This window comes from Streptomyces sp. NPDC002580, assembly GCF_042889485.1.
Classification (GTDB): Bacteria; Actinomycetota; Actinomycetes; order Streptomycetales; family Streptomycetaceae; genus Streptomyces.
In genome coordinates, this window is the sequence record NZ_JBIAQZ010000013.1 from 58449 (window position 1) to 173791 (window position 115343).

Sequence of the window (115343 nt, forward strand, 5' to 3'; positions counted from 1 at the left end):
GGGGGGTTACGCGGGCGGGGGGGGGGGTCGCCGTGCCCCCCGCTACGGTGTCCGCCCCGGCGGCTGCCGCAAATCACCGGGCTGCCCCGCCCCGCCCCGCCCGGGGGCGCCGCGGCTCAGCCGTTTTCCGTGCCCCGCCCTTGAATTCCGCCCTCGACACGCGCGAACGTTCGCGTATCGGCCACGAAAATAGCGCGCCGGAATTCCCGGAGCGCAGACAAAAGGGCATGCGGAATAAGCCCCCGGTCGAATATCTCTTTGTATACGGCGCCCTTGTTAATGCCGCTGACCCGTCATGTTTACGGGATGTTGCGAACTTCTCACACGTTCCGCCCGGTCTCCCCCGCCCGGAAAGCGGAGCCGGTGCGCGGACGTCGCACGCTCGGCGTGCAGGGCCGTGATCGCACGGGCCCGCTCACCGTCGCCGCGGGCGACCGCGTCCACGATGCCTCCGTGCTCCGCCCAGGACGCCGCGGGGTCGGCGGGCGCCTCCACCGCGTACATCCAGGCGATCTTGTGCCGCAGCTGGGCGAGCGTGGAGGTCAGCGCTGGGCTTCCGGAGGCCTGGGCGAGCGTCTCGTGGAACCAGCCTCCCAGCGAGCGCAGATCCTCGCTGTGCCCTCTCCTGGAACGCTCCTGGCCCAGCCTGACCAGACCCCGGAGCACCTTGAGGTGGGCCTCGGTGCGCCGCTGGGCGGCCTTCGCGGCGCCCAGCGGTTCCAGCAGCACGCGCATCTCCAGGAGGTCCGCGGCCTCCTGCTCGGTGGGTTCCGCGACGCACGCGCCCGCGTGCCGGCGGGTGACCACGAAGCCCTCGGCCTCCAGCGTGCGCAGCGCCTCGCGCACGGGGACGCGCGAGACGCCGTAGCGCCGCGCGAGCAGTTCCTCGGTCAGCCGGCCGCCACGCTCGTAGACACCGGCGACGATGTCGTCACGGATCGCCGTGCATACCGAGTGCGCCGGAATACGCATGACCGGACCTCCGCTTTAATCCCCGCGAAACGCCATCGATTGACGCTTGTTCAGCGACTCTATTGCAGCGGGCGGGAATTTCCGATGGCAGGCCTGAATCCATGGATATTTTTTGGACAGACCGACTCCGGAAACGACGATGCCCCGGCTCGGTGAGCCGGGGCATCGAAAGCGGTGAAGAAGCGGCGAAGCGGTCGTCAGAGGTTGACGCCGTGCGAGCGCAGGTACGCGACCGGGTTCATGTCCGAGCCGTACTCGGCGGTCGTACGAGCCTCGAAGTGGAGGTGCGGTCCGGTGGTGTTGCCGGTGTCCCCGGACAGTCCGATCTGCTGTCCCGGAGTGACCGTCTGGCCCACGGAGACACCGATGGACGACAGGTGGCCGTACATGGTGTACGTGCCGTCGTGCATCTTGATCACGACTTGATTGCCGTAGGCGCCACCGTCACCGGTCGTGACGATCGTGCCGGCACCCACCGCGTGGACCGGGGTACCGAGTCCGGCGTGGAAGTCGACGCCGGTGTGGCTGCCGGAGGACCAGAGGCTGCTGGTGGCCTCGTAGCCGGTGGAGACGTACGAACCGCTGATCGGCATGACGAAGGTGTTCAGGCGCTTGCGCTCGGCCTCGCGGGCGGCGCGCTCCTTGTCCGCGCGGGCCTTCGCCGCCTGTTCGGCGGCGTTCTTTCGGGCTTCCTGCATGGCCTGCTGCCGGGCGGCGGCCTCGTCGGCGGCCAGCCGCTGCGCGAACGCCTGGGCGTCGATCTGGTCCGCGACCGAGTCGCCGATGGTGACGGCCTGGGTCAGCCCGGTCCGCTCGACGGGGGACTCCGCGGCGAACGCGGGAGCGGCCAGGGTCCCGATGACGCCGGTGGTGGTGAGGGCCGCGACGCCGACGGCGCTCGTGGTGGTGCTGTGCGTCCGGCCAGGACGACGGTGCTTGCCGGTGCCACAGGAGAACGCCATGTAGGGGCTGATCCTTTCCTTCCCTCTCGCCTACCGGGTTAGCTGACGGGTTCGGAGCAGGAAGGTCTCCTACGGACCCCCTCCGGGGAGGGCGTCCGATTCACCCCAGGGACTACGTATGGGTCCCCGGCTCCCCTGGCTCGCGCCATGCGGGGACTCGGCGATGACTGTCCGGTTGCCGCGGGCGCGGCGCACTGCATGACGAACAGTCGGAACGAAGCTAAACGCGGTGTCTTTCGAACAACAAACAGATCACGGTTTTTGTAGCGCATCCCACACGACAGAAAGGCAACCTCCGTACCAATGCGGACATCTTGGGGGCGGTGGCCGAAAAATAAGGGGCCCAGGTGACTCATACGTCACCTGGGCCCCTCGGGTCGCGCGGGCCCTACTCGGCCGTCACCACGCTGACTTCACCGATCCCGAGAGCCTTGACGGGCTCCGCGATCTGCGCGGCGTCGCCCACCAGGACGGTCACCAGACGGTCCGTCGGGAAGGCGCTCACGGCGGCGGCGGTGGCCTCCACGGTGCCGGTGGCGGCCAGCTGCTGATACAGCGTCGCCTGGTAGTCGTCCGGCAGGTACTGCTCGACCTGGTCCGCGAGCGTGCTCGCGACAGCCGCAGCGGTCTCGAACTTGAGCGGCGCCACCCCCACCAGGTTCTGCACGGCGACGTCCCGCTCGGCGTCGGTCAGCCCCTCGGCCGCGAGGGTGCGCAGCACCTTCCACAGGTCGTCGAGCGCCGGACCGGTGTTCGGGGTGTCCACGGAGCCGCTGATGGCGAGCATCGCGACGCCGGTGCCGTCCGGCGCGGCGCGCAGGACCTGGCCGAAGGCCCGCACTCCGTAGGTGTAGCCCTTCTCCTCGCGCAGGACGCGGTCCAGGCGGGAGGTGAGCGTGCCGCCGAGGCAGTAGGTGCCCAGCACCTGCGCGGGCCACACACGGTCGTGCCGGTCGGCGCCGACCCGCCCGATGAGGATCTGCGTCTGGACCGCGCCGGGGCGGTCGACGATGATCACGCGGCCTGTGTCGTCTGCGCTCACCGGCGGCACCGGACGCGGCTCGGCGGGCGAACCGGTCCAGGAGCCGAGCGTGTCGCCGAGCAGCTCGTCGAGATCGACACCGGTCAGGTCGCCCACGACGACGGCGGTGGCCGTGGCGGGGCGTACGTGCCTCTCGTAGAAGGCGCGTACGGCCGTGGAGTCGATCTTCTGGACGGTCTCCTCGCTGCCCTGGCGCGGACGCGACATACGCGCGCTCGCCGGGAACAGTTCCTTGGAGAGCTCCTTGCCGGCACGACGGGCCGGGTTGGCCGTCTCGTGCGGGATCTCGTCCAGCCGGTTGCGCACCAGCCGCTCGACCTCGCTGTCCGCGAACGCGGGTGCCCGCAGGGCGTCGGAGAGCAGGCCGAGCGCCTTGGCCAGACGCGAGACGGGCACTTCGAGGGACAGACGTACGCCGGGGTGGTCGGCGTGCGCGTCGAGCGTGGCCCCGCAGCGCTCCAGCTCCGCGGCGAAGTCCTCGGCCGAGTGGTTGTCGGTGCCCTCGGAGAAGGCCCGCGCCATGATCGTGGCGATGCCGTCCAGACCCGCCGGCTCGGCCTCCAGGGGCGCTGCGAGGATCACCTCGACGGCCACCACCTGCTGACCGGGGCGATGGCAGCGCAGCACGGTCAGACCGTTGTCCAGGGTGCCGCGCTGGGGGGCCGGGAACGCCCAAGGCTTGGGCTGGCCGGCCTGGGGCTGCGGGTGGAAGTCCATGGGGGCGAGCTCGGTCACTTCGCCGCCTCCTCGTCGGTCTCGTCAGCGGCGTCGGTGGCTTCGGTGGCGGTGGGCTCGTAGACGAGCACCGCGCGGTTGTCGGGCCGCAGGCGAGCCTTGGCGATCTCCTGGACCTCCTTCGCGGTGACGTCCAGGACACGCTGCACGGCGGTCAGGGCGAGCTGGGGGTCGCCGAACAGGACGGCGTACCGGCACAGTTCGTCGGCGCGGCCGGCGACGGTGCCGAGCCGGTCCAGCCACTCGCGCTCCAACTGGGCCTGCGCGCGCTCCATCTCCTCGGCCGTGGGACCCTCCGCGGCGAACCGGGCGAGCTCCTCGTCGACGGCCGCCTCGATGACCGGGACCTCGACGTCACCGGACGTCTTCACGTCCAGCCACCCCAGGGAGGGCGCTCCGGCGAGCCGCAGCAGACCGAAGCCTGCCGCGACGGCCGTACGGTCGCGGCGCACCAGCCGGTTGTAGAGCCGGGAGGACTCACCGCCGCCGAGCACGGTCAGCGCCAGATCGGCCGCGTCGGCCGCGCGCGTGCCGTCCTCCGGGAGCCGGTAGGCGGCCATCAGGGCGCGCGCCGGGACCTCTTCCTCGACGACCTCGCGCAGCTGCTCACCGATGGTGTCGGGCAGCGAGCCGTCGCGCGGCGCGGGCTTGCCGTCGTGCCCGGGGATGGAGCCGAAGTACTTCTCGACCCAGGCCAGCGTCTGCTCCGGATCGATGTCCCCGACGACCGACAGAACCGCGTTGTTGGGCGCGTAGTAGGTGCGGAAGAACGCGCGGGCGTCCTCCAGGGTGGCCGCGTCCAGGTCCGCCATCGACCCGATCGGCGTGTGGTGGTACGGGTGGCCCTCGGGGTACGAGAGCGCGGTCAGCTTCTCGAACGCGGTGCCGTACGGGACGTTGTCGTACCGCTGCCGGCGCTCGTTCTTGACGACGTCGCGCTGGTTCTCCATGGACTCGTCGTCCAGCGCCGCGAGCAGCGAACCCATGCGGTCGGCCTCCAGCCAGAGGGCGAGCTCCAGCTGATGGGTCGGCATGGTCTCGAAGTAGTTGGTGCGCTCGAAGCTCGTCGTGCCGTTGAGGGAGCCGCCGGCCCCCTGGACGAGTTCGAAGTGACCGTTGCCGTGCACCTGTCCGGAGCCCTGGAACATCAGGTGCTCGAAGAGGTGGGCGAGTCCGGTCCGGCCCTTGACCTCGTGGCGCGAGCCGACGTCGTACCAGAGGCACACCGCCGCGACCGGGGTCAGATGGTCCTCGGAGAGCACCACGCGCAGGCCGTTGGCCAGGCGGTGCTCGGTCGCTGTCAGGCCGCCGGAGCCTGCCTCAGCTGTGGCCGTGTGACCCATGGGCATGTACGTCCCTTCGATCGCGGAACTGCGTCATTCCTGTCGGTCCTGCCACTGTATGCAAGCGTGCGGACAGCTGGCGAAGTTCCCGCACCTCGTACGCCGAGAGCGAGACTTGCACGTGTCCCTGACATATTGCCGAGAACCCTCCGAGCACCACCGCGCAGAGGCCCCGGGGCCGCCGGGCACCGGGCCCGAGGGCCGTTCGGAAGCGGTCTCCGCGGCGCCCGTGGAGCGTCCCTCGGAGGCGCTACGGACGGGTCGCGGTCCACGTTGTCAGTGGGGCGGTCCACAATGGTGCGCGTCAGAACCCGCTCATGCCCCGGCAGAGACTGTGAAGGAGCCGCAGCAGCGATGGCCCGCCGCAGCACGAAGACCCCGCCGCCCGACGACTCGTACGAGGAGAAGATCCTCGACATCGACGTCGTGGACGAGATGCAGGGCTCCTTCCTCGAATACGCGTACTCGGTCATCTACTCGCGAGCCCTGCCGGACGCCCGCGACGGCCTCAAGCCGGTGCACCGTCGCATCGTGTACCAGATGAACGAGATGGGCCTGCGCCCCGACCGCGGCTACGTGAAGTGCGCCCGCGTCGTCGGCGAGGTCATGGGTAAGCTCCACCCGCACGGTGACGCGTCGATCTACGACGCCCTGGTGCGGCTCGCGCAGCCCTTCTCCATGCGGGTGCCCCTGGTCGACGGCCACGGCAACTTCGGCTCGCTCGGCAACGACGACCCGCCGGCCGCGATGCGTTACACCGAAGCCCGGATGGCCGACGCGACGTCGTTGATGACCGAGTCGATCGACGAGGACACGGTCGACTTCACGCCCAACTACGACGGCCAGGAGCGGGAGCCTGTGGCCCTCCCGGCCGCCTTCCCGAACCTCCTGGTCAACGGCTCCTCGGGGATCGCCGTCGGCATGGCCACCAACATGCCGCCGCACAACCTCGGCGAGGTCATCGCCGCCGCGCGCCACCTCATCCGGTACCCGGGCGCCGACCTCGAGACGCTGATGCGGCACGTGCCGGGCCCCGACCTGCCCACCGGCGGCCGGATCGTCGGCCTCTCCGGGATCAGGGACGCCTACGAGAACGGCCGCGGCACCTTCAAGATCCGCGCCACGGTGTCGGTGGAGGACGTCACGGCGCGCCGCAAGGGCCTCGTCGTCACCGAGCTGCCCTTCACCGTCGGCCCGGAGAAGGTGATCGCCAAGATCAAGGACCTGGTCGGTTCGAAGAAGCTCCAGGGCATCGCCGACGTCAAGGACCTCACCGACCGTTCGCACGGACTGCGCCTGGTCATTGAGGTCAAGAACGGCTTCGTGCCGGAGGCGGTCCTCGAACAGCTCTACAAGCTGACGCCGATGGAGGAGTCCTTCGGCATCAACAACGTGGCGCTGGTGGACGGTCAGCCGCTCACCCTGGGCCTCAAGGAGCTGCTGGAGGTCTACCTCGACCACCGCTTCACCGTCGTGCGCCGTCGCAGCGAGTTCCGCCGCGGCAAGAAGCGCGACCGGCTGCACCTGGTCGAGGGTCTCCTCGTCGCCCTCCTGGACATCGACGAGGTCATCCGCCTCATCCGCTCCAGCGACAACTCGGCTCAGGCCAAGGAACGCCTGATCGAGCACTTCTCGCTCTCCGAGATCCAGACGCAGTACATCCTGGACACGCCGCTGCGCCGCCTCACCAGGTTCGACCGGATCGAGCTGGAGTCGGAGCGCGACCGGCTCAACGGCGAGATCGACGAGCTGACCGGCATCCTGGATTCGGACGCGGAGCTGCGCAAGCTGGTCTCGGGCGAACTGGCCGCGGTGGCCAAGAAGTTCGGCACCGACCGGCGCACGGTGCTCCTGGAGTCCGCGGGCAGCCCCGCCGCGACCGTCTCTCTCCAGGTCGCCGACGACCCGTGCCGGGTCCTGCTGTCCTCGACGGGCCTGCTGGCGCGTACGGCGACCGCCGACCCCTTCGGGGAGGACACCGACGCCAAGCGCACCAAGCACGACGTGATCGTCTCCGCGGTGCGCTCCACGGCACGCGGTGAGATCGGCGCCGTGACGTCCCTGGGCCGCCTCCTCCGCCTGAACGTGATCGACCTCCCGCAACTGCCCGAGACGGTGTCGGCCCCCAATCTCTCCGGGGGCGCTCCGGTCTCGGAGTTCCTGTCCGCCCTGGAGCCCGACGAGACGGTGATCTGCCTGGCGACACTCGACGAGGCGTCACCGGGCCTGGCCATCGGCACGGCGCAGGGTGTCGTGAAACGTGTGGTGCCCGACTACCCCTCGAACAAGGAGGAGTTGGAGGTCATCACCCTCAAGGACGGCGACCGGATCGTCGGCGCGATCGAGCTGCGCACCGGCGAGGAGGACCTGGTCTTCATCACGGACGACGCCCAACTGCTGCGCTTCCAGGCCTCGCAGGTTCGCCCGCAGGGGCGCGCCGCGGGCGGCATGGCGGGCGTCAAGCTGACCGAGGGCGCGAAGGTGATCTCCTTCACGGCCGTCGACCCGGCGGTCGACGCGGTCGTGTTCACCGTGGCGGGCTCACGGGGGACCCTGGACGACTCCGTCCAGACCACGGCCAAGCTCACCCCCTTCGACCAGTACCCGCGCAAGGGCCGCGCCACGGGCGGTGTGCGCTGCCAGCGGTTCCTGAAGGGCGAGGACTGCCTGTCGCTGGCCTGGGCCGGCCCGACGCCGGGACGCGCGGCGCAGAAGACCGGCCTGCCGGTCGACCTGCCGGAGATCGACCCGCGCCGCGACGGTTCGGGCGTGTCGCTGGGCAAGCCGGTGTCGGTGGTCGCCGGCCCCTTCTAGCCCCCGGTCAGCCCTCCGGGCTCGGCTCCTGCACGTAGCGGAGGACGCCCCACATGCTGTGTTCGTCGGCGTGTGGGGCGTCCTCCTTGCATGCCTCCAGTTCCTTGGACAGCGCCGCCACGTCGATCCCGGAGCCGATGAGGACGAGCTCGGTGAGCCGCCCGTCCGGACCGGCCCAGGGTTCCGGGTAGAAGCGGAGGAACCGCCCGACGGCGTGCACGGCGTACCGGTTGCGGGTGTCCTGGACGCCGAAGTCGACGTACCCCTTGATCCGGTAGAGCCCTTCGGGCCTGCTGTCGAGGAAGGTCATCAACCGTCTTGGGCCCAGCGGCACTTCGGAGGTGAAGGAGAGGGATTCGTAGCCGGAGTGCAGATGGCCGGAGTGGCCGCGCCTCTGACGGCCGCTCCCTCCCGGACCGCCCTCCCCGCGGCCCTCCTCCTCGCCGTCGCCCTCCTCACGGTCGTCCTCTTCGTGGTCGTCCTGGTCGTGGAGATCGTCGAAGGACAGCTGACCGATGCGTTCCTCGCTGGGACGGCAGTCGAAGAGGAACTCCGGATCGACCCGGCCGTAGGTGGCCGGGACGACGGCGGCGCGGTCGGCGAGTTCCCGGACGACGCGCAGCACGCGTTCACCGTCGTCGGCCCGGTCGAACTTGTTGACGACGACGAGATCGGCCAGGGCGAGGTGTCTGTCGATCTCGGGGTGCTTCTCGCGAGTGCCGTCGAACTCGGCGGCGTCGACGACCTCGACGAGCCCTCCGTACACGATGCCCGGGTGCTCGCTGGCGAGCACCATGCGGACGAGTTCCTGCGGCTCGGCGAGCCCGCTCGCCTCGATGACGATGACGTCGATGCGGGCGGAGGGTTGAGCGAGCCGATCCAGATATTGATCAAGCTCACCGACATCGACCGCACAGCACAGACACCCGTTGCCGAGCGAGACCGTGGAGTCACCGAGCGCTCCGGCCACCGCCATGGCGTCGATCTCGATGGCCCCGAAGTCGTTGACGACGGCTCCGACACGGGTGCCGCCGCCGCGGTGCAGAAGGTGGTTGAGCAATGTGGTCTTGCCGGAACCCAGGAAGCCGGCGAGAACGATGACCGGGATCTGCCGGGAACTGGACCGACTCACCATGCGCCCTCTCTGATCCGGTGCGCGCACCGGCTCACGGGACCGGCGCTCACACGGGGAACGAATACCGACCCCAGCATACGAGTGGGAGGAAACGCCCCGAAGTGAACGATTGTTAGCGGCGCTCGCGGGGCACACGTTGGACATGGCGCCGGTGAACGCGACTCGCACATCCCTCCGTGCGCCTCCTCTCCGCCTCCCTGCCGATCAGAGCAGCTCGGCAACACTGGGAGACGGCAAGCGCGTCGCCCACCGCTCGCCGGTCCGCTCCCTGCCGCCCCACAACCGACGACCGGCGGACGGTCGCCTGATTCGGGGGTTGACATGGCCACACAAAGCGGCATGACAGGAGGGTGGACCTCGGCGGCCACCGTCGGTCTCGCCTTCACTGCCGGGGCGCTCGTCCTCCTGACCGTCCAGCAGCGCAGGCAGCACGAACTGCGCCTTCGCGTGGAGCAGCACCGCGTGAATCTCCACCTGCTGAGCAAAGCCATCGACGACCCCGAACTGGCGGCGGTGCTGAGTACCGTCGACCTCGGCGGTGAACCCGTGGAGGACCGCCCCAGACTGCGCCGCCAGTACCTGTTCTCCAACGCCCTGTACACGAGCATCCTGAACGCGTACTTCACAGGGAACGTCACCTGGCAGGAGCTTCACGGACAGCTTCGCGTGCTGTGCCAGAGCGACCCGTTCCGCGGCTACTGGGAGGCCACACGTCACCACCGGGAGAGCCTCGATCCTTTGTCGGCGGAAGCGCGTGTGGGCCGGATGATGGACGGCCTGGTCCGGGATCTGAACGAGGCGGACACGGAGGAATGGTGGGTCGTGGGCGAACCGCCCACGCCTTAGGGCCGGTTGGGCTACGACCGTGCCACACGACCGATCACAAGCAGTAATCTGTCCCAGCCCTTACGCCCTACTGTCATGAGGACCGGGATCCCCCTTGAAAATCGTGCGTCGCATCGGCGTGCCTCCCCGCGAGCGCGGCTGCAACACCGGCGAGACCTGCCCCGACATCTTCGAACTGAGTGACGGAAACTTCGCGGTCATCGGGACGGAAGCCACCGCGGATCTCGAGAGTGAACTCCCCGCGGACGCCGGACGCGCCGACTACGAGCGCATCGTGATCGTCAACCGCGAAACGCTCATCCGCGCCAAGGCCGACATCCCCGACGCCTAGAACGCGCTCGGCCGGGAGTTCACCCCTGACTCCCCGGCCCCGTACCTCGGAGCTCGCCACCAGCACGCGGCTCCGGGACCTCGACCGAGCGGCACATCACCAGGCCTCCTCGACGACTCCCTGCCAGGCCCGGCGCCAGATCGGCTCCGGGCCTCACGCATCCCCACCCCCGGCACCACACAGACCGCGTTCACCCGTCGGTGCGAACCGCTCCGAAATCATGGCCGCCACGACGGAGTGCGCCACCGGGCCGGCAGGTCCGCGCGCCGCTCAGGGGCCCGCGCCACGCACAGCGCTCGCGGGGAGCGGACGCGGGTGCGACGTCAGGCCACACGGCCTGGAGCGTCGACCGGCCGAGCCGCTGCAGGCACAGGCGGCACGGGCGGCACACTGCACGAGCGGCAGCCGACCAGAAGCCGTATCCGACGCCCCAGGACAGTCCAGCCCCCGAAGGCCGGGTCCGGATCCTCCGCCTCTTCGTGTTCGCTCTCGCGGAGATCGACGTCGGAGCGCGTTCACCCCTGAGTGGAGCTCCGGGCCACGTGCCGCTCCATGGTCAGGCCGCCGCGGGCACCGGCTGAGGCGCGGGCGGCCCCGCATATCGGGCGGCCGGACGGATGATCTTCGAGTCCTGCGCCTGTTCCAGGATGTTGGCGCTCCAGCCGACCACGCGGGCGGCGGCGAACGTGGGGGTGAACATCTCTCGGGGCAGCCCACAGAGTTCCATGACCACACCGGCGTAGAACTCCACGTTCGTGTGCAGTTCACGGCCTGGTTTGAGTTCGGCCAGGATCGCCACCACCTGCCGCTCCACTTCGACGGCGAAGTCGACGAGCGGTCCGCCGAACCCCTGGGCCATCCCGCGGAGCATGCGCGAACGGGGGTCCTCCGTGCGGTAGACGGGGTGCCCGAAGCCCATGATGCGATCGCCGGCGAGCACCCGCGCGCGGATCCAGGCGTCGATGCGGTCGGGGGTCCCGATCGCGTCGAGCGTGTCCAGGGCACGACTGGGAGCGCCACCGTGGAGAGGCCCGGAGAGCGCCCCGACCGCGCCCACGAGACAGGCCGCCATGTCCGCGCCGGTCGACGCGATCACCCTCGCCGTGAACGTTGATGCGTTGAATCCGTGATCAATGGTTGAGATGAGGTATTGCTCAACCGCACGGGCACGGGCCGCGTCCGGCTCCGAGCCCGTCAACATGTACAAGTAGTTGGCGGCGTACCCCAGGTCCTCACGCGGCTCCACCGGCTCCAGGCCCCGCCCGATCCGGTACAGCGCGGTGAGCAGCGTCGGTACGGCCGCCGCGGCCGCGAGGCTGTCGTCGCGACGCCGCTCGGCGTCGATGTCGTACACAGGACGGAAACCCAGCGAGGCTCCGAGCAGCGACAGTGCGGTGCGCAGCCCCGCGAGCGGCCCCGACGGGCCGGTCGCGGCCGCGATGGCGGGCAGTGCGGCGCGTACGTCGTCCGGCAGCCTCCGCAGCCTCGCGGTGCTCGCGGTGAAGGCGGCACGGCGAACCTCGTCGGGCAGTTCGCCGTGGACCAGCAGATGCCAGACGTCCTCGAATCGGCGAGTGGTCGCGAGGTCGACGGCCGAGTACTGGCGATAGTGGTAGAAGCCCTCCAGACCCCTGACGTCACCCAGTTCGGTGTCGGTGACGACGACGCCCGCGAGTCCTCGCGGTACATCGACAGAAGTGGACGCGGCCCGGTTGATCGGCATGTTTCCTCCCTGAACTTGATTCGACTGTCCATGATTGACTCAATAACTGTCAACGTTGATTCAATCAATACAACGATCCACGGATACGGTGGCGCTCATGAGGGATCGAGTAGCGGCAACACCAGGGCACGGGGACCGACGGCTCAGCACCAAGGAGACCGCCGAGCTGCTCGGCGTGAAGCCGGAGACCGTGTACGCGTATGTGAGCCGCGGTCAGCTCAGCAGCAGGCGGGAACCGGGTGGACGCGGAAGCACCTTCGACGCCAAGGAGGTGGAGGCTCTCGCCAGGCGTAACAGGAGGGAGGGCGGCGGTGGTTCGAGCAGCGGCGGCGAACTCTCCGTCCGTACCCGCATCACCCTGATCGACAAGGACCGCTACTACTTCCGAGGCGTCGACGCGACGGAACTGGCCGCGCGGTACTCCTTCGAAGAGATCACCGAATGGCTGTGGACCGGCGAACTGCGCCCTGGTATCACCTTCACAGCTCCGGAGGCGTCCGTGGCCACCGCCCGGCGCAGCGTCGACGCGCTGCCCGAGCACAGTGGCCCGACCGACCGGCTGCGCGTCGCGGCGATCGCCGCCGCGGCGGCCGACCCCCTGCGCTTCGACCTTTCCGAGGACGCCGTCCTCGGCACCGGGCGCACGCTCATCCCCACCCTCGTCGCCGCGCTTCCCCTCGTACGCCACGACCACCGCGACGAGGGCCCGCTGGCACCTCGGCTCTGGGCACGGCTCACCGGGCGCGTGGCCGACGACGCGTCACTGCGCGTGCTGGACACGGCGCTCGGGCTCCTCGTCGACCACGACCTGGCCGCTTCGACGCTGGCGGTCCGGGTCGCGGCGTCGGCCCGCGCCCACGCGTACGCGGCCGTCTCGGCGGGCCTCGGCGTTCTCGAAGGGCCCCTGCACGGAGCGGCCAGCGGACTCGCCCACCGATTGCTTCTCGACGTCCTGGACCAGGGCACCGCCGCTCCCGTGATCGCCGACGAACTGCGCGCCGGACGTCGCGTCCCCGGCCTCGGTCACCGGCTCTACCCCGGCGAGGATCCCCGCGCGCGTGCCCTGTTCGCCCTCCTTGAGGAGGTGCCGGGCGCCGCACCCGCCCTGGCGGCGGCCCGCGACGTGGTGGCCACCACCGCCCGCCACACGCCTCTGCACGCCAACGTCGACCTCGCTCTGGCCGCCTTCACCGTCTCCTCCGGCATGCCGGCCTCCGCGGGAGAGACGATCTTCGCCGTGGCCCGGACGGCTGGGTGGATCGCCCACACCCTGGAGGAGTACGCCGAGCGCCCCTTGCGGATGCGACCGAGCGGACACTACGTGGGCGAGCGGCCACCACGGCCGCTCCCTCACTAGCCGCACGGCACACGCTCACCAGCCGGACAGCGCACGCCCTGCGGCGCGGGAACCGGCAGTGCGGCGCGTGCAGGCATCTCTCCTCCCCAGGTACAACCGCACGCCTGCGAGCGCGCCCGGACCACCCCTGACGCGCCCCCGTGCACACCACGGGAAGTGCCCTCGGCGAAGCCAGGTTAGGCTTACCTCTGTGAGTATGTGCACGACCGCGTCGCGGCACCTCGACGAGCCCCTCGCGGGGACCGCGGCCACCGCGAGGACATGGCTGCTGATCGAGCAGCCCGGACCCTGGGGTGCCAAGGCGCTCACTTCGAGCCACCTGGACCCCGCGGTCGGCCGCGCCCTTGAGGCGGCCGCCCAGGGCACCGGGGTACGGGTCGCTCTCATCCGCCGTCCGGGGCGTCACGCCGACCGCGCTACGCCCGCCGAACGGCATGTGTACGCGGCGCACACCAGTCCGGGAAACGTATGGCTGCACGGCGCCACGACACGTGATCCCGAGCAGGCGCTCGACCTCGACTTCGCGGCACTCGGCGCGGGTGATCCGCGCTCGTTCGACGAGATCCTCCACGGGCGTCCCCACACGGGCGGTCCGCTCGCGCTCGTGTGCACCAACGGCAAGCGCGACCGCTGCTGCGCCCTGCTCGGACGCCCCCTGGCGGCGGAGCTGGCCGCTTCCGGAGTGAGTGGCGCCTGGGAAGTCACCCATCTGGGTGGCCATCGATTCTCGCCCACCGTGCTCGTTCTGCCGTACGGCTACGCGTACGGCCGCGCCGAGGCTCACGCCGTGAAGGAGATCCTCCAAGACGCCCGCGAAGGCCGTGTGGTCACCGAGGGGTGCCGCGGGAACTCCGCCTGGGACCGCCCCGGCCAGGCTGCCGAACTGGCCGTGCGGGCGGCTTCGGGAGAGCACGCGGCCGGCGTCCTGACCGTGGTCCGAACGGACGGCACCGCGCCGCGCTGGGAGGTGACCGTCGCGCACGTCGACGGCCGCCTGTGGCGTGTCGTCGTCGCGCAGGGTGCCTCACTGCCACCGCGCCCGGAAAGCTGCGGATCGGCGCTGGGTTCACCGGCGCGGATGGACGCCGTGGCCGTACGGCAGTTGGAGGAGACGGCGGTCGCCGTAGCCTGCTGACCCGTCCGGTCCGGGTGCCGGGACACGGTCACCGGTCATTGATCCATAGCGGTCAGGCCCCCGAGCACCTCAACGTTGATCAAGAGATCCACGCCGGAACCCTTCGAGGTGAAGGGCCTACTCCCCCGCCCGCCTCCGTCCCCCGAGAACGGCGGAACAGGAGGCTCGGGGCGCCCTTACGCATGGGGTGCCCGGCGCCCGCGCCTTCCTCCGCCGCACGTCCACTCCACGCGCCTCGTGAGCCCACGGCCGCCCCTCCACGGAGTGCAGCCACGACTCGTGATCGCGGTGTGCACGTCCCTCGCGCGCACACCGCGACAACCCCACCGAGCAGCACGCCCCGGGCAGCGGCCCGCGTCACGACGCGGTCCCGGGCAACGTCCTGGGACAGTCGGGTCCACCGCCCCGGACGTCCTCAGACGGCCCCGGCGCCCGTGAGCGCTCGGACCTCGATCTCGGCGTGTTTGGCCTCGTCCGGCGGCTCCGCCGAGCTCACGGTGCCGAGCCAGCCCGCGAGGAAGCCCAGGGGGATCGAGACGAGCCCCGGGTTCTGGAGCGGGAAGTACTGGAAGTCCACTCCCGGGAAGAGCGATTCGGGGCTCCCCGACACCACCGGCGACAGCAGCACGAGAAGCAGCGAGGGGACGAGACCTCCGTACACGGCCCAGACGGCACCGCGCGTCGTGAAGGATCTCCAGAACAGCGAGTACAGCAGCACCGGCAGGTTCGCGGACGCGGCGACGGCAAAGGCCAGGCCCACCAGGAAGGCCACGTTGAGATCGCGGGCGAGCAGGCTCAGGGCGATGGCGACCACGCCGATGCCGACCGACGCGGTGCGCGCCACCGCGACCTCGCTGTGCGGCTTCGCACGACGACGACGCATCGAGGCGTACAGATCGTGTGCCACGGCGGCCGAGGACGCCAAGGTGATTCCGGCGACGACCGCGAGAATGGTGGCGAAGGCGATGGCGGCGACGACCGCGAACAGAACCGTTCCCCCGGTGGAGTCGACTCCACCGCCCAGATCGAGTGCCAGCAACGGAACCGCGGTGTTGCCCGCGGCGTTGGATCCACGCACCGCCTCCGGACCCACGATGGCGGCCGCGCCGAAGCCCAGCACGATCGTCATCAGGTAGAAGCCGCCGATGAGCCCGATCGCCCACAGCACCGAGCGTCGGGCGGCTCGTGCCGTCGGCACGGTGTAGAAGCGCGAGAGGATGTGCGGCAGTCCGGCCGTGCCGAGCACCAGCGCGAGCCCGAGGCTCATGAAGTCGAAGCGCGACGTCCAGTCACCGCCGTACCTCAGCCCTGGCGCGAGGAACGCCTTGCCGTGGCCGCTGCGCCCCGCGGCCGAGCGCAGCAGTTCGTTGACGTCCCCGTGAAACCGCATCAGGACCAGCACGGTGAGTCCGAGGGCTCCGCTCAGCAGCAGGACCGCCTTGACGATCTGGATCCAGGTGGTCGCCCGCATCCCTCCCATCGACACGTAGATCACCATGAGCGCGCCGACGCCGATCACCGTCCAGTTGCGCGCCGCCTCGCTCGTGCCTCCCAGAAGCAACGAGACCAGGGTGCCCGCGCCCACCATCTGTGCCACCAGATAGAGAACGGACACCGTCACCGAGGAGGTTCCGGCCGCGATCCGCACCGGCCGCTCCTCCATCCTGGCCGCGACGACGTCGGCGAGTGTGAACCGCCCGCAGTTGCGCACCAGTTCGGCGACCAGGAACAGGACGACCAGCCAGGCCACCAGAAATCCCACGACGTACAGCAGCCCGTCGTAGCCGTACAGCGCGATGAGCCCCGTCACCCCGAGGAAGGACGCGGCGGACATATAGTCACCAGAGATGGCAAAACCATTCTCCATCGGCGAGAACAACCGGCCGCCGACATAGAACTCCTCGGCCGAACCATGCCGATGACGACTCACCCATGTCGTGATCGCCAGCGTCACGGCGACGAACGCGCTGAACAGCAGCAGCGCCAGCGTCTGATGGTTGCCGCTCACCGCTCACCACCTCTGACGTTCCGCGTCAGCTCCTGGGTGTCCCAGCGCAGATCCAGTGCGGCCCGGTCCCTGCGCAACCGCGCGTGCCGCGCGTACGCCCACGCGAACAGGAACGTCGTGAGGAACTGCCCGAGCCCCGCGAGAAGCCCGATGTTCACCACACCGACCACCGGGCGCGCCATGAACCCCGGCGCCGTCGTCGCGGTCACGACATAGCCCACGTACCAGGGGAAGAAGACGGCGACGGCCGGGATGACGAACCTGCGGTACCTGCCGCGCACATCCTGGAAGGCGGCACTGCGCTGCACCTCCAGATAGACGTCGGCCGCCCCGCCGATTCGTCCTTCGTGCTCCGAGCGGGGAGCCGGAACGACGGGAGCGAGCGCACCCGTGCCGTCCAACTCACCCCAGCCGGAAGCGAGCGCGTCGTACCAGGGGTCGTCGAACCGGACTTCCCCGGCGCCGTCGCCGTCGTGCTTGTCCACCGAACTCTCCTTGTCCGCGACCCGTTTCGGCCGCGTGCCCAAGGATGGGCAGATCGGGAAGATCCCGGACTCTTCTCCCCGCGCTCTTCACCCCATCAGGTGACTTCACCTTGTCGGCGGCCGCACGAGACCCTTCCCGTAGGCGTAACGAACCGCCTGAGCACGATCCTTGAGACCGGTCTTGGCGAAGAGATTGTTGATGTGGGTCTTCACGGTGGCCGTGGACACGTGCAGTCTGCGGGCGATCTCCTGGTTGCTGAGGCCCTCGGCGATCAGCAGGAGCACCTCGGTCTCGCGCGAGGTGAGCCCGTCCGGGGTCTCGGCGGGCGGGCCGGGTGTCGGCTCCGGTTCCGACAGCCGTTCCAGAAGCCGCCGTTGGACACTCGGTGAGAGCCCGGCGTCCCCGGAGAGCACGCTTTCCACCGCCCGCACGATCTCGTCGCCTCCCGCGTCCTTGGTCAGATAACCGCGGGCCCCGGCCTTCAGCGCGGGGAACAACGACTCGTCGTCCCCGAACGTTGTGAGCACGACGACCTGTGTCCCGGGGTGTTCGGCACGGATGCGCCGTGTCGCCTCGACCCCGTCGCAACGGGGCATCCGCAGGTCCATCAGCACGACGTCCGGAGCCAGCCGGGCCACGAGCTCCACCGCCTCGTCACCGTCACCGGCCGCTCCGACGACCTCGATGCCCGGCAACAGCCCCAGCAGCATCACAATGCCTTCACGCACGACCGTCTGGTCGTCGGCGACCACGACGCGCGCCGGCCTCCCGGCGTCGTCCCGCTCGGTCATACCGGCACCTTCAGCGTCACCACGAACCCCTCCTCGCCCGGTCCGGCATCCAGCGAGCCGCCCAGCAGCTCGGCACGCTCCCGCATGCCCAGCAGACCGTACCCGGCTCCGGAGCCGCCCAGTTCGCCCGGCTCTCCGCCCGAGTCCCGCACGTCCAGCGTCACTTCGTGCCCGCCGTAGTCCAACGAGATGCGGATCTTGGCGCCCGGAGCGTGCTTGCGCACGTTCGTCAACGCCTCCTGCGCGACTCTGCGTACCGCCTGCGAGGCCTCGGCCGGCAGCGCCCGGCGCTCGCCCGTCACCGTGACATCGGCGCGGTCGGCGGTGGTGACGAGCGCGCTCAGGAAGTCCTCCAGGGGCGACATCTCGCCCCGGAGCGCGGAGAGTGCCTGGCGGGTCTCCGCGAGGCCCTCACGGGCCATTCCCCGAGCCGCCACGACCCGTCCGAGGATCGTCTCCCGGTCCGCTCCCCTCTCGATGAGCAGCCTCGCCGCCTCCAGATGCACGAGTTGCGCCGAGAGACTGTGGGCCAGCACGTCGTGGATCTCCCGAGCGATCCTCGAGCGCTCCGCGAGCGCCGCCGACTCCGCCTCGGCCGCCCGCGCCGCGCGCTCCTGCGTCAGCAGCCGCTGCGCACTGCCCCGAGCCTCCGCGTCGAGGCGCAGCACGTACCCCGCGAGGGCCAGCCCCACAGTGGTGGCCACGGTCGTCGGCCAGGCGTCGTCGTTGACCACCGCGTACCCGCCCAGCGCCACCGCGGTGGCGGGCAGCGCCGCCGCGAGAGGCAGCCGTTCCATCGCGCTGACGGCACACGCGCACCACAGGACGAGCGCCGGCACCCGGAAGCCCACACCCTGACCCACCACGGCGATCACCAGCAGCGGGGCGAGCAGCCCCAGGGACGGCAGCAGCCGATGTTCCAGCGTGGTCCGCCAGAACCCCCAGGCGAGAATCCCGCAGGCCGCGATCCCGGCCATGCCTCCGGCGAGGGCCCAGCCACGCAGCTCGGTGTTCATGAGAGTCGTCGCGACGATCGCGGCGAGGGCGACAGCGCGGACCACCCGGGTGAGCACACGACGCGCCTTGTGCACGCCTGCCCGTGAGAGTGCCTCACGGGAGGGCCAGCGCATCCACATGCCGTCCGTCATACGCGCTCCTCCCGCCGGGCCACCAGCGCGGAACGGGCCAGCAGGGTGGCCGCCAGGCCGAGCAGCAGCTCCGCGCACAGCAGGATCGACGCTTCGACCTCGTGGTGCGGGTCGATCGGACCGGCGCCGCGGAACGCCAGGAAGGCGAGAACGGCGGGCCCGATCCACCAGCGCCCGTCCACATCGATCCGGTGCGCACGGAGCCGGCGTGCGATCACCAGCGCGGCGACGGCGCGGATCACCCCAGCGTCGACAAGCCCGGACATGAGCGGCCTCCGTGAACGAGAAGCGGTTGTCCGCGGCGAGCGCCGCCGACACCACCGACGCTACGGAAAACACGTCCTCCGCAGATCGGAGCCCGGGTGGAACCTCACGGCCCCGCCTCTCCACCCAGGGGTGGACAGCCGCGAGCCCGCACCCGCACCCGCACCCGCACCCGCACCCGCACCCGCACCCGCACCCGCACCCGCACGAGAGCACACGAAAACGGGCCGTGCCGGTACACCCCTGACGTCCGTCGCCTCGTCCGGACCGAGCGGCGGCTCCCTGCGGGAGCCCACGTCGGATCCGACGGCGACGGACCGGGATGTACCGGCACGGCCCCTGCCACGGCAGAGCACGAGCACCGGCGAGCCGGAGGGCTACGCGTCGATGCGCGACCGGTCCAGCGTCGCGGCCGAGCTGGAGATGAACTCCTTGCGCGGGGCCACGTCGTTCCCCATCAGCAGATCGAACACCTGCTCGGAGGCCTCGAGGTCGGAGATGTTGATCCGGCGCAGCGTGCGGAACCGCGGATCCATCGTCGTCTCGGCCAGCTGATCGGCGTCCATCTCGCCGAGACCCTTGTACCGCTGGATCGAGTCCTTGTAGCGCACGTTCTTGCGCTGGAACTCCAGCAGGGTCTCCCGCAGCTCACGGTCCGAGTACGTGTAGACGTACTTGTCCTGCCCCTTCTTGGGCTGGCTGAGCTCGATCCGGTGCAGCGGCGGAACCGCCGCGAACACCCGCCCCGCCTCGACCATGGGCCGCATGTAGCGCTGGAACAGCGTGAGCAGCAGGATCCGGATGTGCGCGCCGTCGACATCGGCGTCGACGAGAAGGATGATCTTCCCGTAGCGGGCCGCGTCGATGTCGAAGGTCCGCCCGGAACCCGCCCCTATGACCTGGATGATCGCACCGCACTCGGCGTTCTTCAGCATGTCCGTCACGGACGCCTTCTGAACGTTGAGGATCTTGCCGCGGATCGGCAGGAGGGCCTGGAACTCGGAGTTCCGGGCCAGCTTCGCCGTACCCAGCGCGGAGTCGCCCTCGACGATGAACAGCTCGCTGCGCTCGACGTCGTCACTGCGGCAGTCGGCGAGCTTGGCGGGCAGCGAGGAGGACTCCAGCGCCGTCTTCCGGCGCTGCGCGTCCTTGTGCTGACGGGCGGCGATGCGGGTACGGGCGGCGGCGACGGCCTTCTCCATGACGACCCGCGCCTGCGCGGCCGCGTCCCGATTGGTGGAGGTCAGGAACGCCTTGAGCTCCTTGGTCACCACGTTCGTCACGATGCGACGGGCGGCCGAGGTGCCGAGGACCTCCTTGGTCTGTCCCTCGAACTGCGGTTCGGCGAGCCGCACGGTGACGACGGCCGTGAGGCCCTCCAGAGCATCGTCCTTGACGATGTCGTCCTCGGCCACTCGCAGCAGCTTCTTGACCCGCAGGACCTCGTTCATCGTCTTGGCGACGGCCTGCTCGAAGCCGGCGACATGGGTGCCGCCCTTCGGGGTGGCGATGATGTTCACGAACGACTTCAGGTTCGTGTCGTAGCCGGTGCCCCAGCGCAGCGCGACATCGACGCCCAGCTCGCGGGTGACCTCGGTCGGGGTCATCTGCCCGTGGTCGTCGAGGACCGGGACGGTCTCCTTGAAGATCCCCTGTCCAGAGAAACGGAGGACGTCACAGACGGGCCTGTCGGCGGCCAGGTACTCGCAGAACTCGCTGATCCCGCCGTCGAAGCGGAACGACTCCTCGCCCTTGCTGCCGCCGTCACCGAGCCCGTACTCGTCGCGGACGACGATGGTCAGACCCGGCACCAGGAAGGCGGTCTGGCGAGCGCGCTGGTGGAGGTGCTCCAGGGAGAGCTTGGCGTCCTTGAGGAAGATCTGGCGGTCCGCCCAGTAGCGCACGCGTGTCCCGGTGCGCGTCTTCGGGATCCGCTTGAGCTTGCGCAGCCCGCTCTCGGCGTCGAAGGCGGCATCGGGGCCCTCGGCCCGGAAGGCTCCCGGCGTACCGCGGCGGAAGCTCACGGCGTGGGTGTTGCCACTGCGGTCCACCTCGACGTCCAGGCGGGCGGAGAGCGCGTTCACCACGGAGGCGCCCACACCGTGCAGTCCACCGGAGGCGGCGTACGAGCCGCCGCCGAACTTGCCGCCGGCGTGCAGCTTGGTCATGACGACCTCGATGCCGGAGAGCCCGGTCTTGGGCTCCACGTCGACGGGGATGCCGCGGCCGTTGTCCCGCACCTCGACGGAACCGTCGTCGTGCAGGATCACGTCGATGTGGTCGCAGTAGCCCCCGAGGGCCTCGTCCACGGAGTTGTCGATGATCTCCCAGAGGCAGTGCATCAAGCCACGGCTGTCGGTCGACCCGATGTACATGCCCGGGCGCTTCCGCACTGCCTCGAGTCCTTCAAGGACGAGCAGGTGCCGCGCGGTGTAGTTGGAACCGTCCCGGTCTGCTCCGGTCAGCAGCGCTGTGGACGGCACGGACGTCTCGGCGGTCACGCGGTTCGCTCCTCGCTGAATTTCAGGGGGGACCCTTTTGGGCAAGGGCCCGGCTTCGGTCGCCGCTCAGAGGGTACCGAGGCCTGGTAGAGCCGTTGTAACGCCACCCTCGCACTAAACCCACACTAGTCCAGGATCGCATGGGTGTTCGATCCATCGATGGAGTGAAGTACATATCACGTTCCCTTCCGGGCATGAACCATTTAGGCTCCGGGCACGTCCTCATCAACAACCGGCAATCCAGCCGGGAGGACAGACACCCGACAGACAGCGCGAACCCGTACAGACACGAAGACACGCAATACGGCTCATTCGCCGCCAACCGGCAGCAGACAACCGACTCGAAAGAAAACTTCGAGGAAAAGCCGCGAGCGGGAACGTTTTCGGCCTGGTTGGATGTTGACCCTGGTACGACAGCTCGTCGAGCTAGAGAAGAGGCGACGTGACTACTGTTCTGACCCCCGCGAGCCCGCTGACGGCCGCTGACCGCTGCGACCGTTGCGGCGCCCAGGCATATCTGCGCGTCGTCCTCCTGAGCGGCGGAGAACTGCTCTTCTGCGCCCACCACGGTCGCAAGTTCGAGCCGGAACTCAAGAAGATCGCCGCTGAGATACAGGACGAGACGGAGCGGCTGACGTCCGTTCCCGAGAGCGTCAACGACGAAGAACACTGACCCTTCGCATCAACGACGAGCGGGTGCCGGCGACAGGCCGGTCAGTGGGCGGCCACCTCCTGGACACAGGGAGTGGCCGCCCGCACTCGTACCGCAGCGTCCGCGCCTGTCAGCCGTCCGCATCCAGGGCCTGGGCGATCTCCGAGACCCGGGTGTAGACGCCGGGGCTCCCGGCGCGCCCGCAGCCGACCCCCCAGGACACCAGGCCGATCAGACGCCCCTGGGCGACCAGAGGCCCGCCACTGTCCCCCTGGCAGGCGTCACGGCCCCCCTCCTGCTCCCCCGCGCACACCATGGACGCCGCGTCGTAGGTCCCGTCCGCGCCGCCGGGGTAGGCCCGCTCGCACGAGGCGTCGGGAAGTACGTGGACGTCCGCGGCCCGCAGGCCGTTCGCGTAGTCGCCGCCGCCCGTCAGGTCGCCCCAGCCGTAGACCACCGCGGCGGCGCCCGGCTCGTACGCCTCGTCCCCGGACGGCGCCATACGGATCACGGAGGCGGCGGGCAGCGGCTCCGCCAGCGTCAGTACACCGAAGTCCCCGGAGTTCGTGTAGCTGTCGTAGTGGGGGTTGACCCAGATGTCACGAACCGGGATCTCCTTGCCCTCACTGGATCTCAGGTCCCCGCGCCCGGCGATGACCTTCAGGTCGCGCGCCTGGTCGGGCGGATCCCCCAGCACTTCGGCGCCCAGGCAGTGGGCCGCGGTCACGACCGTGGTCGGACCGACGACCACTCCTCCGCAGAACTGTCCCGCGCGCGTACCCCCGAACCGGTCACGGCTGGACAGCGCCACCGTCCACGGACTCTCGGAGATCTGGACCGGACGACTTCCGATGACAACGCTGTCGGAGGCCGCCAGAGCGGGGGACGTCAGCGGTATCACCGCTGCGGCGGCCACAAGGGCCAGCACCGGGACGTAGGGACGGCGCATGCGCACTCCTCACACGGGGACGGTCATGGAACACCCAGAGTGATCCACCGCGCGCGGACACGCACTCCGCGCAAACGGCGAGGGCCCGACTCCCAGCTGGGAGTCGGGCCCTCGCCGTACACGCGGCCGAGGCCTAGTCGAGATAGTCGCGCAGCACCTGGGAGCGCGACGGGTGACGCAGCTTCGACATGGTCTTGGACTCGATCTGGCGGATCCGCTCACGGGTCACGCCGTACACCTTGCCGATCTCGTCCAGGGTCTTCGGCTGACCGTCGGTGAGACCGAAGCGCATCGAGACGACGCCCGCCTCGCGCTCGGACAGGGTGTCGAGAACCGAGTGCAGCTGCTCCTGCAGAAGCGTGAAGCTGACCGCGTCGGCGGGGACGACGGCCTCGGAGTCCTCGATGAGGTCACCGAACTCGCTGTCACCGTCCTCACCCAGCGGGGTGTGCAGCGAGATGGGCTCGCGACCGTACTTCTGGACCTCGATGACCTTCTCGGGGGTCATGTCGAGTTCCTTGGCCAGCTCCTCCGGGGTGGGCTCGCGGCCCAGGTCCTGGAGCATCTGGCGCTGCACGCGCGCGAGCTTGTTGATGACCTCGACCATGTGCACCGGGATACGGATGGTGCGCGCCTGGTCGGCCATGGCACGAGTGATCGCCTGACGGATCCACCAGGTGGCGTACGTCGAGAACTTGTAGCCCTTGGTGTAGTCGAACTTCTCGACCGCGCGGATCAGACCGAGGTTGCCCTCCTGGATGAGGTCCAGGAAGAGCATGCCGCGACCGGTGTAGCGCTTGGCCAGGGAGACCACCAGACGGAGGTTGGCCTCCAGGAGGTGGTTCTTGGCGCGACGGCCGTCCTCGGCGATGATCTCCAGCTCGCGCTTGAGCTTGGGGGCGAGCTTGTCGGCGTTGGCCAGCTTGTCCTCGGCGAACAGACCGGCCTCGATGCGCTTGGCGAGCTCGACCTCCTGCTCGGCGTTGAGCAGCGGGACCTTGCCGATCTGCTTCAGGTAGTCCTTGACCGGGTCCGCGGTGGCGCCGGCCACGGCGACCTGCTGGGCAGGCGCGTCGTCCTCGTCGTCGTCGGAGAGGACGAAGCCCTTGTTCTCGGCTCCCTCCTCTTCCTCCTCGCCGGCCTTGCCCGGGGTCTCCTCGGCCGCCTCGTCGTCGACGAGCTCGGCGTCGTCCTTCTTCGCGGCCGTCTTCTTGGCCGCCGTCTTCTTGGCGACCGTCTTCTTGGCGACCGTCTTCTTCGCCGTCGTCTTCTTGGCGGCAGTGGCCTTGCCTGCGGGCGCGTCCTCGGCCGAATCGTCGGCGAGGGCAGCCGGAGCCGCGGTGGCGGTGGCCTTCTTGGCGGTCACCGTCTTGGCCGCCACGGTCTTGGTGGCGGTGCGCTTGGCCGGACTCTTCGCTGCGACGCTCTTGCGGGTGCGCTTGGGCTCCGCGGCACTGACCATCAGCGTCACACCCTCTTCCTCGAGGATCTGGTTGAGGCTGCGCAGTACGTTCTTCCACTGAGTGGCCGGAATCTGGTCAGCTTCGAAGGCCCGACGCACGTCATCGCCGGCGATCTGCCCCTCAGCCTTTCCCCGCTCGATGAGCGCCATGACAGAGACGGACTCGGCGATCTCCGGCGGGAGCGTACGGGATGTGCTGGCCGACACGAACAACCTCTCGGGACGTTGAAAAAACGGCTTCCGGCCCCGTCCGATGCGGACAGGGACCGACGACCGCCGACTGGGGATGGGCCGACGGCGCGGGCGGGGGCCGGGGAGTTACACAGCGCCGGAAACGGCGTCTGTATTCCCTCCTCGGCTATCACCTCTTAGGTCATCGCGCTGCCCCAAAGAGTGTTACGCCCAATCTGCGTGGCCCGAGTCACACCCCGTAAGCGCTCAAAAGACAACAGATCATGTCAGACCAGGTCAGGTCATGATCCGTCACCCGGTCTCGCCGTCGGAACCCCACCGCATCCGCGAAGGATTCGGCGGGGTCCCGACGAAGGACGGTTCACCGGCCTGGCGCTGCCACGGACGCGCACACCCTCCGGACGGCGTCACCCTCTGCGCGCGATCAGTGCTCGCGCGGCGCGGGCACGACACGCTCCACCTCGGGCTGGACGGTGAGCAGCTGCCGCATGGCGGTCTCGGCCGCGGCGCCGTCGGCGGCGGCGAGGGCGTCGGCGATGCGGGCGTGGTGCCCCAGCGAGGCGTCGGTCGGCCGGTCACAGCCGGTGATCGGTACACCGGAGACCTGAAGCGCCGCCGACACGATTCCGGAGAGGTGCTCCAGCATCCGGTTGCCCGCGAGCTGGATCAGCAGCGAATGGAACTCGGCGTCGGCCCGGGAGAACGTGAGGGAGTCACCCTGCGTCATGGAATGGCCCATGATCTCGACCATGTCGCCGAGTCGCTGCTGGAGCTCCTCCCGTCCGTGCCCGGCCGCGAGGCGGGCCGCGAGCGGCTCGATCGTCCAGCGGAGCTCGCTCAGCTCGCGCCTCTGGTTGTCCCGCTGCGGACCGAAGGCCCGCCATTCGATGATGTCCGGGTCGAGAAGATTCCAGTCGCTGACGGGACGCACGCGCGTGCCGACGTTCGGGCGGGCACTGACCAGCCCCTTGGCCTCCAGGACGCGGAGCGACTCACGGACGACGGTCCGGGAGACCTCGAACCGCTGGCCGATCTCCTCGGGGACGAGCGGGCGGTCCGCGCCGAGGTCTCCGGAAACGATCATCTGGCCCAGCTGCTGGACGAGTTGGCCGTGCAGCCCGCGTCCGCGGCTGCCCGCGGCACGGCGTCCGACGCGGCCGAGCTCCGGCTCGGCGCTCTCCCACACCGGGGCGCCCACACGGTCGACACCGGGAGCGTCGGCATAGGGGTAACGGTCGAGGTCGCCCGGTCCGGCCAGGCCGGAATCTGAGGAACGGGCGGCGGTCATCATGGTCTGCGCAAGGGTACTCACGGGTCTTTTGTCGGCGCCGACTTCAACTCCCTTGAGGTCTTTGGTGAAAAGCACACGAAAGGGTGATCGCTCACCCCGTCGCAATTGACGCCTTATCGGAAAGAAATGGGCGTTCTTCGGGGAGTTGTGCGCACAGGCGGGAACGGAAGGGGGCGGACGGTCGTCATCGGACCCGGCCCCGCAGCGTCGTGAACAGATATGCGCAGAGCAGTGTGGTCAGCGACAACATCAGTGCCCCGCCCACGGGTTGAGCGAGCACCCGCACCGCGGCAGCCAGGTAGCGCTCCCCACCGAACGGCCACTGCACGAGAAGCAGCTCCCGAAGCCGTTCCGGGAACCCGGCCGCCGTCCGTACAGACGGCCCCCACAAGACCTTTTGTACGAGCGGTACGACGACGATCGGCACGGCGAGCACCGCGGCGAGCCCGGCGGCGGTGGACCGGAAGATCCCTGCCGCGAGCACGCCCGCCCACGCGCAGCCCACCACGAGACCGAGCCAACTCGCGCCCAGGGAGAACCAGTCCGGCGGAACTCCGGTGAGCTCCCGTCCGTAGACGAGGTAGAGCGCTTCGAGGTCGCATCCCACCGTGAGGAACGCCAGCATCAGCGCGGTGGCGGAGGCGACGAGGAGCTTCGCCGCCAGCAGCCCCAGCCGGCGCGGGACGGTGCCTCGGTCCGCGGCGAGGGCGGGATGCCGGAACTCCTCACCGAACGCGACGGCTCCCAGCAGTCCGGCACCGATCGCGGCGGGCGGCAGCGGGAGTTCCCGCGGCCACGCCGCCAGCAGTCGTGGCTGCGGCGTGTGACCGATCCTGGCCAGGAGCACGGACAGGAGGACCGAGGTGACGAGAACCCCGGCCACGGTGAGGTAGCCGGTGCCGACACCGGCCGCCCTGCGCAGTTCGTAGCGCAGGGGACGCAGCGGGTTCGGGGCCTGCCGTACGGCGATGGGGGGCGGGAGCGGGGAGTCGTCGTGCGCCGCCGGTGTCTCGGAGCGCAGCTCATCGGCCCCCGGCTCGCCTTCCCCGGCGGACACCTCCGGCGCGGGCCCCTGCGCCCCCTCCTCGGGGTCCGAAGTCGGTGCGGGACCCATGTCGCCCGTCTCGTCGGCGAGTTGGTGGACGAGGATGCCGTGCCGGAAGGCAGCCTCACCGATGTCGGCGCAGGTACTCCCGTACACCGAGAGCCGGTTGCCCCCCTCGCGCACGACCTCGACGGAACGCTGTGCGGTGCGGGCCTCCTTGGTCAGCAGGGAACCGAGGCGGGCCGCGTGCGGGCTCCGGACGGCGACCCGTGGCCTGAGCCGGGTGCGGGCGAAGTCCGCGACCTCCTGCTCGGCGACGAGTCTGCTCTGTTCCAGCGTGACGACCCGGTCCGCGGTTCGCGCGGCCTCCTTGGGGTCGTCCGTGGTGAACAGGACCGTGCCGCCCTGCGTCGCGTGCGCCCGCAGGATCCCGTGCAGCCAGCGCCCCTCGCCGACGCTCAGTCCGTCCGCCGGGTCGTCGAGCACGAGGGTGTGCGGGTCCGCCAGGAGCGCGCAGGCCAGCCCGAGCCGGCGGTCCATGCCGCGGGACAGCGTGACAAGGCGCTCGTCGCGAAGGCCGACGAGCCCGACCACTTCGAGCACTTCGTCCGCGCGGCGCACGGGCACCCCGACCGCGGCGCACAGCATGCGGAGTTGACCGCGGACCGTACGCGCCGGATGGCCCGGAACCTCGCCCATGAGCACGCCGACCTCGCGCGAGGGATGGGCGATCCGATGCAGTGGCCGCCCACGGAAGTAGGTGATTCCGCGGCCCTGTTGGAGTTCGAGCATGAGCTTCAGCACCGTCGTCTTGCCCGCGCCCCGGGCTCCGAGAAGCGCTGTGACGTGGCCCGCGCGCGCCTCGAAGGACACGTCGTCGACAGCGGGCGGACGCGCCTTACGCGTGTTGCTGGTCAGTCCGATGGCCTGGATCACTCGAAGCAAGATAGCGCTACATTTGGGAATTTTCGGGCACCTTGCGGCTCGTCCGCGCCGGGCCTCGCGGCTCCCGCGGACACCGGGAAGCCCCGGCCGCCGAAAACGTGCCGCGTACCTCAGACCTCGGGGCGGAGCATCGGCGGGTTGAGCAGGGTGGCGCCTCCCGCTCGGAACAACTGGGCGGGGCGGCCGCCCTGGCGCGTGGTCGTGCCCCCCGTGGGCACGAGGAAGCCCGGTGTGCCCGTCACCTTGCGGTGGAAGTTGCGCGGGTCGAGCACCACACCCCAGACGGCTTCGTAGACCCGGCGCAGTTCACCCACCGTGAACTCGGTCGGACAGAACGCGGTCGCCAGGGACGAATACTCGATCTTGGATCGGGCACGCTCCACACCGTCGGAGAGGATCTGCGCGTGGTCGAACGCGAGGGGCGCCGCCTGCTCCCCGTCGCGCCCGTACCCGCCTTGCCGCAGCAGCTCCTCGACGGGCGCCCAGCGCGCGCTGTTCGCGTCGCCGCCCGCCCGGGGCGCGGGCAGGTCGGGAGCCAGCGCGAGGTGCGCGACGCTGACCACCCGCATCCGGGGGTCACGCTTGGGGTCGCCGTACGTCGCGAGCTGCTCCAGGTGGGCTCCGTTGTCCTGGGCGGGCACGGAGGGGTCGTGCGCGCACAGGCCCGTCTCCTCGGCCAGTTCGCGGGCCGCGGCCTGGGCGAGATCCTCGTCGGTCCGCACGAAACCGCCGGGCAGCGCCCATCGCCCCTGGAACGGCTGCTCGCCCCGTCGTACCGCCAGCGCGCACAGGGCATGGCGGCGCACGGTCAGCACGACCAGGTCCACGGTCACGGCGAAGGGCGGAAAGGCTGACGGGTCGTAGGGCATGCCGCGATCATAGTCGTCTGCCTGACGATAAACACCTCCTTCGGCAGGCCGGTCCATGGTTGATCGACCTCCGTCCGGCACGGCACCCGGCTGTCGCGAAGGCCTCGTACGAAGTCGTCTCCCGCGACGTCACGTCCTCAACTGCAGCCCGTCGCCCACCTCCTCGACCGTGGCGAGGCCTGCTCCGCTGACGCGCACGGAGAAGGGTGCGCCCGAGATCCGCAGGCCCGTCAGCGCGATCTCTCCGAGCGGCGCACTACGGAACGGGCGCAGGGTCACGGTCCCGGCCGGCGCATCGGGGCGGATCCCGGCCAGGGAGCCGAGCAACAGCACCCCGGCCGCGGCGGAGGTGGCGGCGGGCCGGGCGGCCGCGGGATGGGGAATCGGGGCGCTCCCCCGCGTGCGCCGCTCTCCCGCGTACATCTCGGGCAGCCGGTCGCCGAAGGCCTGGGCCGCCGCCAGGACGCCGCGCAGCAGTGAACCGGCCTCCCTCCCGTGTCCCGCGGCGGCGAGCCCCGTGACCGCGACGGCCGTCTCGTGGACGCGGACGGCCCCGCCTCGATGGCCGAACGGGTTGTACGCCGCCTCCTTCGCCCCGAGGCTCCGCAGTCCCCAGCCGGAGTCCATGTCCGGGCCACCGAGCAGCCGCGCGAGCTGTTCGGTCCTCGCCTTGTCGAGCAGCCCGGGGGCCAGCTCTCCTGAGCCCAGCAGACCGGTGTCGAGGAGATGGGAGGTGCTCGAACCGAGATGGGGAACGAGCCGTCCGTCCGAGGCGCGGGCGGCCGCCGGTCCGCCTCCGCGGCCGTCCTCGATCCAGAAGTCTTCACAGAACGCCGTCCGCAGCGCCCGGGCCCATTCGCGCAGCTCGGTGCCGCCGCTCCGCCCGTGGTCGTCGAGCAGGTCGGCGCCGAGCAGCGCCGCTCGATGCGCGTGCGCCTGCGTCTCGCAGCGGAACGGTCCGCCCGGCTGCGGGTCGGACAGGTACGTGTTGTCGCCGACCGCTGTCCGCAGCCACTCCAGGCACCGCTCCGCCGCGGGCAACAGCTCCTCGACCTCCCGCTCGGCCAGTCCCCAGCGCCGGGCCTCGGCGAGGAGCACGGGGAAGCCCAGCGTCGCCTCGGTCGCCGTGCACCCCGGGGGCAGGTGTGGCCCGCCGTCCCGGAGCAGTCCCGGGATCAGGCCGCGGCGGGGGTCCTGACCGGTGAACTGGGTGCGGGCGAGGGTCCGCAGGGTGCCGGCGGCGAGACGCGTGCCGAGCGGCAGCGTCATCCGGGCCGCGGCCAGTGCCTCGGCCGGAGCCAGCCCGCAGCGCCATGGCACTCCCGCCGCCAGGTGGGTGTCGGTGGGATGCCCGGGGTCACGGAGCAACAGGGCCCGAAGGTCCTCCACGCAACTGCGCAGCAGCTCCTCGGCACCGGTCTCGTCGCTCACCACCCGGGCCTGGGCGAACGGGCTCGTGGCACCGCGGCCCACCGCCCTGATCGGTCGCCGCCCGTCCGGCCGGACGCGCAGTTCGACACCGAAGGTGCCACCGGGCGGCAGTTCGAGTTCCCAGCGCAGCAGTCCCGCGGACGCCAGGGCGTCGGTGGGCGGCGGGTCGGCGGTCACGGTCACGTACCCGGTTGCGGTGGACCAGCGCAGGCCGGAGGCGTGGACGCTGGCCGGCAGCTCGGGCCCCGCCCGGCCCGAGGCGACCGAGCCCAGTTCCGCGAGGTCGGTCCCGAGGGCGACCTCGACGGGCAGACGCAGTGCCCGAGGAGCCGAGCTCCGCAAGGTGATCCGCTCGGTACCGTCCGCATGGCGCGTTCTCTCGACGACGACGTCCGGGTCCGGTCCGACGTCGGAGGAGGCGCGAAGCGTACCCACGAACCGGGCTCGGTCGGCCGCGAGCATGCGGGCCTGGGTGGCGAGTGGTTCCCGGCCGGCGATCCGTACCTGGCAGCGGGACAGCATGCGTCGCCCCTCCCGGTAGAAGCCCTCCAGTCCACGGCCGGTCAGCTGTCCCTCCGCCGGGGAGATCACCAGCCCCGGCAGGGCGACGCAGATCAGGGAGGTGTGGGCGGGCGGCAGGTCCGCCGTCCGGCCCGGGACGGAAGGGAACGTCCGGGCGTCGCTGGGCCCGCGCCTTTCCGGAATGGCGGGCGCCCCGGCGTTCCGACCCGCTCGTGGGGCCGCCGGAGCGCCCTCGGGTCTGAGGGACCGGGCGACCTCGTGCCCCGGCGGGCGGCCGCCGTCGGGGACCGAGGACGGTTCGGGCATGGACATGGGGGTTTCCTCCGCGCTCGTGCGCCTGGAGCGCGTTCCGCTCCTGGTGGGGACTCCGCGGGGCAGGGTCGAGGCGTTGTGGCGGCGCGCCCCGGCCACGGAATCCGCCACTCAGGTGAACGGGACAGCCCTGTCCGGGGTCACGCGTTTCGTCCGGTAAGCCGACCGAATGGCGGTGGGACGGCCGACGAGGCCCACCGGCATCGGCCGAGCGGAGATCAGCGGTACCGAGGGTGTCCTTCCAGAAGCCGCCTCGCCGGAATCCCCTCTGCCCGAGGCCGTCCTTCCCCGGCCCGACCGTCCGAGCTGTCCCGCCGGCCGTTCCCGATCCGCTCCCCTCACCCGTCCTCTCCGGCGGCACGCCGACCGCTCTCGTCCCGTGCGCGGAGGCGGCTGTCCGGGGCCTCGGCCGCTCGCCCCGGTCCGTCTCCCGCCGAGATGGGCGCACCGGCCGGGCGGCGTCCACGGGCACGCGCGGTTCCGGGGGCGCTACGGCCCGGGTGTCCCGCGCCGTTCGCCGTCGGGCGGCTCCGCCGGCGGCGCCGAGCGGCGGGCGTCGCGTGACGGGCGTCGGGCGCGGGGGAAGCGCAGGTCGGGTCGGTCGCCGGGTGCCGCGCCCCGGGGACGTCCGGCCGCTCCACCGCCGTCGCGTCATCGCCCGCGCGCCCCGCGCGCAGACAGCGTCGGACGGATTCCGGATCCAGGCCCTCGTTGCAGGCCTGGTGGAGCAGCCGGGCGAACAGATAGTCGGGATCGGCGCCGAGCGCCATCGCCAGCGCTTCTCGCGCTTCCAGTTCGTCGCCCAGGGACCAGGCGACCCAGCCGGCGAGGGTGAGCGGTGCCGCGGCGTGCTCGCGGTAGGGGCCGACACAGCGGCGGGCCAGCGCCCGCCACAGACGCAGCGCCGGGCCGGCCTCGTCGCCCTCCATCCACTGCGCGGCCCGGTCCCGGGTCGTGCGGTCCTGAAGGCCGAGAATCAGTGTGGCGGCCTCGTCGTCCTCCAGCAGTCCGTCGTCACGGAGGTCCGCCGGACGCGTCCCGGTCACGGGCGGGACCTGCGCGAACCGGTCCCTGACCCGCCGGGCGAGCGCGAGGGCCTCCTCAGCCACCTCGGCGCGACTGGCGTCCTCCAGGATCCTCGGCACGAGGGCCATGCTGGCCGCGTCCAGAGCCACCTCCTGACCGAGTGCGACGGTGGCGGACTCCCAGGGAAGGAGCCTGGCCGTCAGTTCTTTCAGGGACCCGCGCACCTGAATTCCGGCGTACGTCGCGGCGGCGGCGAGGACCGAGGTCCCGGGCAGGCCCATGGGCGTGCCCTCCGGCGGGCAGCACCCCCTGCCCGGGCAGGTGTAGGACCAGAAGCGGCCGTCGGAGATGCAGAGAGCCTCGATCACCGGGACGTCGAGACGTCCGCACGCCGTCCGCAGCAGTTGCGCGAGCGGGCGCAGGCGTTCCATGACCTCCCGGCCCGATTCACCGCTCCCGGGTTCCTGGCACAGGTACGCCACCATGCTCTCGGGCCGGGCTCCCCGGCGCTCGCTGCCTTTCACCAGGCCCTGCGCCAACTGGTCCGAGACGGAGGGCCAGTCCTCCGCCTGGGCGGGGATCCCGAGGCGGGCCCGGCCGCCGAACCTGCCCCGCCGCTCCCGGTCGTGCAGGGCGGCCAGCACGATGCTGTCGTCAGGGCGGTATCCGAGGAGGTAGGGCAGCGCGTCGGCCAGCTCCGCCGGGGTGCGCAGAGTCACCTGGTGCTCCGCGCCCGGCACGACCGGGACACCCGGGCCGCCCAGGTGCCGGCGGGCGCCGTGGGCGAGACCCGCGCCGCCCTCGTGGTGCCGCGGGGCCGGGACGGCCGTGCCGCCGGAGATCCCCGGACGCTCCGGTCCGCCCGGCCGGTCCCGGCCCGCACGTCCGGTCGGGTCCCCCGGGCCGTTCCACCCGTCCCCGGCGCGGCCGACCGGCCGGCTCCGGCCGCCCGCGTCGACACCTCGGTCCTGTCCCGGGTGACCACCGCGCCCACCGATCGCGCCGCTGTTCTCGTCGCCGGACCGGCCGGCCACTTCGTCGTGATTCGTCATGCGGTGACCATCTCGCGGATCGCAAAATTCCGTTTCAGCCTGTGGATAACCTTCCTCATGATCACGCCAAAAGTTGTCCCCAGCCGCGGGGGCTCGTTCGCGCTATGTCCGACCCATCGGGTTGCATGGAGCCATGACCAACGAAGACCCGCGACCCGAGAACGCCGACAACGCACACGACGACGCCCGCGAAGAGCTGCGGACCGCGGCCGATGCCGTCCTGGCCCGCCTCGTCGGGGCCGAGGCCGGCCGGGCTCGACTGCGCGAGGACCAGTGGCGCGCCATCGAGGCGCTGGTCGCCGACAAGCGCCGAGCGCTGGTCGTGCAGCGGACCGGCTGGGGCAAGTCCGCGGTGTACTTCGTCGCGACCGCGCTGCTGCGCGAGCGGGGCGCCGGACCCACGGTGATCGTCTCGCCGCTTCTGGCGCTGATGCGCAACCAGGTGGAGGCCGCCGCCCGCGCCGGAATCCGCGCGCGGACGATCAACTCCTCGAACCCGGAGGAGTGGGACACGATCCAGGCCGAGGTGGCGGCGAGCGAGGTCGACGTCCTCCTCGTGAGTCCCGAGCGGCTGAACAACCCCGATTTCCGTGACCAGGTGCTGCCCAAGCTGGCCGCCGCGACCGGTCTGCTGGTGGTCGACGAGGCGCACTGCATCTCCGACTGGGGTCACGACTTCCGGCCGGACTACCGTCGCCTGCGCACCATGCTCGCCGACCTGCCGCCCGGCGTCCCCGTGCTGGCCACCACGGCGACGGCCAACGCGCGCGTGACGGCCGATGTCGCCGAGCAGCTCGGCACCGGCGCCAGCACCGACGCGCTGGTCCTGCGCGGCCCGCTGGACCGCGAGAGCCTGAGCCTCGGTGTGCTGCGGCTGCCGGACGCCGCCCACCGGATGGCCTGGCTCGCGGAGCACCTGGGCGACCTGCCGGGCTCCGGCATCATCTACACGCTCACCGTGGCCGCGGCCGAGGAGGTCACCGCGTTCCTGCGACAGAGCGGGTACACCGTGGCCTCGTACACCGGGAAGACGGAGAACGCGGACCGCCAGCAGGCCGAGGAGGATCTGCTCGGCAATCGCGTCAAGGCCTTGATCGCCACGTCCGCGCTGGGCATGGGCTTCGACAAGCCCGACCTGGGGTTCGTGGTGCACCTGGGTTCCCCCTCCTCCCCCATCGCCTACTACCAGCAGGTGGGACGCGCGGGACGCGGTGTGGAGCACGCGGAGGTGCTGCTCCTGCCGGGCAAGGAGGACCAGGCGATCTGGGAGTACTTCGCCTCGATCGCCTTCCCGCCGGAGGAGCAGGTGCGGCGCACCCTGGATGTGCTGGCCGGGGCCGGGCGGCCTCTGTCGTTGCCCGCGCTCGAACCGCTGGTGGAACTGCGCAGATCCCGTCTGGAGACCATGCTCAAGGTGCTCGACGTGGACGGCGCCGTCCACCGGGTCAAGGGCGGCTGGATCTCCACGGGAGTGCCTTGGACGTACGACACCGAGCGCTACGCCTGGGTCGCCAAGCAGCGGGCCGCGGAGCAGCAGGCGATGCGGGACTACGTGTCCACGACCGGCTGCCGCATGGAGTTCCTGCGCCGGCAGCTGGACGACGAGGGAGCCGTCCCGTGCGGGCGCTGCGACAACTGCGCGGGCGGCCGGTTCCAGACCTCCGTGTCCACGGCAGCGCTGGACGCGGCGAGCGGCGAGCTGGGCCGCGCCGGGGTGGACGTCGAGCCCCGGAAGATGTGGCCCACCGGGCTGCCGGCGGTCGGCGTCGACCTGAAGGGACGCATCCCGGCCGGTGAGCAGGCCGCTCCGGGACGGGCTCTGGGACGGCTCTCGGACATCGGCTGGGGCAACCGGCTGCGGCCGATGCTCGCCCCGCAGGCCCCGGACGGGCCCGTTCCCGACGACGTGGCCAAGGCTGTGGTCGGCGTCCTGGCCGACTGGGCGAAGGGCCCGGACGGCTGGGCGTCCGGAAAGCCCGACGCCCAGCCGCGGCCGGTGGGCGTGGTGACCATCGCCTCGCGTTCGCGGCCCCGGTTGATCCAGTCGCTCGGCGCGCGGATCGCGGAGGTCGGCCGGCTGCCGCTGCTGGGATCCGTGGAGTACGTCGGCGAGGTGTCACAGATGTCCCGGAGCAACAGCGCTCAGCGGCTGAAGGCACTGGACGGAGCGTTGTCCGTGCCGCCGGAACTGGCCGACGCGCTGAAGGAGGCGGGTGGTCCGGTCCTGCTGGTGGACGATGCCACGGAGACGGGCTGGACGCTGGCGGTGGCGTCGCGGATGCTTCGCAGAGCGGGCGCTCAGGCGGTGTTGCCGCTGGTCCTCGCCGTTCAAGCGTGACCCGCGTGTCGCCATGCGGAACAGCGGGCAGGTATATAGGTCGCTAATCGTCCAAAAACGGTCCGTGGCCCCAATTGCTCGTTGCCGCAACCCAGTTCGACAGGAAGAATTGAGCTCCGCCCCCCGCACGGTTCGCCCCCTGGTCCGGTAGGGCTCTGCTGCGGCGTGCCATTCCCCCAAATCCGACTCCGCCCACCGTATGGGCACGTAGCCGAAGGGAGGACCGTGACCTTCGGATTCGCTCCGTCCTCGGCGGCATCCATGTCGACGTCTCCCGACCTGTCCGCCGCTTCCACCGACCCAGTGGCCCGCATGCTCGAACCCGCCGAATGGGCCTCGGCCGGAATTCCGCTCCTGCGTGATCCCCGCGATGTCGTCAGCGGGCTGCACGCCCGGCACCGGCCCAGACCGGCGACCGCCATCGTGGCCGTGCTCGATCCGGAGGAGCGGCTGATGGCGAGCGCGTCCTTCACCCGGCGTTCGGCACCGGCCGACGGCTGGATGTTCCGCAACGTGCTGCTCGCGCAGCTGCGCCGGGTCATCCCGCACGACCTGCGACGTCGCTCTCCCGTGCGCACGGCCGTGCTGCTGTACTGCCGGGACGGCGACGCGCGCTGGACGCCGGAGGACGGAGCCTGGATGTGGGGACTGCGGGACGCCTGCACGCTTCACGGACTGCGGTGCGGGGCGTACATCACCCTGACGCGTGACGGCTGGCAGGTTCTCGGCGAGGGCCGGGGCGGACGCCGCCCCAACTCCGAATCGACACCGGAGTTCTTCGCGGGCGAGGTGCTGCCGCCCCTGCCCCGCACCGGAGGCGTCGCCTCGGAGATCATGCGCCGGGCGGCCGCCCGCTGACACGTGAACGCGCCTCACGGCGTCCGGCCCGCCCCGGGGGAAGGCGGGCCGCACACGTCAGGCGAAGCGTTCGGGGGTCGCGCCGCTCAAGCACGGGGTACAGCGCCACGGATACACCCCTCCCCGGCCTGGGGCACGGACGCGCCCTCGACCGAAGGAGGGGAACCACCGGGCGCCGGGGACACAGTGAGTGACGTGCGCATGCCACCATCGACGGTGAACGGCGAGAGAGGCCGATCACCGTCCCTGCGACGCCCGCCGAGAGCGGGAGGGGCGCGAGCCGTGACCTGGCACCGCCACAGAACACCCCGTACGGACCGGCGAGCGATGGGCGGAACACCCCCGCGCGCATGAACGCACCACAAGCGGCCGCCACGGGTGCGCGTCTCGGGCACCCGTCGCGCAGGGGTCTGGACACGTCACGGGCAGGCCGAGGCGACCACCCTGCAGGTGCCGCCGCGGCGGCACCCTCAGCGTCCCGCCGGGCGGGTTCCGGATCAGGTCCGGAACACGCTCAGACGCCCGCGCCCAGAACCGAGTTGATCTGCTGCGGGTCACCGCAGACGATCAGCAGGGCACCGGCCCGGCCGAGGGCCAGGGGCAGCGCGGTGGCCACGGCCTCGCCGGAGCCGCCGTTGACCGCGACCACGACCACGGGACGGGACACGATCCGGCCCGCGGTGGAGGCCCCGGCGTAGAAGACGTCGTCGCCGGCGTCCTGCTGCGCCCAGTAGGCGGCCTCGCCGAAGGAGAGTTCGTGCGCGGCCCACGGGTGCGGATCGCCGGTGGTGACCACCAGCACCTCCCCGGGGGCGCGGCCCGACTCCAGCAGCAGGTCGACGGCTTCTTCGGCAGCGTCCAGCGCGCCGTCGGCCGAAGCCGGGACAAGCTGGATCTGCGGGGTGGCGGCAGCGGGTGCGGCCGCCTTGACGGACGGCCCCGGCGCGGCCACGACCGGCTCGCGCGGGGTGCGTTGGACCGGCATCGGCCGGACAGGACCAGGACGGCCGGGACGCGGCGGAGCCGCGGGACGGGGACCGGGTACAGGACGGGGGGTCGGCGCGACGCGGCCACTGGCCGGAGTGACGCGGGGACCCTGGGCACTCTCGTGAATCTGAGGCTCCTCGGGAATGAGAGGCATGAGCTGATATCTATCAAACGCCGGTGCGACTCGCCTCGGCGGGTGGCACATGAATGCGAAAGGAATCGTCAGAAATCGAAGCCGAGCTGGCCCTCGATCTCCGGAACGTTCCCATCCGCCCAGCTGCGGACCTTCTTGAGATGCCGCCACTGGGGCAGCGCATCAAGATACGCCCACGACAACCGGTGGTACGGAGTGGGGCCCCGCTCCTCCAGCGCGGCTTTGTGGACCGGCGACGGGTACCCGGCGTTGGCCGCAAAACCGAAGTCTGCATGGTCGATGCCCAGTTCGGCCATCATTTTGTCGCGCTGAACCTTGGCGAGCACCGAGGCCGCCGCGACGGCGATACAGGACTGGTCGCCCTTGATCACTGTACGGACCTGCCAGGGAGCTCCGAGATAGTCGTGCTTCCCGTCGAGGATGACCGCGTCGGGACGGACCGGCAAGGCCTCCAGCGCGCGTACGGCCGCGAGGCGCAGGGCCGCCGTCATCCCCAGCCGGTCGATCTCCTCCGGGGAGGAGTGTCCGAGGGCGTACGACGTCACCCAGTTCTCCAACTCCACGGCGAGCGCGGTCCGGCGCTTGACGGTCAGGAGTTTGGAGTCGGTGAGGCCTTCGGGCGGTCGGCGCAGTCCGGTGACGGCGGCACAGACGGTGACGGGGCCGGCCCACGCGCCGCGGCCCACCTCGTCGACACCGGCGACGACCTTCGCTCCGGTCGTGGCGCGGAGGGAGCGCTCGACAGTGTGAGTGGGGGGTTCGTACGGCATAGCCCCTTCAGACTACGCCGCCCGCAACCCCTCCCGACACCCAGGTTCCCCGGGCTCCGGGGGAGCACGTCCCGGAGCCGGTCAGGCGACCCGAGCGCGCAGCAGCGGGACCATCAGCTGGTCGATCATCTCCTGGAGATCCTGGTCGCTCCATTCGCTTGCGCACACCTTCGACCGGTACATCATCATCGCCGGTACGGCGTCGAACACGTACGGGTTCGCGGCGTCGGGGCGTACTTCACCCCGCTCTATACCGTGGTGAATGACCTCGCGGAGCAGTCTCATAGTGGGTTCGACGACTCCGCCGAGGATCACCTGGTTGAAGCGTTCGGCCTGCGTCACATCGCATTCGTGAAGAACGGCGCGAAGCGCGAAACCCGGCTGCGAGAACATCGCGTCACGTACGAGCCGGCACAGTTCCAACAGGTCTTCCCGGACGCTGCCGAGGTCGGGAGCGTCCGTCACCTTCGGCAGCGCGGCCTGGAGGGCGTCCGCGACCAGGTCCTCCTTGGACGGCCAGCGCCGGTAGACCGCGGCCTTGCCGGTCTGGGCGCGCGCGGCCACACCTTCCATGGTGAGGCCGTTCCAGCCGACCGTGCCGAGCTGTTCCAGCGCGGCCTCCAGGATCGCGCGCTCGAGCACGGCACCACGCCGGCGCGAGGAGGCCGCCTGAGCGGGGGCGGCCGTCCAACGCGAAGCAACCATCAGAGTGTCTCCGTCGTACAGGGTGCGGGATTCGGGGAGTTCGAGCTTGCGCGGGGATCGGACGAGCGGGCCGGGCGACTTCGGCGGCAGCTTCAGTGAACGCTTGCGTTCACTGACGGGGAGTCATTACCGTTGAAGCAACAGTGAACGCGAGCGTTCACTAAGGCACTTGTGGGGGAAGCATAGTGACAACCTCTCAGTTGACCAAGGACACCAAGCCAGGTGCGGCCCGTCGGGAAGGGCATCCCGGCATCGCGCTCGCCGTCATCGCGGCCTGCCAACTCATGGTGGTACTCGACGCGACGATTGTGAACATCGCGCTCCCGCACATTCAAGACGCCCTCGAGTTCAGTACGACCGACCTGACATGGGTGATCAGCTCCTACACCCTCACCTTCGGTGGCCTGCTGCTTCTCGGCGCGCGGGCCGGTGACATCCTCGGTCGGCGCCGGGTCTTCATGACCGGCATCCTGCTGTTCACCTTCGCCTCGCTGCTCGGCGGACTCGCCCAGGAACCCTGGCAGTTGCTGGCGGCACGCGCGCTGCAGGGGGTCGGTGGCGCGATCGCCTCGCCGACGGCGCTGGCCCTGATCACCACCACGTTCCCCGAAGGACCGGAGCGGAACCGGGCGTTCGCCGTCTTCTCGACGGTCTCGGCCGGTGGCGGCGCCGTCGGACTGCTGGCCGGCGGGATGCTCACGGAGTGGCTCGACTGGCGGTGGGTCCTCTTCGTCAACGTACCCATCGGCATCCTGATCGCCGTGCTCGCGCCGATGTACATCAACGAGTCCGAACGCCATTCGGGACGCTTCGACATCGCGGGCGCGCTCACCTCGACGGCCGGCATGGCGTCCCTGGTGTACGGCTTCATCCGCGCCGCGGAGGAGGGCTGGCGGGACGGTCTCACGATCGGGTCGTTCTGCGCGGCCGTCGCCCTGTTGCTGGCGTTCGGGACCATCGAGACGCGGGCCAGGGAGCCCATCACCCCGCTGAGGATGTTCGCCGACCGCAACCGCTCGGGCACCTACCTGATCATGCTGAGCCTCGCGGCCGCGATGTTCGGCATGTTCTTCTACATCGTCCTCTTCGTTCAGAACGTCCTGGGCTACAGCCCGATCTCGTCCGGTCTGGCCTTCCTCCCGGTGACGGTCGCCATCGCGGTCGGGGCGGGCCTCTCGCAGCGCTTCCTGCCGGTGCTCGGCCCCAAGCCGTTCATGATCGCGGGCTCGGCCCTCGTCGCCCTCGGGCTCGGCTGGCTGACCTTCATCAGCCCCGACAGTTCGTACCTGGGCGCCGTCCTCGGCCCGATGCTGCTGTTCGGCTTCGGCATGGGCCTGAACTTCGTGACGCTGACGGTGACGGCGGTCTCCGGGGTGGCCCAGCGCGAGGCGGGCGCCGCCTCCGGTCTGCTCAATGTCACGCAACAGGTGGGCGGTTCGCTCGGTCTCGCCATCCTCACGACGGTGTTCGGTTCCGCCGGCCGCGACGAGGCGGCGCAGCAGATGCCGAAGTTCCTGGCGGACGGCTCGGCCGAGCAGAAGGCGGAGTTCGCCAAGTCCCATCAGCTGCCCGCCCCGTGGGGCCACGAGGTGCTCGCCCAGGGCATCTCGACCGCTTTCGTACCGGCGGTGGCGATGGCCCTGCTCGCCCTGATCACCGCGGCCGTGGTGATCAAGGTCCGCAGGAGCGACCTGGACGCCCTCGCCGGCACGGCGGAACCCGCCGTCGGCTGAGGACGGAGCCGCTGACGGCCGGAGCGCGGTCCGGGGGAACGGACCAGGACCGCGGTCCGGCCGTCAGCGGTACGACACGAGACCGGGCCCGGTCGACGCGGCGGCGCCACGACGACGGGCCCGGCCCCAACCCCAGCTCCGCCCCGGCCGCGGTACAAGCACGGGACGCCGGACGCCCGTACGACCCCGGGGGCACCGGCGCTCGGCGCGGACCCCGGCAGGAGTCCGCTCAGCGGCACAGCGATACAGCTCAGCGATACATCTGCTCGATCGCCATCTGGGTGCACACGCTCGAGTAGCCGGTCGTGACCAGCGGGTGGTCGCGCAGGATCTCCCGGGCCCGGACCTCGCCCCAGCTGGTCGCGTACCAGGGCTTGTCGTCCGTCGCCAGGTCCTCCGCGACGGAACTCAGCGCGCAGGAACGCATCGGCTCCTTCAGCTTGTCGAGGGCCGGTACGGCGTCGGCCGACAGCTCCTGCGCGTACTCGAGGTCGAACTTGGGGGTCTTCCCGCCCTGGCCCGTCTCCTCGTACCGCTGGACATTGCGCTCGGCGATCAGGGCGTCGGGGGACATCAGCCCGAACGCGAGCACACCGGCCGCGGCACTGACGGCGACGGCGCGGGGCAGCCAACGGGCGCCCCATACTCCGGCCGCCATGATGAGCACGATGACCAGGCCCAGCCAGAGCTCCCCGGCCACCACGGACACCCTCAGCCTCGTCAGCCCATAGGCGTCCACGTACATGTCCATACGTCGCACAGCGGATGCCACGACAACGAGCGTCAGTCCGCAGAGGGTTCCCAGCACGCCGCGCACCAGATTGCGGTCGCCCACGCCGTCCCGGGGCGCCCAGCGCAGCGCGAACACCACGACGAGCAGGGTCAGCAGCGTGACGATCAGCAGTTGCCAGAAGCCCTGGCGCGCGTAGTCGGCGTAGGACTGACCGTTCTTCTTCAGTACGGCGTCGTAACCGCCGAAGAGGACGACGAGCTGGACGGCGTTGAAGGCCGCGAAGAGCACGACGAGCACGACCAGCGGCAGGGCCCACTCCACGCGGTTGCGCGGACGCCCGGCGGGCACCACGACCCGGTCCCAGCGCGCCGGGGCGGCCGCCGTGTGGGCCACGGCCAGCGCTCCGACCAGGCCCAACACCAGCAGCACCACATGCCAGGGTCCGCCGGAGACGGACGCGTCCGGCATCAGGTCGCTGAGCAGGTTCGCGAACGCCGCGTCCGCGCCGGCGAACAGCGCACCGAAGACGAGCAGCAGGACCGCGGTCACCACCAGCGCGCGCAGTCCGACACCCACACCGCGACGGGCGCTGCCGAATCGTTCCCGCAGCCCACGCCAGCCCCAAGCGGGGCCGAGGACGACGGAGTTGAGCACACCGATGGGCCCCAGCAGCACCGCGGGCCAGGAGCGTCCGCCCTGCAGCGCGATCGAACCGAGCCCGATCGCGGTCACGACGGCGAGGAACGAAGGCCAGTCCGCGTCCCGCAGAGCGGGCACGCTCAGCAGGCCGATGCCGCCGATGCCCCAGACGAGGGCCCAGGCATGCGCGCGGCGTCCGGCCGCCCGGCCCGCGAAGAACGCGGCGAGCGAGGCGGGTACCGCCACGAGCAGGAGGTTCACCGCCAGACCGTCGTCCAGGAGCAGCATGCTGAGCAGCCCGGTCGCGAGCGTGGCCCACAGCGTGGCCGTGCGCACGGGGGCGGGCGGACCCACCTGGAGTCCGGCCGCCAGCATGCCGGGGGCGGGCGCCGGATGCGGCCTGCCAGGAGTTCTGCCGGGGGTTCCGTGAACCGTTCGGGCGGCTTGCGGCCGGGGCTTCACGCCTCCGTCGACCGGCCCGGCCGCACGGGCCGCCGGGACCGCCTTCCTCGCGTCGGCTTGCCGAGAGGCCCGCTCGTCGCCGTCATCGGCACCGTCGTGCTTCTGGCCCCCGGCGTGCGCATCGTCCCCGTCGTGCGCCTCGGCCGCCCGGCCCCCCGGCTCCTCGGCGGCGTCCGCGTCGGACTCCCGGTCGGCCCTGCCCTCGGATTGGTACTCGGATTCGTCCTCGCTCCGAGGTTCCTGCCCGCCCCTGAGTTCCGCTCGTTCCTCCGGGGCCTCCTCGACCACCGATGCGGCCGCGTCCCCCGTGGTACCCGATCCCGCGCCGGATCCAGGGCTCGGCCGCCCCGTCGATGGGGCTCCGGCCGGATCCGGGGAATCCCCCGGCCCCGGCGCTTCCGGATGACGCGCGTCGGCTCCCCGTACGTTCTTGCGCGCCTCCGGGCTCTTCGGTCCCGTCGGCGAATCGTCTCTCGGCTCGGGCGTGGACGGTATGTCGGACAAGGGATCCCCTCCCAGCCGGTCTCCGGGCAGCCCACAACCGGCTCTGTGACACGGAAGGGCTGCCGACCGGGTCTCGTCGGCACACGCCCGCGATGATCAACGGGCGCGTGGCGCACACGGTATCCATGGGCGTCGCGGCTGGGGATGGGGGTTGGTGGCTGTAGCAAGCCTGTGACAGACCCCGGCGGTCCCGCTCTCCACGAGCCGGCGGACCCACGCCTTTCCCGGCTCCCCCGGAGCAGACCCACGCCGCCGACCGCTCGGCCTCAGCTCGGCCCTCGCCCGCTCGAACGCCACGGCTCGAAGGCGCGGGCCGGCGGGCAGGCGGCGACCGGTCAGGAACCCGCCAGGCGTACACCCCGAGCACGTCACCGGCCGGAGGTCAGTACGTCGGTCCCGGCGTCCATCCCGGCAGCGCCTCCGTGGCCTCCAGCCACGCCGCGGGGGGCGCTCCCGCCTTCCCGGAGGCCACCACGCCGCCCACGATGGAACAGGTCGTGTCCACATCACCGCCGACCTGGGCCGTGACCCAGAAGCCCTCCTCATAGTCGCCCAGGGCGCGGGCGGCCGACCAGAGGGCGAAGGGAACGGTGTCGTGAGCCGACGTACGCCGTCCGCAGCCCAGTACGGCGGCGACGGTCGCGGCGTCCCCGTAGTCGAGCATGTCCCGGGCGCGTCGCAGTCCGGCACCCACGGCACTGCGCGGCACGAGTGCGATGACGCCGTCGAGCAGCGCCTCGGCGCTCGGCGGGCCCGCCGGGTCGGCGGCCAGCGCGGCGGCCGCGGCGACGGCCATGGCTCCGACCACGGCCTCCCGGTGCTGGTGCGTGGGGTAGGCGGAGATCTCCGCCTGATGGGTCGCCTGCTCGGGGTCGTCGGCGTACCAGGCCCCCAGGGGGGCGATCCGCATCGCCGCGCCGTTGCCCCACGAGCCCTGTCCCTTGAAGAGGGCGGACGCCAGCTCGCGCCAGTCGCCGCCCTCCCGGATCTGCCGCAGCAGCCGGTTGACCGCGGGGCCGTAGCCCCGGTCGAAGTCGTGGTGCTCGGCGAAGGAGCGGGCCAGCTCGTCCTGGTCGACGCGATGGTGTGTGGCCAGGACCGCGACCACGGAGCAGGCCATCTCGGTGTCGTCGGTCCACTGCCAGGGGCGGGGCGGCAGCTCTCGGCGCTTCAACAGTGGGTAGTTCGCGGGCACGAAGAACTGCGAACCCAGCGCGTCCCCCACCATGAGTCCGCGCAGGCTGGCCAGGGCGCGGCCGAAGCGGCCGTCGGGCGAGGAGTCAGCGATCATGGCTCTCCCACTCTATCCGGTGACTCCGTACGATTCCGGATCACGCCATTGCTCGAAGGGACGATCAAGGGTGTACCTGCCGTCCTCCCCCAGAACGAGCATCCGCACCTCCGCGTTCCCCGGGTTCGAGAGCGATTCGAACTCGGCGACCGTCCAGTGGAACCAGCGCATGCAGAACAGCCGCATGGCCAGGCCGTGGGTCACCAGGAGGACGTTCGGCGGGTGGTCCGGGGCCTCGAAGCTCCGGTAGAGGCTCTCCAGGAAGCCGCCGACCCGGTCGTACACGTCGGCCCCGGACTCTCCCTGCGCGAACCGGTAGAAGAAGTGCCCGTACGCGTCGCGATAGGCCTTCTGGAGACGTACGTCGTCACGGTCCTGCCAGTTGCCCCAGTCCTGCTCGCGCAGGCGCGGCTCCTCACGCACCCGGACGAGTCCGGGGTCGAGGTGGAAGGCGCGGAACGTCTCGTGGGTGCGGCGGTACGGGGAGACGTAAGCGCTTACGCGCTCCCCGCCGAAGATCTCACGCAGCTGTTTGCCGGTGTTCTCCGCCTGCTGCCACCCCGTCTCGGTGAGCGCCAGAGCGTGGTCGGGCTCGCGTTCGTACACGGTGTCATCGGCATTGCCCACCGACTCGCCGTGCCGGACAAGGACGATGCGCCGTGGTCGTGCCATGCCAAGACCCTAGATCGTGTGGGCACCGTTCGAGCAGCCGTACAGCCTCCATACGGCGCAGATCACACCGTTCCCGCACATCAGGACCCGGCGAGCGGGCGCCGCCGGGGCGTCCTGCCCGGATTTCAGACGATCCAGCCGGGCTCCAGCCGCACGATGTCGCCCGCGAGGGCGGCTATGTCGGCCTCGATCTGGGCGCGCAGTGCCAGCCGCTCCACCCGCTCGGCGCGGTACTTGCCGTGCTCGGCGGCCGACTTCCACATGGACAGGACCAGGAACTCGCTACCGGGCGCCTCGCCGAACAGGCCTCGCACCATGCCGGGCGAGCCCGCCATCGCGGGGTTCCAGACCTTCTCCTGCATCAGCGCGAAGTGCTCGGCGCGGTCCTCGTGGACACGGCAGTGCGCGACCCGCACCACGTCGGAGTCCGTGAAGCGCGGCTCGAAGCCGGTCTTCACGTCGAATCGGTGGTCGAACAGTTTGACCTGGGAGTCCTTGAAGGTGCCCGCCTGCGAGGCGGCGAGCCGGTCATGGGACCGGGCCATGAAGGAGTCGTAGAAGGCACGGCTTTCCCAGAAGGCGAAGATGTGCGCGACGCCGGACCGCCCCACACTCCACCCTCCGCCCTGTCCCCGGAATCCCGGCTCCCCCAGAAGCCCCGCCCATTTTCGCTGCCCTCGTTCGAAACCGCGGCGATCGACCACGGTGCAGCGAATCCACTTGACCAGCACCGCGCCATCGTAAGGCCCCGGAACGTGGCGCCGGTCACGCTCCGGCCGAGCAGATCCGCGCGAACTCTCCGGCGCGCGTGGCACGATGAACAACCGGCCTAGCCCGCAGGGCAGTTGAGCCGGTGATTACTGAAGAACGGGGAGGGCACATCCGGTGAACGGTCTCAACAAGGGCATCCGCAAAGCCGAGTTGGCGGTGAAATGGGATCCCAGTCCCGCAGGTGAGCCCGCGACCGACCTCGACATCGTCGCGGCGACCTATCTGGCGTCCGCGCCGGACGGGGCTCCGGACTACGTGGTGTATTTCGGCAGCCGCTCGCCGGACGGCACCATCTCTCTGGACCGTGACAGCAAGGACGGCAAGGGCTTCGGCTGGGACGAGGTCATGACGCTGGAGCTCGACCGTCTGAACAGCCGTTACGCGCGCGTGGTGGTCGGTGTGCTGATCCAGCAGCGCACCGGACCGAGGACGTTCGCCGGTGTCCTCAATCCCGCGTTCCGCCTGCGTGAGGGCTACACCGTCCTGACGGAGGGGGAGTTCGGCGACGTGCCGGGAGCAACGGCCGCGACCATAGGCGAGTTCGTTCGCGACGGCTCCGGGGAGTGGACGTTCCATCCGGGCGTCCACGGCTACGACACGGACCCGGCGACCTTCGCCCAGGTCATGGGCAGCCCGCAGGAGGCGTGAGGCACAGCCCGGTGTCGTGGGGTCCGCGCTGTGCCGGCCTTCGGTCCCGGGCTCGCCCGGGGGGGGTGTTCAGCCGCTCTTCCAGCCCGGGATCGTCGGCAGCACCGTTTCGGCGACGCGGAACAACGCCGCGTCGTCGGGCACCCCCTCGTCCTGACGCCAGACGGTGACCTCGAACGAACCGCCGCCTCCGTCCTTCGCGTCCCTGGCGACCAACAGGCTGCGGGCGATGCCGCCGGGGCCGCTCTCGGCTTTGCCGGAGCCGAGGGTGAGGGCGACCGTCCGGTCCGAGTAGAGGACCGCCGTGTGCCCCAGTACCTGCCTCGGCTCGGCCTTCGGCAGCAGGTCGAGGCCCTGCGAGACGGAGAACTGGTCCTCTGAGGCCGACAGCTTCACGGAGTAGGTGTCCAGGGTCACGTTCGCCTCAGGGCTGGCGATCTTGGTCCCACCGTCGAGGGTGATCCACCCGTCGTCGCCGTCGGCCGTCCGCGCGTGCTCCTGGGGCGTCCCCAGGAGGGCCGGCAGGTCCGAGCGGTTCAGCGCCCGGCACAGCTGCGCCCCGGAGACCCGCTTCGCCGACGGTGTGCCGCGCCCCTCGGAACAGGTGGCCGGCCTGTCGGTGCCGTTCGTGTTCGGAAGGACCCGTGACACCCCCCATATGCCCCCCGTGACGCCCCCGACCAGCACCACCGCCGCGAAGGCCTGAACCCCCACGTTCAAGCCCGCTCTCGATCCGGCCATCTTGTCGGCCATGTCCCCCGCCTCCCCATCGCGCCCCGTGCGCGCGGAGGGAGACTAGCCGTAGATCGTTTCGCGGGAAAGGCGGATTCCACCGGGTTCCGAGACCGTGACCCCGCGCGACCACGGTCGCCCGGGGCGGACCGTGCGAGGGGCCCCGGCTCCTTGCCCGACGGCACCCGTCGGCACGACGCCGAGGGCGGTGGAGCCACCTGCCCGCTCCACCGCCCTGATCAGCTGTTCACGCCCGAAGGGCGCTCGGTGTCAGCCGCGACCGCTCGCCGAGGCGACGCCCGGTGTCAGCTGCAACCGCTCGTCGAGCCGCAGCCCTCGCAGATGTAGCAGGAACCGGCCCGCTGCATCTTCGTGCCGCAGGAGAAGCACAGCGGGGCGTCGGCCTGGATGCCCAGCTGCATCTCCACCAGCTCCGCGCTGGTGTGGACCTGCTTCGGGGCGGGCTCGGCCGCCACGGCCTCGATCTTGGGGGTGACGGCGACGGCCTTCAGCTCCTGCGCGCGGGGCGCGGACTGGGCCAGACCCTCGACCTCGACCTCGACGTCCTCCATGGACGGCTCGTAGGAGCCGGTCTCCAGGTGACGCTGGCGCTCCTCGGCGGAGTGGATGCCGAGCGCGGAGCGCGTCTCGAAGGGCAGGAAGTCCAGCGCCAGGCGGCGGAAGATGTAGTCGACGATCGACTGCGCCATCCGCACGTCCGGGTCGTCCGTCATGCCGGCCGGCTCGAAGCGCATGTTCGTGAACTTCGAGACGTACGTCTCCAGCGGCACGCCGTACTGCAGACCCACCGAGACGGCGATCGAGAAGGCGTCCATCATGCCCGCGAGGGTGGAGCCCTGCTTCGACATCTTGAGGAAGACCTCGCCGAGACCGTCGTCGGGGTAGGAGTTGGCGGTCATGTAGCCCTCGGCGCCGCCGACCGTGAAGGAGGTCGTGATGCCGGGGCGGCCCTTGGGCAGGCGCTTGCGGACCGGGCGGTACTCGACGACCTTCTCGACCGCGGTACGGATGGTCTCCTCGGCCTTGGCCGTGACGGCGTCCGTCGCGGACTTCTCCTTCTCCTTGGTCTTGGCGGAGAGGGGCTGGCCGACCTTGCAGTTGTCGCGGTAGATCGCGAGCGCCTTGACGCCCAGCTTCCACGCCTCGAAGTAGACCTCCTCGACGTCCTCGACGGTCGCCGTCTCCGGCAGGTTGACCGTCTTGGAGAGCGCGCCGGAGATCCAGGGCTGGATCGCGGCCATCATGCGGACGTGGCCCATCGCGGAGATGGAGCGCTCGCCCATGGCGCAGTCGAAGACCTCGTAGTGCTCGGTCTTCAGGCCCGGGGCGTCGACGACATTGCCGTTCTCGGCGATGTGGGCGACGACCGCCTCGATCTGCTCCTCCTGGTAACCCAGGCGGCGCAGGGCCTGCGGCACGGTGCCGTTGACGATCTGCATCGAGCCGCCGCCGACCAGCTTCTTGAACTTGACCAGCGCGAGGTCGGGCTCGAGACCGGTGGTGTCGCAGGACATCGCGAGACCGATGGTGCCGGTCGGGGCGATGACCGAGGCCTGCGCGTTGCGGAAGCCGTTCTTCTCGCCGAGGCGGATCACGTCCTGCCAGGCCTCCGTGGCGGCGGCCCAGATCGGGGTGTCCAGGTCGTCCATGCGGACGGCCGCGGTGTTGGCGTCGGCGTGCTGCTTCATGACGCGCTGGTGGGGCTGCGCGTTGCGGGCGTAGCCGTCGTACGGGCCGACGACCGCGGCGAGCTCTGCGGAACGCTTGTACGACGTACCCGTCATCAGGGAGCTGATGGCGCCGGCGAGCGCGCGGCCGCCGTCGGAGTCGTACGCGTGGCCGGTCGCCATGAGCAGGGCGCCGAGGTTGGCGTAGCCGATGCCCAGCTGGCGGAAGGCGCGGGTGTTCTCGCCGATCTTCTCCGTCGGGAAGTCAGCGAAGCAGATGGAGATGTCCATCGCGGTGATGACCAGCTCGACGACCTGGGCGAAGCGCTCGATCTCGAAGGACTGGCGGCCCTTGCCGTCGTCCTTGAGGAACTTCATCAGGTTCAGGGAGGCGAGGTTGCAGGACGTGTTGTCCAGGTGCATGTACTCGCTGCACGGGTTCGAGCCGTTGATACGGCCGGACTCCGGGCACGTGTGCCAGTTGTTGATCGTGTCGTCGTACTGGATGCCCGGGTCGGCGCAGGCCCAGGCGGCCTCGGCCATCTTGCGGAAGAGCGACTTGGCGTCGACCTCCTCGATGACCTCGCCGGTCATGCGCGAGGTGAGGCCGAACTTGCCGCCCTCCTCGACCGCCTTCATGAACGTGTCGTTCACGCGGACCGAGTTGTTGGCGTTCTGGTACTGGACGGACGTGATGTCGTCGCCGCCGAGGTCCATGTCGAAGCCCGCGTCACGGAGGGCGCGGATCTTCTCCTCTTCCTTGACCTTGGTCTCGATGAAGTTCTCGATGTCGGGGTGGTCGACGTCGAGGATGACCATCTTGGCCGCGCGGCGGGTCGCGCCGCCCGACTTGATCGTTCCCGCGGAGGCGTCGGCACCGCGCATGAAGGACACGGGACCCGAGGCGTTGCCGCCCGAGGAGAGGAGCTCCTTGGAGGAGCGGATCCGGGAGAGGTTCAGGCCGGCGCCGGAGCCGCCCTTGAAGATCATGCCCTCTTCCTTGTACCAGTCGAGGATCGACTCCATGGAGTCGTCGACGGACAGGATGAAGCAGGCGGAGACCTGCTGGGGCTGCGGCGTCCCGACGTTGAACCAGACGGGGCTGTTGAAGCTGAAGATCTGGTGCAGGAGGGCGTACGCCAGCTCGTGCTCGAAGATCTCGGCGTCGGCGGGCGAGGAGAAGTACTTGTGGTCCTCTCCGGCCTTCCTGTACGTCTTCACGATGCGGTCGATGAGCTGCCTGAGACCGGTCTCGCGCTGCGGGGTGCCGACAGCACCGCGGAAGTACTTGCTGGTGACGATGTTGACCGCGTTCACCGACCAGAAGCCGGGGAACTCGACGCCACGCTGCTCGAAGTTGATCGAGCCGTCGCGCCAGTTGGTCATGACGACGTCACGGCGCTCCCACTTCACCTCGTCGTACGGATGCACGCCGGGGGTGGTGTGAATGCGCTCGATACGCAGGCCCTTGGTGGCCTTGGCTCCGCTCTTCGCGCGGGAACCTCGTGCCGGACCGCTCGCCGTCTCTGTCATTGCGCCTCCCAGTAACAGGCTAAAACGCCCTGAAGTGCCGCGATCTTCCCGCAGCACGGTGTGTGTCTGATGCCGCGCGCGCCGCTGATGCGGCCTGCCGCGACAGGTCTGTGGTCGCCGCCCGAGGGCGGGGCCGGTCACCCCGGAGGGTCCGGCCCGCGGTCAGTCGGCGGCGGTGGCGGGCACGGGAACCTCACAGGTTCCCGCGGGCCCGCGGTCGGTCTCCTGGCGCGCCGCGTCCGCGTCGTCGTCGGCCGCGGCGGGGCGTTGCTCCACCTGCCTGAGTTCCGCGATGGCGGCTTCGAAGTCGTCGAGCGAGTCGAAGGCCCGGTACACGGACGCGAACCTCATGTACGCCACGAGGTCGAGTTCCTGCAAGGGTCCGAGTATGGCCAGTCCCACGTCGTGGGTGGTCAGTTCGGCGCTTCCGGTGGCTCGCACGGCCTCTTCGACACGCTGGCCGAGCTGGGCGAGCGCGTCCTCGGTGACGGGCCGCCCCTGGCAGGCCTTGCGCACGCCGTTGATGACCTTGATCCGGCTGAAGGGCTCGGTGACGCCCGAGCGCTTCACCACCATGAGTGAGCACGTCTCCACGGTCGTGAAACGACGGGAGCAGTCGGGGCACTGGCGGCGCCTGCGGATCGACGTGCCGTCGTCGGTCGTACGACTGTCGACGACGCGGCTGTCGGGGTGCCTGCAGAAGGGGCAGTGCATGGCTCCGACCCTCCTTCTCAACACGACTCAGGGACCTCTCGGGACCTCTCCGGTCCCTCGAAGCAGCCTCAAGCATAGGCGATGCTCAAGGCTGCGAGGACACATGCGACCACAACTTCTGGGACGCCTCCGCAATCCAACCACTAGATGTGGGGCTTGGACCGCGAAATCACCCATGGCCCGCGTGTCATACACGTAAGGGCACGTGCCGCACAGGCATACCCATCCCGGACACCCGGGGATAGCGTGGGCGACGCACGGAAAGGGGCCGGTCCCCGGCCCGGCGGCCATCGGATGACAGACTGGACGCCGACCCGGGTCGACCCGCACGGCCACCGCCTCCGGCGGTGAAGGGTACAGCAATGAACCCTTTTGTCCGCCGGGCACATTGCTAGCCATACACCCAGACACATGATCACGTCAGGCAGTGCACGTTTTTTCACTCGAACGTGTGTTTGGCGCAACCTTTCGAAAGCAACTACCGTTGTCCAGCAGGGAGACCATCGAGAGGGGCCGACGTGACCACCACCGCAGACAGCGCCACCATCACTGCCCAGGAGCGCTCCCAGGGCCGACTCGAGCCGGTGCATGCGATGAATGAAGCCGCGAATCATGAGGGGCCCAAGCGCTCCCTGCCTGGGCGACCTCCAGGCATCCGGGCCGACAGCTCGGGACTCACGGACCGGCAGCGCCGGGTGATCGAGGTGATCCGGGACTCCGTGCAGCGGCGCGGCTACCCGCCGTCGATGCGGGAGATCGGTCAGGCCGTAGGCCTTTCCAGCACCTCCTCGGTCGCGCATCAGCTGATGGCGCTGGAACGCAAGGGCTTCCTGCGCCGCGACCCGCACCGCCCGCGCGCCTACGAGGTGCGGGGCTCCGACCAGTCGTCGGTGCAGCCCACGGACACGGCGGGCAAGCCGGCCGCGTCCTATGTACCGCTCGTCGGCCGTATCGCCGCCGGAGGTCCGATCCTCGCCGAGGAATCGGTCGAGGACGTCTTCCCTCTCCCGCGCCAGCTCGTCGGCGACGGAGAGCTGTTCGTCCTGAAGGTCGTCGGTGACTCGATGATCGAGGCCGCCATCTGCGACGGGGACTGGGTGACGGTCCGCCGCCAGCCGGTCGCCGAGAACGGCGACATCGTCGCCGCGATGCTCGACGGCGAGGCCACGGTGAAGCGCTTCAAGCGTGAGGACGGGCACGTGTGGCTGCTGCCGCACAACTCCGCGTACCAGCCCATCCCCGGCGACGAGGCGACCATCCTCGGCAAGGTCGTGGCGGTACTGCGTCGGGTGTGACACCGCGACGGGCGGACCTCCGCCCCCGCCCCTGACCGGGGCCCCGGAACCAACTGCGCCGGTTCCGGGGTCCCGTGCGTTTCCTGGCCGGGGGCCTTCACCGGGCTGCGGCCCCCGGCGGGGTGCCGCACAGGGTCCGATGCCCACACGCCGGGCATCGGGCGCCCTATGCCACCCGTCACCCGTCACCCGTCACCCGTCACCCGTCACCCGTCACAGCGTGCTCGGGGCTCGTGTCCCTCTCGACCTGGGGCTGGGCGTGGCTCAGGGTCCATGCACCCCTCGGCTGAGGGGCGTATCGCTGGGCGAGCCTCCGGCGCTACGTCTCGTCCGGCTCGGCCGGGGTCTCCTCGGCTCGGGGTTCCTCGACCGGGACCTCTTCTGTGGTTCCCGCCGTCTCCTCGGCCGCTCGGGCCTTCTGGTCGATCGCGGCGAGGGATCTGCGGACCTGATCGCGATCCGTGGTGTACCAGAAATCGGGCAGCGAGGCCTTCAGGTAGCTGCCGTAGCGAGCCGTGGCCAGACGCTGGTCCAGCACGGCGACGACGCCCCGGTCACCGGAAGCGCGTACGAGGCGGCCGGCGCCCTGGGCCATGAGGAGAGCGGCGTGAGTGGCGGCCACGGCCATGAAGCCGTTGCCTCCGTTCTCCTCGACCGCCTTCTGGCGGGCGCTCATGAGCGGGTCGTCGGGACGAGGGAAGGGGATCTTGTCCATGACGACCAGCTGGCAGCTGGGGCCCGGCACGTCCACGCCCTGCCAGAGCGAGAGCGTGCCGAACAGGCAGGTCTTCGGGTCCGCCGCGAAGTTCTTGATCAGCTCGCCGAGCGTCTCCTCGCCCTGGAGCAGGATCGGGTACTCGGGAATGCGGGACCGCAGCTCCTCCGCCGCGAGCTGGGCCGCGCGCATCGAGGAGAAGAGGCCGAGCGTGCGGCCCCCTGCGGCCTGGATCAGCTCCGTGAGCTCGTCGAGCATGTCGCCGCGGTCGCCGTCACGCGCGGGACGCGACAGGTGCTTGGCGACGTAGAGAATGCCCTGCCTCGGGTAGTCGAAGGGCGAGCCGACGTCGACGCCCTTCCACTGGGGGACGTCCTCCCCCTCGGTGCCCTCCGGGGCGAGCCCGAGCGACGCACCCACCCCGTTGAAGTCCCCGCCCAGCTTGAGGGTCGCGGAGGTCAGGACCACGGAACGGTCCGTGAAGAGCTTCTCCCGGAGGAGTCCGGACACGTTCATCGGAGCCACCCGGAGCGAGGCCCCGAAGCGGTCGTGGCGTTCGTACCAGACCACGTCCCATTCGGAACCGTTCGCGATGCGCTCCGCCACGGCGTGCACTGATTCGACAGAGGCCAGGGCCTGCTTGCGGACGGCGTCCTCGTCCTGGACGGACTTGTCGCGGGTGGAGCCGATGGCCGAGATCACCGTGCGGGCGGCGTCGCGCAGGGCCATCAACGCGTACCCCAGGTCCTCCGGGACCTCTTCCAGGCGTCCCGGCAGCGCCAGCTCCATCACGCGCTCGAAGCCCTCGGCGGCGGACTGGAGCTGGTCGGCGGCCTTCTCGTTCACGAGCTTCGCGGCGCGGCGCACGGCTCGGTTGACCTGCCCGGGCGTGAGTTCGCCGGTGGCGACGCCGGTGACCCTGGAGACCAGCTCGTGCGCCTCGTCGACGATCAGCACCTCGTGCTGCGGGAGGATCGGCGCGCCCTCGATGGCGTCGATCGCGAGCAGCGCGTGATTGGTGACGACGACCTCGGCGAGCTTGGCCCGCTCGCGGGCCATCTCGGCGAAGCACTCCGCTCCGTAGGCGCACTTGGTGGCGCCGAGGCACTCCCGCGAGGACACCGACACCTGTCCCCAGGCCCGGTCGGAGACACCCGGTGTGAGGTCGTCGCGGTCCCCGGTCTCGGTCTCGTCCGACCAGTCGCGCAGCCTCAGCAGGTCCTGGCCCAGCTTGCTGCTGGGCGCGGCCGCCTCGAACTGGTCGAAGAGGCCCTCCTCCTCGTCCTGCGGCACGCCCTCGTGCAGGCGGTGCAGGCACAGGTAGTTCGACCGGCCCTTCAGCATCGCGAACTCGGGACGGCGGCGGAGCAGTGGGTGCAGCGCGTCGACGGTGCGCGGCAGGTCCCGCTCGACGAGCTGTCGCTGGAGCGCCAGGGTGGCGGTCGCCACGACCACCCGCTCGCCGTGCGCGAGCGCCGGGACCAGGTAGCCGAGCGACTTTCCGGTACCGGTGCCGGCCTGGACCAGCAGGTGGGAATTGTCGTCGATGGCACCGGCGACCGATTCGGCCATGGTCACCTGGCCAGGGCGCTCCGTACCGCCGACAGCGGTGACGGCGGCGTGCAGGAGTTCGGGGAGTGAGGGCTTCGTCATAGCGCTGCCAGACTACGGGGCGCCACTGACAACCGAGTGATCAAGCCCGGAACCGGGGACGCGATCACGTCGCGTACGGAACCGGTGATCAGGATCGTCGCCGGGGGTTCGGGACGGCTCCGCCGACGGCCGGGCGCGGACGCGCCGGGCGATCGTGGCCGTCGCCCGGACACGGCCGGTGGCGGTTCCGGCACGGCCGCTCGATACGGAGGGGTGTGCGGGTCGAACATCGCGTGAGGTCCTTGCACTCGGGGAACGAGTCTTGGGGCCGACGGTCTCCCCTCGGACGAGGGACCGGAACGCACGGTGCGCCGGGGGCTACAGGGGTACTGGAGGTACGGGGACACCCGCTACGCCAGATCGCGCAGGGCCCGGTCGCGGATCATGAGGGCCGCCCGTTTGCCGGGCAGCTCGACCTCGGCGGAGAAGCGGAACCCCGCGCTCAGGAACGCGGACACGGACGGGGTGTTCCGGAGGTCGGGTTCCGCGACGACACGAGCGCACGCGGGGCGCATGTCGAACACGTGGTCGGCGACGGCCCGGAGCAGGGTCGAGCCGAGCCCTCTCGCCCGGTCGGCGACCCCGCCGATGAGGAGGTGGACCCCGGTGTCGTGGGGCCGGGCGGGGTAGTGCCGCGCCAGACGGTCGAGATCCGCGCGGTAGAGCTCCCAGTAGCTCATCGGGGTCCCGTCCAGCGCCCCGAGACAAGGGACGCTGCGTCCGTCGCCGTCGAGCTGCCGGCGCAGATGTTCCTCGACGACGGACTCGGCCCCCGCCAGTTCCCAGAACGCCGCGACGGCGGGGTCGTTCATCCAGCGGGTGATGAGGGAGAGGTCGCGCTCGGCGCGCACCGGCACGAGGTGGAACACGCCCGCGGATGTCTTGGTCGGTCCCCAGCCCCCGACCCGGTCGAGCAGGTCACCCCCTTCCCCGGCCCCCGCACGGGCCCCGGCGTCCGCCGTGTCAGCGGTGCCCGCCCTGTCCCCGGCGAACAGCGCGATCAGTTCGTCGGGGAGCCGGAGGTCGAGCGTGTCCTCACTGTCCGTGTCAGGGCCGGGGTCCAGGCCGGTGGCCGCACCGGACACGGGGCCGGGTCCGGATCCCGGGCCGGGGGCGGATCCGGACTCCGGTCGGGCGGTGTGGGCGGGGCCGGCGTCGGTGCTCGCGTCGGTGGGACGCACGACGCTCCTCTCAGAAGGCGGGGTGGGTCATGGTCCTCAGGAATGGAGGGGGTTGGCGATGGTGACGTAGACGGACTGGGTGTCGACGGGACCGACGAGTTCGTCGAGGCCGTGCAGCCGGGTCAGCAGGTTGGCCTTGCAGCGCAGGACGGGCGAGTCGAGCAGGAGGGCGGGCAGGGGCGTCCGCAGCCGGGCCGGGCCGGTGGCGACATCGACGAGGAACCGCCGGAACGCGGCGAGCAACAGCCGCTCGTCGGCCAGCCGCTGGGAGCCGAACGCGCCGACGAGGCCCAGCACGTTGTTGATCGCGAGGTAGTAGGCGAAGCGTTCGTCGGTGACCTCGTCGGGGACGAAGGTGTCGCTGTGCGCGCCGATCCCCGGCAGCCGGGCGTCGAGTTCGGCTCGCCGGGACTCACGGAAGTAGTAGCCCTGGTTGTCCCGGTAGCGGCCGCCCGCGGGCCAGCCGTCCGCGTCCAGCAGGAGCAGCGTGTTCTGCTGATGCGCCTCCAGGGCGATGCCCGCCTCGCTGTCCAGCCAGAGCACGGGTCGTACGACCTGTTCGAGGTAGCGCAGGAACCACTCGGTGGCGACGGCGTCGCGCGGGCGTCCGGTCCGTGCGGCGAGCGCGGTGACGATCTCGTCGAGCCGGGACCGCATCCGGCGGCTGTCCTCCGCCCGGTCGGCCGTGCCGGGTCGGGGACAGGGTCGGGGCGAGACCAGTCCCGCCACGCAGGCGACGTCGTCCGCCGGGCGGAACGGGTTGTGGCGGATCATCACGTCCAGCCCGGGGAGGGGGTCGCCGCCGACGCCGTCGACGGCGAGCCAGGCCGGGTCGCGGACGATGTCGAAGCCGGGGTGGACGGTCTGCCACCGCTTGAACAGGCCGCAGCGCAAGAGGCGGTGGACCTCGACGCCCCGGTGGAGTTCCTTGCGGAGGTTCTCGCGGCGCGAGTTGGTGATGCGCAGGCCCAGCGACAGCTTCAGCATGGCGGGGGCCCCGGAGCGGTACACGGTCCGGACGGAGGAGGTGGGGTGCCAGGCGGCACCGAGCGGACCCAGGTCCCGCAGGAGCCCGGCGTCCAGCAGGGCCGCCGTCTCGGGCCGGTGCCGGACCTCGCGCAGCTGCCAGGGGTGCAGCGGCAGCGCGGCCGCGTACCCGTCGGGGAGCGTCAGGTCGGGGCCGGCCAGCCGCGTCGTCAGCTGCTCCGCCGACACGGGGCGGCCGCGCTCCGTCCACGCCGAGTCCGCCGCGAGCACCGACGGCGCGACCGCGATCCAGTGCAGGGGGAAGGAGCCGCGCAGTTCGGGCGAGAAGAGTCGGTTCTCGGCCTCGGAGAGGCCGTCGCGTCCCTTCGGTGTCGGGTGCAGCGGGTGGCCGAGGAGAAGTGCCTGCTCCGCGGCGAGGAAGCGGTCGGGGCCGTCGGAGGGGTGTTCCCTGCGGTCGCCGAGGAACACGGCCGTGCGTACGACCGAGTCGGCGACGCGGCCGACGAGGTCGGCGCCCTCACCGGCCGGGCTGTCCGAGTGCGCGGCTTCCGGCCCGGCCGGTGCCGCTCCCGCCGGTGCGACGGTGGTTGCCGGGAGGCCCGTACGCTCCGCCGGTGTCTCGGGGGCGGTCTGCCGTGCGAAGAGGGCGGCCACGGTCACCGCGTCGGCGGCCGGCGCCGTCCCGGGGGCGTCGGCGAGACGGGGAGGGCCGAAGCGGTGCCAGCCGGCGGCGGACCAGTGGTGGACGGGGACGAGCAGGGTCGCGCCGCTGGCCGGGAGGGGGATGCGGAGGGTGCCGTCGTCGGGTGCGGAGAGGTTGTTCTCCCGTACCCAGCAGCGCAGCAGGTTCTCCACCGCCGCGGCCTGGGCCGCCGTCCGGATGTCGGGGTGTTCCAGCGGGTCGGCGGTGGTCCCGCGCGGTCGCCGGGGAGCGGGGGCCGCCTCCGCCTGCCGGGGAACGGACTCGGCCGCGGACGGGTGCGGGACGGGTGTTCCGTGGGCCGCTCGCTCGTACGTGGAGGGAGGGCTGTGGGGTGCGGGACTGACGCTCACGAGAATTCCTTGAAGGTGGTGCGGGTTCGTACGGCGACGAACCGGGGTGGTGCCGGTTGACGGCGGGCTCTTGCGTTCCGGGGCGAGGTCGCCGCGTGGGCGCGGACGCCGGTAGGGTGGTGCGCCGGAGGGCCGACGCCCGGTGTCGTACGGACGGCGGTCGGGCGCGTACGCCCCTGTTCCGTCCCCCCTCGCGCCCGTCCCCCCTCGCCGGGTCCCCGTCCCCGCGGCGGCCGGGGTCGGCCCCTGGCCGGGATCTCACCGCGGGGGGTCGACACCCCGCGCCCCGTCGCTCCCGGGTCGTGGGTCCGCGTGTGCGACCGCCCGCACCGCGTCGGCGAGCCGGTCGAGCACGGCCGACGTCTGTTCGTCGCTGATCGTCAGGGGCGGGAGGAGACGCACGACGCTCGAACGACGGCCTCCGAGTTCGACGATGAGCCCTCGGCGCAGGCACTCCCGTTGGACGGCCGCGGCGAGCCCCGGGGCGGCGGGGCGAGGACCGTCGGGGACGAGGCTCGGCTGCCCTTCGGGGTCCACGAACTCGAGGCCGATCATCAGGCCGCGTCCGCGGACGTCACCGACGCAGGGGAACTCCGATGCCAGGCCGCGGAGTTGGGTCAGCATGCGGGCGCCGACAGTGGCCGCGCGTTCGGCGAGGCCGTTCTCGCGGACGTGGGCGAGGGTGGCCGTGCCGGCCGCCATGGCCAGCTGGTTGCCGCGGAACGTGCCCGCGTGGGCGCCGGGTTGCCACACGTCGAGGTCGTCCCGGTAGACGATGACGGCCAGCGGCAGGCTGCCGCCGATGGCCTTGGAGAGGACCATGACGTCCGGGGTGATCCCGCTGTGTTCCACCGCCCAGAACGTGCCGGTCCGGCCCACTCCCGTCTGGACCTCGTCCACGATCAGCGGGATGGACCGGGCGGCCGTGATCTCGCGCATCCGCCGTGTCCAGGCGTCCGGTGCGGGAATCACCCCGCCCTCTCCCTGGACGGGTTCGAGGATCATGCCGGCGGGGAGCGGTACGCCCGACTTGGTGTCGTCGAGGAGGGACTCCGTCCAGCGCGCGGAGAGTTCGGCGCCCTGGTCGCCGCCGATGCCGAACGGGCACCGGTAGTCCTGCGGATAGGGCAGCCGGGCGACGCGTACGTCGCCGGCGCCGCCGGAGGCTTCGAGCGCGCCCGCCGTCATCCCGTGGTAGGCGCCGGTGAACGCGAGCGTGCCGGTGCGGCCGGTGGCCGCGCGCACCAGTTTGAGGGCGGCCTCCACGGCGTCGGTCCCGGCCGGTCCGCAGAACTGGACCCGGGCGCGCTCGGCGAACCGCGGGGGCAGGGTGCGGAAGAGTTCGGTGGTGAAGGCGTCCTTGACCGGTGTCGCGAGGTCCAGGACGTGCAACGGTGCCCCCGAGTCGAGGACCTTTCTGATCGCCTCGAGGACGACGGGGTGGTTGTGTCCGAGGGCCAGGGTCCCGGCGCCAGAGAGGCAGTCCAGATAGCGGCGCCCGTCGGCGCCCTCGATCGTCAGCCCGCGCGCCCGCACGGGAACGATGGGAAGGGCGCGCGCGTAGGTGCGCGCCGCCGATTCACGCGCCGACTGACGCCGCAGAATCCCCTCGTGCGCCGCGCGCGCCCCCTCGGCCGCTCCGGTACCACCGTCCCGCGCCCCCGGGGAGCCCCCGGACGCCCCCACCGGCACCACCGCCGACTCGGTCACAGCCACGACTTCCGGTCCTCCCGCTGTCCAGAGGCAACTTGGGCAGGGGTTTCCGCACGCAGACGGCAGGCCCCCGTACATACCAACGACGCCAATCGGATTGGGAAGCGGGTGAATTCGAAGTTCCCGGCCGGGCCGACGCCGGGATCCGGGTCCTGACACGACGCCCGCCGCTCCGGCCCGCGCCGGGCGCGCTCGAACGACCGCTTCCCGAGCGGGAGTTCCCGCCCGGCTCCTACTTCGTGGGCCCCGGCCGGGAGCCCGGTACGCGTGAGACACCCCTGGGAACCGTGAGGGTTCCGGCGATTCGAGCGGCCCGCCCCGTAGCTGAACCGTTGCCGTTCCGTCGGGTGTCCCCCATACCGACCGCATAGTCTTTGTTGCCGTTCGGTCCTACCGGACGCGCCGCCCAGGCGACCCGCACACCCACCGCACAGTTCCCACACGCTCAGGGGGAGTTACACCATGCGATCCATACGCCCGCCCTTCGCCGCCCGCCGAGGCAGGAGCGCGCGCCGCAGAACGTCCCCCGTCCTGGCCTCCGTCGGCCTCATCGCGGCCCTGACACTGACCGCCACCGCCTGCGGCTCGGGCGACGACACCGCGAGCGACGCTCCCAGCGCCACCGCGTCGCAGGGCAGCGACGGGAAGATCACGATCCCGGACGACATCAAGGACCAGCTCAAGAAGCACGGCATCGATGTCGACAAGTGGAAGGGCGGCGACTGGAAGAACTGGGACAAGGACGACTGGCTGCGCGAGGCCGACGACTTCATCAACCCGATCATCAAGGGCCTGTGGGACCCGAACCGGATGCGCGAGGCCGACGACCCGGACGTGAACAAGGGCGTCGACGAGGCGGACCTGACCGGTGACCAGGGTGTCACCGACCCGGAACCGGCTCCGGTGACGGCGCGGGCCGTGCGGACGTCCTACCACGCCAACGTCCCCGAGGCGGGCAAGGTGTTCTTCGACTCCCCCGAGGGCACGATGGTCTGCTCGGCGACGGTGGTCGAGGACCCGGCGCACCCGGGCAAGTCCAACCTCGTGTGGACCGCCGGCCACTGCGTGCACGCCGGCAAGAAGGGCGGCTGGTTCCGCAACATCGCCTTCGTGCCCTCGTACAACGACTCGGGCAAGACGGCGGCGCAGATGGAGAACGCCCCGCGCGAGGAGGTCGCTCCGTACGGCGTCTGGTGGAGCGACTGGGCGCAGACCTCGGACCAGTGGATCGGCCAGGGCGGTACCACGGGCGGCCAGGGAGCCTCGTACGACTTCGCCGTGCTGCACGTGACGCCGGAGAAGGGCGGTGACGGCAAGTCGCTCGAGGAGACGGTGGGTTCGGCGCTGCCGGTGAACTTCAACGCTCCGGCCGTACCCGAGGTCTCGAGCATCACGGCGACCGGCTACCCGGCCGCGGCGCCGTTCGACGGCCAGAAGCTGTACCAGTGCACCGACAAGCCGGGCCGGCTGTCGGTCGCGCAGGCCGACCCCACGATGTACCGCATCGGCTGCTCCATGACCGGTGGCTCCTCGGGCGGCGGCTGGGTGGCCACCGGCTCGGACGGCAAGCCGGCGCTGGTGTCCAACACCTCGATCGGCCCGGTCAAGTTCGGCTGGCTGGCGGGTCCCCGGCTGGGCGACGTGGCCAAGGGCGTGTACGACTCGGTGAGCGGCAAGTTCAAGGGCCAGTGACCCGGACGGCGTGACAGGTCCGGGCGGACGGCGGTGGGACGGTTCACGGGAACTGTCACCGGTCCACCGCCGTCCGCCCCGGCCGGCACCGGGTGACCGAGCGGTTCGGCGGCCGGTGTGCGCCCGTCCCGTCCGCGGGCCCCGCGGACGCGTCCACGGCGAAGGCCCGCCTCCCGGTTCTGCTCCCGGGGGACGGGCCTTCGTCGACATCCGCGGTGGATGCGCCTAACCGAGCGCGGGCGCCGCGACGTACGGCGCGAGGTCCGCCGCCAGTTCCTCGTGGACCCGCAGCTTGAGCAGGGTCCCCTCCGCGGTGTGCTCCTCGGAGATCACCTCGCCCTCGGTGTGGGCGCGGGCCACCAGCTTGCCGTGCGTGTACGGCACGAGAGCCTCGATCTCGACCGAGGGACGCGGCAGCTCGGTGTCGATCAGTTCGAGCAGCTCGGCCATGCCCTGGCCGGTGCGGGCCGAGACGGCGATGGACCGCTTCTCGTTCCGCATCAGCCGCTGGAGCACCAGCGGGTCCGCCGCGTCCGCCTTGTTGATCACGACGATCTCGGGCACCTTCGTCGCGCCGACGTCACGGATGACCTCGCGCACCGCGGCCAGCTGCTCCTCCGGCGCCGGGTGCGAACCGTCCACCACGTGCAGGATCAGGTCGGAGTCGCCGACCTCCTCCATCGTGGAGCGGAACGCCTCGACCAGGTGGTGCGGCAGGTGGCGTACGAACCCGACCGTGTCGACCAGGGTATACAGCCGCCCGCTCGGCGTCTCGGCCCGACGGACGGTCGGGTCGAGGGTGGCGAACAGCGCGTTCTCGACGAGGACGCCCGCGCCGGTGAGGCGGTTGAGCAGGGACGACTTGCCGGCGTTGGTGTAACCGGCGATGGCGACCGAGGGCACCTTGTTGCGACGGCGCTCCTGGCGCTTGATCTCGCGGCCCGTCTTCATGTCCGCGATCTCCCGGCGCATCTTCGCCATCTTCTCGCGGATACGGCGCCGGTCCGTCTCGATCTTGGTCTCACCGGGGCCACGGGTGGCGAGCCCGCCGCCCTTGCCGCCGCCCATCTGGCGGGACAGCGACTGACCCCAGCCGCGCAGTCTCGGCAGCATGTACTGCATCTGCGCGAGCGCGACCTGGGCCTTGCCCTCTCGGGACTTGGCGTGCTGGGCGAAGATGTCGAGGATCAGGGCCGTACGGTCGATGACCTTGACCTTGACGACGTCCTCGAGGTGGATCAGCTGGCCGGGGCTCAGCTCACCGTCGCAGATGACGGTGTCGGCGCCGGTCTCGAGCACGATGTCACGGAGCTCGTTGGCCTTGCCGGAACCGATGTAGGTCGCCGCGTCGGGCTTGTCGCGGCGCTGGACGACACCGTCGAGCACGAGCGCTCCCGCGGTCTCCGCGAGGGCGGCCAGCTCGGCCAGTGAATTGTCCGCGTCCTGGATGGTCCCCGAGGTCCAGACACCGACGAGGACGACGCGCTCCAGACGGAGCTGTCGGTACTCGACCTCGGTGACGTCCTCGAGTTCGGTGGAGAGGCCCGCCACGCGGCGCAGGGCCGCGCGCTCGGAGCGTTCGTACTGCTCGCCGTCCCGGTCTCCGTCGATCTCGTGGCTCCAGGCGACGTCCTCTTCCATCAGGGCATCGGCCCGAAGACCTTCGGGGTAGTTCTGCGCGGGGGTCTGCGCGTCCTGGGAAGGGGAAGAAGAGGAGGTCATTGGATCCTTACGTAGATGGAGGAGCGGCGGACCGACGAATGCCGTCCGTCACAGGGAACAACGTCCGGGGCCACCGGGAGATTCCCGGTTCCGGCCGGGCCGACCCTCCGAAGGGGGCCCGCACCACCGGCTCGACGATGGTCGCACGGTACGACTCGTCCCGTCACGCGACTTATCCGGCCCCGCCGCGCACCCGCGGGCATCGCCCCGCGGGTGCCGTCGTACGCCCGGGTCCCGTTCGTTCACGGGCCCGCGGGCCGCGCTGTCTCACGCCCCCTGGTGCCGGGCCCGCACTCCCTTGCGCGCCTGCGGGGCGTCGCTCTTCCAGTCCGGGTGCCCGGGCATCGGCGGTGTCTTCTCGCCGTACAGCCACGCCTTGAAGAACCCGCTCAGATCGCGGGCGGCGACGGCGGAGGCGAGTTCCACGAAGTCGTCCGTGGAGGCCACGCCGTCGCGGTTGACGCTCACCCAGGTCCGCTCCAGGTGTTCGAAGGCCGGGCGCCCGATCTCCTGGCGCAGCGCGTAGAGGGCCAGGGCGGCGCCGTCGTAGACGTTCGGGCGGAAGATGCTGATCTTGTGGCCGGGCGTGGGCCCCTTGGGTGCCGCGGGCGGTCCGCCGGCGGCGCGCCAGGAGTCGGACAGCCGGTAGGCCGCCTTCATCCGCGTCTTCATCGGCTTGTTCGCCTTCTCCTCGGCGTACAGGGCTTCGTACCAGGTGGCGTGCCCTTCGTTGAGCCAGAGGTCGGACCAGGTGCGGGGGCTGACGCTGTCGCCGAACCACTGGTGCGACAGCTCGTGCACCATGATCGACCGGACGTACCACTTCGGGTACGCGGGCTCGGTGAAGATGTCCTTCTCGAAGAGGGAGAGCGTCTGCGTCTCCAGCTCGAAGCCGGTCCGCGCCCGGGCCATGAGCACCCCGTAGGTCTCGAAGGGGTACGTCCCGACCTTCCCCTCCATCCAGGCGATCTGTCCGGGGGTCTCGCGGAGCCACGGTTCGAGCACCTTGCGGTCGGCGGTCGGGACGACGTCGCGGACGGGCAGGCCGTGCGGGCCCTCGCGGCGCAGCACGCTGGAGCGGCCGATGGACACCTGTGTCAGCTCGGTGGCCATGGGGTGCTCGGTCCGATAGGTCCAGGTCGTGGCCCCGCGGGCCCGCCGGGTGCCCTCGGACAGACCGTTGGCCACCACCGTGTAGCCGTCCGGCGCCGTGACGTGGATGGTGAACATCGCCTTGTCGGAGGGGTGGTCGTTGCACGGGAAGACCAGGTGCCCGGCGTCGGCCTGGTTGGCCATCGCGAGCCCGTCGTCGGTGCGCACCCAGCCGCCGTCCTGGCCCTTCGCGCCGACCGGATCGCTGGTGTGACGCACGGTGATGCGCAGCGGGTTCCCGGCGGGCAGGGGTTCGGCGGGGGTCACCACCAGGTCGTCGCCCGCGCTCACGAAGTCGGCGGGCGCGCCGTTGACGTCGACCGAGCGCACCTTTCCGTGCGCGAAGTCGAGGTTGACGCGGTCGAGCGAGGTGGTCGTCAGGGCGTCGATCGTGGTGACGGCCGTGAGCGGCTTGTCGTTGGTGCCGGGGTAGGTGAAGGCGAGGTCGTACGACTCCACGTCGTAGCCGGGGTTGCCGAGGGTGGGGAACAGCCGGTCACCGACCCCCAGGGGCGCGGCCGGGTCCGGGGCGCTCGCGGCGATCAGGCAGACGGAGACGGCCGAGGCGAGCAGCGCCGCCGTGACGCGGCGGCTCCTCGGACGTGCGGGCGTGGTGGGGGCGGGGTTGCACGGCATGGACCACCGCTACCAGCGCGGGCCCCTTCCGCGCCGACGACTCGCGTCCCTCCCACCCGAACGGGTCGGCCGCGAGGCTCATTGAGGTCAGCCTCCCGTGGCGGGGCGGTCGCCCGCCGTGGCGTGTCTACCGGGCCGCCGTCTCGGGATGCCGTGCCCGGCTCACGTCGTACACGCCGGGCACGTCGCGCATCGCGCGCATCAGACCCTGGAGGCGCGCCGCGTCGGGGAGTTGGAGGGTGTACGTGTGCCGCACCCGCTGCTGGGTGGGCGGTTCGACGGTCGCCGAGACGATGGCGACCCCCTCGGCCGCGATGGCCTCGGTCAGGTCGGCGAGCAGATGCGGGCGTCCGAAGGACTCGGCGACGAGCGTGACACGGCACTCGGTGGTGTCCCCCCAGCGCACGGCGACCTCCGGGCGCCCCGCGGACATCATGCGCGCCGCTCCGGCGCACTCCACGCGGTGCACGGTGACCACTCCCCCGCGGACGGCGAATCCGGTCACCTCGTCGGGCGGTACGGGCGTGCAGCAGCCCGCCATGCGTACGGAGGCGCCCGGCGGGTCGGCGACGGCGCTCGCGGGGCGGGCGACGGGTTCCTCGACGGGGCGTGCGGGGGTCTCGGCGGGGCGTTCCGGAGTCCCGGCGGACGGTCCGGGGCCCGTGCCGGAGGTCCCTGAGGCCTCTTCGTCGCCGGGGGCCGGGTGGGAGGCGATCCAGCGCTGGATCGCGATCCGGGCGGCGGCGGTGTGCGCGTGCTCCAGCCACTCCCTGGAGGGCTCGGAGGCGGGGTCCTGGCCCATGAGGAGCTGAACGGTGTCGCCGTCCCTCAGGACCGTGCTCAGCGTCGCCAGACGGCCGTTGACGCGGGCTCCGATGCAGGCGTGCGCGTCCTCGCCGTACTGCGCGTACGCCGCGTCGACGCAACTGGCGCCCTCCGGAAGGCCGAGCGAGCCGCCGTCGGCGCGGAAGACGGTGATCTCGCGGTCCTGGGCGAGATCCTCGCGGAGCGTCGACCAGAACGTGTCGGGGTCCGGCGCGCCCTCCTGCCAGTCGAGCAGCCGGGAGAGCCAGCCGGGCCGGGTGGGGTCGGCGCGCTCGCCGTCGAAGGGGCGTTCCCCGCCGCCGTCCGGCTGATCCTCCGCGGGGGGCGCGTAGGGATTGCCGAGCGCGATGACGCCGGCCTCGGCGACCTTGTGCATCTGGTGGGTGCGGATGAGGACTTCGGCGACCTGGCCGTCGCCGCGGGTGACCGCCGTGTGCAGCGACTGGTACAGGTTGAACTTGGGGACGGCGATGAAGTCCTTGAACTCCGAGACGACCGGGGTGAGACAGGTGTGCAGCTCACCCAGGACGCCGTAGCAGTCGGCGTCCTCGTTCACCAGCACCAGCAGGCGTCCGAAGTCGGCGCCGCGCATCGGTCCGCGCTTGCGCGAGACGCGGTGCACGGAGACGAAGTGCCGCGGCCTTATGAGGACTTCGGCCTGGATGCCGGCCTCGCGCAGGACGCCCCGCACCTCTTCCGCGATCTCCGCGAGGGGGTCGTCGTCACGGCCCGCGTTCTCGGCGATGAGCTCCCGGGTGTGCTCGTACTCCTCGCGGTGCAGGATCGCGAAGACGAGGTCTTCCAGTTCGGTCTTGAGCGCCTGGACACCGAGGCGCTCGGCGAGCGGGATCAGCACGTCCCGGGTCACCTTGGCGATCCGCTCCTGTTTCTCGGGGCGCATGACACCGAGGGTCCGCATGTTGTGCAGCCGGTCGGCGAGCTTGATCGACATCACCCGGACGTCGTTGCCCGTCGCGACGAGCATCTTGCGGAAGGTCTCCGGTTCGGCCGCGGCGCCGTAGTCGACCTTCTCCAACTTCGTTACGCCGTCGACGAGATAGCAGACCTCGTCGCCGAACTCCGTCCGCACCTGATCCAGCGTCACCTCCGTGTCCTCGACGGTGTCGTGGAGCAGGGAGGCGGTCAACGTCGTCGTCTCGGCGCCCAGTTCGGCGAGGATCAGGGTCACGGCGAGCGGGTGCGTGATGTACGGCTCGCCGCTCTTGCGCATCTGACCGCGGTGGGAGGACTCCGCGAGCACGTACGCCCGGCGCAGGGGGTCCAGTTTGGCGTCCGGGTAGTGGGCGCGGTGGGCGTCGGCCACGTGTCCGATCGCGTCCGGCAGCCGGTCGCGCGCCGTGGGGCCGAGCAGCGCCGCCCGTCCCAGCCGGCGCAGGTCGATCCTCGGGCGTGCCTTCCTGCGGTGCGCCGCGGGCACCCCGGGCTCGAGCGGGGCCGAGCGCGTGGGGGCGGGCGTTGCAGGGCCTGGCGTCGCGGGATTCGTCGCCTCCGCACTCATGGGCACCTCCGGCTGCGTCAGACCGGCGGACGGGTGCCCCATGGCGAACTCGGCTCAGGGGATGGTGTCGATCCCCCGTCCGTTCCGGTGCTTGATGCTACCGAGCCCACCACGCCTGGTTGACCGCCTCTCGCCGAGCGTGAAACGGATCACCCATTCGAGCGAAGGCTTTTGGGTTTACAGTTTCGATCTTCTGTCGGGGAAGGCACGGACGTACGGGACGGAACCGGTCGGTCCGAACGGCTTTCGAGCCATTGCGGCCGTCCGCGACCGCGAGGCCCGCCGTCCACCCATGCCGTCCACCCCGTCATCAACCCGCGTCGGGCTCCCGCGTGGTCGGGGCGACGCGGGAGGGCGCCCCGGCCCGGCAGCTGGCCGATCCCGTCCGTGTCGGGCCGTACGGCCGAACGAAGCAGGTGACCGGCGCGGCTCAGCGGCGTGCGTGGTCCAGCCAGTCGGCGTCGATCTCGCCCTCGGCGACGATCACCGCGGGTCCGGTCATCTCGATCTCGCCGTCGGGCCCTTCGGTGATCACCAGGCGCCCGCCGGGCACGTCGACGGTGTAGGACACCGGCGTGCCGGTCACGGTCGGGTCGGCGTCGTCGCGGCGGGCCGCGGCGACGGCCACGGCGCACGCGCCGGTGCCGCAGGAACGGGTCTCTCCGGAGCCGCGCTCATGGACCCGGAGGGCGACGTGGCGGGGGCCCCGGTCGACCACGAACTCCACGTTGACCCCGTCGGGGTAGACGGACGCCGGGGTGAACGGCGGCGGCGTGTACAGGTCCCCGGCGTGCGCGAGGTCGTCCACGAAGGCGACGGCGTGCGGGTTGCCCATGTTCACGTTGCGCGCGGGCCAGCTGCGGCCGCCGACACTCACCGTGACCTCTTGCTCGGGAAGGAGTGCCTTGCCCATGCCGACGGTGACGTCTCCGTTCTTGGCGACGTGCACGCGCTTCACACCCCCGCGCGTGGCGACCGTGATGTCGCCTTCGGCCACATGGCCCGCGCGTTGGAGGTAGTGGGCGAACACGCGCACGCCGTTGCCGCACATCTCGGCGACCGAGCCGTCTCCGTTGCGGTAGTCCATGAACCACTCCGCCTCGGCGGCCATCCGCCGGGCCTCGGGGTGCGCGGCGGACCGTACGACGTGCAGGAGTCCGTCTCCGCCGATGCCCGCGCGCCGGTCGCACAGGGCGGCGACGACGGCCGGGGGCAGGTCGATGGCGTTCTCCGGGTCCGGGAGGATCACGAAGTCGTTCTCGGTCCCGTGGCCCTTGAGGAAGGCGATCCGCGTGCTCATTCCTCGATCGTACGGGGTCGGTACGACAGCCCCGCCGGTGCGGGGCCGGGGTCGAAGCGGGGTTCGCCCGGCACCGGGCACGGACCGGTTCGGCCCCTTCCGCTCCCCTTCGGCTTCACGCCGATCGCCCGGCTCAGTGCCAGGACGGGGCGGGGCGGGGCGGAGCCTGGTGCGGACCCACGCCGGAGTGGGGCCGGGTCTGACACGGCGTTCCGATCCGACACGGCATTCCGGTCCGGCGCCGTGTCCCGGTCGGGCCGGAACGGAAGCGGGCGCGAGGTTCCCCGTCCGTGCCCGGTCCGGGCCGGGCCGGGGCGGTTCGAGGACGCGCCGGGGAACGGGTTGAGGGGAGGGCCGCGTCCTGGGGGTTCAGGAGCCCCTGGAGTCAGCGCAGCCGGGCCACGCGCCACACGGCGAGCACCGCGACGGCGACGACGAACACGACGTACCCGATCACCACGCGCCAGTCCGGGCGACGCCCGGAACCGCGCGGCGGGAAGCCGGGCAGGGCGTAGCCGACCCGGCGGGCGGCCATCATGCCCCAGCCTGCGGCGCACGAGCAGATCAGCAGTCCGAGCATGGCGACCACGGCACCGCCGTCACCGAACTCGAAGGCCAGCGGGAAGGCGAACATCAGCGAGCCGGTCGCGGCCAGCGCCACGATCGGCGCGAGCTGCCAGATGCGCAGCAGACGCTGCGGGCGCAGCTCGACCTCGACCTCCGGCTCCGGGGACATCTCGCCGGGCCCGGGGCCGTCGGCGATCACCCCGCCGGGGGTGTCCTCGGGGCCGTCGGAACTCAGTCGCTCTCCGCCCAGCTCCGGCTCGATGCCCAGATCGATGTCCGGATCGATGCTCGGACGGACTCCGTCCCGATCAGCACCGTGTTCAGTGCCTCGTGCGGTGTCGCGAGGGCCGGCCTCCATCGCCACGCGCCCTCCCAACTCGGATTTCACTGGTCGATCGAAGCTCGATGATGGCACGCCGCCGGAGGCCCGGATGACGGCCGGAGCGTCCCGATGCCATGACGTGATCAGGCTGTGACCGGTCGTTCGACCAACGCCAGTGCGAGTCCCGGGAGTTCCGCGATATCCGCCACGGCCCCACTGAGCCAGTGCACCCGGGGGTCGCGCCTGAACCATGAATCCTGACGGCGCGCGAAGCGTTTGGTGGCGCGGACGGTCTCGGCGCGGGCCTCGTCCTCGGTGCACTCCCCGGCGAGCGCCGCGAGGACCTGCTGGTATCCGAGTGCGCGAGACGCCGTACGCCCCGCGCGCAGGCCGTGCGCCTCCAGCGTGCGCACCTCGTCCACCAGACCGGCCTCCCACATCCGGTCCACCCGGCGCGCGATGCGCTCGTCGAGCTCGGGGCGCGCCACGTCGACACCGATCTGGAGGGTGTCGTAGACGGAGTCGTGGCCGGGCAGATTGGCGGTGAAGGGCTTTCCCGTGATCTCGATCACCTCGAGGGCGCGGACGATGCGCCGGCCGTTGCTGGGCAGGATCGCGAGCGCCGCCTCGGGGTCGGCCACGGCGAGCCGCGCGTGCAGGGCGCCGGAGCCGCGCAGGGCGAGCTCCTCCTCCAGGCGGGCGCGGACCTCGGGGTCGGTACCGGGGAACTCCAGGTTGTCGACGGCTCCCCGGACGTACAGCCCGGAGCCGCCCACCAGGATCGGCCAGCGTCCCTCGGCGAGCAGTGCGTCGATGCGGGCGCGGGCGAGCCGCTGGTACTCGGCGACGCTGGCGGTGACGGTCACGTCCCAGATGTCCAGGAGGTGGTGCGGGACGCCGCCGCGCTCACCGGGCGTCAGCTTGGCGGTGCCGATGTCCATCCCTCGGTACAGCTGCATCGAGTCGGCGTTGACCACCTCCCCTCCGAGGTGCCTGGCGAGGAAGACGCCCAGATCGGACTTTCCTGCCGCGGTCGGTCCGACGACGGCGATGACCCTGGGGGCGGGGGGTGCGCTACTCACGCCCCCAGTCTCGCAAACCCGGGAGCCTCTCCTCCAACGAGCTACGTGACGCCGCGGGTCCGGGTTCGTTGCCTGTTGCGTGGCTCGGGCCGCCGGTTCAGGGAACCGGTGCCCCGGGCGGCACGACCGGACGCACCGGGCGACGCGGATGGCGTCGCCACGAGTAACGTATGGAGTGGATATGGGCGTTTTCGCACGACTTCTTCGGAGGTCAGGAGCCCCGGAGGAGCCGTCGGCCGCCGAGGCCACGAGCACCGCACAGCCGGTCGACGCGAAGGCGGAGGCGACGCCGGAGGTGACCGGTTCCACCGGAATCGGGGGCGAGGAGACGGCGGGGACTCCGGGGACCCGGGGGACCGACGCCTCGGAGGACACCGCCATCCCCCGGCAGCAGACCGCCGGGCAGGCCGCCGACAACGAGGCGGGCGAGAACGGCCGCAGGTGACGGGCCCACGAGGGAAGGCGAACCATGGGGCTGATGGACGATCTGAAAGCCAGACTGGGGCCCGCCAAGGGCAAGGTCTCCGGGCTCGCGCAGCAGCACGGTCACAAGGTCGCGCACGGCCTCGACCAAGCCGCGAAAGTCGTCGACGAGAAGACCGGACGCAAGTACAGCGGCAAGATCCGGACGGGCACGGCCAAGGCGAAGGACGCCGTGGATCGCCTCGCGCACAAGGACGGCGGCGGGACCACGGACCCGCCGGACCCGCCGACCCCGCCCCACGCGTCCTGACCGACCCGCACCTCGGCGAACGGCCGCGAAGCTCCGGTGACCAGGGCTTCCGGTCGTCAGTCGCTCCGGGACGCGCCGCGCGGCGAGGCGTGCGGCGCGCCTGCGGGCCCCGCCCTCCGCGGGCCGCCGGACCGTGTCCGGGCCGGCGCGAAGCTCCGGCCCGGACACGGTCGTGAGTCCCGGGTCGCGGCGACCGTCCCGGGGGCCGCTACGACCAGGCGGCCACCAGGTATCCCACTCCGTAGGGGGCGTCGTCGTACAGCAGGGCGCCGCCCAGCCCGGCGCCCTCGGCCGCGCCCGCGAGGACCTGCCAGGGGGCGCGCCCCGCGGCCTTCAGCTCGTACGCCAGGGCGGTGTCCATGGCCTTGAGGGCGGCGACGTCCGCGGACCCCAGGGCCCGGGCGGCCTCCGCGTCGAAGTCCGCCGCGCGCTCGTCGAGATAGCCGGGCGCCTTGAGCGTCCTGCAGGCGCTGGCGTCCCCCATGACGAGCAGGGCCACCCGCTCGGCCCGCCCGCCGATGTCCTCCCCGGTCCGGAGACACCGTTCGGCCTCCAGGGGTTCGCCCACTCCGAGGCCCTCGACCGGGGCGTCGGACCACCCGGTGCGCTCCAGCAGCCAGGCGGCGACGGCGAGGGAGGGCGGGAGTTCTCGCTGTGGGGCGTCCGGGCCCGCGCCGGCCCGGCCCGGGCGGCCGAGGCACACGTCGAGGTCGACCCCGAAGCCGCCGAAGGAGCCGCGGGTGCCTTCCGGATGTGTTCCCCGGCCGCTCTGTTCGGCGGGGCCGACGACCACCAGCAGGTCGGGACGTGACGCGGCGAGCACGCCCAGCGCGTCCGTGCACGCCGCGCGCGCGGCGTCCAACTCGGGTGCCGCGCCGGCGGCGACGTCGGGGACGAGCAGCGGAGGACAGGGGCAGACTGCGGCGGCTACAAGCATGATCCGCAGGGTAGCGCCGTGGCCCGGCGATCCGTCCCGGCCCACTCCGGTTCCGTGCGCCCGCCCCGGTGCCCCTCCGGTTCCTCGCGCCTATGGGCGGTGCGTACCACCGCCCGAGCCCCAGCCGCCTCTACGGAGGCGGGTGAACGCGTCCGAGCCCGTGGCGTCGCGGCCACGCACGCGGAGGTGGGTCGGCCCGCCGCCGTCCGGAGCGTCTCCGCCCGGCGTCCCAAGGCGTCCGCCGGGCTGGTCCCCGTCAGTCGCGGCCGCAGCCGCCGCCCGTGGCGACCGGCAGCGGCTCCGGGACGCCGATGCTCGGCAGACCGAGCATGACGCCCGCCGGCGCGGCGGCCTCGGCCGCGTTGCGCTTCTCCCAGGCGTCTCCCGCCCGCGTGCGGCGCACGTCCAGGACGGCGCCCTCGGCGAGCAGGTGGTGCGGAGCGGCGTAGGTGACCTCGACGGTGACCACGTCGCCGGGGCGGACCGTTTCGTCGGGCTTCGTGAAGTGGACCAGCCGGTTGTCGGGGGCGCGGCCGGAGAGGCGGTGGGTGGCGCCGTCCTTGCGGCCCTCGCCCTCGGCGACCATCAGGTCCAGGACACGGCCGACCTGCTTCTTGTTCTCGTCCCAGGAGATCTCCTCCTGGAGGGCGACGAGACGCTCGTAGCGCGCCTGGACGACCTCCTTGGGGATCTGCCCCTCCATGGTGGCCGCCGGGGTGCCGGGGCGCTTGGAGTACTGGAACGTGAAGGCCGCCGAGAAGCGGGCCTCGCGGACCGCGTGCAGGGTCTGCTCGAAGTCCTCCTCCGTCTCACCGGGGAAGCCCACGATGATGTCGGTGGTGATCGCCGCGTGCGGAATGGCGGCCCGGACCTTCTCGATGATCCCCAGGAACCGGTCCTGGCGGTACGAGCGGCGCATCGCCTTCAGGACGGTGTCCGACCCGGACTGCATCGGCATGTGCAGCTGCGGCATCACGTTCGGTGTCTCGGCCATGGCGGCGATCACGTCGTCGGTGAAGTCGCGCGGGTGCGGCGAGGTGAAGCGGACCCGCTCCAGACCCTCGATCTTCCCGCAGGCACGCAGCAGCTTGCCGAAGGCCTCGCGGTCGCCGATGTCGCTGCCGTACGCGTTGACGTTCTGGCCGAGCAGGGTGATCTCGGAGACACCCTCGCCGACCAGTGCCTCGATCTCGGCCAGGATGTCGCCGGTCCTGCGGTCCTTCTCCTTGCCGCGCAGCGCGGGCACGATGCAGAAGGTGCAGGTGTTGTTGCAGCCGACGGAGATCGACACCCAGGCCGCGTACGCGCTCTCGCGGCGGGTCGGCAGCGTGGAGGGGAAGGCCTCCAGGGACTCGGCGATCTCGATCTGCGCCTCTTCCTGGACGCGGGCGCGCTCCAGGAGGACCGGCAGCTTGCCGATGTTGTGCGTGCCGAAGACGACGTCCACCCAGGGCGCCCGCTTCACGATGGTGTCGCGGTCCTTCTGGGCGAGGCAGCCGCCGACGGCGATCTGCATACCGGGGCGCTTCGTCTTCATCGGGGCGAGACGGCCGAGGTTGCCGTACAGCTTGTTGTCGGCGTTCTCACGGACGGCGCAGGTGTTGAAGACGACCACGTCCGCGTCCCCGTCCGCCCCCGCGGGCGCCCGCACGTAACCGGCGCCTTCGAGGAGCCCGGAGAGCCGTTCGGAGTCGTGGACGTTCATCTGGCACCCGTAGGTGCGTACTTCGTACGTCTTGGATTCCTGAACGTCCACTGCCTGACTCCGGTCGCCGCTGCTCATGTGACAAGGGTAGGCGGTGCCTGGAGTACGTCCGGACGGCGGAGCGGTCCACAGGTGCACGACAGGCCGCTCGCGGTCCGGCCGACGTACCCGGTCCGTGATCACTCCCCGAGCGCGGCGAGTCGCTCCGCGACCGTCCCCGCGGCGGCTCCGAGCAGGATCGTGTAGTGGTTGGTGCCCTCGATCAGCTCGCCGGGAAGGCTCCCGGACGGTCCGGTCCACCGTTCGACGGCGGCCGCCCCCAGCATCGGCGGCTCCTGGCCGAGCAGTCCGAGCGGCGCGTGCAGGAGCAGCGCGGGCCCGGTGAGCCGCGTGAGGCCGGCGGCGCACAGGTCGGCCGAGGCCAGCAGGTCGCGCCCGTCGTGCCGCACGGCCTCCTCACGCGCCTTCGACCGCCGCGCGCCCCGGGGTCCGGTGAGGTCGTAGCGCACGTACGCCTCGATGTCGGTGTTCCATTCGGGGCCGAGCGCCGGATGCGAGCGGAAGAAGTCGACGTACGCCCGGTCGGTCCCGTACGTCCGGCCGAGGCGGGCCAGCGCGGGGCCGAGGGTGGTGTCCAGGATCTCGTCGAGGTCGGCTCCGGGCGGCACGGGCAGGGGCAGTCCCCCGTCGACGAGCAGCAGCCCGCCGAACAGCCCGGGTCCGCGCACCGCCGCGCGCAGCGCGACGTACGCGCCCATCGAGTGTCCGGCCAGAACGACCGGCCGGCCCGCGCCCAGGTCCTCCGCCAGGCGGCACAGATCCGCCGCGTGCCGGTCGAGGCCGTACGGTCCGGGGGCGTCCGCGCTGCCGCCGCGGCCTCGCAGGTCGGGGGCGAACAGGCTCCACTCCTCGGGGAGTCGACGGGCCACGGCGCGAAAGGCCATCCCGGACGCGGTGATGCCGTGCGCCGCGAGCGCGATCCGCGGCCCCCGGCCGAACCGCAGGACACGGAGGGTTCCGCCGTCGACGGGCAGATCGAGTTCGGCCGGCTCGCTCATGCGCTCTCCTGGTCGTCACTGGTGGGCACCCCGGGGGCGGTCGTGCGGTTCCTGGTGGCTGTCCGCGAACGGGGGAGCCATGCGCGCCGGGGCTCGGCGCCGTCCGCGACCTGTCGGTACGACCCGGCACCGGAAGGGTGGGTGGGCGCTGGGGCCGCCTGTGACGGCCGGCGGACCCGTCGGCGGCGGGCGAGGATCACCCCGCCCCGGTACTACGCGCCCGGCCCGCTCCACCCCTGCCGCCGCAGCACCTGCGCCACGTCCGGTGCCTGGTAGTGGTCGCCCTTGAGCACCTTGCCGTCGGCCCTGCGGGCGACCTGGCCGCCGGGGCCCAGTTTCGTCATGTTGGACCGGTGGATCTCGGCGATCACCGCGTCGAGGTCGATCCCGTGCACGAGGGCCGTGCCGTACGCCACGTAGACGACGTCGGCGAGTTCGTGGGCCAGCCGGTCGAGCGGGGCTCCGACCGCCACCTCGGCGACCTCGGCGGCCTCCTCGGCCAGCAGTTCACCGCGGTGCGCCGCGAGCTCCGGGGACACCGCGGCGGGCGTGTCGCGGACGCCGAGGCCGAAGGAGCGATGGAACGCGCGGACCAGGGAGGCCGGCGAGAGAGGGGCGGCGGGTGCCGAGTCGGCCGAGGAGCCGGAGGAGCCGGAGCCTGGAATGGCTTCCGAAGCGACCGGTGCGGTGACAGGAGCGGCCGGAGAAGCGGGTGACGGGGCGGGGAGCGGGACCGGGGACGGGGAGAGCGGCTGCATCCGGCGAGCCTACCGATCCGCCCGAAGCCTCCGCCGGGTCCCGCCCTGGCCAGGACCGCCCGGAAACTGGCAGGATCGCGCGCATGTTCCAGGCACTCCGTCGTCCCGGTCGACGACCCGCGTTGTTCGGCTCGGCGGCCGCGCTCGCGGTCGTCGGGCTGCTGCTGTGGTGGCTGCTGCCGCTGGACGAGGAGTCCCCGAGCGGGGCGATCACGTTCAGCACGGGCACCGAGAAGGGTGTCTACCAGATGTACGGCAAGCTCCTTCAGGAAGCGATCGCCGGGGACCTGCCACGCCTGGACGTAGTGCTGAAGAACAGCGACGGGTCACAGGAGAACGTGCGGCGGGTGGCCACCGGCGCGGCCGACTACACCATCGCGGCGGCCGACGCCGTGGAGACGTACATCCTGCAGAACAAACCGGGATCGGGCCGGCTGCGCGGCTGCTCCCGGCTCTACGACGACTACGTGCACCTGGTCGTCCCGCGCTCGTCGCCGGTGCGTTCCGTGGCGGACCTGAAGGGCAGAAAGGTCGCTGTCGGGCCGAGCGGCTCCGGGGTGCGGCTGATCGCCGACCACGTCCTCCAGGCCGCGGGACTGGACCCCGGCACGGACATCGAACCCCTCGCCTACGGCATCCAGGACACGCCCGACCTGCTCAAGAACCGCAAGATCGACGCGTTCTTCTGGTCGGGAGGCCTGCCGACGACCGCCGTGCAGGGGCTCTCGAAGACCGACGACATCAGGCTGGTGCCGATCGGTGGCGACGTCATCGAGAAGCTGCACAAGCAGGGCGGCGCCTCCCGGTACTACCGGGCCGCGGTGATGCCCGCCGACGCCTATCCGAAGGCACAGCGCGAGACTCCCGTACCGACGCTGGCCGTGGCGAACCTCCTCATCACCCGGGACGACGCCGACGCGAGGCTCACCGAGGAGCTGACCCGGACGGTCATCGCCAGCCGCGACCACATCGGCGAGGTGGTGCACGCGGCCCAACTGGTGGACCTGCGCACGGCGATCTACACGGACCCGCTTCCCCTGCACGAGGGTGCCCGCCGCTACTACCGGTCGATCAAACCGTGACGCGCAGCCGGTAGAAGGCGGTCGGCGGCAGACGGTCGGCATTCGGCGGCCCGGAGCCGGCCGACCGGAGCCGGCCGTCCGCATCGCGCGGTCCGTGGCCCGCGGCCAGGGAGCCGTCGGGAGGCCGCTCAGGCCACCGGACCCGATCTCGGTACCGTCACCGTCACCCGCAGCCCGTGCGGTTCGTGGTGGTCGTACGCGATGGAGCCGCCGCCCGCCGCGAGCAGGGCCCGCGAGATGGAGAGGCCGAGGCCCGAACCCTTGACGTTCTGGTGGACCGCGCTGCGCCAGAAGCGGTCGCCGATGCGGGCGAGGTCCTCGTCGCCGAGGCCGGGGCCGCCGTCGGTGACCACGACGGTCGACACCTCGCCGTTCGAGGCGACCGTCACCTCGACGCTCTCCCCCTCGGGGGTGAACTTGACCGCGTTGTCGATCACCGCGTCCAGGGCGCTGGACAGCGTGACCGGGTCGGCCCAGGCGGTGGTGGCCGGGCAGGTCCCGGTCAGCAGCACGCCCCGGCTCTCGGCGACCGGCTGCCAGGACGCCACCCGCTCGGCGGTCAGCTCCCCGATGTCGGTGAGGCGCACGTCGGCCTCGGCGTGCTCGGCCAGTGCCAGGTCGAGCAGGTCGTCGAGCACCTGGGTGAGACGCTTGCCCTCGGTGCGGACCGAGGCGATCTCCTCGTTGCCCTCGGGGAGTTCGAGGGCGAGCAGCTCGATGCGCAGCAGCAACGCCGAGAGCGGGTTGCGCAGTTGGTGCGAGGCGTCGGCGACGAAGGCGCGCTGCTGCTCCAGCACCTCCTCGACGTTGTCCGCCATCTCGTTGAACGACCGGGCCAGACGCCTCAGTTCCGGTGGGCCGCCGGCGGCGGCGACCCGGGACTTCAGGCGTCCCGTCGCGATGTCGTGGGTGGTCGCGTCGAGGACGCGCACGGGCCTGAGCACCCAGCCGGTGAGCCGTAGCGCGGCGCCGAGCGCGAGGAGCATCGCGGCGATCTCGCCCGCGCCGATGATCAGCCAGCCGCGCAGGGTCTGGGAACGCATCTGCCCGGTGGGCGAGTCGGTGACGACCACCGCGATGACGTCCCCGTCCCTGATGACCGGGGAGGCGACGACGAGACGGTGGCGCTGCCAGGGCCAGACCTGCTGCGGGTCGTGACTGCGGCGGCTGACGAGCGCTTCCTCGAAGGCCTCGCGCGCCACACCGGACTTGGGCAGACGCCAGTCGTCGGGGGCGTAGGCCATGGGCTTGTCGTCGCGGTAGAAGACGCCGGCCCGGATGCCGTACACCGCGTAGTAGCGGGCGAGTTCGTTGCTCAGGGTCTCGGCGCGTTCGTCCGGGAAGTCCTCGTCGCCGTCGGTGGGCACGGTGACGTACTGGGCGAGGGCCGAGAAGCGGGCGGTGTCGTCGATCCGGTCGACGATCACGCGCTGCTGCTCGGCGGCCGCCACACTCACCGCCAGCGGGATGCCGAGCGCGAGCAGCACGGCCGCCATCAGGACGATGAGCAGCGGGAGCAGGCGGGTGCGCACCCGTGCCCGCTACGCGACCGGGGCGACGAGCCGGTACCCGACGCCGCGTACGGTCTCGATCAGCGCGGGCATGCGCAGCTTGGAACGCAGCGACGCCACGTGCACCTCCAGGGTGCGCCCGGTGCCTTCCCAACTGGTGCGCCACACCTCGCTGATGATCTGCTCCCGGCGGAACACGACTCCGGGGCGCTGGGCGAGCAGCGCGAGCAGGTCGAACTCCTTGCGGGTGAGCTGGACCGTCGAACCGTCCACGGTGACCTGGCGGTTGGGGAGCTCGATGCGTACGGGGCCGAGGCACAGCGCGGTCTCGCCGGGGGCCGTCGCGTCGTCGTGGACGCTGCGCCGGCTGACGGCGTGGATGCGGGCGAGCAGCTCTCCCGTGTCGTAGGGCTTCACCACGTAGTCGTCGGCGCCGAGGTTGAGGCCGTGGATGCGGGAGCGGACGTCCGCGCGCGCGGTCACCATGATCACCGGCGTGGCGGTCCGCTTGCGGATCTTGCCGCAGACCTCGTAGCCGTCCTGGTCGGGCAGCCCCAGGTCGAGCAGGACGACACCGAACCCGTCGCTCTCCGGGACGAGCGCGCGCAACGCCTCCTCGCCGCTGCGGGCGTGTGTGACGTCGAAACCGTGCCGTGCCAGCACCGCGGACAGGGCGGCGGCGACGTGATTGTCGTCCTCGACGAGGAGCAGTCTCATTCCGGCCCCCTCCGGTTCATCGGTCGTACGATCTCGGTCTTCCGAGCTCGGTGCGCGCGCGAGCGCCAAGAAGGAAGTCACGCCGATGGACAAGGACGGCGTCAAGGGGCTTCGGGTTGCGCGGGGCTTCCGTTACCCAGCCGGTACGCGCACCTGTACGGGCTGCTACGACACGTGTCCGATTGCTACCGGATCGTGATGCTCAAGTTCCCCTCAGATGTGATGACGCTGGTCGTGCGGCATCACTACTGTCCTCCGAAACCGAGGAGGACGGAGCCCAAAAGCGATGACCGACGTATCGGCGGTCCAGGACGCCAAGCCCACCACCGAAGAACTGGTCGTCCTGAAGAGCGTCAACAAGCACTTCGGCGCGTTGCACGTGCTCCAGGACATCGACCTGACGATCACCCGCGGCGAGGTCGTCGTGGTCATCGGACCCTCCGGGTCCGGGAAGTCCACCCTGTGCCGCACCATCAACCGTCTGGAGACGATCGACTCGGGGGACATCTCGATCGACGGCAGGCCGCTGCCCCAGGAGGGCAAGGGGCTCGCCCGGCTCCGGGCCGACGTGGGCATGGTCTTCCAGTCCTTCAACCTCTTCGCGCACAAGACCGTGCTCGAGAACGTGATGCTGGGGCAGGTCAAGGTCCGCAGGACCGACAAGAAGGCGGCGGAGGAGAAGGCCCGCGGGCTGCTCGACCGCGTCGGTGTCGGCACGCAGGCCGACAAGTACCCCGCACAGTTGTCGGGCGGCCAGCAGCAGCGTGTCGCGATCGCCCGGGCGCTGGCCATGGATCCCAAGGTCATGCTCTTCGACGAGCCGACCTCCGCGCTGGACCCCGAGATGATCAACGAGGTCCTCGAAGTCATGCAGCAGCTCGCCCGGGACGGCATGACCATGATCGTCGTCACCCACGAGATGGGGTTCGCCCGTTCGGCTGCCAACCGTGTCGTCTTCATGGCCGACGGCCGCATCGTCGAAGAGGCTGTGCCGGACCAGTTCTTCAGCAACCCACGCAGCGACCGTGCCAAGGACTTCCTCTCGAAGATCCTGCACCACTGACGTCCCGCCCATGCGGGACAGCTCGCTCACCCGCCCGCCGACGGCCTCAAGTTCTTCCTCACTCAAAGGATGTTCACCATGAAGCTCCGCAAGGCAGCCGCCGTCTCGGCCGCCGTACTGGCTCTCGCCGCGACCGCCACCGCGTGCGGTTCCGACGACAAGAACGACAGTGGGTCCTCGTCCTCGGGCGGCGGCAAGATCAAGGTCGGCATCAAGTACGACCAGCCCGGTCTCGGACTGAAGCAGCCCGACGGCTCCTTCGCCGGCTTCGACGTCGACGTCGCGACCTACGTGGCCAAGGAGCTCGGCTACAAGCCGGACCAGATCGAGTTCATCGAGACCAAGAGCGCCGACCGTGAGAACGCGATCTCCCGCGGCGACGTGAAGTTCATCGCGGCCACCTACTCGATCAACGACGAGCGCAAGCAGAAGGTCGACTTCGCCGGCCCGTACCTGCTGGCCCACCAGGACCTGCTCGTCAAGAAGGACTCGGACATCACCAAGGGCACGGACCTCAACGGCAAGAAGCTGTGCTCCGTGACCGGTTCGACCTCGGCGCAGAACGTCCAGAAGACGATCGCCCCGAAGGCCAGCCTGAAGCAGTACAGCGGCTACTCGGAGTGCATCGCCGCCCTGCAGAGCGGCGCCGTGGACGCGGTGACCACCGACGACTCGATCCTCGCGGGCTTCGCCGCCCAGGACAAGTACAAGGGTCAGTTCAAGCTCGCCGGGCTCAAGCTGAGCAACGAGAACTACGGCATCGGCCTCAAGAAGGGCGACGCCGAGCTGGAGAAGAAGATCAACGCCGCCCTCACGAAGATGGTGAGCGACGGCGCCTGGAAGACGGCGGTCGAGAAGAACTTCGGGACGAACTACAAGTACGAGCAGGCCCCGAAGATCGGCGTGATCGTCAAGTAGCGCGGCGACCGCCGACCAACGCAGGGACCTTCAGGTAACGCAGGAATCCGCGGTTCACGCGGGGTTCCGCAGGTGTGCCGCCGCCCGGCCGCGATCACGGCGGCGGCACACCGCGTCCGCCAGTACGCCACCACCCGGAAGCGCGGGAGATCGTGTTCGACTTTCTTCAAGGTTATGACGTCCTAGGGGCGTTCTGGATGACGGTGAAGCTCACCCTCGTCTCCGCCCTCGGCTCCCTGGTCCTGGGCACCCTGCTGGCCGCGATGCGGGTCAGTCCGGTCCCGCTCATGCGCGGATTCGGCACCGCCTACGTGAACATCGTCCGGAACATCCCGCTGACCGTGATCATCGTCTTCAGCTCGCTCGGTCTCGCGGACATCTTCGGTGTCACCCTGGGCGCGCCCGACGACTTCGATGTCCAGGGTTTCCGGCTCGCGGTACTCAGTCTCGTCGGCTACCACGCGGCCTTCGTCTGCGAGGCGCTGCGCTCCGGCATCAACACCGTGCCGGTCGGACAGGCCGAGGCGGCCCGCGCGATCGGGCTGAGCTTCAGCCAGACGCTGCGGCTCGTCGTGCTGCCGCAGGCGTTCCGTTCCGTCATCGTCCCGCTGGCGAACGTACTGATCGCCCTGACCAAGAACACGACCGTGGCCGCCGCCATCGGCGTGGCCGAGGCCGCCACCCTGATGAAGACGATGATCGAGAACGAGGCCCAGACGGTGCTCATCGCCGCGGTCTTCGCCTTCGGGTTCGTGGTCCTGACCCTCCCCACCGGCCTCTTCCTCGGCTGGCTGGGCAAGCGCATGGCGGTGAAGCGATGACCTCCGTCCTCTACGACGCCCCCGGCCCCCGGGCCAAACGCCGCAACCTCGTGCTCTCGGCGCTCTTCGTCGTCCTGCTCGCCCTGTTCCTCTGGTGGATCTGGCTGGCCATGGATGACAAGGGCCAGCTGAAATGGGACCTGTGGGAGCCGTTCACCACGGCGAACGCCTGGAGCACCTACCTGTGGCCGGGGCTCCTCGGCACCCTGAAGGCGGCCGCGCTCAGCATGGTGATCGCCCTTCCGCTGGGCGCCGTCTTCGGCATCGCGCGGATGTCCGACCACCGCTGGGTGCGCGTTCCCGCGGGCGCCGTGGTCGAGTTCTTCCGGTCGATCCCGGTCCTGCTCCTCATGCTGTTCGCGAACGAACTCTTCGCCAAGTCCTCGAACATCCCCAGCGAGGACCGTCCGTTCTACGCGGTCGTCACCGGCCTGGTGCTCTACAACGCGTCGGTCCTCGCCGAGGTCGTACGGGCGGGCATCCTCGCGCTCCCCAAGGGACAGACGGAGGCCGCGTACGCGATCGGTCTGCGCAAGGGCCAGACGATGACCAGCATCCTGCTGCCGCAGTCGGTGACGGTGATGCTCCCGGCGATCGTCAGCCAGCTCGTCGTCATCGTGAAAGACACCGCGCTGGGCGGCGTGATGATCGGGTACTCGGAACTCCTCACCGCGCGGAGCACGCTCGCGGCCAACTACGCCAACGTCATTCCGAGTTTCATCGTGGTCGCCGCCATCTTCATCGTGGTGAACTTCGCGATCACCAGCTTCGCGTCCTGGCTGGAGGGCAGGCTGCGGCGGGGCAAGAAGACGACCGGTGCGGTGCTCTCGGCGAACGACGCGTCGATCGCCGGCTCCGCGGCGACCGGCGCGGGCGGGGCGGGCGGGGCCTCTTTCTGACGAGTCGTCCGACGAACGGTCGATCCGTCCACCGGGACGGGGGCGAGGGCATGATCACCACCGCCCCCGTCACTTGACGCAAGCAGCGGCAATGGGTTGCATACGTTCTGTGATCGTGCACCCCGCTCCACCTGCCTGTTCCCGTACGTCCCTCAGGACACAGCTCCGGGCGGGGGGCACCGCGTCGTGGACCCGGTGATCATCGTCGGAGCAGGGCCCGTGGGACTGGCACTCGCCCTCGCGCTGGCCCGCCAGGAGGTCCCCTCCGTGGTCCTCGACGAGGGACCCGGCAAGGACGAACAGCGGCTCGCGCGGACCGTGGTGCTGCGCGAGGACACGGTCGCGCTCGTCGAGCGGCTGACGGGTCTCCCGCTCGACGACGCCGGCTTCCGTTGGGCCGGATGGCGGTCGATGCGGCGCAAGCAGGTGATGCGCGAGATCTCGTTCGACGCGGAGGGTCCGGCGGACACGCGGAGCGGGAGCGGCGTCACCGGATCCCGGGCCGACGAGGACTCCCGGAGCCCCGGGTCCCGGGGAAGCGCCGCCGCGCGGGGCTCCGGGACGTCCCGGAGCGCGGAAGGCCCCGCCGAGGGCGAGGAGTTCGCCGCTCCGCTGCACATCGCCCAGCACGCGCTGACCGGCGCCCTGCGCGAGGCCATCATCCACGAGCGGCTCGTCAAGGTGGCCGCGCACAGCCGTCTCGACTCCCTCGAACAGGAGGCGGCGGGTGTCACGGCACACACCCGTGGCCCCAAAGGCACCTGGTGGCGCGGCAGTTACCTGGTCGGCTGCGACGGGCCACGCTCGACGGTACGCAAGCTCCAGGACATCCGCTTCCCCGGACGTACCGCCGTCGAGCGGCACGCCGTGGCGGCCCTGCGTACGGAACTCCCGTGGCCCGGCGAGGCGTTGCTGCACCGGATGCCGCCGTGGCGGACGTCCGGCCCCTCGGTGAGCGAGGTCACCGCCCGCCCTCTCGCGGAGGACGTCTGGCGCCTGGACTGGCTGCTGCCGCCGGGCAAGGACCTGGTCACGCCCGACCTGCTGGTGGCGCGCATCCGGGAGACCCTCGGAGGCTGGAGCGGGGGCACCACCCCCGCGTACGAACTGCTCGACACCGGAGTCCACACCGTCCACCACCGTCTCGCCCGCCGGTGGCGCGCCGGCCGGGTCTTCCTCGCCGGGGACGCCGCCCATCTGCTCGGCGCGCTCGGCACCCAGGGGGTGGACGAAGGGCTGCGGGACGCCGACAACCTCGCCTGGAAACTGGCCCTCGCCTGGCACCACGGCCCGCACAAGGCACTCCTCGACAGCTACCAGGCGGAGCGGCGTGCCGTGGTCGCCGCCCGGCTGCGAGCCGCCGACCAGGCGCTGCCCCTGCTGCGGGGCGGTGGCGGTCTGCGCTCCTACGTCCCCGGATCCGCGCGCGGGCACGACCTGCTGCTCACGGACGGTCACCTGGGTACCGGACCGCTGGGTGCGCCGGGCACGTACGCGAATTCCCCGCTCGCGCCGCCGCAGGCCGACTCGCACGCCCCGGTCGACACCGAGTCGGGCGCACCGGTCGTCGATGTCCTGGTCACCGCGGAGGACGGTTCGTTCGTCCCCCTGAGGGAGCGGCTCGGGCGCGGGGTCCTGCTCGTCGTGCTGATCGCTCCCGGCACGGGCGTGTGGGAGCGCAAGCACTGGGTGACGGCCGGCATCATGCCCCGGCTCGCCGCCGCGGTGACCGCGCTGCCGCACCCCGCCGAACTGCTCGTCGCGGAGAGCTACCCGGGCGCGGCCGCGCACACCGTGCTGCTCGTCCGCCCCGACGGACACCTGGTCACGGCGCTCGGCGGAGTGCGCCCGGCCGACCTGTACGAGGCCGCCGAGGCCACGCTCGGCGGACCGGCTAACGTCCCGGAGACGGCGGAGGCGGCAGCGGGCAGCAGTTGAACGCCCGGTGCCGAGTTGAACGGCCGGGGCCCTTCCGAGCTGGGACTTCCCTGTGCCCCGGACCTCCATGGTCCACATGGTGACGGTGAGTTGACCGGTCTGCGCCACCATGGTGTACTCCGGATCGTGACCGACACCTGTGTGCGCCTGTGGCGGAGGGTCCATATGGACCTCGTCCGCTACGCGGGCTGCGTGTGTCGTCCGTCCTTCTGATTTCGCATCCTTCTCCCCAGCGCGCCGCCCCGTGCCACCGCGCGCTCCCCCGCGAATCCCCAGGACGGTCCGAGTGTCTATGTCACCCTCCGCCCCCACGTCCGCCGTCGCCGTGCCCCGTCCGCCGACGCAGGCCGACCTTCTCGACTTCGTACGCCGTACGGCGGCCGATGCCGAGCTGATCGCCTCGCTCCCCCTCGACCCCGAGGGCCGCACATGGGTGCGGCTCGAAGGCCCGGGAGGCAGCGAGGCCTGGCTCATCGGCTGGCCACCCGGAACCGGAACCGGGTGGCACGATCACGCCGAGTCGGTGGGCGCCTTCCTCACCGCGTCCGGCGAACTCAACGAGAACTCGCTCGCCGCCCGGCTGCCCGCCGACGGCTGGAAGACCCTGGAACTCACCGAAGAGATCGACCGGCAGCGGAAGCTGCCCGCGGGCAACGGCCGCGCCTTCGGTCGCCATCACGTGCACGAGGTCCTGAACGAGTCCCTCGACGAACACGCGATCTCGGTCCACGCCTATTACCCGCCGCTCCCGCAGATCCGCCGCTACAGCCGTACCGGTCAGGTTCTGCGACTGGAGCACGTCGAGCGCCCGCAGGACTGGCAGTGAGCACGCCGCCGCCCGTCGGCATCGACAGCTTGCTGGAGCAGGTCCGCGCGGGCCTGGACCGGGTGGAGCCCGAGGAGGCGTTCGAGGCCGTGCGGGCCGGCGAGGCGCTTCTCGTCGACACCCGGTACGCCGCCCTGCGGGAACGCGACGGCCTGGTCCCCGGCGCCCTCGTCATCGAGCGCAACGAACTGGAGTGGCGGCTCGACCCCACCGGCAGTCACCGCGCCCCTCAGGCGACGAGCCATGACCTGAGGATCGTGGTGTTCTGCGACGAGGGGTACGCGTCCAGCCTGGCCGCCGAGTCGCTGCGTCGACTCGGGCTGCACCGGGCCACCGATCTGGTCGGCGGCTTCCAGGCGTGGAAGAGCGCGGGCCTTCCGGTGACGACCACCGACACGAGGACCTGACCCGCCTCGCGCACGGGGGTGGGCACCTCGGGCATCACCTGTCCTGAAGGATGAGGGGCGTCCCCCTGCGCACCCCCGGTGACGGATCGCGCCCGGACCGGCTCCTTGACCAAGGCTGGAGCTCCGGGCGGCTCGGACACCAGTGGCGCCTGCCCACGCGCCCCCGGTGACGGGTCGTGCACGGACCGGCTTCCGTCCAAGGGGCGGGCGCCTCAAGCGGCTCGGGCGCCGCTCGGGACGAGGGCCGAGGGGTCCCGAAGGGTGCGGCCCATGCGAGCACCCTGACGGCGGGGGCCGGCAGGCGGCCACCGCATCGAGGCCGCACGCGTCCGGCGATCAGAATCCCTCGTCGCCGAGCCCCTCCGTGTCCTCGCCCTCTTCCTCCAGCGCCTGCCGGACCACGCGCAGGGCCATGCCCTGGGAGTAGCCCTTGCGGGCGAGCATGCCCGCGAGGCGCCTCAGCCGCTTGTCGCGGTCGAGCCCACGGGTGGAGCGCAGCTTGCGGGCGACCAGGTCGCGCGCGGTCGCCTCTTCCTGCTCGGAGTCGAGCTGTCCGACGGCCTCGTCGATCAGCGTCGGCTCCACGCCCTTGGTCCGCAGTTCCTGGGCGAGCGCCCGTCTGGCCAGACCCCGGCCATGGTGCCGGGACTCGACCCAGGCGTCCGCGAAGGCGCTGTCGTTGATCAGCCCGACCTCCTCGAACCGTGACAGCACCTCGTCCGCCACCTCGTCCGGGATCTCGCGTTTGCGCAACGCGTCCGCGAGCTGCTTCCGGGTGCGCGGGGTCCCGGTGAGCAGGCGCAGGCAGATCGCGCGCGCCCGCTCAGCCGGGTCCCTCGGGGACTCCCCCTTCTCGGCCCTCGACGAGGAGGGGGTGTCTCCGTCCTGCGGGTCGTCGGACGGCTCACCGGAACCGCCCCGTCTCCGACGCCCTCGTCCATCACGCGGTCCACCGTCGCCGCGTCCACCACGTCGGGAGGCCGCGCCCGTCAAGCCACGACCGCCCGGCAGGCCGTCACCCCGCCGCGCGTCACCGCCCGTCGAACCGCCGTCCTCCGGACCGGTGTCGTGGAAGCCGTCGGTGAGACGGAGCCCGTCGGCGGCGCCGTACGGCGTTCCGCCGTACCCCCCGTCGTCGTACGAGCCGTCACCGTCTCCGGTCGAGCCGCTGTCGCCCCCGCCGTACCCCTGCCGGTCTCCCTCGGGGGTGAGGGGGTGGGTGTACTCGGCCCAGTCGGTTCGTCGTGTCATGGACTAGCTCTTGGCCGCCGCGGCCCTGGACTTGGTGGTCTTGGCCGCCGGAGCGGGCACCGACTTCGCGGCGTCGTCCGGGGCGGCCGAGACCGCCGCGTCCGCGCCAGGCGCGGCGGCGGGCTGCTCCGGCCTCACACCGACGCCCAGCTTCTCCAGGATCTTCTTCTCGATCTCGTTGGCGAGGTCGGGGTTGTCCTTCAGGAAGTTGCGCGCGTTCTCCTTGCCCTGGCCGAGCTGGTCGCCCTCGTACGTGTACCAGGCGCCGGCCTTGCGGACGAAGCCGTGCTCCACGCCCATGTCGATCAGGCCGCCCTCGCGGCTGATGCCCTGCCCGTAGAGGATGTCGAACTCGGCCTGCTTGAAGGGCGGCGCGACCTTGTTCTTGACGACCTTGACGCGCGTGCGGTTGCCGACCGCGTCCGTGCCGTCCTTCAGCGTCTCGATGCGGCGGATGTCGAGTCGCACCGAGGCGTAGAACTTCAGCGCCCGGCCACCCGTCGTGGTCTCCGGGGAGCCGAACATCACGCCGATCTTCTCGCGGAGCTGGTTGATGAAGATCGCGGTGGTCTTCGACTGGTTGAGCGCGCTGGTGATCTTCCGCAGGGCCTGGCTCATCAGACGAGCCTGCAGACCCACGTGCGAGTCGCCCATCTCGCCCTCGATCTCGGCGCGCGGCACCAGGGCCGCGACGGAGTCGATGACGATCAGGTCGAGCGCGCCGGAGCGGACCAGCATGTCCACGATCTCCAGGGCCTGCTCGCCGTTGTCCGGCTGCGACAGGATCAGGTTGTCGATGTCGACGCCGAGCTTCTTCGCGTACTCGGGGTCGAGGGCGTGCTCGGCGTCGATGAAGGCCACCTGGCCGCCGGCCCTCTGCGCGTTCGCCACCGCGTGCAGGGTCAGGGTCGTCTTGCCGGAGGACTCCGGGCCATATACCTCCACCACTCGGCCGCGCGGCAGGCCGCCGACGCCGAGCGCGACGTCGAGCGCGGTCGACCCGGTGGGGATGACCTCGATGGGCTCATTCGGCCGCTCGCCCAGACGCATCACGGCGCCCTTGCCGAACTGCCGTTCAATCTGCGCGAGCGCGGCGTCGAGCGCCTTCTCGCGGTCGGTTCCTGCCATGGGTTCCACCCGGTTTGCTTGAGTCGATCGCTTCACGTCAAAGACGCTAACGCCTGCCACTGACAATGCGCCCCGACGCCCATCCGGCCTGTGGATAACTCGGGCACATATCAGCCGAAACCATGCCTCAATCCCCGTCGAGAGCACCGCCGGAACTTCAATCAGAATGGATGTTCGATTTTTGTGTCAAGCACACCACGCGGCACCTCCGAAACTACGTTCACGCTCCGACGACGCGCCGGACGTCCCCGCGGGCCGGAGCCGGCACCCGTCCGGTCGCCGCTCCCGGGCCGCGCGCTACTCCCCCGGTCGTACCGCCGGTGCCTCCGGCCGGACGACGACGCGACGCGGTCCGCGCGCCAGGCTGTGGGCCATGCGAACGACGAGGACCAGCCTTCCGACCAGGACCCGCCCCCTGACGCCGCCGAAGCCGGCGCTGCGGCCCGCCGAGTGGCTCTGCTGCGCGACGGGCGTCCTGCTCGTCCTCTCGGGGTGCCTGCATCTGCTGGTCCTCGCCGTGGACGGCGGCCCGTGGGACGGTCCCGTCTCCTGGCGCAAGCCCGTCACCTTCGGGCTCTCCTTCGGGCTGACGCTGATCGCGATCACCTGGGTCACGTCGTACGTGCGGGTGGGGGCGAGGCTGCGCACGACTCTGCTCGTGGTGTTCGCCGCGGACTGCGTGGTGGAGGTCGGCGGGATCACCCTCCAGGCGTGGCGCCGGGTGCCCTCGCATCTCGACATGGAGACCGGCTTCGACACGGCGGTGTCCATGATGCTCGCGGTCGGCGGAGGGGTTCTGGTCGTGCTGCTGACCGTGTTCGCCGTCGCCTCGTTCCGTGACCGGCCCACGGGCCCTTTGGGCATGCCGCTCGCCGTGCGCTCCGGGTTCGCGATCCTGCTCGTCGCGCTGGCCTCGGGCGCCGCGATGATCGCGCGCGGGGTCGTCCTCACCCGGACCGGCCACCAGGAGGCCGCGTACCACTCGACGGCTCCGCTCAAGCCGCTGCACGGGGTGAGCCTGCACGCCGTCCTCGTCCTGCCCGCGCTGGCCTGGCTGCTGTCGCGCACCGACTGGACCGACAAGGTCAGGCAGCGGGTCGTGTACGGGGCCGTCGGCTGCTACGCGGCGGCCGTCGTCGGCACCGGTGTCCAGTCCGTCCTCACCTGGTGAACGTCACCGCCGCCCGGTGAACGTCACCGGCACCGGTGCGGGGCACCGGCACTCGTGCACGTCACCGGACTGGTGCGGGTCACCGGCCGAACAGCCGCCGCACGCGGGCGGCGAGCCCGGCCGGGTTGCGCGTACGGTGCCCGTGCACCCGCGGGTCGTCCGTGACGTCGTACCGCTTCACGTACGCCCCGAGGAACGCCTGGAGGGTGGCGACGGCGGGGATGGCGATCAGCGCGCCGACCGCCCCGAGGAGCGCGGTGCCCGCGATGACGGACCCGAAGGCGACCGCGGGGTGGATGTCCACCGTCCTGGAGGTCAGCTTGGGCTGGAGCACGTAGTTCTCGAACTGCTGGTAGATCACGACGAAGACGAGCACCCACAGCGCGTACCAGGGGTCGATCGTGAACGCGATCAGCATCGGCAGGGCGCCCGCGAGATAGGTGCCGATGGTCGGGATGAACTGGGAGACCAGGCCCACCCACACACCGAGCACGGGCGCGTAGGGCACGCCGAGCGCCTCCAGCAGGATGTAGTGCGCCACACCCGAGATCAGTGCCATCAGGCCGCGTGAGTACAGATAGCCGCCGGTCTTGTCGACGGCGATCTCCCAGGCGCGCAGCACCTCGGTCTGCCGGGCCGGCGGGAGCACCGAGCACAGGGCCCGTCGCAGCCGCGGTCCGTCGGCGGCGAAGTAGAACGAGAACAACGAGACCGTCAGCAGCTGGAAGAGTCCTCCCAGGACCTGCCCGGACACGTCCAGGACGCCGGTGGCGCTGTTCTGCACGTACTTCCGCAGCCAGTCGGAGTGGAGCAGGCTGTCCTGGATGTCGACCCGTCGCAGGTCGGTGTGGAAGTGCGCGTTGATCCAGTTGATGACCGAGTCGAGGTACTCGGGGAAACCCTCGACCATCTTGATGATCTGGCCCGCGAGCATCGAGCCGAGCAGGGTGACGAACCCGGCGATCACGATCACCGAGCCGAGAAAGACGAAGAACGCGGCCAGTCCTCTGCGTACGCCCTTGGACGCCATCCAGCTGACCGCGGGCTCTATCGCGAGCGCCAGGAAGAACGAGATGAGAATGTTGATCAGCAGCCCGGTGAGCTGGTGGAACGCCCAACTTCCCAGCTGGAACGCGGCGATGAGCGCGAGGGCGAGCACCATGGCACGCGGCAGCCAGCGGGGCATGCGAGCGCCGTCCGCCACGGCGCCCCCGCCCGGAGGGTCGGGCGGCGTCGTGCCGAACGGTGATGCCTGCTGATCGACCTGCGCGTTCTCGTCTGTCGGGGCCACGGAGCAAGTCTGGCCCACGCCGCCGACAATGGATCCACGCCCCCGGGTCTTACGTCCCCGTCAGTGGTTCTCGGACGGAACGTTCATGGTCGCGCACACCACGCGCCACACGTCCTTGGCCTCCCAGCCCGCGTTCAGCGCCTCCTGGACGGTGTGCCCGCCCAGTTCCGACATCACATGATCGCGCGCGAACGTCTCGGCGTACCCCGCACCGAAGTGCTCCGCCATCCGCTCCCAGAAAACCGTCAACCGCATGACTCCAGTATCCCGCCCCTGAGAGTGGGGCCGAGCCGGGGACCGCCTGCCGAGACCGCTTTCCGTCCTACGGTCTGACGCATGGCCGAAACAGGAGCATCCCCACTCCCCCCGCCGCCCCCCGCGCGGTCCCCGCTGGCACGTGCCGAGCACTTCGTCTGGCTCACCGCGCGCGTGCTGGAACAACGCCGCTTCGCCTATCACTTCCTCGACGGCGGCGCCGACGCGGTGGAGACCGCGCTGGCCGCCTACCGCAACGAGGACGAGGGATACGGTCACGCGCTCGAGCCCGACCTGCGCGGCCCGCTCAGCCAGCCGCTGCACACCGGGCACGCGCTGCGCGTGCTCGACTCCATCGGACGCTGCGGAGGCCGCCGCGTGGAGCGCCTGTGCGGCTATCTGACCTCGGTGTCGACGGCGGACGGCGCACTGCCGGCGGTCCGTCGCGGCCGACGCGACTATCCGACGGCCCCCTTCGTGCCCGTCCTCGACGATCCGCCGAGCGAACTGCTCGCCACCGGCCCGGTGGTGGGCCTGCTCCACCGCAACGAGGTGTGGCACGCCTGGCTGTTCCGGGCCACCGACTTCTGCTGGCAGGCGGTCGAGTCCCTGGAGAAGTCCCATCCCTACGAGATCGAGGCGGCGGTCGCGTTCCTCGACTCCGCGGCCGATCGTCCGCGCGCGGAGGCGAGCGCCGACCGGCTGGGCCGTCTCGTGCGTGAGCAGCGGCTCGCCGCGCTGAACCCCGAGCGCCTGGAGGCGTACCCGGTCGCGCCGGGTTACGCGCCGGGTGAGCACCACTTCCCGCACGACTACGCGCGGACTCCGGACTCTCTCGCGCGCGCGTGGTTCACCGACGAGGAGATGGCGCGCTCCCTGGACCACCTCGCGGACGAGCAGCAGGAGGACGGCGGGTGGCCGATCCGCTGGCGCCAGTGGGCACCGGGCGTCGCCCTGGAATGCCGCCCCATGGTGACGATCGAGGCGCTGCGCACGCTCCGGGCCTACGGGCGGCCCATCGGCTGAGGCGCCCCGGTCCGGCCCGGGACGCCCGATTCCGGACCGGAGCACCCCGTGCCGTGCCGGGGTGTCAGCCCGTCAGCGCGCGGACCCCGGCCGTCACCACCACGGCCGCGGCGACCACCAGCAGGAACGGAGCGCGCAGGATCAGCGCCACCGCGGCCGCCGCGAGCCCCGCCGCCTTCGCGTCGACGACCAGGACGCGCCCGTCGGCGAAGGTCTGCTGGGCCGTGAGGGCGGCCAGGAGGGCGACGGGCAGCAGCGCGGCGAGGCGCCGTACGAGCGGCCGCTCCAGTACGCCCGCGGGGATCAGCAGACCGATGAGCTTGACGGCGTAGCAGCCGACCGCGGTGGCGCCGATGGCGATCCAGATGTTCAACGGTCCTCCCCCGAAGCGTCGTGCGGTGCGCCGGTCGGTGGCGTCTTCGATACATGGGCCGGCGCGTCGTCCGCCCCGTCGGCGGGTGCGTCGGCCGCCCCGGCTCTGCGCCCCGTCACGTAGAGCACCGCGGGGGCGGCCAGGGCGGCCACCAGGACGGGGACTCCGGCGGGCAGCACGGGCAGCAGGCCGAGCCCCAGCAGGACGGCGATTCCCGCGACGGCCCGTTCCGTGGTGGTCTTCAGCATCGGCGCGAGCAGGGCCAGGAACACGGCGGGCCCGGCGGCGTCCAGACCCCACGCGTCGGTGTCGCCGATGGCCTCGGCCCCGGCGGCGCCGAGCAGGGTGGTGAGGTTCCACAGCAGGTACAGGGACAGCCCTGTGACGGTGAAGCCGATACGGACGCCGCGGCGGGTGGGCTGGGCGAGGGCGACGGCGGTGGTCTCGTCGATCACCCACTGCGCGGCGAACGGACGCACCGCGCGCGGGAGAGCGAGCAACTGTGACAGGCGCAGCCCGTAGAACGCGTTGCGCACCCCCAGGAAGAACGCGCCCGCCGCGGCGGTGAGCGGGTTGCCACCGGCCGCGAGAGCCCCTACGAGCGCGAACTGGGACGCCCCGGTGAACACCAGAAGGCTGAGCGCGCAGGACTGCAACAGGGTGAGCCCGCTGCCGGCGGAGGTCACCCCGAAGGCGAAACCGGACAGTCCGACGGCGAGCCCGACCCCGAGAGCGTCCCGGACGACGGCGCCGTCGGATTTTCCGCCTTCTTCACTGCGTATGTCTGCGAGAGCTGTCTGATCTGCCACGCACCGGACGGTACGAGCGGTCGCCCCCCGACGTCTTGTACGTTCTTGCGCTCGCGCTGGTAGGCGCCCGGGGGGACGCCGACGATCCGGGTGAAGTGGCGGTTGAGGTGGGGTTGGTCGGTGAAGCCGACGGCGACGGCCGCCTCGGCGGGCGCGGAACCGGCGTCCAGGAGCCGTCGTGCCCGGCGCACCCTCGCGTCGGTCAGCCAGGTGTGGGGCGGCATCCCGTACGTGTCCCGGAACGCGCGCAGCAACGCGAACGGACTGGTGCCGAGCTCGGCGGCGAGCCCCTCCAGGGTCGGCGGCTCGGTCATGCGCTCCTCCAGCACGCCACGCGCGCGTGCGGCGAGCCGACCGCCCGCGGTACGCACCGGCCGCTGCGGCAGCGGCCCTCCGTTCAGGCGCAGCAGCCGGGTCACGGCGACCCGCAGCAGGGTGTCGGCGGCCAGCGCGTTGCCCTCCTCCGCCGCCCGGAGCACCTGGTGGACCAGTTCCGCCGCGTACGGGTCGTCGAGCACCGGACGGGCGAATCCGGGAGTTCCGCGCAGGGTGGTGGTCTCGGCGGCGATTCCGGCCACCATGTCCGGCGAGGGGTACACCGCGCCGTACCGCCAGCCTTCGGGAACGCCGGCGCGACCGGTGTGCGCGGTGTCGGGGTTGACGAGCGCGAGGGAACCCGGGCCCGCGTACTGGTCGGCGCCGCCGTGGTGGAAGACCTCGACGCCCTCGGTGATGGCGGCGATCACGAAGTTCTCGTGGGTGTGCCGCACGAAGATCTTCTCGACGTAGCGGGCTCGCAGCAGATCGACGCCGGGCAGCTCCGCGTACTGCCAGTGCCGCGCCCGCTCCTGCCCCGAACCTGCCACGTCCCCATTCTCCGCCCCTGCCCCGGGGCCCACCGCCGCGGCCCCACCCGCGTTCCGCCCGGTCGCGGCGTCCTCGCAGGTCAGGGCGATTGTCAGTGGCCGGGTGCAGGATGGACGCATGGTCAGCTCCACGCACCGGGCCCTCGACGGCTTCTCCCCCGCGACCCGTGGCTGGTTCACGGGGGCCTTTCACGCGCCCACCGCGGCGCAGGCCGGGGCATGGGCGGCCATCGGCGCGGGATCGGACGTGCTGGTCGTCGCCCCCACCGGCTCCGGCAAGACCCTGGCAGCGTTCCTCGCCGCGCTCGACCAGCTGGCCTCGACACCACCGCCGTCGGATCCCAGGAAGCGCTGCCGGGTCCTGTACGTGTCTCCGCTCAAGGCGCTCGCGGTCGACGTGGAGCGGAATCTGCGCAGCCCCTTGACCGGCATCCGGCAGGAGTCCGTGCGGCTCGGGCTGCCGGAGCCGGAGGTCAAGGTGGGCATCCGCTCCGGCGACACCCCGCCCGCCGAGCGCAGGGCGCTGGCGACCCGCCCGCCGGACATCCTGATCACGACCCCCGAGTCGCTGTTCCTGATGCTGACCTCGGCCACGCGCGACGCGCTGACGGGCATCGAGACGGTGATCCTGGACGAGGTGCACGCGGTCGCGGGCACCAAGCGCGGCGCCCATCTCGCGCTCACCCTGGAGCGCCTCGACGGACTGCTGCCGAAGCCCGCCCGGCGTATCGGTCTCTCCGCGACGGTGCGTCCCGTGGACGAGGTCGCGCGCTATCTCTCGCCCCAGCGCAAGGTGGAGATCGTCCAGCCACCGTCCGGCAAGGAGTTCGACCTCTCCGTGGTCGTCCCCGTGGAGGATCTGGGCGAGCTGGGCGGGTCTCCCGCCGCGGACGGGAACGACGGCGCGGAGAAGCCCTCCATCTGGCCCCACGTCGAGGAGCGGATCGCCGACCTCGTCCAGTCCCACCGCTCGACGATCGTGTTCGCCAACTCCCGCCGCCTGGCCGAGCGCCTGTGCAACCGGCTCAACGAGATCGCGTACGAGCGGGCGACCGGCGCGCCCCTCGACGAGGCGCACTCCCCGGCGCAGCTGATGGGCGGCTCAGGCGCGACTCAGGGGGCTCCGCCCGTCATCGCCCGCGCCCACCACGGTTCGGTGTCCAAGGAGCAGCGGGCCCAGGTGGAGGAGGACCTGAAGGCCGGCCGCCTCCCCGCGGTGGTCGCCACCTCCAGCCTCGAACTGGGCATCGACATGGGCGCGGTCGACCTCGTCATCCAGGTCGAGTCACCGCCCTCGGTGGCGTCGGGCCTCCAGCGCGTGGGACGCGCGGGCCACCAGGTCGGCGCGGTCTCCACGGGGGTCGTCTTCCCGAAGTACCGGGGCGACCTGGTCCAGGCGGCCGTGGTCACCGAGCGGATGCGCACGGGCTCCATCGAGTCCCTGCGGGTCCCCGCCAATCCGCTCGACGTGCTGGCCCAGCAGCTCGTCGCCATGACGGCGCTCGACACCTGGCACGTCGACGACCTGCTCACCACGGTCCGCCGGGCCGCCCCCTTCGCCTCGCTCCCGGAATCGGCGTTCACCGCCGTGCTCGACATGCTCGCGGGCCGCTATCCGTCCGACGCGTTCGCCGAGCTGAGGCCCCGCGTGGTGTGGGACCGCGTCGCGGGCACGGTCACCGGCCGCCCCGGTGTCCAGCGTCTCGCCGTCACCTCCGGGGGCACGATCCCCGACCGCGGGCTGTTCGGCGTCTTCCTGGCGGGGGCCGATCCCAAGAAGGGCGGCGGCCGGGTAGGCGAGCTCGACGAGGAGATGGTCTACGAGTCCCGGGTGGGTGACGTCTTCACGCTCGGCACGAGTTCCTGGCGCATCGAGGACATCACCCGGGACCGGGTCCTCGTCTCCCCGGCGCCCGGGGTCCCCGGCAGGCTGCCCTTCTGGAAGGGCGACCAGCTCGGGCGTCCGCTCGAACTGGGGCGCGCGGTGGGCGCGTTCCTCCGCGAAGTCGGCTCGCTCCCCCAGGACGACGCCCGTCTCCGCCTGCTCGCGGCGGGCCTCGACGCCTGGGCCGCCGACAACGTGATCGCGTACCTGACCGAGCAGCGCGAGGCGTGCGGCCACATCCCGGACGACCGCACGATCGTCGTCGAACGCTTCCGCGACGAGCTGGGCGACTGGCGTGTCGTCGTGCACTCCCCCTTCGGCGCCCAGGTCCACGCCCCCTGGGCCCTCGCCCTGGGCGCCAAGCTCTCCGAGCGGTACGGCATGGACGCCCAGGTCATGCACGCCGACGACGGAATCGTGCTGCGGCTGCCCGACGCCGACCTGATGAGCCTGGACCTGCTCGACCGGGCGCCCACGAAGGCGGGCACGGAATGGGACGCGGAGAAGGCCCCGGTCGGCGCGGCGGACGTCGCCTTCGACAAGGGCGAGGTCCATCAGATCGTCACGGACCAGGTGGGCGGCTCGGCCCTCTTCGCCGCCCGCTTCCGTGAGTGCGCCGCCCGCGCCCTGCTCCTCCCGCGCCGCAACCCCGGCAAGCGCACCCCGCTGTGGCAGCAGCGGCAGCGCGCCGCTCAACTCCTCCAGGTGGCGAGTGAATTCGGTTCGTTCCCGATCGTCCTGGAAGCGGTCCGCGAATGCCTCCAGGACGTCTTCGACGTCCCGGGCCTGACGGAACTGATGGGCGACATCGAGTCCCGCAAGGTCCGGCTCGTCGAGGTCACGACCCCCGAGCCCTCTCCCTTCGCCCGGTCCCTGCTCTTCGGATACGTCGCCCAGTTCCTGTACGAGGGCGACTCGCCCCTCGCCGAGCGGCGGGCCGCCGCGCTGTCGCTGGACTCACGGCTGCTGGCCGAGCTGCTGGGCCAGGCCGAACTGCGCGAACTCCTCGACGCCGACGTCCTAACCGAGCTGGAGCGCGAACTCCAGTGGCTCACCGAGGACCGGCGGATCAAGGACGTGGAGGGTGTCGCCGACCTGCTGCGTCTGCTGGGGCCGCTCACCGACGCCGAGTTGGCCGAGCGGGGTGCGGAGGCGGGGTGGGCCCAGGATCTGACGGCGGCCCGCCGCGCCATCCGGGTCCGGATCGCCGGAGCGGATCACTGGGCGGCCATCGAGGACGCCGGCCGACTGCGCGACGCGCTCGGCACAGCGCTGCCCGTCGGTGTCCCCGAGGCCTTCACCGAACCGGTCAAGGATCCGCTCGGCGATCTCCTCGCGCGGTACGCGCGCACCCATGGACCGTTCACCTCGACGACGGCCGCCGCGCGTTTCGGTCTGGGTACGGCCGTCACCGACGGCGCGCTGCACCGGCTCGCCGCGAGCGGCCGGGTGGTCCAGGGCGAGTTCCACCCGGCGGGAATCGGTCAGGAGTGGTGCGACGCGACGGTCCTGCGCCGCCTGCGCCGCCGTTCGCTCGCGGCACTGCGTCACGAGCTCGAACCGGTCCCCCCGGCCGCGCTCGCCCAGTTCCTGCCGCAGTGGCAGCACGTGGGCGGCGGCCACGGACTGCGCGGCATCGACGGACTGGTGCGCGCCGTCGAGCAGTTGCAGGGCGCGTCCGTGCCAGCGTCCGCGTTGGAGAAACTCGTCCTGCCCTCCCGCGTCGCGGGGTACACGCCCGCGCTGCTCGACGAACTCACGGCCGCCGGTGAGGTGATCTGGGCCGGTGCGGGTTCGCTGCCGGGCAAGGACGGCTGGGTCTCGTTGTATCTGGCGGACGCGGCCCCCCTGCTCCTTCCGGCCGCGCACCCGCTGGAGCCGACCGCGCTCCACCAGTCGGTCCTCGACACGCTCTCCGGGGGCTACGGCCTCTTCTTCCGCCAGATCGCCGACCAGGTGCGCGCCACCACGCACCCCGACGCCACCGATCCGCAGCTCGCCGACACGATCTGGGACCTGGCCTGGTCCGGGCGCCTCACGAACGACACGCTCGCGCCGATGCGCTCCCTGCTCGGTTCGGGCCGCACCGCGGGGGCCACCGCCCACCGAGCCAAACGCTCCGTCCCGCGCGGACGCTACGGCTCACTCACCGGAGGCGCGCGACCCCGGTCGCATACGGGCCCTCCCACCGTGGCGGGCCGCTGGTCACTGCTGCCCGAGCGGGAACCCGACCCCACCGTGCGCGCCCACGCCCTGGCCCGCACCCTGCTCGACCGGCACGGCGTGGTGACCCGGGGCGCTGTCGCCGCCGAGGGCGTCGAGGGCGGCTTCTCCGCTGTGTACCGCATCCTGTCGGCCTTCGAGGACAGCGGCCAGGCGCGCCGCGGCTATGTGGTCGAGGGTCTCGGCGCCGCCCAGTTCGCGATGGACGGCGCGGTGGACCGCCTGCGCGCGACGGCGACCGCGCGCGACCGGGGCGATACCGTGCCCGTCCCGGCCTTCACCGACAACTCTCCCGGCGCCCATGGTTTCCCCGACGACCACGACCCGCGAAGCGGCGACGACCATGGCACCGGGTACCCCTCCGGTCCCCGCACCGCCCACGGTTCCTTCTCTCACGACGACGGCGCCGACGGCCCCTGGGACTTCACCGACGGCCACGACCCGGCGGACGCCCCCAGCCGTCCACCGTCGTTCGGCCCGGTCGACGTCCCCGGGTTCCCGGATCTCGGCGCGCCTTTGGGCGCCCCCGATTTCCCGGACGCGTCCTCGGGCCACAGCGGCCCCCGGTACCCGAGGAACGGCTCCGACCACCCCGGCAGACCGGGTTTCCCGGGCACCCGTACGCGCACGGGCTCCCCGGCCGTCGTCCTGGCCGCCGCCGACCCGGCGAACGCCTACGGCGCGGCCCTCTCCTGGCCCGAACCCCCCACCGAAGCGGGCCACAAGCCGGGCCGCAAGGCGGGTTCCCTGGTCGTCCTGGTCGACGGTGAGCTGGCCCTCTACATGGAACGCGGCGGCAAGACCCTGCTGGCCTGGCCCACGGACCCGGAGGGATCGGCCACGGAGGACCCCCGCCTGGGCGCGGCGGCGGAGGCCCTCGCCGCGGCCGCCCGCGCGGGTTCGCTGGGCACGGTCACCGTCGAACGCGTCAACGGCGCCTCGGCCCTCACCTCTCCCCTGGGCACGCTCCTGGAAGGCGCGGGCTTCATCGCCACACCCCGCGGACTACGCCTTCGCGCCTGACCCACCGACCCGGCCAGTCACCCACTCGTCGACAGTCGCCACCTATCGCCCGTCACTCGCCCTGTCGTCCGACACCCGGCACCCGGCACCCGGCACCCGGCACCCGGCACCCGACGATGGGCCCTACGCCCCGCCCCCACAACCGGCCGGCCTCGAACCAGCCCCAAGCCCCCGGCCCTGAGCGTTCAACCCCGCCCCGCGCCCCCGAAACACCCGTCCGAAGCACCACCCACCCGTGCCACCCTGGAGTCATGCCCGAAGGAGACACCGTCTGGCAGGCCGCGAAGCGGCTGCACACAGCGCTCGCGGGCAACGTGCTGGTCCTTTCCGACCTGCGGGTGCCTCGGTACGCGACGGCCGACCTCACCGGCCGCCGTGTCCTGGACGTCACCCCGCGGGGCAAGCACCTCCTCACCCGGATCGAGGGCGGCCTGACCCTCCATTCGCACCTGAGGATGGACGGTTCGTGGAAGGTGTACGAAGCCGGGCAGCGCTGGGGCGGAGGACCCGCGCACCAGATCCGGGCCGTTCTCGGCACGGACGACCGCACGGCGGTCGGCTACCGCCTGCCCGTGCTGGAACTGCTCCGCACGACCGACGAGGCCCGCGCGGTCGGTCACCTCGGCCCGGATCTCCTGGGTCCGGACTGGGACCCGGGCAAGGCGCTGGAGAACCTCCTTCGCGATCCCGAGCGCCCGCTCGGTGAAGCCCTCCTCGACCAGCGGAATCTCGCCGGCATCGGCAACGTCTACAAGAGCGAGCTGTGCTTCCTGCTCGGCGTCACCCCATGGCTGCCCGTCGGCGCGCTGCCCGTCGACCGCGCCTCCCAGTTGCCGGTCATCGCCAAGAAGCTGCTGGAGTTCAACCGCGACCGTCCGGCCCGCATCACCACCGGGCGCCGCGCCCCGAACCTCTTCGTCTACGGCCGTGCCGCCCGCCCCTGTCCGCGCTGCGGCACCCCGGTCCGGACGGCGAACCAGGGCGACGGTTCCCGGGAGCGCCCCACCTATTGGTGCCCCCGGTGCCAGAGCGGACCCACCCCGAGGCCGACCGGTGAACACGCCGCCACGGCGTAGGGCCCCACCGGGCACGCAGCCTCGGCACCGGGCCGACGGCACGGCCAGAAACGCGCACAGCGCCGGGCGCCGCGCCGCGCCCCCAGCCCCCAGCCCCCAGCCCCCGCGATCATCCGTCAAGTCCGCACAACTAATTGACGGCCCGTCAGAAACACTCGTACCGTCCTGTCATGGGCCTCCCCGCGTACGACCTCACCGGACGCACCGCATTCGTCACCGGCGCGGCGGGCGGCATCGGCCGCGCGTCCGCGCTCCTGCTCGCGGAGGCGGGGGCCGCTCTGCACTGCGCGGACATCGACGAGAAGGGCCTGCACGAGACGACGACGCTGATCAAGGAGCGGGGCGGCACCGCTCACGGCCACCCGCTCGATGTCGCCGACCGAGCCCAGGTCCGGCAGGCCGTCGCCTCCTGCGGCCGCCTCGACGTCATGGCCGCGATCGCCGGCATCATGCACAGCGGCCCGGTCCTGGAAACCCTGGACGAGGATCTCGACCGGGTGCTGGGCGTCAACTTCAAGGGCGTGCTGTACGCCTGCCAGGAGGCCTCCCGTTCCATGATCGAGAACGGCGTCCGGGGCAGCGTCATCACCATGGCCTCGGGTGCGATCGACACGGGCGGCCCGGGCCTGTTCTGCTACAGCGTGGCCAAGGCGGCCGTCGTACAACTGACGAAGACGCTGGCGACCGAGGTCGGCCCGCACGGCATTCGCGTCAACGCCGTGGCGCCCGGCTGGATCCGCACTCCCATGACCGACCGTCACGGCGAGAAGCAGGCGCACACGGAGGCGTTCATGGCACGCCTGTCACCGCTTGGCCGCGTCGGTGAACCCGAAGACGTCGCCCACGCCGTACTGCACCTGGCGTCCGACGCCTCGGCGTTCACCACGGGCCAGATCCTGCGGCCCAACGGCGGCGTGGCCATGCCCTGGTGACCCGGCCCGTCCCCCGACACCCGCACACCCCTGCGGCCCCGCCCCCGCACAACCCACTTCACCCACGAAGCCACCGCCCCCGCCCGCACGGCCCCTCACCGAACCGCCAGCCCACTTCCCCTCGCGCACCCGCCCAGGCACCCAGCTCCCCCACCCTCGCCCCCGCCCCCGCCCCCGCCCCCGCCCCCGCCCACACCATCCACCACCCCTCTAGCCGGCCCCCGACGCACGCCCCCCACCGCCCTCACCGCTCCCGCTCCCGCCCCCACTCCTGATCCCTCTCCGCCTCCCTCTCCCGCTCCCCCGTCGACGCCAGGCCTCCCGCCAGTGGTCCAACCATCGATCCGACCCCATGGCGCCCACCGCCCGGGACTTCGGGGCGCAGTGGACCGGCAGCAGGCTGAGCCCCCACCCGCTCGCCGCGACCGCCCCTTCGAGCACCCCGGCATCGGGCGCCAGGGCGAGACGGAGCACGCTGCCCCACCACAGGGCGCCCAGCACGAGAGCGGCCGATCCGCGCACTATTCGCCCTGCCACGGCACCCTCCTGCGACACGGCGCCCGGCCGCGGGATCTCACGCGCGAGCAGGGCACACCGACGGGACTCGGAGCCGGAACCGGCCGGGGCGGAACGGTTCCCGGGGCGTCACCCGTTCTCCGCCTGGAACATCCAGTGGTGCTTCTCGAGGTCGGCCGTGATCCCGATGAAGATGTCCTGGCTCACCGGATCCGGGTCGCCCGTGGCGGCCACCCGCTGCCGCATCCGCGTGATCACCGCGCTCAGCGCCTCCACGAGTGTCCGCACGGCGTCGGTGTCCTTGATCCAGCCCTCGGGCGTCGCTCCGATGCCGCTGCTCGTCGCCACCGTCGCGGCCCGCCCGTCCGGCGGAACGCCCAGGGTCGAAGCGCGCTCCGCCACGGTGTCGGAGTGCAGTCGCGCGGTGTCCACCACCTCGTCGAGCTGAAGGTGGACGGATCGGAAGCGGGGTCCCACCACGTTCCAGTGGACCTGCTTCGCCACGAGGGAGAGGTCCACCAGGTCGGCCAGTGCGCCCTGCAGCGCCTCGGCGACGGTCTTCAGGTCCGCGTCGGACAGCGAGCTCTTCACGACGTACATGCACATCCTCCGGTCCACGACGCCCCCGGCACCCCGGCTCACGACCGCACCGGTGCCGAAGGCCGGCGGAGTCATCCGCGACGTCCTCGACGATGGCATCGGGCAGTCGGCGAGGACATCGCCGTCGACACCGCCGATGACGATCACGACGCCGCTCGGACGTCGGACGGTGACGGCCGATCGGCCTCGCCGCACCTCCACCATGAAGGCCGCACCGAATACCGGCAAATGGATCCATGAGGGGCAGTGGCCGTCCCCGGCCGGCCCGGTGGGCTCCGGGCGACGCGAGAGCCCCGGCCCGGCTCCTCCAGGTCTCCCTGGGGAAGCCCCGGCCGGGGCTCTCGATGTACGCGTGCTCAGCTCATGGAACGCGAGCTGTGGGGCGTCAGGCGGCGACGACGTCCACCGCTTCGGCAGGCGCCTTGATCGTGACCCGCTCCGGTGGCACACCGGTCACCGAAACGGAGTTGAGCATCGGGCGACGCACCGGTGCGGGCACCGGTTCCGTGGCCGCAGCCGACTGTGCCAGCTCGGCGAGGGCGAGCTCGTCGCTCACTTCCCGCATGAGCTCGGACATCCGTACGTCCAACGCGTCGCAGATAGCGGAAAGCAGCTCGGAGGATGCCTCCTTCTGCCCCCGCTCCACCTCGGAGAGATAGCCGAGTGAAACTCGGGCGGACGAGGAGACTTCGCGCAGAGTACGGCCCTGGCGCTGGCGCTGCCGACGCAGCACGTCACCCAGCAGGCGACGGAGCAGAATCATCGGTGGCTCCCTCCTCGGACCGCGTAGCCGCATCCTTCTCGCCCCACCGTACCGCCTCGCGCCGCGGCCGTGCGGGGAGCGATGTCGTGTTCACTCAGGGCTGCAAACATCAAAACCCCCCGTTCTGTTCCGTATCCTGTGCCCGCTCGTTCCCGGTCTGTTCGCCCGCGAGCTCCTCCAGGAGCAGCGCGAGTACGCTGCGTACACTCTCCATACGGATTTCCGCCCGGCTGCCGTTCAACCGCAGCGGCGCCACTTTCCCGCCACCAATGATGGCGGACGTGGCACCCGAAGGCCCGTCGACGGCCACGTAGACCGTGCCCACCGGCTGCCCGTCCTGAGGGTCGGGGCCGGCGACACCGGTGGTCGCGACTCCCCAGTCCGCGCCGAGCGCCTCGCGCACTCCGGTCGCCATCTGTGCCGCGACCTGGGCATCGACCGCGCCGCGCTCGGCCAGAAGAGTGACGTCGACGCCCAGAAGTTCGTGCTTCAGTTCGGTGGCGTACGCGGTCACGGAACCCCGGAACGCCTTCGAGGCACCCGGCACGGCCGTGATCTCCGCCGCCACCAGACCACCGGTGAGCGACTCGGCGACGGCAAGCGTCTCGCCCCTCACCGTGAGTAGTCGCACCACTTCAGTGGCCGCGGAACTCACCGCTCGGCCTCCGCGGCGGCCGCCCGCCGCTCGGCGATTCCGCGCCGGCGCAGCACAATGGCCTGTCTCACATAGTCGAGTCCGGTGACGACGGTCAGGACGAGCGCCACACCCATCACCCAGAAGCGCAGGGAGGCCAGCGCCCCCGTCAGCGGCAGGATGTACATGCCGACGGCGGTGCCCTGGGCCAGCGTCTTCAGCTTGCCGCCGCGGCTCGCCGGGATGACTCCGTAGCGGATCACGACGAAGCGCAGCAGGGTGACACCGAGCTCGCGCCCGAGGATCACGAAGGTGACCCACCAGGGAAGATCGTCGAGCGCGGACAGACAGACCAGCGCGGCGCCCATGATCGCCTTGTCGGCGATGGGGTCGGCGATCTTCCCGAAGTCCGTGACGAGGTTGTACGCGCGCGCCAGGTGGCCGTCGAAGATGTCGGTGATCATGGCGACGGCGAAGGCCGCCCAGGCCCAGGCGCGCATGGCGGGGTCGTACCCGCCGTCGGCCAGCATCAGGGCCACGAAGCCCGGCACGAGGACGAGCCGGATCATGGTCAGGATGTTGGCGATGTTCCAGAGGCTGGCCTGGTCGACGGCCGCGGCGCCCAGCTTCCCGCCCCGCGCCGGCTTACCGCCCCCCGGAGCACCGGATGCGCCGGGGGCGCCCGTCGCGCCTTTGGCGCCGGGGGAGCCGCCCGCCGCGGATGCCGGGGCTCCGGTCATCTGGCCGCCTCCTCAGTACCCGCGAGCGTGAGCGAGCCGACAAGCGGCTCGGCCACCAGGTCGACACCTTCCGTACCGACCACCTTGGCCTCGACGATACGGCCGACGGTCAGACCCTCGCCGCTCGTGAACAGCACCTGTCCGTCCGTCTCCGGCGCCTGGTGCGCGGCGCGGCCGTACGCGCCGTCCTCGTCGTCGAGGGACTCCACCAGCACCTGCACGATCTCGCCCACCCGCTCCTCGGCGCGCTGGGCGACCAGTTCCTCGGCGAGCCGGGACACCCGCGCGAGGCGCTCGGCGACGACGTCCTCGTCCAGCTTGTTCTCGTAGGTCGCCGCTTCGGTGCCGTCCTCGTCGGAGTATCCGAAGACACCGATCGCGTCGAGGCGGGCTCCGGTGAGGAAGCGCTCCAGCTCCGCGAGGTCGGCCTCGCTCTCGCCCGGGAAGCCCACGATGAAGTTGGACCGCACACCGGCCTGCGGGGCCTTGGAGCGGATGGTGTCGAGCAGTTCCAGGAAGCGGTCGGTGTCGCCGAAACGGCGCATCGAGCGCAGCACGTCGGGCGCGGAGTGCTGGAAGGACAGGTCGAAGTAGGGCGCGACGTTCGGGGTCGACGTCAGGACGTCGATGAGTCCGGGACGCATCTCGGCGGGCTGCAGGTAGCTGACCCGGACGCGCTCGATGCCGTCGATCTCGGCCAGCTCCGGCAGCATCGTCTCCAGGAGACGGATGTCACCCAGGTCCTTGCCGTACGAGGTGTTGTTCTCCGAGACGAGCATCACTTCCTTGACGCCCTGCTCGGCGAGCCAGCGGGCCTCGTTCAGGACGTCGCTGGGCCGGCGCGAGATGAACGAGCCGCGGAAGGAGGGGATGGCGCAGAAGGAGCAGCGGCGGTCGCAGCCGGAGGCCAGCTTCACCGAGGCGACGGGGGATCCGTCCAGGCGGCGGCGCAGGGGTGCGCGGGGCCCGGAGACCGGGGCGACCCCGTCGGGAAGGTCCGTGGGGGCGCCGTGGCCGGGAAGGGCCACGTCCTCGCCGGCACTCTGCCGCTCGGCGGGGCTGATCGGCAGCAGTTTGCGCCGGTCGCGCGGGGTGTGGGAGGCGTGGATGCCGCCGTTCAGGATGGTCTGGAGGCGGTCGGAGATGTCGGCGTAGTCGTCGAAGCCGAGCACTCCGTCGGCCTCGGGGAGCGCTTCGGCGAGTTCCTTGCCGTACCGCTCAGCCATGCAGCCCACGGCCACGACGGCCTGGGTTCTGCCGTGACCCTTGAGGTCATTGGCTTCGAGGAGGGCGTCGACGGAGTCCTTCTTGGCGGCTTCGACAAAGCCACAGGTGTTGACGACGGCGACATCCGCTTCCTCGGCGTCATCCACGAGTTGCCAGCCGTCCGCCTCCAAACGGCCTGCGAGCTCCTCCGAGTCCACCTCGTTACGAGCGCAGCCAAGGGTGACAAGTGCGACGGTACGGCGTTCAGGCATGGGCTCAAGACTACTTTGTCTCACGGACGGCCCACGTCGACGGGGTTGGCCGATCTTGGCCAACCCCGTCCGCGCCTGTTCTTTCGGACCCCTATCCGACCTGCGGGTCGCCCTTCGTGTAGGTCAGACGCTCGACCGCGCCCGGCTGGAAGTCGTCGTCGATCTTCTTGCCGTTGACGTACAGCTCGATGGCTCCGGCGTCCCCCAGGATGAGGTTGATCTTGGAGCTGTCCTGGAAGGTCTTCGACTTGCCCTGCTCGAGCAGTCCGTCGAAGAGCATCCGCCCGTTGTGATCCTTGGCGGAGATCCAGCTGCGTCCGTCCGGGGCGCTGACCCGGACGGTCACCTTGTCCTGCGGAGCGGCCGCGATGGCGCTGTCGGACGGCTCCGGCTTGGGGTCGGCGGGCTTGGAGGGCTTCGAGAGGGGCGTGGCGGACTTCTTGGCGGTCGGCGTGGATCCCTCGGCGACCTGGGTCTTGGCGTCGTCGTCACCGTCGCCGCCCTTGACCACGGTGATCCCGACGAACCCGACCACCGCGACGATCGCGGCGACCATGGCGGCGGTCCAGTTCGGTCCCCGCCGCTCGGGACGGATGCGTTCCGCCTCGAAGAGCGGGGCGGCGGGCGTCGGCGCGGGACGTCCGCCGTGCTCGGCGTCGTACTGCGCGAGCAGCGGGACGGGATCGGTCTGCACGGCGCGGGCCAGGGTCCGGATGTGCCCGCGCGCGTAGACGTCGCCACCGCAGGGAGCGAAATCGCCCTGTTCGATGGCATGGATGATGGCGATACGGACGCGGGTGGCGTTACTGACGTCGTCGACGGTCAGACCGGCCTCGATGCGTGCCTGCTGAAGGGCACGTCCGATCGAGGGCCGCTCGGCCGTACGGTCGTCTTCGAACGGACGCTCGTCTTCGGGTGAGTTGCCGTCAGGTGAGTTGACGATGGACACGGGGGCGCCTTTCGAGCGTGTAGCCACCTGTGCTGGAAGTTCAGTCTAGGGGGGGTACGAAAGGGTGGGGCAACTGGGCGGTGGGACTTTGTACGCCATCAGAATGGCTGGTCATCCTGATAGTGAGGCATCGCGCCGTCCCTTCGCTCAACTTGACGTACGACGAAGCGAAACGGTTGCCCACCGACTCCTTACGGGTGAGTCACGTTCCCATCTCGGCCAGGGTCGGAACATGACGTTCCGCCATCTGCCGGGCGAGCCGCCCACTCCCCGGGCGACCCGCCACGTGCCCACCACGTCCCGCCGGCCTGTCCGTCCCTGTTCCGCCGAAGGTTCTACGCTTCTGCTTCCCCGCGAATCACGGCCAACACCCCGTCCAGCTCATCGGCCTTCACGAGGACGTCACGGGCCTTGGAGCCCTCACTGGGCCCGACGATCCCCCGCGACTCCATGAGGTCCATGAGCCGGCCCGCCTTCGCGAAGCCGACGCGCAGTTTGCGCTGGAGCATCGAGGTGGACCCGAACTGCGAGGTGACGACCAGTTCGGCGGCCGCGCACAGCAGATCGAGGTCGTCGCCGATGTCCTCGTCGATCTCCTTCTTCTGCTTGGCGCCCACGGTGACGTCGTCCCGGAAGACCGGCGCCATCTGATCCTTGCAGTGCTGCACGATCGCCGCGACCTCGGCCTCGGTGACGAAGGCTCCCTGCATACGGGTGGGCTTGTTGGCCCCCATCGGCAGGAAGAGCCCGTCGCCCTTGCCGATGAGCTTCTCGGCGCCGGGCTGGTCGAGGATGACGCGCGAGTCCGCGAGGGACGAGGTGGCGAAGGCGAGCCGGGAGGGCACGTTCGCCTTGATCAGACCGGTGACGACGTCGACGGACGGCCGCTGCGTGGCGAGGACCAGATGGATGCCGGCGGCGCGCGCGAGCTGGGTGATGCGCACGATCGCGTCCTCGACGTCGCGCGGCGCGACCATCATCAGGTCGGCCAGCTCGTCGACGATCACCAGGAGGTACGGGTACGGGCTCAGCTCGCGCTCACTGCCCTCGGGCAGCTTCACCTTGCCCTTCCTGATGGCGTCGTTGAAGTCGTCGATGTGCCGGAACCCGAACGCCGCGAGGTCGTCGTAGCGCAGGTCCATCTCCCGGACGACCCACTGCAGCGCCTCGGCGGCCCGCTTCGGGTTGGTGATGATCGGCGTGATCAGGTGCGGGATGCCTTCGTAGGCGGTCAGCTCGACCCGCTTGGGGTCGACGAGGACCATCCGCACGTCCTCGGGGGTGGCCCGGACCATGACCGAGGTGATCAGACAGTTGATGCACGACGACTTGCCGGACCCGGTGGCCCCCGCGACCAGGACGTGCGGCATCTTCGCGAGGTTGGCCATCACATAGCCGCCCTCGACGTCCTTGCCGAGCGCGACCAGCATCGGGTGGTCGTCCTCCGCCGCGTCCGCGAGGCGCAGCACGTCGCCGAGGTTGACCATCTCGCGGTCGGTGTTGGGGATCTCGATGCCGACCGCGGACTTGCCGGGGATCGGGCTGATGATCCGCACGTCCGGGCTGGCGACGGCGTACGCGATGTTCTTGGTGAGCGCCGTGATCCGCTCGACCTTCACGGCGGGGCCGAGCTCGACCTCGTACCGCGTGACCGTCGGTCCGCGCGTGAAGCCGGTGACGGCGGCGTCGACCTTGAACTCCATGAACACGTTCTGGAGGGAGGCGACCACCGCGTCGTTGGCCGCGCTGCGCGTCTTGCCGGGGCCACCGCGCTCCAGGAGATCGAGCGAGGGGAGCGAGTAGGTGATGTCCCCGGAGAGCTGGAGCTGTTCCGCGCGCGGGGGCAGCTCGCGCGGGGCGTCGGGCGCCGCCTTGGTGAGGTCGGGAACGAGCGGCTCGACCGCCAGGGCCTCCTGCTTCGGCCGCTTGGCGCCCGGTACGACCTTGGCGCGGGCCGCCGGAACCGGCGTCGTCTCCTCGTACCCGTCACGCTCCACGCCGACGCCGTGCGTCAGGTCGGCGACCAGCGGCGAGGGCGGCATCCCGTGCAGCACGGCACCGTCCAGCGCCGCCGCGGCGGCCGCGGCGACGTCCACGGCGTCCATCGGCCGGTTCAGGTCCGGCTGCCGCGCACCGGGCCGCCGGGGGCGGCTCCGGCGCCTGGTGAGCGCCTCCTGCTCGGCGCTGTCCGGGCCGTGGTCCCCGGGGGCGCTCGCGCGCCCCCGGGAGCGCGCCGGAAGCCCGTCGCGCCACTGCTCGTCGTAGCGCTCCTCCTCCGCCGCGAACGCGTCCTCGTCGAAATCGGCCTGGACGATGCCGAGCTTCTGGCCGAGCAGCCGCAGCCGCTGCGGAATCGCGTTGACCGGGGTCGCCGTGACGACCAGCAGCCCGAAGATCGTGAGCAGTACGAGGAGGGGGACCGCGAGGACCTCGCCCATCGTGTACGTCAGCGGGGTCGCCGCGCTCCAGCCGATGAGTCCGCCGGCATCCCTTATCGCCTGCATGCCGTCACTGCGAGCGGGGGCCCCGCACGCGATGTGCACCTGCCCGAGCACACCGATCACGAGCGCGGACAGGCCGATCACGATGCGGCCGTTCGCGTCGGGCTGCTCGGGATGCCGGATGAGCCGGGCGGCGATCACGGCGAGGAGTATCGGGACGAGCAGGTCGAGGCGGCCGAACGCGCCGGTGACCAGCATCTCCACGAGGTCCCCGACGGGACCGCGCAGATTGGACCAGGTGCCCGCCGCGACGATCAGTCCGAGACCGAGCAGCAGGAGTGCGAGTCCGTCCTTGCGGTGCGCCGGGTCGAGCCCCTTCGCGCCCCGCCCTATGCCACGGAAGGTGGCGCCGACCGCGTGCGCCACGGCGAGCCACAGGGCGCGTACGAGTCTGTACACACCGGCGGTGGGGTTGGGCGCCGGCGCGGGAGCGGGCTTCTTCGCCGCGGCCCTCTTGGCGGGCGCCTTCTTGGCGACCGCCTTTTTCACGGGGGCCTTCTTCGCCGGAGCCTTCGTCGGAGCGGCCGCCTTCTTCGCGGGCGGCTTCTTGGCTGCGGACTGACGTGAGGCCATGTGTGTGAGGTTACCGGTGGAGACGACAGGGGACACGTGTGGCTTCCCCAAGTTCTCTACTTCGCTCGAACAGGGGCGACTTCGACTTCACCCGTTCGTGTCACCCTTGCCGGGGACCGGAACTGACGCATCCTCACGCCGTTCCCCGGCGCGGAGGCTTTCGCGAAGCGTCAGCTCTGCGACGGCAGCGAGGGCGCGCCGCTCCCCGTGCCCGGCTCCAGCGCGTCCAGCGCCCTGCGCAGTCCGGTGAGTTTGCGCTCCAGGTGGGCCGCGGTCGCCACCGCCGCCGCGTCCGCGGAGTCGTCGTCGAGCTGCTTGGACAGCGCCTCGGCCTGTTCCTCGACCGCCGCCAGGCGTGCCGAGAGCTCGGCGAGGAGTCCGGCGGGCTCCTTGGCCTCGCCGATCGCCACCTTGCCGCCGCCCTCCAGCTGGAGCCTCAGCAGGGCCGCCTGTTCACGGAGTTGGCAGTTCTTCATGTAGAGCTCGACGAAGACGGAGACCTTCGCGCGCAGCACCCACGGGTCGAAGGGCTTGGAGATGTAGTCCACCGCGCCGGCCGCGTATCCCCGGAAGGTGTGGTGCGGGCCGTGGTTGATGGCGGTGAGGAAGATGATCGGGATGTCCCGGGTCCGCTCCCGCCGCTTGATGTGCGCGGCCGTCTCGAAACCGTCCATGCCCGGCATCTGGACATCCAGCAGAATGACCGCGAAGTCGTCCGTGAGCAACGCCTTGAGCGCTTCCTCCCCGGACGATGCCCGCACCAGTGTCTGATCGAGCGCCGAGAGAATCGCCTCCAGCGCCAGCAGATTCTCCGGCCGGTCATCGACCAGGAGGATCTTGGCCTTCTGCACCATGGCCCGTCCTCCTCGCCCCGGCATGGGGCCTCCCCTGTCCGCAGGACTTGGGGAGGCACCGGGCGCCGCCCCAGGGGACGACTCCCTTGCGCCGCCCGTCCTTGTGCCGGTCATGGTAGCTGCACCCCGCCTGTCGCCACACCCTGTCACCGCGATGTCACTGTGCACGTAGCAGAAACGCGGCGGGAGACCAGAAGGTTCCCCGTATCCCGCGCTTCTACACGGCCCCGGGCACGGTCAGTTATCCGGCCGGTCACCCGGCGCCGGAGGCCGGAACCGCGGGGCCGCCCGGTGTCCCGTTCTCCGGCACCACACGCCGGACCGCGCCACCGTCCTCGAGTGTGTCACCTCTCACGCATCCACTGCGCCATGACCGACAGCAGGTGATCGGGATCGACCGGCTTGGTCACGTAGTCGGAGGCACCCGACTCGATCGCCTTCTCCCGGTCGCCCTTCATCGCCTTCGCCGTGAGCGCGATGATCGGCAGCCCCGCGAACTGAGGCATCCGCCGGATCGCCGTGGTCGTGGCGTAGCCGTCCATCTCGGGCATCATGATGTCCATCAGAACGACCGTCACATCGTCGTGCTGCTCCAGGACCTCGATGCCCTCGCGGCCGTTCTCCGCGTACAGCACCGAGAGCCCGTGCTGTTCGAGGACGCTGGTCAGCGCGAAGACGTTGCGGATGTCGTCGTCGACGATCAGCACCTTCTCGCCCTCGAACCGGATGCCCTGGCGCTGCTGCGCACCCGCGTCCGGCCGCCCCGCGGCCTCCCACGGCTCCTGGACCGCGCCCGCGGCGCCGTCCGACTGCCCCTGGGCGGCCGCACCCTGCTCGACCGCGGGCAGCGCCCTGCGGCGCCTCCTGAACAGCGCGGCGGGCCCGTTCTGGGTCTCCTGGTACGACTTCACCTCGGCCGGCATGCCCAGAGCGCCCAACTCCGCCTCGGAGGCCAGCAGCTCGCCCGCCTCCAGCGCCGGCGCGAGCTGCCCGTAGTTCTGCGGCGGCAGCTCGCTCGGGTGCAGCGGGAGGTACAGGGTGAACGTGGAGCCGCGCCCCGGCTCGCTCTGCGCGTGGATCTCGCCGCCCAGCAGCCGCGCGATCTCCCGCGAGATGGAGAGCCCCAGACCCGTGCCGCCGTACTTGCGGCTCGTCGTGCCGTCCGCCTGCTTGAACGCCTCGAAGATCACCCGCATCTTGCTGGCGGCGATCCCGATGCCGGTGTCCGTCACGGAGAACGCGATCAGATCGGCGTCCGCGTCGCGCAGCGACCCCGACTCCAGAAGCTGCTCACGAATGGCCACCGGCACCTCCGAACCGGCCGGCCGGATCACCAGCTCGACCGCTCCGGAGTCGGTGAACTTCACCGCGTTGGACAGCAGGTTGCGCAGCACCTGGAGAAGGCGCTGTTCGTCGGTGTGCAGCGTGGCGGGCAGTTCCGGCGAGACCCGAACGGAGAAGTCGAGCCCCTTCTCCGCGGTCAGCGGGCGGAACGTCGCCTCCACGTAGTCGACGAGCTGGACGAGCGCGATACGGGTCGGCGACACGTCCATCTTGCCCGCCTCGACCTTCGACAGGTCGAGGATGTCGTTGATCAGCTGGAGCAGGTCGGAGCCCGCGCCGTGGATCGTCTCGGCGAACTCGACCTGCTTCGGCGTGAGGTTCGTGTCCGCGTTGTCGGCGAGCAGCTTGGCCAGGATCAGCAGGGAGTTGAGCGGCGTCCGCAGCTCGTGCGACATGTTCGCCAGGAACTCGCTCTTGTAGCGCATGGAGACCGCGAGCTGTTCGGCACGCTCCTCCAGGACCTGCCGGGCCTCCTCGATCTCGGTGTTCTTGACCTCGATGTCGCGGTTCTGCTGGGCCAGCAGCTCGGCCTTCTCCTCCAGTTCCGCGTTCGAGTCCTGGAGCGCCTTCTGCCGGTTCTCCAACTCGGCAGAACGTTCCCGCAGTTGCTCGGTGAGCTCCTGCGACTGCCGGAGCAGCACCTCCGTCTTGGTGTTCACGGAGATCGTGTTGACGCTCGTCGCGATCATCTCGGCGATCTGGTTCAGGAAGTCCTTCTGGATCTGCGTGAACGGCGTGAACGACGCCAGCTCGATGACTCCGAGCACGGTCCCCTCGAAGAGCACCGGAAGCACGATGACCTGCGCCGGGGGCGCCTCGCCCAGCCCGGAGGAGATCTTCAGGTAGCCGCTCGGCGCGTTCTCCACGAGGATCGTGCGCTTCTCCTGGGCCGCCGTCCCGATCAGCGCCTCACCGGGGCGGAACGACGTCGGCATGGAGCCCATCGAATAGCCGTACGACCCGAGCATGCGCAGGACGTACGCCTCCTCGTCCTCGGTGCCCGCGTCCTTGCCCTCGACCAGCGGCATGGAGAGGAAGAACGCGCCGTGCTGGGCCGAGACGACCGGCGTCAGCTCGCTCATGATCAGCGAGGCCACGTCGTCGAGATCACGGCGGCCCTGCATCAGGGCGGAGATCCGGGCGAGGTTGCCCTTCAGCCAGTCCTGCTCCTTGTTGGCGATCGTGGTGTCACGCAGGTTGGCGATCATCTTGTTGATGTAGTCCTGGAGTTCCTGGATCTCGCCGGACGCGTCCACGTCGATCTTCAGGTTCAGGTCGCCCCGGGTCACCGCGGTCGCCACGCGCGCGATGGCACGCACCTGCCGGGTCAGGTTCCCGGCCATCTCGTTCACCGACTCGGTGAGGTCGCGCCAGGTGCCGTCGACGTCACGGACGCGAGCCTGGCCGCCCAGCTGCCCCTCGGTGCCCACTTCCCGGGCTACCCGGGTGACCTCCTCGGCGAAGGACGACAGCTGATCGACCATCGTGTTGATGGTGGTCTTGAGCTCCAGGATCTCGCCGCGCGCGTCGATGTCGATCTTCTTGGTCAGGTCGCCCTTCGCGATGGCCGTGGTGACCATCGCGATGTTGCGCACCTGACCGGTCAGGTTCGACGCCATCCCGTTCACCGACTCGGTGAGGTCCTTCCACGTCCCGGCGACCCCCGGGACGTGCGCCTGCCCGCCGAGGATGCCGTCCGTACCCACCTCGCGGGCCACCTTGGTGACCTGCTCGGCGAACGAACTCAGCGTCTTCACCATCGTGTTGAAGGTGTCGGCGAGCTGGGCGACCTCGCCGCGCGCCTCGATCGTCACCGTCCGGGTCAGGTCACCGTTGGCGACGGCCGCGGCCACCTGCGAGATGTTCCGCACCTGCATGGTCAGGTTGTAGGCCATCAGGTTGACGTTGTCGCTCAGGTCCTTCCAGATGCCCGTGACCCCGGGAACCCGCGCCTGACCGCCCAACTGGCCCTCGGTGCCCACCTCGCGGGCCACCCGGGTCACCTGCTCGGCGAACGACGACAGCTGGTCGACCATCGTGTTGACGGTGGTGACCAGTTCGAGGATCTCGCCCTTGGCGTCGACGGTGATCTTCTTGGACAGGTCTCCCATGGCCACCGCGGTCGTGACCTCGGCGATGTTGCGCACCTGGATGGTCAGGTTGTTGGCCATGAAGTTCACCGACTGGGTGAGGTCCTTCCAGGTGCCCGAGACACCCTGCACCTCGGCCTGCCCGCCGAGGATGCCCTCGGTGCCCACCTCGCGGGCCACCCGCGTCACCTGCTCGGCGAAGTTCGAGAGCTGGTCCACCATCGTGTTGAGGGTGTTCTTCAGCTCCAGGATCTCGCCGCGCGCGTCCACGTCGATCTTCTGCGACAGGTCGCCCCGCGCCACCGCGGTCGCGACCTGCGCGATGTTGCGCACCTGCGCGGTGAGGTTCCCGGCCATGCCGTTCACCGAGTCGGTCAGGTCCCGCCACACACCGGCGACGCCGGGCACCTGCGCCTGACCGCCGAGCCGGCCCTCCGTACCCACGTCCCGGGCCACCCGGGTCACCTGGTCGGCGAACGCGGAGAGCTGGTCGACCATCGTGTTGATGGTGTTCTTCAGCTCCAGGATCTCGCCGCGCGCGTCCACGTCGATCTTCTGCGACAGGTCACCCCGCGCCACCGCCGTCGTCACCTGCGCGATCTGCCGCACCTGGGAAGTCAGGTTCCCCGCCATGAAGTTGACGGAGTCCGTGAGTTCCTTCCAGGTACCGGACACGCCGTCCACCCGGGCCTGGCCGCCGAGCCGGCCCTCCGTGCCCACGTCGCGGGCCATCCGGGTCACCTGGTCGGCGAAGCTCGACAGCTGGTCCACCATCGTGTTGACGGTGACCTTCAGCTCCAGCATCTCGCCGGCGACCTCGACGGTGACCTTCTGCGACAGATCACCGTTGGCGACCGCCGTGGTCACCTGGGCGATGTTGCGCACCTGGCCGGTCAGGTTCTGGAACGCCGTGTTGACGGAGTCCGTCAGGT

Annotated in this window: 89 protein-coding genes and 1 riboswitch (1 of these 90 only partly in view); of the genes, 28 read left to right on the forward strand and 61 right to left on the reverse strand. The window is 71.2% G+C overall.

Annotated features, from left to right (window positions below):
* Positions 1-276 precede the first annotated feature (276 nt).
* The 4 genes from ACFYW7_RS33240 to ACFYW7_RS33255 form a co-directional block, all read right to left on the reverse strand.
* The gene (locus ACFYW7_RS33240) at positions 277-972 is read right to left on the reverse strand and encodes a GntR family transcriptional regulator (RefSeq protein WP_389509265.1); all 696 of its coding nucleotides are present in this window, start codon (positions 970-972) and stop codon (positions 277-279) included.
* A gap of 197 nt (positions 973-1169) precedes the next feature.
* On the reverse strand, positions 1170-1934 hold the full coding sequence (locus ACFYW7_RS33245; protein WP_389509266.1) for a M23 family metallopeptidase: 765 nt from the start codon (positions 1932-1934) through the stop codon (positions 1170-1172).
* A 12-nt stretch (positions 1935-1946) separates the two neighbouring features.
* Positions 1947-2107: riboswitch (cyclic di-AMP (ydaO/yuaA leader) on the reverse strand.
* Positions 2108-2322: 215 nt separating this feature from the next.
* Positions 2323-3711, reverse strand: a complete 1389-nt coding sequence (locus tag ACFYW7_RS33250) for a M16 family metallopeptidase (RefSeq protein WP_389509268.1) — start codon at positions 3709-3711, stop codon at positions 2323-2325.
* Positions 3708-5054: a M16 family metallopeptidase gene (locus ACFYW7_RS33255; RefSeq protein ID WP_389509430.1), complete on the reverse strand. Its 1347-nt coding sequence runs from the start codon at positions 5052-5054 to the stop codon at positions 3708-3710. Before ACFYW7_RS33255 ends, ACFYW7_RS33250 begins: the two co-directional genes overlap by 4 nt.
* 354 nt (positions 5055-5408) lie before the next feature.
* Here ACFYW7_RS33255 and ACFYW7_RS33260 point away from each other — a divergent pair, with 354 nt between their 5' ends.
* Positions 5409-7868 (forward strand): DNA topoisomerase (ATP-hydrolyzing) subunit A, encoded by a 2460-nt coding sequence (locus ACFYW7_RS33260; protein WP_389509270.1) that lies wholly within the window; start codon positions 5409-5411, stop codon positions 7866-7868.
* A 7-nt stretch (positions 7869-7875) separates the two neighbouring features.
* On the opposite strand, the gene ACFYW7_RS33265 is transcribed toward ACFYW7_RS33260, so the two are convergent.
* Positions 7876-9003 (reverse strand): CobW family GTP-binding protein, encoded by a 1128-nt coding sequence (locus tag ACFYW7_RS33265; protein ID WP_389509272.1) that lies wholly within the window; start codon positions 9001-9003, stop codon positions 7876-7878.
* Between the two features lie 339 nt (positions 9004-9342).
* On the opposite strand from ACFYW7_RS33265, the gene ACFYW7_RS33270 reads away from it, so the two are divergent.
* Both ACFYW7_RS33270 and ACFYW7_RS33275 read left to right on the forward strand, forming a co-directional pair.
* The gene (locus ACFYW7_RS33270; protein WP_389509274.1) at positions 9343-9849 is read left to right on the forward strand and encodes a DUF6082 family protein; all 507 of its coding nucleotides are present in this window, start codon (positions 9343-9345) and stop codon (positions 9847-9849) included.
* Positions 9850-9943: 94 nt separating this feature from the next.
* Positions 9944-10180: a hypothetical protein gene (locus tag ACFYW7_RS33275; protein WP_389509276.1), complete on the forward strand. Its 237-nt coding sequence runs from the start codon at positions 9944-9946 to the stop codon at positions 10178-10180.
* Between the two features lie 556 nt (positions 10181-10736).
* On the opposite strand, the gene ACFYW7_RS33280 is transcribed toward ACFYW7_RS33275, so the two are convergent.
* Entirely contained in the window at positions 10737-11903 is a 1167-nt protein-coding gene (locus tag ACFYW7_RS33280; RefSeq protein ID WP_389509278.1) for a citrate synthase/methylcitrate synthase, read from the reverse strand.
* A 97-nt stretch (positions 11904-12000) separates the two neighbouring features.
* Here ACFYW7_RS33280 and ACFYW7_RS33285 point away from each other — a divergent pair, with 97 nt between their 5' ends.
* Both ACFYW7_RS33285 and ACFYW7_RS33290 read left to right on the forward strand, forming a co-directional pair.
* Positions 12001-13260: a citrate/2-methylcitrate synthase gene (locus tag ACFYW7_RS33285; protein WP_389509280.1), complete on the forward strand. Its 1260-nt coding sequence runs from the start codon at positions 12001-12003 to the stop codon at positions 13258-13260.
* A 190-nt stretch (positions 13261-13450) separates the two neighbouring features.
* Positions 13451-14395, forward strand: a complete 945-nt coding sequence (locus ACFYW7_RS33290; RefSeq protein ID WP_389509282.1) for a sucrase ferredoxin — start codon at positions 13451-13453, stop codon at positions 14393-14395.
* Positions 14396-14810: 415 nt separating this feature from the next.
* On the opposite strand, the gene ACFYW7_RS33295 is transcribed toward ACFYW7_RS33290, so the two are convergent.
* The 6 genes from ACFYW7_RS33295 to ACFYW7_RS33320 all read right to left on the reverse strand — a co-directional run bounded on the left by ACFYW7_RS33295 (position 14811) and on the right by ACFYW7_RS33320 (position 21593).
* Positions 14811-16403 carry a cation acetate symporter gene (locus tag ACFYW7_RS33295; RefSeq protein ID WP_389509284.1) on the reverse strand — a complete coding sequence of 531 codons (1593 nt, stop codon included), beginning with the start codon at positions 16401-16403 and terminating at the stop codon, positions 14811-14813.
* The gene (locus tag ACFYW7_RS33300) at positions 16400-16888 is read right to left on the reverse strand and encodes a DUF485 domain-containing protein (protein ID WP_389509286.1); all 489 of its coding nucleotides are present in this window, start codon (positions 16886-16888) and stop codon (positions 16400-16402) included. Before ACFYW7_RS33300 ends, ACFYW7_RS33295 begins: the two co-directional genes overlap by 4 nt.
* Positions 16889-16993: 105 nt before the next feature.
* Positions 16994-17680 (reverse strand): response regulator, encoded by a 687-nt coding sequence (locus ACFYW7_RS33305; protein ID WP_389509288.1) that lies wholly within the window; start codon positions 17678-17680, stop codon positions 16994-16996.
* Complete coding sequence (locus ACFYW7_RS33310) at positions 17677-18828, reverse strand: sensor histidine kinase (protein WP_389509290.1); 1152 nt, start codon at positions 18826-18828, stop codon at positions 17677-17679. The genes ACFYW7_RS33305 and ACFYW7_RS33310 overlap by 4 nt, the downstream gene beginning before the upstream one ends.
* On the reverse strand, positions 18825-19094 hold the full coding sequence (locus ACFYW7_RS33315; protein ID WP_389509292.1) for a hypothetical protein: 270 nt from the start codon (positions 19092-19094) through the stop codon (positions 18825-18827). The genes ACFYW7_RS33310 and ACFYW7_RS33315 overlap by 4 nt, the downstream gene beginning before the upstream one ends.
* Positions 19095-19469: 375 nt before the next feature.
* Complete coding sequence (locus ACFYW7_RS33320) at positions 19470-21593, reverse strand: type IIA DNA topoisomerase subunit B (RefSeq protein ID WP_389509294.1); 2124 nt, start codon at positions 21591-21593, stop codon at positions 19470-19472.
* A gap of 442 nt (positions 21594-22035) precedes the next feature.
* On the opposite strand from ACFYW7_RS33320, the gene ACFYW7_RS33325 reads away from it, so the two are divergent.
* Complete coding sequence (locus ACFYW7_RS33325) at positions 22036-22266, forward strand: hypothetical protein (protein ID WP_266763423.1); 231 nt, start codon at positions 22036-22038, stop codon at positions 22264-22266.
* 109 nt (positions 22267-22375) lie between these two features.
* Here ACFYW7_RS33325 and ACFYW7_RS33330 read toward each other — a convergent pair whose 3' ends face one another.
* The 7 genes from ACFYW7_RS33330 to ACFYW7_RS33360 all read right to left on the reverse strand — a co-directional run bounded on the left by ACFYW7_RS33330 (position 22376) and on the right by ACFYW7_RS33360 (position 33341).
* On the reverse strand, positions 22376-23194 hold the full coding sequence (locus ACFYW7_RS33330) for a S1 family serine peptidase (RefSeq protein ID WP_389509296.1): 819 nt from the start codon (positions 23192-23194) through the stop codon (positions 22376-22378).
* A gap of 133 nt (positions 23195-23327) precedes the next feature.
* Positions 23328-24863, reverse strand: coding sequence for an RNA polymerase sigma factor (locus ACFYW7_RS33335; protein WP_389509298.1), 1536 nt, complete (start codon positions 24861-24863; stop codon positions 23328-23330).
* A 409-nt stretch (positions 24864-25272) separates the two neighbouring features.
* Positions 25273-26160, reverse strand: coding sequence for a FadR/GntR family transcriptional regulator (locus tag ACFYW7_RS33340; RefSeq protein ID WP_389509300.1), 888 nt, complete (start codon positions 26158-26160; stop codon positions 25273-25275).
* Between the two features lie 163 nt (positions 26161-26323).
* Complete coding sequence (locus tag ACFYW7_RS33345; RefSeq protein WP_389509302.1) at positions 26324-28120, reverse strand: ATP-binding cassette domain-containing protein; 1797 nt, start codon at positions 28118-28120, stop codon at positions 26324-26326.
* A 119-nt stretch (positions 28121-28239) separates the two neighbouring features.
* Complete coding sequence (locus ACFYW7_RS33350; RefSeq protein WP_389509304.1) at positions 28240-28998, reverse strand: NUDIX domain-containing protein; 759 nt, start codon at positions 28996-28998, stop codon at positions 28240-28242.
* Between the two features lie 129 nt (positions 28999-29127).
* Positions 29128-31263, reverse strand: coding sequence for a glycogen debranching N-terminal domain-containing protein (locus tag ACFYW7_RS33355; RefSeq protein ID WP_389509306.1), 2136 nt, complete (start codon positions 31261-31263; stop codon positions 29128-29130).
* 338 nt (positions 31264-31601) lie between these two features.
* Positions 31602-33341, reverse strand: a complete 1740-nt coding sequence (locus ACFYW7_RS33360) for a DUF4192 domain-containing protein (RefSeq protein WP_389509308.1) — start codon at positions 33339-33341, stop codon at positions 31602-31604.
* A gap of 133 nt (positions 33342-33474) precedes the next feature.
* Here ACFYW7_RS33360 and ACFYW7_RS33365 point away from each other — a divergent pair, with 133 nt between their 5' ends.
* Positions 33475-35679: a RecQ family ATP-dependent DNA helicase gene (locus ACFYW7_RS33365; protein WP_389509310.1), complete on the forward strand. Its 2205-nt coding sequence runs from the start codon at positions 33475-33477 to the stop codon at positions 35677-35679.
* A gap of 225 nt (positions 35680-35904) precedes the next feature.
* A complete protein-coding gene (locus ACFYW7_RS33370; RefSeq protein ID WP_389509312.1) occupies positions 35905-36537 on the forward strand; it encodes a hypothetical protein in 633 nt (210 codons plus the stop codon).
* A gap of 514 nt (positions 36538-37051) precedes the next feature.
* Here ACFYW7_RS33370 and ACFYW7_RS33375 read toward each other — a convergent pair.
* The 3 genes from ACFYW7_RS33375 to ACFYW7_RS33385 all read right to left on the reverse strand — a co-directional run bounded on the left by ACFYW7_RS33375 (position 37052) and on the right by ACFYW7_RS33385 (position 39153).
* Complete coding sequence (locus ACFYW7_RS33375) at positions 37052-37678, reverse strand: hypothetical protein (RefSeq protein ID WP_389509313.1); 627 nt, start codon at positions 37676-37678, stop codon at positions 37052-37054.
* A gap of 68 nt (positions 37679-37746) precedes the next feature.
* Entirely contained in the window at positions 37747-38448 is a 702-nt protein-coding gene (locus tag ACFYW7_RS33380; RefSeq protein WP_389509315.1) for a ribonuclease HII, read from the reverse strand.
* Between the two features lie 81 nt (positions 38449-38529).
* Positions 38530-39153: a TetR/AcrR family transcriptional regulator gene (locus ACFYW7_RS33385; protein ID WP_389509317.1), complete on the reverse strand. Its 624-nt coding sequence runs from the start codon at positions 39151-39153 to the stop codon at positions 38530-38532.
* A 185-nt stretch (positions 39154-39338) separates the two neighbouring features.
* Between ACFYW7_RS33385 and ACFYW7_RS33390 the strand changes: the two genes are divergently transcribed.
* A complete protein-coding gene (locus ACFYW7_RS33390; RefSeq protein ID WP_389509319.1) occupies positions 39339-40886 on the forward strand; it encodes an MFS transporter in 1548 nt (515 codons plus the stop codon).
* 250 nt (positions 40887-41136) lie between these two features.
* On the opposite strand, the gene ACFYW7_RS33395 is transcribed toward ACFYW7_RS33390, so the two are convergent.
* The 4 genes from ACFYW7_RS33395 to ACFYW7_RS33410 form a co-directional block, all read right to left on the reverse strand.
* Entirely contained in the window at positions 41137-42594 is a 1458-nt protein-coding gene (locus ACFYW7_RS33395; protein WP_389509321.1) for a DUF4153 domain-containing protein, read from the reverse strand.
* 1012 nt (positions 42595-43606) lie between these two features.
* Entirely contained in the window at positions 43607-44515 is a 909-nt protein-coding gene (locus tag ACFYW7_RS33400) for an ADP-ribosylglycohydrolase family protein (protein ID WP_389509324.1), read from the reverse strand.
* A gap of 12 nt (positions 44516-44527) precedes the next feature.
* The gene (locus ACFYW7_RS33405; protein ID WP_389509326.1) at positions 44528-45187 is read right to left on the reverse strand and encodes a histidine phosphatase family protein; all 660 of its coding nucleotides are present in this window, start codon (positions 45185-45187) and stop codon (positions 44528-44530) included.
* A 125-nt stretch (positions 45188-45312) separates the two neighbouring features.
* The gene (locus tag ACFYW7_RS33410) at positions 45313-45918 is read right to left on the reverse strand and encodes a YdbC family protein (RefSeq protein ID WP_389509328.1); all 606 of its coding nucleotides are present in this window, start codon (positions 45916-45918) and stop codon (positions 45313-45315) included.
* Between the two features lie 154 nt (positions 45919-46072).
* On the opposite strand from ACFYW7_RS33410, the gene ACFYW7_RS33415 reads away from it, so the two are divergent.
* Positions 46073-46606 carry a TerD family protein gene (locus tag ACFYW7_RS33415; protein WP_389509330.1) on the forward strand — a complete coding sequence of 178 codons (534 nt, stop codon included), beginning with the start codon at positions 46073-46075 and terminating at the stop codon, positions 46604-46606.
* Between the two features lie 69 nt (positions 46607-46675).
* Here ACFYW7_RS33415 and ACFYW7_RS33420 read toward each other — a convergent pair whose 3' ends face one another.
* The 3 genes from ACFYW7_RS33420 to nrdR form a co-directional block, all read right to left on the reverse strand.
* A complete protein-coding gene (locus ACFYW7_RS33420) occupies positions 46676-47359 on the reverse strand; it encodes a DUF6215 domain-containing protein (protein WP_389509333.1) in 684 nt (227 codons plus the stop codon).
* Between the two features lie 284 nt (positions 47360-47643).
* Positions 47644-50559, reverse strand: coding sequence for a vitamin B12-dependent ribonucleotide reductase (locus ACFYW7_RS33425; protein ID WP_389509336.1), 2916 nt, complete (start codon positions 50557-50559; stop codon positions 47644-47646).
* A gap of 162 nt (positions 50560-50721) precedes the next feature.
* Positions 50722-51273: a transcriptional regulator NrdR gene (gene nrdR, locus ACFYW7_RS33430; protein ID WP_389509339.1), complete on the reverse strand. Its 552-nt coding sequence runs from the start codon at positions 51271-51273 to the stop codon at positions 50722-50724.
* Positions 51274-51791: 518 nt separating this feature from the next.
* Here nrdR and lexA point away from each other — a divergent pair.
* On the forward strand, positions 51792-52568 hold the full coding sequence (gene lexA / locus ACFYW7_RS33435; RefSeq protein ID WP_266763403.1) for a transcriptional repressor LexA: 777 nt from the start codon (positions 51792-51794) through the stop codon (positions 52566-52568).
* 319 nt (positions 52569-52887) lie between these two features.
* Here the strand turns inward: lexA and ACFYW7_RS33440 are convergent, their stop codons facing one another.
* The 4 genes from ACFYW7_RS33440 to ACFYW7_RS33455 all read right to left on the reverse strand — a co-directional run bounded on the left by ACFYW7_RS33440 (position 52888) and on the right by ACFYW7_RS33455 (position 59843).
* Entirely contained in the window at positions 52888-54936 is a 2049-nt protein-coding gene (locus ACFYW7_RS33440) for an ATP-dependent DNA helicase (RefSeq protein WP_389509341.1), read from the reverse strand.
* A 350-nt stretch (positions 54937-55286) separates the two neighbouring features.
* On the reverse strand, positions 55287-56117 hold the full coding sequence (locus tag ACFYW7_RS33445) for a GNAT family N-acetyltransferase (protein WP_389509343.1): 831 nt from the start codon (positions 56115-56117) through the stop codon (positions 55287-55289).
* A gap of 36 nt (positions 56118-56153) precedes the next feature.
* Positions 56154-58157 carry an IucA/IucC family protein gene (locus tag ACFYW7_RS33450; RefSeq protein ID WP_389509345.1) on the reverse strand — a complete coding sequence of 668 codons (2004 nt, stop codon included), beginning with the start codon at positions 58155-58157 and terminating at the stop codon, positions 56154-56156.
* Positions 58158-58415: 258 nt separating this feature from the next.
* Positions 58416-59843, reverse strand: coding sequence for a diaminobutyrate--2-oxoglutarate transaminase family protein (locus ACFYW7_RS33455; RefSeq protein ID WP_389509432.1), 1428 nt, complete (start codon positions 59841-59843; stop codon positions 58416-58418).
* Positions 59844-60332: 489 nt separating this feature from the next.
* Here ACFYW7_RS33455 and ACFYW7_RS33460 point away from each other — a divergent pair, with 489 nt between their 5' ends.
* Positions 60333-61562 (forward strand): hypothetical protein, encoded by a 1230-nt coding sequence (locus ACFYW7_RS33460; RefSeq protein WP_389509347.1) that lies wholly within the window; start codon positions 60333-60335, stop codon positions 61560-61562.
* A gap of 225 nt (positions 61563-61787) precedes the next feature.
* Here the strand turns inward: ACFYW7_RS33460 and hflX are convergent, their stop codons facing one another.
* The 6 genes from hflX to miaA all read right to left on the reverse strand — a co-directional run bounded on the left by hflX (position 61788) and on the right by miaA (position 70687).
* Positions 61788-63284 (reverse strand): GTPase HflX, encoded by a 1497-nt coding sequence (hflX, locus tag ACFYW7_RS33465; RefSeq protein ID WP_389509349.1) that lies wholly within the window; start codon positions 63282-63284, stop codon positions 61788-61790.
* Between the two features lie 267 nt (positions 63285-63551).
* Positions 63552-65072: a M1 family metallopeptidase gene (locus ACFYW7_RS33470; protein ID WP_389509351.1), complete on the reverse strand. Its 1521-nt coding sequence runs from the start codon at positions 65070-65072 to the stop codon at positions 63552-63554.
* 127 nt (positions 65073-65199) lie between these two features.
* On the reverse strand, positions 65200-67416 hold the full coding sequence (locus tag ACFYW7_RS33475) for a RelA/SpoT family protein (RefSeq protein WP_389509353.1): 2217 nt from the start codon (positions 67414-67416) through the stop codon (positions 65200-65202).
* 430 nt (positions 67417-67846) lie between these two features.
* On the reverse strand, positions 67847-68716 hold the full coding sequence (gene dapF / locus ACFYW7_RS33480) for a diaminopimelate epimerase (protein ID WP_389509355.1): 870 nt from the start codon (positions 68714-68716) through the stop codon (positions 67847-67849).
* A gap of 385 nt (positions 68717-69101) precedes the next feature.
* Positions 69102-69641: a hypothetical protein gene (locus ACFYW7_RS33485; protein ID WP_389509434.1), complete on the reverse strand. Its 540-nt coding sequence runs from the start codon at positions 69639-69641 to the stop codon at positions 69102-69104.
* Between the two features lie 107 nt (positions 69642-69748).
* Positions 69749-70687, reverse strand: coding sequence for a tRNA (adenosine(37)-N6)-dimethylallyltransferase MiaA (gene miaA, locus ACFYW7_RS33490; RefSeq protein WP_389509357.1), 939 nt, complete (start codon positions 70685-70687; stop codon positions 69749-69751).
* A gap of 181 nt (positions 70688-70868) precedes the next feature.
* Between miaA and ACFYW7_RS33495 the strand changes: the two genes are divergently transcribed.
* Together ACFYW7_RS33495 and ACFYW7_RS33500 are read left to right on the forward strand one after the other, a co-directional pair.
* Positions 70869-71132, forward strand: a complete 264-nt coding sequence (locus tag ACFYW7_RS33495; protein WP_389509359.1) for a hypothetical protein — start codon at positions 70869-70871, stop codon at positions 71130-71132.
* Between the two features lie 24 nt (positions 71133-71156).
* Positions 71157-71420 carry an antitoxin gene (locus tag ACFYW7_RS33500; RefSeq protein ID WP_389509361.1) on the forward strand — a complete coding sequence of 88 codons (264 nt, stop codon included), beginning with the start codon at positions 71157-71159 and terminating at the stop codon, positions 71418-71420.
* 208 nt (positions 71421-71628) lie between these two features.
* On the opposite strand, the gene ACFYW7_RS33505 is transcribed toward ACFYW7_RS33500, so the two are convergent.
* The 4 genes from ACFYW7_RS33505 to ACFYW7_RS33520 form a co-directional block, all read right to left on the reverse strand.
* Positions 71629-72357 carry a class III extradiol dioxygenase subunit B-like domain-containing protein gene (locus ACFYW7_RS33505; protein ID WP_389509363.1) on the reverse strand — a complete coding sequence of 243 codons (729 nt, stop codon included), beginning with the start codon at positions 72355-72357 and terminating at the stop codon, positions 71629-71631.
* Between the two features lie 256 nt (positions 72358-72613).
* A complete protein-coding gene (miaB, locus tag ACFYW7_RS33510) occupies positions 72614-74140 on the reverse strand; it encodes a tRNA (N6-isopentenyl adenosine(37)-C2)-methylthiotransferase MiaB (protein ID WP_389509365.1) in 1527 nt (508 codons plus the stop codon).
* 101 nt (positions 74141-74241) lie between these two features.
* The gene (locus ACFYW7_RS33515) at positions 74242-75120 is read right to left on the reverse strand and encodes an alpha/beta fold hydrolase (protein WP_389509367.1); all 879 of its coding nucleotides are present in this window, start codon (positions 75118-75120) and stop codon (positions 74242-74244) included.
* Between the two features lie 212 nt (positions 75121-75332).
* Positions 75333-75785, reverse strand: coding sequence for a MazG nucleotide pyrophosphohydrolase domain-containing protein (locus tag ACFYW7_RS33520; RefSeq protein WP_389509436.1), 453 nt, complete (start codon positions 75783-75785; stop codon positions 75333-75335).
* Between the two features lie 176 nt (positions 75786-75961).
* On the opposite strand from ACFYW7_RS33520, the gene ACFYW7_RS33525 reads away from it, so the two are divergent.
* Positions 75962-76960 (forward strand): TAXI family TRAP transporter solute-binding subunit, encoded by a 999-nt coding sequence (locus ACFYW7_RS33525; protein ID WP_389509369.1) that lies wholly within the window; start codon positions 75962-75964, stop codon positions 76958-76960.
* Positions 76961-77088: 128 nt separating this feature from the next.
* Here ACFYW7_RS33525 and ACFYW7_RS33530 read toward each other — a convergent pair whose 3' ends face one another.
* Together ACFYW7_RS33530 and ACFYW7_RS33535 are read right to left on the reverse strand one after the other, a co-directional pair.
* A complete protein-coding gene (locus ACFYW7_RS33530) occupies positions 77089-78492 on the reverse strand; it encodes an ATP-binding protein (RefSeq protein WP_389509371.1) in 1404 nt (467 codons plus the stop codon).
* A gap of 9 nt (positions 78493-78501) precedes the next feature.
* Positions 78502-79188, reverse strand: coding sequence for a response regulator transcription factor (locus ACFYW7_RS33535; RefSeq protein WP_389509373.1), 687 nt, complete (start codon positions 79186-79188; stop codon positions 78502-78504).
* Between the two features lie 286 nt (positions 79189-79474).
* Here ACFYW7_RS33535 and ACFYW7_RS33540 point away from each other — a divergent pair, with 286 nt between their 5' ends.
* The 8 genes from ACFYW7_RS33540 (at position 79475) to ACFYW7_RS33575 (ending at position 86060) form a co-directional block, all read left to right on the forward strand.
* Complete coding sequence (locus ACFYW7_RS33540) at positions 79475-80251, forward strand: amino acid ABC transporter ATP-binding protein (protein WP_389509375.1); 777 nt, start codon at positions 79475-79477, stop codon at positions 80249-80251.
* Positions 80252-80329: 78 nt separating this feature from the next.
* Positions 80330-81169 carry a glutamate ABC transporter substrate-binding protein gene (locus ACFYW7_RS33545; RefSeq protein ID WP_389509377.1) on the forward strand — a complete coding sequence of 280 codons (840 nt, stop codon included), beginning with the start codon at positions 80330-80332 and terminating at the stop codon, positions 81167-81169.
* A 152-nt stretch (positions 81170-81321) separates the two neighbouring features.
* Entirely contained in the window at positions 81322-81990 is a 669-nt protein-coding gene (locus ACFYW7_RS33550) for an amino acid ABC transporter permease (RefSeq protein ID WP_389509438.1), read from the forward strand.
* Positions 81987-82889, forward strand: coding sequence for an amino acid ABC transporter permease (locus ACFYW7_RS33555; RefSeq protein ID WP_389509379.1), 903 nt, complete (start codon positions 81987-81989; stop codon positions 82887-82889). The genes ACFYW7_RS33550 and ACFYW7_RS33555 overlap by 4 nt, the downstream gene beginning before the upstream one ends.
* Before the next feature lie 186 nt (positions 82890-83075).
* A complete protein-coding gene (locus ACFYW7_RS33560) occupies positions 83076-84827 on the forward strand; it encodes an FAD-dependent monooxygenase (RefSeq protein WP_389509381.1) in 1752 nt (583 codons plus the stop codon).
* Positions 84828-84968: 141 nt separating this feature from the next.
* Entirely contained in the window at positions 84969-85040 is a 72-nt protein-coding gene (locus ACFYW7_RS33565; RefSeq protein WP_318658241.1) for a putative leader peptide, read from the forward strand.
* 79 nt (positions 85041-85119) lie between these two features.
* A complete protein-coding gene (locus ACFYW7_RS33570) occupies positions 85120-85653 on the forward strand; it encodes a cysteine dioxygenase (RefSeq protein WP_389509441.1) in 534 nt (177 codons plus the stop codon).
* A complete protein-coding gene (locus ACFYW7_RS33575) occupies positions 85650-86060 on the forward strand; it encodes a rhodanese-like domain-containing protein (protein ID WP_389509383.1) in 411 nt (136 codons plus the stop codon). The genes ACFYW7_RS33570 and ACFYW7_RS33575 overlap by 4 nt, the downstream gene beginning before the upstream one ends.
* Positions 86061-86396: 336 nt before the next feature.
* Here the strand turns inward: ACFYW7_RS33575 and recX are convergent, their stop codons facing one another.
* Together recX and recA are read right to left on the reverse strand one after the other, a co-directional pair.
* Positions 86397-87311, reverse strand: a complete 915-nt coding sequence (recX, locus tag ACFYW7_RS33580; protein ID WP_389509385.1) for a recombination regulator RecX — start codon at positions 87309-87311, stop codon at positions 86397-86399.
* Between the two features lie 3 nt (positions 87312-87314).
* Positions 87315-88439 (reverse strand): recombinase RecA, encoded by a 1125-nt coding sequence (gene recA, locus ACFYW7_RS33585; protein ID WP_389509387.1) that lies wholly within the window; start codon positions 88437-88439, stop codon positions 87315-87317.
* A gap of 373 nt (positions 88440-88812) precedes the next feature.
* On the opposite strand from recA, the gene ACFYW7_RS33590 reads away from it, so the two are divergent.
* On the forward strand, positions 88813-89610 hold the full coding sequence (locus tag ACFYW7_RS33590; RefSeq protein WP_389509389.1) for a hypothetical protein: 798 nt from the start codon (positions 88813-88815) through the stop codon (positions 89608-89610).
* Between the two features lie 79 nt (positions 89611-89689).
* Here ACFYW7_RS33590 and ACFYW7_RS33595 read toward each other — a convergent pair whose 3' ends face one another.
* Complete coding sequence (locus ACFYW7_RS33595; RefSeq protein ID WP_389509391.1) at positions 89690-90901, reverse strand: AI-2E family transporter; 1212 nt, start codon at positions 90899-90901, stop codon at positions 89690-89692.
* Positions 90902-90961: 60 nt separating this feature from the next.
* On the reverse strand, positions 90962-91156 hold the full coding sequence (locus ACFYW7_RS33600; protein ID WP_389509392.1) for a DUF3046 domain-containing protein: 195 nt from the start codon (positions 91154-91156) through the stop codon (positions 90962-90964).
* An 81-nt stretch (positions 91157-91237) separates the two neighbouring features.
* Here ACFYW7_RS33600 and ACFYW7_RS33605 point away from each other — a divergent pair, with 81 nt between their 5' ends.
* Positions 91238-92182, forward strand: a complete 945-nt coding sequence (locus ACFYW7_RS33605) for a hypothetical protein (protein WP_389509394.1) — start codon at positions 91238-91240, stop codon at positions 92180-92182.
* A 64-nt stretch (positions 92183-92246) separates the two neighbouring features.
* Here ACFYW7_RS33605 and ACFYW7_RS33610 read toward each other — a convergent pair whose 3' ends face one another.
* From ACFYW7_RS33610 to ACFYW7_RS33620, 3 genes are read right to left on the reverse strand one after another with little or no spacing between them, the layout of a single operon-like run.
* Positions 92247-92555 (reverse strand): AzlD domain-containing protein, encoded by a 309-nt coding sequence (locus ACFYW7_RS33610; RefSeq protein WP_389509396.1) that lies wholly within the window; start codon positions 92553-92555, stop codon positions 92247-92249.
* Positions 92552-93337, reverse strand: coding sequence for an AzlC family ABC transporter permease (locus ACFYW7_RS33615; protein ID WP_389509443.1), 786 nt, complete (start codon positions 93335-93337; stop codon positions 92552-92554). The genes ACFYW7_RS33610 and ACFYW7_RS33615 overlap by 4 nt, the downstream gene beginning before the upstream one ends.
* Positions 93238-94230, reverse strand: a complete 993-nt coding sequence (locus tag ACFYW7_RS33620) for an AraC family transcriptional regulator (protein WP_389509398.1) — start codon at positions 94228-94230, stop codon at positions 93238-93240. The genes ACFYW7_RS33615 and ACFYW7_RS33620 overlap by 100 nt, the downstream gene beginning before the upstream one ends.
* 118 nt (positions 94231-94348) lie before the next feature.
* On the opposite strand from ACFYW7_RS33620, the gene ACFYW7_RS33625 reads away from it, so the two are divergent.
* The 3 genes from ACFYW7_RS33625 to ACFYW7_RS33635 all read left to right on the forward strand — a co-directional run bounded on the left by ACFYW7_RS33625 (position 94349) and on the right by ACFYW7_RS33635 (position 101369).
* A complete protein-coding gene (locus ACFYW7_RS33625; protein WP_389509400.1) occupies positions 94349-99361 on the forward strand; it encodes an ATP-dependent helicase in 5013 nt (1670 codons plus the stop codon).
* A gap of 251 nt (positions 99362-99612) precedes the next feature.
* A complete protein-coding gene (locus tag ACFYW7_RS33630; RefSeq protein ID WP_389509402.1) occupies positions 99613-100437 on the forward strand; it encodes an Fpg/Nei family DNA glycosylase in 825 nt (274 codons plus the stop codon).
* 170 nt (positions 100438-100607) lie between these two features.
* Positions 100608-101369, forward strand: a complete 762-nt coding sequence (locus tag ACFYW7_RS33635; RefSeq protein WP_389509404.1) for an SDR family NAD(P)-dependent oxidoreductase — start codon at positions 100608-100610, stop codon at positions 101367-101369.
* Positions 101370-102014: 645 nt separating this feature from the next.
* Here ACFYW7_RS33635 and ACFYW7_RS33640 read toward each other — a convergent pair.
* The 9 genes from ACFYW7_RS33640 to ACFYW7_RS33680 all read right to left on the reverse strand — a co-directional run.
* The gene (locus tag ACFYW7_RS33640) at positions 102015-102485 is read right to left on the reverse strand and encodes a Dps family protein (protein ID WP_389509406.1); all 471 of its coding nucleotides are present in this window, start codon (positions 102483-102485) and stop codon (positions 102015-102017) included.
* 385 nt (positions 102486-102870) lie between these two features.
* Positions 102871-103248: a helix-turn-helix domain-containing protein gene (locus tag ACFYW7_RS33645; RefSeq protein ID WP_037620346.1), complete on the reverse strand. Its 378-nt coding sequence runs from the start codon at positions 103246-103248 to the stop codon at positions 102871-102873.
* Positions 103249-103357: 109 nt separating this feature from the next.
* A complete protein-coding gene (locus tag ACFYW7_RS33650) occupies positions 103358-103903 on the reverse strand; it encodes a CinA family protein (protein ID WP_389509408.1) in 546 nt (181 codons plus the stop codon).
* Positions 103900-104622: a CDP-diacylglycerol--glycerol-3-phosphate 3-phosphatidyltransferase gene (pgsA, locus tag ACFYW7_RS33655; protein WP_389509410.1), complete on the reverse strand. Its 723-nt coding sequence runs from the start codon at positions 104620-104622 to the stop codon at positions 103900-103902. The genes ACFYW7_RS33650 and pgsA overlap by 4 nt, the downstream gene beginning before the upstream one ends.
* On the reverse strand, positions 104619-106100 hold the full coding sequence (gene rimO / locus ACFYW7_RS33660) for a 30S ribosomal protein S12 methylthiotransferase RimO (protein ID WP_389509412.1): 1482 nt from the start codon (positions 106098-106100) through the stop codon (positions 104619-104621). The genes pgsA and rimO overlap by 4 nt, the downstream gene beginning before the upstream one ends.
* 91 nt (positions 106101-106191) lie before the next feature.
* Positions 106192-107049, reverse strand: coding sequence for a helix-turn-helix domain-containing protein (locus ACFYW7_RS33665; RefSeq protein ID WP_389509415.1), 858 nt, complete (start codon positions 107047-107049; stop codon positions 106192-106194).
* Positions 107050-107384: 335 nt separating this feature from the next.
* Positions 107385-110123, reverse strand: a complete 2739-nt coding sequence (locus tag ACFYW7_RS33670) for a DNA translocase FtsK (protein WP_389509418.1) — start codon at positions 110121-110123, stop codon at positions 107385-107387.
* Positions 110124-110293: 170 nt separating this feature from the next.
* Entirely contained in the window at positions 110294-110977 is a 684-nt protein-coding gene (locus ACFYW7_RS33675) for a two-component system response regulator (protein ID WP_389509420.1), read from the reverse strand.
* 344 nt (positions 110978-111321) lie between these two features.
* Positions 111322-115343 carry the 3' portion of a HAMP domain-containing protein gene (locus ACFYW7_RS33680; RefSeq protein WP_389509422.1) on the reverse strand. The gene runs 1474 nt beyond the window's last position, so only the last 4022 of its 5496 coding nucleotides appear in the window; its start codon lies beyond the right edge, outside the window; it ends in the stop codon at positions 111322-111324.

What these genes read in the sequence shown, in the direction of transcription:
- ACFYW7_RS33255 (WP_389509430.1), bottom strand. Translation starts at nt 5,054, where the DNA reads ATGGGTCACACGGCCACAGCTGAGGCAGGCTCCGGCGGCCTGACAGCG.
- ACFYW7_RS33315 (WP_389509292.1), bottom strand. Translation starts at nt 19,094, where the DNA reads ATGTCCGGGCTTGTCGACGCTGGGGTGATCCGCGCCGTCGCCGCGCTG.
- ACFYW7_RS33495 (WP_389509359.1), top strand. Translation starts at nt 70,869, where the DNA reads ATGGGCGTTTTCGCACGACTTCTTCGGAGGTCAGGAGCCCCGGAGGAG.
- ACFYW7_RS33625 (WP_389509400.1), top strand. Translation starts at nt 94,349, where the DNA reads ATGGTCAGCTCCACGCACCGGGCCCTCGACGGCTTCTCCCCCGCGACC.
- ACFYW7_RS33500 (WP_389509361.1), top strand. Translation starts at nt 71,157, where the DNA reads ATGGGGCTGATGGACGATCTGAAAGCCAGACTGGGGCCCGCCAAGGGC.
- ACFYW7_RS33240 (WP_389509265.1), bottom strand. Translation starts at nt 972, where the DNA reads ATGCGTATTCCGGCGCACTCGGTATGCACGGCGATCCGTGACGACATC.
- dapF (WP_389509355.1), bottom strand. Translation starts at nt 68,716, where the DNA reads ATGAGCACGCGGATCGCCTTCCTCAAGGGCCACGGGACCGAGAACGAC.
- ACFYW7_RS33635 (WP_389509404.1), top strand. Translation starts at nt 100,608, where the DNA reads ATGGGCCTCCCCGCGTACGACCTCACCGGACGCACCGCATTCGTCACC.
- ACFYW7_RS33630 (WP_389509402.1), top strand. Translation starts at nt 99,613, where the DNA reads ATGCCCGAAGGAGACACCGTCTGGCAGGCCGCGAAGCGGCTGCACACA.
- ACFYW7_RS33515 (WP_389509367.1), bottom strand. Translation starts at nt 75,120, where the DNA reads ATGAGCGAGCCGGCCGAACTCGATCTGCCCGTCGACGGCGGAACCCTC.
- ACFYW7_RS33265 (WP_389509272.1), bottom strand. Translation starts at nt 9,003, where the DNA reads ATGGTGAGTCGGTCCAGTTCCCGGCAGATCCCGGTCATCGTTCTCGCC.
- ACFYW7_RS33365 (WP_389509310.1), top strand. Translation starts at nt 33,475, where the DNA reads ATGACCAACGAAGACCCGCGACCCGAGAACGCCGACAACGCACACGAC.
- miaB (WP_389509365.1), bottom strand. Translation starts at nt 74,140, where the DNA reads ATGAGCAGCGGCGACCGGAGTCAGGCAGTGGACGTTCAGGAATCCAAG.
- ACFYW7_RS33285 (WP_389509280.1), top strand. Translation starts at nt 12,001, where the DNA reads ATGAGGGATCGAGTAGCGGCAACACCAGGGCACGGGGACCGACGGCTC.
- nrdR (WP_389509339.1), bottom strand. Translation starts at nt 51,273, where the DNA reads ATGCACTGCCCCTTCTGCAGGCACCCCGACAGCCGCGTCGTCGACAGT.
- ACFYW7_RS33405 (WP_389509326.1), bottom strand. Translation starts at nt 45,187, where the DNA reads ATGGCACGACCACGGCGCATCGTCCTTGTCCGGCACGGCGAGTCGGTG.
- ACFYW7_RS33360 (WP_389509308.1), bottom strand. Translation starts at nt 33,341, where the DNA reads ATGACGAATCACGACGAAGTGGCCGGCCGGTCCGGCGACGAGAACAGC.
- ACFYW7_RS33670 (WP_389509418.1), bottom strand. Translation starts at nt 110,123, where the DNA reads ATGGCCTCACGTCAGTCCGCAGCCAAGAAGCCGCCCGCGAAGAAGGCG.
- ACFYW7_RS33425 (WP_389509336.1), bottom strand. Translation starts at nt 50,559, where the DNA reads ATGACAGAGACGGCGAGCGGTCCGGCACGAGGTTCCCGCGCGAAGAGC.
- rimO (WP_389509412.1), bottom strand. Translation starts at nt 106,100, where the DNA reads ATGCCTGAACGCCGTACCGTCGCACTTGTCACCCTTGGCTGCGCTCGT.
- ACFYW7_RS33475 (WP_389509353.1), bottom strand. Translation starts at nt 67,416, where the DNA reads ATGAGTGCGGAGGCGACGAATCCCGCGACGCCAGGCCCTGCAACGCCC.
- pgsA (WP_389509410.1), bottom strand. Translation starts at nt 104,622, where the DNA reads ATGACCGGAGCCCCGGCATCCGCGGCGGGCGGCTCCCCCGGCGCCAAA.
- ACFYW7_RS33555 (WP_389509379.1), top strand. Translation starts at nt 81,987, where the DNA reads ATGACCTCCGTCCTCTACGACGCCCCCGGCCCCCGGGCCAAACGCCGC.
- ACFYW7_RS33485 (WP_389509434.1), bottom strand. Translation starts at nt 69,641, where the DNA reads ATGGAGGCCGGCCCTCGCGACACCGCACGAGGCACTGAACACGGTGCT.
- ACFYW7_RS33545 (WP_389509377.1), top strand. Translation starts at nt 80,330, where the DNA reads ATGAAGCTCCGCAAGGCAGCCGCCGTCTCGGCCGCCGTACTGGCTCTC.
- recX (WP_389509385.1), bottom strand. Translation starts at nt 87,311, where the DNA reads ATGACACGACGAACCGACTGGGCCGAGTACACCCACCCCCTCACCCCC.
- ACFYW7_RS33355 (WP_389509306.1), bottom strand. Translation starts at nt 31,263, where the DNA reads ATGTCCATGCCCGAACCGTCCTCGGTCCCCGACGGCGGCCGCCCGCCG.
- ACFYW7_RS33310 (WP_389509290.1), bottom strand. Translation starts at nt 18,828, where the DNA reads ATGACGGACGGCATGTGGATGCGCTGGCCCTCCCGTGAGGCACTCTCA.
- ACFYW7_RS33600 (WP_389509392.1), bottom strand. Translation starts at nt 91,156, where the DNA reads ATGCGGTTGACGGTTTTCTGGGAGCGGATGGCGGAGCACTTCGGTGCG.
- ACFYW7_RS33645 (WP_037620346.1), bottom strand. Translation starts at nt 103,248, where the DNA reads ATGATTCTGCTCCGTCGCCTGCTGGGTGACGTGCTGCGTCGGCAGCGC.
- ACFYW7_RS33350 (WP_389509304.1), bottom strand. Translation starts at nt 28,998, where the DNA reads ATGCCCTACGACCCGTCAGCCTTTCCGCCCTTCGCCGTGACCGTGGAC.
- ACFYW7_RS33535 (WP_389509373.1), bottom strand. Translation starts at nt 79,188, where the DNA reads ATGAGACTGCTCCTCGTCGAGGACGACAATCACGTCGCCGCCGCCCTG.
- ACFYW7_RS33505 (WP_389509363.1), bottom strand. Translation starts at nt 72,357, where the DNA reads ATGCTTGTAGCCGCCGCAGTCTGCCCCTGTCCTCCGCTGCTCGTCCCC.
- ACFYW7_RS33525 (WP_389509369.1), top strand. Translation starts at nt 75,962, where the DNA reads ATGTTCCAGGCACTCCGTCGTCCCGGTCGACGACCCGCGTTGTTCGGC.
- hflX (WP_389509349.1), bottom strand. Translation starts at nt 63,284, where the DNA reads ATGACCTCCTCTTCTTCCCCTTCCCAGGACGCGCAGACCCCCGCGCAG.
- ACFYW7_RS33440 (WP_389509341.1), bottom strand. Translation starts at nt 54,936, where the DNA reads ATGACGAAGCCCTCACTCCCCGAACTCCTGCACGCCGCCGTCACCGCT.
- ACFYW7_RS33590 (WP_389509389.1), top strand. Translation starts at nt 88,813, where the DNA reads ATGCGAACGACGAGGACCAGCCTTCCGACCAGGACCCGCCCCCTGACG.
- ACFYW7_RS33380 (WP_389509315.1), bottom strand. Translation starts at nt 38,448, where the DNA reads ATGCCGTACGAACCCCCCACTCACACTGTCGAGCGCTCCCTCCGCGCC.
- ACFYW7_RS33420 (WP_389509333.1), bottom strand. Translation starts at nt 47,359, where the DNA reads ATGGCCGACAAGATGGCCGGATCGAGAGCGGGCTTGAACGTGGGGGTT.
- ACFYW7_RS33640 (WP_389509406.1), bottom strand. Translation starts at nt 102,485, where the DNA reads ATGTACGTCGTGAAGAGCTCGCTGTCCGACGCGGACCTGAAGACCGTC.
- ACFYW7_RS33460 (WP_389509347.1), top strand. Translation starts at nt 60,333, where the DNA reads ATGCGATCCATACGCCCGCCCTTCGCCGCCCGCCGAGGCAGGAGCGCG.
- ACFYW7_RS33540 (WP_389509375.1), top strand. Translation starts at nt 79,475, where the DNA reads ATGACCGACGTATCGGCGGTCCAGGACGCCAAGCCCACCACCGAAGAA.
- ACFYW7_RS33385 (WP_389509317.1), bottom strand. Translation starts at nt 39,153, where the DNA reads ATGGTTGCTTCGCGTTGGACGGCCGCCCCCGCTCAGGCGGCCTCCTCG.
- ACFYW7_RS33375 (WP_389509313.1), bottom strand. Translation starts at nt 37,678, where the DNA reads ATGCCTCTCATTCCCGAGGAGCCTCAGATTCACGAGAGTGCCCAGGGT.
- ACFYW7_RS33330 (WP_389509296.1), bottom strand. Translation starts at nt 23,194, where the DNA reads ATGCGCCGTCCCTACGTCCCGGTGCTGGCCCTTGTGGCCGCCGCAGCG.
- ACFYW7_RS33675 (WP_389509420.1), bottom strand. Translation starts at nt 110,977, where the DNA reads ATGGTGCAGAAGGCCAAGATCCTCCTGGTCGATGACCGGCCGGAGAAT.
- recA (WP_389509387.1), bottom strand. Translation starts at nt 88,439, where the DNA reads ATGGCAGGAACCGACCGCGAGAAGGCGCTCGACGCCGCGCTCGCGCAG.
- ACFYW7_RS33470 (WP_389509351.1), bottom strand. Translation starts at nt 65,072, where the DNA reads ATGCCGTGCAACCCCGCCCCCACCACGCCCGCACGTCCGAGGAGCCGC.
- ACFYW7_RS33270 (WP_389509274.1), top strand. Translation starts at nt 9,343, where the DNA reads ATGACAGGAGGGTGGACCTCGGCGGCCACCGTCGGTCTCGCCTTCACT.
- ACFYW7_RS33245 (WP_389509266.1), bottom strand. Translation starts at nt 1,934, where the DNA reads ATGGCGTTCTCCTGTGGCACCGGCAAGCACCGTCGTCCTGGCCGGACG.
- ACFYW7_RS33305 (WP_389509288.1), bottom strand. Translation starts at nt 17,680, where the DNA reads ATGACCGAGCGGGACGACGCCGGGAGGCCGGCGCGCGTCGTGGTCGCC.
- ACFYW7_RS33570 (WP_389509441.1), top strand. Translation starts at nt 85,120, where the DNA reads ATGTCACCCTCCGCCCCCACGTCCGCCGTCGCCGTGCCCCGTCCGCCG.
- ACFYW7_RS33400 (WP_389509324.1), bottom strand. Translation starts at nt 44,515, where the DNA reads ATGATCGCTGACTCCTCGCCCGACGGCCGCTTCGGCCGCGCCCTGGCC.
- ACFYW7_RS33605 (WP_389509394.1), top strand. Translation starts at nt 91,238, where the DNA reads ATGGCCGAAACAGGAGCATCCCCACTCCCCCCGCCGCCCCCCGCGCGG.
- ACFYW7_RS33260 (WP_389509270.1), top strand. Translation starts at nt 5,409, where the DNA reads ATGGCCCGCCGCAGCACGAAGACCCCGCCGCCCGACGACTCGTACGAG.
- ACFYW7_RS33280 (WP_389509278.1), bottom strand. Translation starts at nt 11,903, where the DNA reads ATGCCGATCAACCGGGCCGCGTCCACTTCTGTCGATGTACCGCGAGGA.